98 protein-coding genes (2 of these 98 running past the window's edge) are annotated in these 115,343 nt (G+C 70.7%); 56 read left to right on the top strand and 42 right to left on the bottom strand.

Translation table 11 applies throughout. From position 1 onward, the window contains the following. Both Ate02nite_RS44235 and Ate02nite_RS44230 read left to right on the top strand, forming a co-directional pair. Positions 1-464: the 3' portion of an SRPBCC family protein gene (locus Ate02nite_RS44235; protein ID WP_203813946.1), read on the top strand. The gene continues 466 nt to the left of window position 1, outside the view; only the last 464 of its 930 coding nucleotides appear in the window; the start codon falls outside the window, past its left edge; the stop codon is at positions 462-464. Continuing rightward, complete coding sequence (locus Ate02nite_RS44230; protein ID WP_203813945.1) at positions 451-1,671, top strand: vWA domain-containing protein; 1,221 nt, start codon at positions 451-453, stop codon at positions 1,669-1,671. The genes Ate02nite_RS44235 and Ate02nite_RS44230 overlap by 14 nt, the downstream gene beginning before the upstream one ends. Before the next feature lie 960 nt (positions 1,672-2,631). Here Ate02nite_RS44230 and Ate02nite_RS44225 read toward each other — a convergent pair. From Ate02nite_RS44225 to Ate02nite_RS44215, 3 genes are all read right to left on the bottom strand, one after another. Then, positions 2,632-3,585, bottom strand: a complete 954-nt coding sequence (locus Ate02nite_RS44225) for a LysR family transcriptional regulator (protein ID WP_203813944.1) — start codon at positions 3,583-3,585, stop codon at positions 2,632-2,634. A 58-nt stretch (positions 3,586-3,643) separates the two neighbouring features. Continuing rightward, positions 3,644-4,465: an SAM-dependent methyltransferase gene (locus Ate02nite_RS44220; protein WP_203813943.1), complete on the bottom strand. Its 822-nt coding sequence runs from the start codon at positions 4,463-4,465 to the stop codon at positions 3,644-3,646. Positions 4,466-4,536: 71 nt separating this feature from the next. Beyond that, positions 4,537-6,030, bottom strand: a complete 1,494-nt coding sequence (locus tag Ate02nite_RS44215; protein WP_203813942.1) for a M4 family metallopeptidase — start codon at positions 6,028-6,030, stop codon at positions 4,537-4,539. Positions 6,031-6,528: 498 nt separating this feature from the next. Here Ate02nite_RS44215 and Ate02nite_RS44210 point away from each other — a divergent pair, with 498 nt between their 5' ends. The 9 genes from Ate02nite_RS44210 (at position 6,529) to Ate02nite_RS44170 (ending at position 23,717) form a co-directional block, all read left to right on the top strand. After that, positions 6,529-13,608 (top strand): type I polyketide synthase, encoded by a 7,080-nt coding sequence (locus tag Ate02nite_RS44210; protein ID WP_203813941.1) that lies wholly within the window; start codon positions 6,529-6,531, stop codon positions 13,606-13,608. A 2-nt stretch (positions 13,609-13,610) separates the two neighbouring features. After that, positions 13,611-18,260: a type I polyketide synthase gene (locus Ate02nite_RS44205; RefSeq protein ID WP_203813940.1), complete on the top strand. Its 4,650-nt coding sequence runs from the start codon at positions 13,611-13,613 to the stop codon at positions 18,258-18,260. 11 nt (positions 18,261-18,271) lie between these two features. Next, positions 18,272-18,568 carry an acyl carrier protein gene (locus tag Ate02nite_RS44200; protein ID WP_203813939.1) on the top strand — a complete coding sequence of 99 codons (297 nt, stop codon included), beginning with the start codon at positions 18,272-18,274 and terminating at the stop codon, positions 18,566-18,568. Then, the gene (locus Ate02nite_RS44195) at positions 18,565-19,347 is read left to right on the top strand and encodes an alpha/beta fold hydrolase (RefSeq protein WP_203813938.1); all 783 of its coding nucleotides are present in this window, start codon (positions 18,565-18,567) and stop codon (positions 19,345-19,347) included. The genes Ate02nite_RS44200 and Ate02nite_RS44195 overlap by 4 nt, the downstream gene beginning before the upstream one ends. A 1-nt stretch (position 19,348) precedes the next feature. After that, entirely contained in the window at positions 19,349-20,269 is a 921-nt protein-coding gene (locus Ate02nite_RS44190) for a sulfotransferase domain-containing protein (RefSeq protein ID WP_203813937.1), read from the top strand. A gap of 14 nt (positions 20,270-20,283) precedes the next feature. Further along, positions 20,284-21,945: a hypothetical protein gene (locus Ate02nite_RS44185; RefSeq protein WP_239148154.1), complete on the top strand. Its 1,662-nt coding sequence runs from the start codon at positions 20,284-20,286 to the stop codon at positions 21,943-21,945. Between the two features lie 39 nt (positions 21,946-21,984). Next, positions 21,985-22,905 (top strand): CE1 family esterase, encoded by a 921-nt coding sequence (locus Ate02nite_RS44180; RefSeq protein WP_203813936.1) that lies wholly within the window; start codon positions 21,985-21,987, stop codon positions 22,903-22,905. A 61-nt stretch (positions 22,906-22,966) separates the two neighbouring features. Next, positions 22,967-23,401: an SRPBCC domain-containing protein gene (locus tag Ate02nite_RS44175; RefSeq protein WP_203813935.1), complete on the top strand. Its 435-nt coding sequence runs from the start codon at positions 22,967-22,969 to the stop codon at positions 23,399-23,401. Next, on the top strand, positions 23,388-23,717 hold the full coding sequence (locus tag Ate02nite_RS44170) for an ArsR/SmtB family transcription factor (protein ID WP_203813934.1): 330 nt from the start codon (positions 23,388-23,390) through the stop codon (positions 23,715-23,717). The genes Ate02nite_RS44175 and Ate02nite_RS44170 overlap by 14 nt, the downstream gene beginning before the upstream one ends. On the opposite strand, the gene cysD is transcribed toward Ate02nite_RS44170, so the two are convergent. Beyond that, positions 23,714-24,358: a sulfate adenylyltransferase subunit CysD gene (cysD, locus tag Ate02nite_RS44165; protein WP_203813933.1), complete on the bottom strand. Its 645-nt coding sequence runs from the start codon at positions 24,356-24,358 to the stop codon at positions 23,714-23,716. The genes Ate02nite_RS44170 and cysD overlap by 4 nt on opposite strands. Before the next feature lie 182 nt (positions 24,359-24,540). Here cysD and Ate02nite_RS44160 point away from each other — a divergent pair, with 182 nt between their 5' ends. Then, positions 24,541-25,407 (top strand): dioxygenase family protein, encoded by an 867-nt coding sequence (locus Ate02nite_RS44160; protein WP_203813932.1) that lies wholly within the window; start codon positions 24,541-24,543, stop codon positions 25,405-25,407. A 76-nt stretch (positions 25,408-25,483) separates the two neighbouring features. On the opposite strand, the gene Ate02nite_RS44155 is transcribed toward Ate02nite_RS44160, so the two are convergent. Then, entirely contained in the window at positions 25,484-26,092 is a 609-nt protein-coding gene (locus Ate02nite_RS44155) for a TetR/AcrR family transcriptional regulator (RefSeq protein WP_239148153.1), read from the bottom strand. 291 nt (positions 26,093-26,383) lie between these two features. Here Ate02nite_RS44155 and Ate02nite_RS44150 point away from each other — a divergent pair, with 291 nt between their 5' ends. Together Ate02nite_RS44150 and Ate02nite_RS44145 are read left to right on the top strand one after the other, a co-directional pair. Next, a complete protein-coding gene (locus Ate02nite_RS44150; RefSeq protein ID WP_203813931.1) occupies positions 26,384-27,826 on the top strand; it encodes an MFS transporter in 1,443 nt (480 codons plus the stop codon). A gap of 108 nt (positions 27,827-27,934) precedes the next feature. Then, positions 27,935-28,369: a hypothetical protein gene (locus tag Ate02nite_RS44145; RefSeq protein ID WP_203813930.1), complete on the top strand. Its 435-nt coding sequence runs from the start codon at positions 27,935-27,937 to the stop codon at positions 28,367-28,369. On the opposite strand, the gene Ate02nite_RS49635 is transcribed toward Ate02nite_RS44145, so the two are convergent. From Ate02nite_RS49635 to Ate02nite_RS44135, 3 genes are all read right to left on the bottom strand, one after another. Next, the gene (locus Ate02nite_RS49635; RefSeq protein ID WP_275423002.1) at positions 28,329-28,889 is read right to left on the bottom strand and encodes an MFS transporter; all 561 of its coding nucleotides are present in this window, start codon (positions 28,887-28,889) and stop codon (positions 28,329-28,331) included. The genes Ate02nite_RS44145 and Ate02nite_RS49635 overlap by 41 nt on opposite strands. Next, a complete protein-coding gene (locus tag Ate02nite_RS49630; protein ID WP_275423001.1) occupies positions 28,886-29,476 on the bottom strand; it encodes an MFS transporter in 591 nt (196 codons plus the stop codon). Before Ate02nite_RS49630 ends, Ate02nite_RS49635 begins: the two co-directional genes overlap by 4 nt. A gap of 101 nt (positions 29,477-29,577) precedes the next feature. Next, entirely contained in the window at positions 29,578-30,327 is a 750-nt protein-coding gene (locus tag Ate02nite_RS44135) for a siderophore-interacting protein (RefSeq protein WP_203813929.1), read from the bottom strand. A 19-nt stretch (positions 30,328-30,346) separates the two neighbouring features. Here Ate02nite_RS44135 and Ate02nite_RS44130 point away from each other — a divergent pair, with 19 nt between their 5' ends. Next, entirely contained in the window at positions 30,347-30,805 is a 459-nt protein-coding gene (locus Ate02nite_RS44130; RefSeq protein WP_203813928.1) for a MarR family winged helix-turn-helix transcriptional regulator, read from the top strand. Between the two features lie 58 nt (positions 30,806-30,863). Beyond that, positions 30,864-32,303: a nickel/cobalt transporter gene (locus tag Ate02nite_RS44125; protein WP_203813927.1), complete on the top strand. Its 1,440-nt coding sequence runs from the start codon at positions 30,864-30,866 to the stop codon at positions 32,301-32,303. A gap of 94 nt (positions 32,304-32,397) precedes the next feature. Here Ate02nite_RS44125 and Ate02nite_RS44120 read toward each other — a convergent pair whose 3' ends face one another. After that, positions 32,398-32,877 carry a MarR family winged helix-turn-helix transcriptional regulator gene (locus tag Ate02nite_RS44120; RefSeq protein WP_203813926.1) on the bottom strand — a complete coding sequence of 160 codons (480 nt, stop codon included), beginning with the start codon at positions 32,875-32,877 and terminating at the stop codon, positions 32,398-32,400. Between the two features lie 56 nt (positions 32,878-32,933). Between Ate02nite_RS44120 and Ate02nite_RS44115 the strand changes: the two genes are divergently transcribed. Both Ate02nite_RS44115 and Ate02nite_RS44110 read left to right on the top strand, forming a co-directional pair. Beyond that, on the top strand, positions 32,934-35,036 hold the full coding sequence (locus Ate02nite_RS44115; protein WP_203813925.1) for an MMPL family transporter: 2,103 nt from the start codon (positions 32,934-32,936) through the stop codon (positions 35,034-35,036). 97 nt (positions 35,037-35,133) lie between these two features. Beyond that, a complete protein-coding gene (locus Ate02nite_RS44110; RefSeq protein ID WP_239148152.1) occupies positions 35,134-36,102 on the top strand; it encodes an alpha/beta fold hydrolase in 969 nt (322 codons plus the stop codon). A 31-nt stretch (positions 36,103-36,133) separates the two neighbouring features. On the opposite strand, the gene Ate02nite_RS44105 is transcribed toward Ate02nite_RS44110, so the two are convergent. Both Ate02nite_RS44105 and Ate02nite_RS44100 read right to left on the bottom strand, forming a co-directional pair. Next, a complete protein-coding gene (locus Ate02nite_RS44105; protein ID WP_203813923.1) occupies positions 36,134-36,760 on the bottom strand; it encodes an isochorismatase family protein in 627 nt (208 codons plus the stop codon). Positions 36,761-36,762: 2 nt separating this feature from the next. Then, entirely contained in the window at positions 36,763-37,956 is a 1,194-nt protein-coding gene (locus Ate02nite_RS44100; RefSeq protein WP_203813922.1) for a CaiB/BaiF CoA transferase family protein, read from the bottom strand. A gap of 58 nt (positions 37,957-38,014) precedes the next feature. Here Ate02nite_RS44100 and Ate02nite_RS44095 point away from each other — a divergent pair, with 58 nt between their 5' ends. The 3 genes from Ate02nite_RS44095 to Ate02nite_RS44085 are packed head-to-tail and all read left to right on the top strand — an operon-like array spanning position 38,015 to position 41,307. Then, entirely contained in the window at positions 38,015-38,914 is a 900-nt protein-coding gene (locus Ate02nite_RS44095) for a hydroxymethylglutaryl-CoA lyase (RefSeq protein ID WP_203813921.1), read from the top strand. Between the two features lie 27 nt (positions 38,915-38,941). Then, the gene (locus Ate02nite_RS44090; protein ID WP_203813920.1) at positions 38,942-40,444 is read left to right on the top strand and encodes a class I adenylate-forming enzyme family protein; all 1,503 of its coding nucleotides are present in this window, start codon (positions 38,942-38,944) and stop codon (positions 40,442-40,444) included. Continuing rightward, entirely contained in the window at positions 40,441-41,307 is an 867-nt protein-coding gene (locus tag Ate02nite_RS44085) for a DUF4437 domain-containing protein (RefSeq protein ID WP_203813919.1), read from the top strand. The genes Ate02nite_RS44090 and Ate02nite_RS44085 overlap by 4 nt, the downstream gene beginning before the upstream one ends. A gap of 63 nt (positions 41,308-41,370) precedes the next feature. Here the strand turns inward: Ate02nite_RS44085 and Ate02nite_RS44080 are convergent, their stop codons facing one another. The 5 genes from Ate02nite_RS44080 to Ate02nite_RS44060 form a co-directional block, all read right to left on the bottom strand. Beyond that, complete coding sequence (locus Ate02nite_RS44080; protein ID WP_203813918.1) at positions 41,371-42,336, bottom strand: COG1361 family protein; 966 nt, start codon at positions 42,334-42,336, stop codon at positions 41,371-41,373. Between the two features lie 55 nt (positions 42,337-42,391). Next, positions 42,392-43,789, bottom strand: a complete 1,398-nt coding sequence (locus tag Ate02nite_RS44075) for a COG1361 family protein (protein ID WP_203813917.1) — start codon at positions 43,787-43,789, stop codon at positions 42,392-42,394. Between the two features lie 45 nt (positions 43,790-43,834). Further along, complete coding sequence (locus Ate02nite_RS44070; RefSeq protein ID WP_203813916.1) at positions 43,835-45,154, bottom strand: hypothetical protein; 1,320 nt, start codon at positions 45,152-45,154, stop codon at positions 43,835-43,837. 16 nt (positions 45,155-45,170) lie between these two features. After that, positions 45,171-46,985, bottom strand: coding sequence for a S8 family peptidase (locus Ate02nite_RS44065; protein ID WP_203813915.1), 1,815 nt, complete (start codon positions 46,983-46,985; stop codon positions 45,171-45,173). A gap of 84 nt (positions 46,986-47,069) precedes the next feature. After that, positions 47,070-48,503, bottom strand: coding sequence for a dihydroorotase (locus tag Ate02nite_RS44060; protein WP_203813914.1), 1,434 nt, complete (start codon positions 48,501-48,503; stop codon positions 47,070-47,072). Positions 48,504-48,579: 76 nt separating this feature from the next. On the opposite strand from Ate02nite_RS44060, the gene Ate02nite_RS44055 reads away from it, so the two are divergent. From Ate02nite_RS44055 to Ate02nite_RS43985, 15 genes are all read left to right on the top strand, one after another. After that, positions 48,580-49,764 (top strand): CaiB/BaiF CoA transferase family protein, encoded by a 1,185-nt coding sequence (locus tag Ate02nite_RS44055; protein ID WP_203813913.1) that lies wholly within the window; start codon positions 48,580-48,582, stop codon positions 49,762-49,764. Continuing rightward, a complete protein-coding gene (locus Ate02nite_RS44050) occupies positions 49,765-50,532 on the top strand; it encodes a cyclase family protein (RefSeq protein WP_239148151.1) in 768 nt (255 codons plus the stop codon). Further along, a complete protein-coding gene (locus tag Ate02nite_RS44045) occupies positions 50,529-51,911 on the top strand; it encodes an MmgE/PrpD family protein (RefSeq protein ID WP_203813912.1) in 1,383 nt (460 codons plus the stop codon). Before Ate02nite_RS44050 ends, Ate02nite_RS44045 begins: the two co-directional genes overlap by 4 nt. A gap of 234 nt (positions 51,912-52,145) precedes the next feature. After that, on the top strand, positions 52,146-53,807 hold the full coding sequence (locus Ate02nite_RS44040) for a hypothetical protein (protein ID WP_203813911.1): 1,662 nt from the start codon (positions 52,146-52,148) through the stop codon (positions 53,805-53,807). Positions 53,808-53,865: 58 nt separating this feature from the next. Beyond that, on the top strand, positions 53,866-54,837 hold the full coding sequence (locus Ate02nite_RS44035; RefSeq protein WP_203813910.1) for a WxL protein peptidoglycan domain-containing protein: 972 nt from the start codon (positions 53,866-53,868) through the stop codon (positions 54,835-54,837). Beyond that, positions 54,834-55,943 (top strand): hypothetical protein, encoded by a 1,110-nt coding sequence (locus tag Ate02nite_RS44030; protein ID WP_203813909.1) that lies wholly within the window; start codon positions 54,834-54,836, stop codon positions 55,941-55,943. Before Ate02nite_RS44035 ends, Ate02nite_RS44030 begins: the two co-directional genes overlap by 4 nt. Further along, complete coding sequence (locus Ate02nite_RS44025; protein WP_203813908.1) at positions 55,933-57,261, top strand: type 1 periplasmic-binding domain-containing protein; 1,329 nt, start codon at positions 55,933-55,935, stop codon at positions 57,259-57,261. Before Ate02nite_RS44030 ends, Ate02nite_RS44025 begins: the two co-directional genes overlap by 11 nt. Continuing rightward, complete coding sequence (locus tag Ate02nite_RS44020) at positions 57,251-57,982, top strand: ABC transporter ATP-binding protein (RefSeq protein WP_203813907.1); 732 nt, start codon at positions 57,251-57,253, stop codon at positions 57,980-57,982. The genes Ate02nite_RS44025 and Ate02nite_RS44020 overlap by 11 nt, the downstream gene beginning before the upstream one ends. Next, the gene (locus tag Ate02nite_RS44015; protein WP_203813906.1) at positions 57,979-60,699 is read left to right on the top strand and encodes an ABC transporter permease subunit; all 2,721 of its coding nucleotides are present in this window, start codon (positions 57,979-57,981) and stop codon (positions 60,697-60,699) included. The genes Ate02nite_RS44020 and Ate02nite_RS44015 overlap by 4 nt, the downstream gene beginning before the upstream one ends. 17 nt (positions 60,700-60,716) lie before the next feature. Then, positions 60,717-61,385 (top strand): neocarzinostatin apoprotein domain-containing protein, encoded by a 669-nt coding sequence (locus Ate02nite_RS49625; RefSeq protein WP_203813905.1) that lies wholly within the window; start codon positions 60,717-60,719, stop codon positions 61,383-61,385. Between the two features lie 108 nt (positions 61,386-61,493). After that, positions 61,494-61,982, top strand: coding sequence for a hypothetical protein (locus Ate02nite_RS44005; RefSeq protein ID WP_203813904.1), 489 nt, complete (start codon positions 61,494-61,496; stop codon positions 61,980-61,982). Positions 61,983-62,068: 86 nt separating this feature from the next. Then, the gene (locus Ate02nite_RS44000; RefSeq protein WP_203813903.1) at positions 62,069-62,536 is read left to right on the top strand and encodes a YbaB/EbfC family nucleoid-associated protein; all 468 of its coding nucleotides are present in this window, start codon (positions 62,069-62,071) and stop codon (positions 62,534-62,536) included. Further along, entirely contained in the window at positions 62,520-62,858 is a 339-nt protein-coding gene (locus tag Ate02nite_RS43995; RefSeq protein ID WP_203813902.1) for a type VII secretion target, read from the top strand. Before Ate02nite_RS44000 ends, Ate02nite_RS43995 begins: the two co-directional genes overlap by 17 nt. Next, positions 62,855-64,231, top strand: coding sequence for a hypothetical protein (locus Ate02nite_RS43990; RefSeq protein ID WP_203813901.1), 1,377 nt, complete (start codon positions 62,855-62,857; stop codon positions 64,229-64,231). Before Ate02nite_RS43995 ends, Ate02nite_RS43990 begins: the two co-directional genes overlap by 4 nt. Next, entirely contained in the window at positions 64,228-64,806 is a 579-nt protein-coding gene (locus Ate02nite_RS43985; protein WP_203813900.1) for a hypothetical protein, read from the top strand. Before Ate02nite_RS43990 ends, Ate02nite_RS43985 begins: the two co-directional genes overlap by 4 nt. 6 nt (positions 64,807-64,812) lie before the next feature. Here the strand turns inward: Ate02nite_RS43985 and Ate02nite_RS43980 are convergent, their stop codons facing one another. From Ate02nite_RS43980 to Ate02nite_RS43940, 9 genes are read right to left on the bottom strand one after another with little or no spacing between them, the layout of a single operon-like run. Beyond that, positions 64,813-65,556: a maleate cis-trans isomerase family protein gene (locus Ate02nite_RS43980; protein ID WP_203813899.1), complete on the bottom strand. Its 744-nt coding sequence runs from the start codon at positions 65,554-65,556 to the stop codon at positions 64,813-64,815. After that, complete coding sequence (locus tag Ate02nite_RS43975; RefSeq protein ID WP_203813898.1) at positions 65,553-66,230, bottom strand: hypothetical protein; 678 nt, start codon at positions 66,228-66,230, stop codon at positions 65,553-65,555. The genes Ate02nite_RS43980 and Ate02nite_RS43975 overlap by 4 nt, the downstream gene beginning before the upstream one ends. Position 66,231: 1 nt before the next feature. Continuing rightward, a complete protein-coding gene (locus Ate02nite_RS43970; protein ID WP_203813897.1) occupies positions 66,232-66,990 on the bottom strand; it encodes an SDR family oxidoreductase in 759 nt (252 codons plus the stop codon). Further along, on the bottom strand, positions 66,987-67,907 hold the full coding sequence (locus Ate02nite_RS43965; protein WP_203813896.1) for a hypothetical protein: 921 nt from the start codon (positions 67,905-67,907) through the stop codon (positions 66,987-66,989). Before Ate02nite_RS43965 ends, Ate02nite_RS43970 begins: the two co-directional genes overlap by 4 nt. Beyond that, the gene (locus Ate02nite_RS43960) at positions 67,907-68,596 is read right to left on the bottom strand and encodes a hypothetical protein (protein ID WP_203813895.1); all 690 of its coding nucleotides are present in this window, start codon (positions 68,594-68,596) and stop codon (positions 67,907-67,909) included. Before Ate02nite_RS43960 ends, Ate02nite_RS43965 begins: the two co-directional genes overlap by 1 nt. Beyond that, positions 68,593-69,801, bottom strand: a complete 1,209-nt coding sequence (locus Ate02nite_RS43955) for an aromatic ring-hydroxylating dioxygenase subunit alpha (RefSeq protein ID WP_203813894.1) — start codon at positions 69,799-69,801, stop codon at positions 68,593-68,595. The genes Ate02nite_RS43960 and Ate02nite_RS43955 overlap by 4 nt, the downstream gene beginning before the upstream one ends. A gap of 4 nt (positions 69,802-69,805) precedes the next feature. Then, a complete protein-coding gene (locus Ate02nite_RS43950; protein WP_203813893.1) occupies positions 69,806-70,768 on the bottom strand; it encodes an alpha/beta hydrolase family protein in 963 nt (320 codons plus the stop codon). Beyond that, positions 70,765-71,577: an oxidoreductase gene (locus Ate02nite_RS43945; RefSeq protein ID WP_203813892.1), complete on the bottom strand. Its 813-nt coding sequence runs from the start codon at positions 71,575-71,577 to the stop codon at positions 70,765-70,767. Before Ate02nite_RS43945 ends, Ate02nite_RS43950 begins: the two co-directional genes overlap by 4 nt. Before the next feature lie 19 nt (positions 71,578-71,596). Further along, complete coding sequence (locus Ate02nite_RS43940) at positions 71,597-73,201, bottom strand: nitrilase-related carbon-nitrogen hydrolase (RefSeq protein WP_203813891.1); 1,605 nt, start codon at positions 73,199-73,201, stop codon at positions 71,597-71,599. A 78-nt stretch (positions 73,202-73,279) separates the two neighbouring features. On the opposite strand from Ate02nite_RS43940, the gene Ate02nite_RS43935 reads away from it, so the two are divergent. Then, positions 73,280-73,561, top strand: a complete 282-nt coding sequence (locus Ate02nite_RS43935) for a Dabb family protein (protein WP_203813890.1) — start codon at positions 73,280-73,282, stop codon at positions 73,559-73,561. On the opposite strand, the gene Ate02nite_RS43930 is transcribed toward Ate02nite_RS43935, so the two are convergent. Genes Ate02nite_RS43930 through Ate02nite_RS43905 form a run of 6 tightly spaced genes read right to left on the bottom strand, consistent with a single transcriptional unit; the run spans position 73,549 to position 80,734 of the window. Further along, the gene (locus Ate02nite_RS43930) at positions 73,549-74,952 is read right to left on the bottom strand and encodes an aldehyde dehydrogenase family protein (RefSeq protein ID WP_203813889.1); all 1,404 of its coding nucleotides are present in this window, start codon (positions 74,950-74,952) and stop codon (positions 73,549-73,551) included. The two genes, Ate02nite_RS43935 and Ate02nite_RS43930, sit on opposite strands and share 13 nt — an antisense overlap. Then, positions 74,949-76,106 (bottom strand): FAD-dependent oxidoreductase, encoded by a 1,158-nt coding sequence (locus tag Ate02nite_RS43925; RefSeq protein ID WP_203813888.1) that lies wholly within the window; start codon positions 76,104-76,106, stop codon positions 74,949-74,951. Before Ate02nite_RS43925 ends, Ate02nite_RS43930 begins: the two co-directional genes overlap by 4 nt. Further along, complete coding sequence (locus Ate02nite_RS43920; RefSeq protein WP_203813887.1) at positions 76,103-76,975, bottom strand: isocitrate lyase/PEP mutase family protein; 873 nt, start codon at positions 76,973-76,975, stop codon at positions 76,103-76,105. Before Ate02nite_RS43920 ends, Ate02nite_RS43925 begins: the two co-directional genes overlap by 4 nt. Continuing rightward, positions 76,972-78,414: an aldehyde dehydrogenase family protein gene (locus tag Ate02nite_RS43915; protein ID WP_203813886.1), complete on the bottom strand. Its 1,443-nt coding sequence runs from the start codon at positions 78,412-78,414 to the stop codon at positions 76,972-76,974. Before Ate02nite_RS43915 ends, Ate02nite_RS43920 begins: the two co-directional genes overlap by 4 nt. Beyond that, positions 78,411-79,685: an acyl-CoA dehydrogenase family protein gene (locus tag Ate02nite_RS43910; protein ID WP_203813885.1), complete on the bottom strand. Its 1,275-nt coding sequence runs from the start codon at positions 79,683-79,685 to the stop codon at positions 78,411-78,413. The genes Ate02nite_RS43915 and Ate02nite_RS43910 overlap by 4 nt, the downstream gene beginning before the upstream one ends. A 5-nt stretch (positions 79,686-79,690) precedes the next feature. Next, positions 79,691-80,734 (bottom strand): flavin reductase, encoded by a 1,044-nt coding sequence (locus Ate02nite_RS43905; RefSeq protein ID WP_203813884.1) that lies wholly within the window; start codon positions 80,732-80,734, stop codon positions 79,691-79,693. Between the two features lie 155 nt (positions 80,735-80,889). Between Ate02nite_RS43905 and Ate02nite_RS43900 the strand changes: the two genes are divergently transcribed. Continuing rightward, positions 80,890-81,711 carry an IclR family transcriptional regulator gene (locus Ate02nite_RS43900; protein ID WP_239148150.1) on the top strand — a complete coding sequence of 274 codons (822 nt, stop codon included), beginning with the start codon at positions 80,890-80,892 and terminating at the stop codon, positions 81,709-81,711. Here the strand turns inward: Ate02nite_RS43900 and Ate02nite_RS43895 are convergent. Continuing rightward, a complete protein-coding gene (locus tag Ate02nite_RS43895; protein ID WP_203813883.1) occupies positions 81,708-82,391 on the bottom strand; it encodes a hypothetical protein in 684 nt (227 codons plus the stop codon). The two genes, Ate02nite_RS43900 and Ate02nite_RS43895, sit on opposite strands and share 4 nt — an antisense overlap. A gap of 54 nt (positions 82,392-82,445) precedes the next feature. Between Ate02nite_RS43895 and Ate02nite_RS43890 the strand changes: the two genes are divergently transcribed. The 13 genes from Ate02nite_RS43890 to Ate02nite_RS43830 all read left to right on the top strand — a co-directional run bounded on the left by Ate02nite_RS43890 (position 82,446) and on the right by Ate02nite_RS43830 (position 97,467). Further along, entirely contained in the window at positions 82,446-82,907 is a 462-nt protein-coding gene (locus Ate02nite_RS43890; protein ID WP_203813882.1) for a MaoC family dehydratase, read from the top strand. Further along, complete coding sequence (locus tag Ate02nite_RS43885; RefSeq protein ID WP_203813881.1) at positions 82,904-83,887, top strand: LLM class flavin-dependent oxidoreductase; 984 nt, start codon at positions 82,904-82,906, stop codon at positions 83,885-83,887. Before Ate02nite_RS43890 ends, Ate02nite_RS43885 begins: the two co-directional genes overlap by 4 nt. Further along, on the top strand, positions 83,884-85,080 hold the full coding sequence (locus Ate02nite_RS43880) for a CaiB/BaiF CoA transferase family protein (protein ID WP_203813880.1): 1,197 nt from the start codon (positions 83,884-83,886) through the stop codon (positions 85,078-85,080). The genes Ate02nite_RS43885 and Ate02nite_RS43880 overlap by 4 nt, the downstream gene beginning before the upstream one ends. Next, on the top strand, positions 85,077-86,360 hold the full coding sequence (locus tag Ate02nite_RS43875; RefSeq protein WP_203813879.1) for an MmgE/PrpD family protein: 1,284 nt from the start codon (positions 85,077-85,079) through the stop codon (positions 86,358-86,360). The genes Ate02nite_RS43880 and Ate02nite_RS43875 overlap by 4 nt, the downstream gene beginning before the upstream one ends. Beyond that, on the top strand, positions 86,357-87,325 hold the full coding sequence (locus tag Ate02nite_RS43870; RefSeq protein WP_203813878.1) for a RidA family protein: 969 nt from the start codon (positions 86,357-86,359) through the stop codon (positions 87,323-87,325). The genes Ate02nite_RS43875 and Ate02nite_RS43870 overlap by 4 nt, the downstream gene beginning before the upstream one ends. After that, entirely contained in the window at positions 87,316-87,771 is a 456-nt protein-coding gene (locus Ate02nite_RS43865; protein WP_203813877.1) for an FAS1-like dehydratase domain-containing protein, read from the top strand. Before Ate02nite_RS43870 ends, Ate02nite_RS43865 begins: the two co-directional genes overlap by 10 nt. Beyond that, positions 87,758-88,144, top strand: a complete 387-nt coding sequence (locus tag Ate02nite_RS43860; protein WP_203813876.1) for a MaoC family dehydratase — start codon at positions 87,758-87,760, stop codon at positions 88,142-88,144. Before Ate02nite_RS43865 ends, Ate02nite_RS43860 begins: the two co-directional genes overlap by 14 nt. Next, the gene (locus Ate02nite_RS43855; protein ID WP_203813875.1) at positions 88,141-89,235 is read left to right on the top strand and encodes a thiolase C-terminal domain-containing protein; all 1,095 of its coding nucleotides are present in this window, start codon (positions 88,141-88,143) and stop codon (positions 89,233-89,235) included. Before Ate02nite_RS43860 ends, Ate02nite_RS43855 begins: the two co-directional genes overlap by 4 nt. Then, positions 89,232-89,591, top strand: a complete 360-nt coding sequence (locus tag Ate02nite_RS43850; RefSeq protein ID WP_203813874.1) for a Zn-ribbon domain-containing OB-fold protein — start codon at positions 89,232-89,234, stop codon at positions 89,589-89,591. The genes Ate02nite_RS43855 and Ate02nite_RS43850 overlap by 4 nt, the downstream gene beginning before the upstream one ends. Beyond that, the gene (locus Ate02nite_RS43845; RefSeq protein WP_203813873.1) at positions 89,581-90,744 is read left to right on the top strand and encodes an acyl-CoA dehydrogenase family protein; all 1,164 of its coding nucleotides are present in this window, start codon (positions 89,581-89,583) and stop codon (positions 90,742-90,744) included. The genes Ate02nite_RS43850 and Ate02nite_RS43845 overlap by 11 nt, the downstream gene beginning before the upstream one ends. Continuing rightward, positions 90,741-91,574: an HpcH/HpaI aldolase/citrate lyase family protein gene (locus Ate02nite_RS43840; RefSeq protein WP_203813872.1), complete on the top strand. Its 834-nt coding sequence runs from the start codon at positions 90,741-90,743 to the stop codon at positions 91,572-91,574. The genes Ate02nite_RS43845 and Ate02nite_RS43840 overlap by 4 nt, the downstream gene beginning before the upstream one ends. A gap of 12 nt (positions 91,575-91,586) precedes the next feature. Continuing rightward, a complete protein-coding gene (locus Ate02nite_RS43835; protein WP_203813871.1) occupies positions 91,587-92,621 on the top strand; it encodes a DUF4232 domain-containing protein in 1,035 nt (344 codons plus the stop codon). 106 nt (positions 92,622-92,727) lie between these two features. Beyond that, positions 92,728-97,467, top strand: a complete 4,740-nt coding sequence (locus Ate02nite_RS43830; protein WP_203813870.1) for a golvesin C-terminal-like domain-containing protein — start codon at positions 92,728-92,730, stop codon at positions 97,465-97,467. A gap of 50 nt (positions 97,468-97,517) precedes the next feature. On the opposite strand, the gene Ate02nite_RS43825 is transcribed toward Ate02nite_RS43830, so the two are convergent. The 4 genes from Ate02nite_RS43825 to Ate02nite_RS43810 all read right to left on the bottom strand — a co-directional run bounded on the left by Ate02nite_RS43825 (position 97,518) and on the right by Ate02nite_RS43810 (position 101,003). Further along, complete coding sequence (locus tag Ate02nite_RS43825) at positions 97,518-98,105, bottom strand: SMI1/KNR4 family protein (RefSeq protein WP_203813869.1); 588 nt, start codon at positions 98,103-98,105, stop codon at positions 97,518-97,520. A gap of 442 nt (positions 98,106-98,547) precedes the next feature. Continuing rightward, positions 98,548-98,691: a hypothetical protein gene (locus Ate02nite_RS43820; RefSeq protein ID WP_203813868.1), complete on the bottom strand. Its 144-nt coding sequence runs from the start codon at positions 98,689-98,691 to the stop codon at positions 98,548-98,550. A gap of 4 nt (positions 98,692-98,695) precedes the next feature. Further along, positions 98,696-99,901 carry an aminotransferase class I/II-fold pyridoxal phosphate-dependent enzyme gene (locus tag Ate02nite_RS43815; RefSeq protein ID WP_203813867.1) on the bottom strand — a complete coding sequence of 402 codons (1,206 nt, stop codon included), beginning with the start codon at positions 99,899-99,901 and terminating at the stop codon, positions 98,696-98,698. Positions 99,902-99,926: 25 nt separating this feature from the next. Beyond that, positions 99,927-101,003: an acyltransferase family protein gene (locus Ate02nite_RS43810; protein WP_203813866.1), complete on the bottom strand. Its 1,077-nt coding sequence runs from the start codon at positions 101,001-101,003 to the stop codon at positions 99,927-99,929. Positions 101,004-101,076: 73 nt separating this feature from the next. Between Ate02nite_RS43810 and Ate02nite_RS43805 the strand changes: the two genes are divergently transcribed. Next, positions 101,077-102,039: a zinc-dependent alcohol dehydrogenase gene (locus Ate02nite_RS43805; protein WP_239148149.1), complete on the top strand. Its 963-nt coding sequence runs from the start codon at positions 101,077-101,079 to the stop codon at positions 102,037-102,039. A gap of 142 nt (positions 102,040-102,181) precedes the next feature. After that, complete coding sequence (locus tag Ate02nite_RS43800; RefSeq protein WP_203813865.1) at positions 102,182-105,379, top strand: penicillin acylase family protein; 3,198 nt, start codon at positions 102,182-102,184, stop codon at positions 105,377-105,379. Between the two features lie 59 nt (positions 105,380-105,438). On the opposite strand, the gene Ate02nite_RS43795 is transcribed toward Ate02nite_RS43800, so the two are convergent. The 4 genes from Ate02nite_RS43795 to Ate02nite_RS43780 all read right to left on the bottom strand — a co-directional run bounded on the left by Ate02nite_RS43795 (position 105,439) and on the right by Ate02nite_RS43780 (position 109,999). Further along, positions 105,439-106,524, bottom strand: coding sequence for a CU044_5270 family protein (locus Ate02nite_RS43795; RefSeq protein ID WP_203813864.1), 1,086 nt, complete (start codon positions 106,522-106,524; stop codon positions 105,439-105,441). Beyond that, entirely contained in the window at positions 106,521-107,081 is a 561-nt protein-coding gene (locus Ate02nite_RS43790) for an RNA polymerase sigma factor (RefSeq protein ID WP_203813863.1), read from the bottom strand. Before Ate02nite_RS43790 ends, Ate02nite_RS43795 begins: the two co-directional genes overlap by 4 nt. A 456-nt stretch (positions 107,082-107,537) precedes the next feature. Then, entirely contained in the window at positions 107,538-108,728 is a 1,191-nt protein-coding gene (locus Ate02nite_RS43785; protein ID WP_203813862.1) for an MFS transporter, read from the bottom strand. Further along, positions 108,725-109,999, bottom strand: a complete 1,275-nt coding sequence (locus tag Ate02nite_RS43780; RefSeq protein ID WP_239148148.1) for a GH1 family beta-glucosidase — start codon at positions 109,997-109,999, stop codon at positions 108,725-108,727. The genes Ate02nite_RS43785 and Ate02nite_RS43780 overlap by 4 nt, the downstream gene beginning before the upstream one ends. 133 nt (positions 110,000-110,132) lie before the next feature. On the opposite strand from Ate02nite_RS43780, the gene Ate02nite_RS43775 reads away from it, so the two are divergent. The 3 genes from Ate02nite_RS43775 to Ate02nite_RS43765 are packed head-to-tail and all read left to right on the top strand — an operon-like array spanning position 110,133 to position 111,914. Continuing rightward, positions 110,133-110,450 (top strand): hypothetical protein, encoded by a 318-nt coding sequence (locus tag Ate02nite_RS43775; RefSeq protein WP_203813860.1) that lies wholly within the window; start codon positions 110,133-110,135, stop codon positions 110,448-110,450. Beyond that, the gene (locus Ate02nite_RS43770) at positions 110,443-111,552 is read left to right on the top strand and encodes a putative T7SS-secreted protein (RefSeq protein ID WP_354262734.1); all 1,110 of its coding nucleotides are present in this window, start codon (positions 110,443-110,445) and stop codon (positions 111,550-111,552) included. The genes Ate02nite_RS43775 and Ate02nite_RS43770 overlap by 8 nt, the downstream gene beginning before the upstream one ends. Positions 111,553-111,554: 2 nt before the next feature. Beyond that, complete coding sequence (locus Ate02nite_RS43765) at positions 111,555-111,914, top strand: DUF6188 family protein (RefSeq protein WP_203813858.1); 360 nt, start codon at positions 111,555-111,557, stop codon at positions 111,912-111,914. On the opposite strand, the gene Ate02nite_RS43760 is transcribed toward Ate02nite_RS43765, so the two are convergent. Further along, a complete protein-coding gene (locus Ate02nite_RS43760; protein WP_203813857.1) occupies positions 111,911-114,664 on the bottom strand; it encodes a BTAD domain-containing putative transcriptional regulator in 2,754 nt (917 codons plus the stop codon). The two genes, Ate02nite_RS43765 and Ate02nite_RS43760, sit on opposite strands and share 4 nt — an antisense overlap. A gap of 168 nt (positions 114,665-114,832) precedes the next feature. Next, on the bottom strand, positions 114,833-115,343 hold the 3' portion of the coding sequence (locus tag Ate02nite_RS43755) for an AfsR/SARP family transcriptional regulator (protein WP_203813856.1). It continues 266 nt past the right edge of the window; the window shows 511 of its 777 coding nt (coding positions 267-777); its start codon lies beyond the right edge, outside the window; the stop codon is at positions 114,833-114,835.

Here is a 115,343-nt window from a genome sequence, read left to right as displayed (position 1 = left end):
CGCCGGCGGAGTCGGTCGCTGCTTCGCCGGCCGCCGTGGCGACGGCCCCAGAGACCGCAATCCCGTCGGCGTCGGCGTCCCCCGTGCCGACGCCGGCCCCGCCGGCGTCCTCCGCGCCGGCGACACCCGCGGCGGATGCGCCGGCTTCGGCGCCCGCCGCGGGTTCGGTTCCCACCCCGGGCGCCCCGATCGACGCAGACCCGGCCCCCGAGCCGGTCGCCGCCATCGCGGACCCGGCGGCGTCGCCGGTCGCCGCTTTCCTCGCAGACGCCAAGTCGTCCGCTGCCGCCGTCTCGGTTCGGCCTGCGGCGGCCACGCCTGCGGTGGCGGAGGTGGCTGAGGAGGCCGAGCCGTTGGATCTGCTCAGCCTGGCCGGGGGATCGATCTACAAGCGGGTCATTCCGCTGGTGGCTGGGGTTGTCGTGGTCGGCGCGGTGATCGCCTGGCTCGTTGCCCGGCGCTGAGTCGAAACCGGTGCTGCTGCGCGGCGTCGACCGCGCAGCGTTTGCCGTGTCCTTCGCGAATCGGCTGCGCGGTGCGGGGGTGCTCGCGGGGCTCACCGAGATCGACGACCTGGTTCGGGCGCTGGGTGCGCACCCGCCGGACTCCCGCCGGGCTCTCTACTGGACCGCCCGGATCTCGCTGGTCCGGCGCGAGTCCGACCTGGCCGCCTTCGACCGGGTCTTCGAGGCCGTCTTCACCGACGCGGCGCCGCTGCCGCTGAATCGGTCGGCGGCGGCGGGTCCGGCCGGGCGCCGCGACGACGTGCACGTGCCGGTGCCGGGCGGTGCCGGTCCGGCGGCTTCCGGCGGTGGGTTGCCCTGGGCGACGCTTCCGCCGGCCGTGGCCGAAGCCGAACCGGGGGACGAGTCCGGCCTGTTTCTTCCGCAGGTGCGGCCGAGTGCCGTAGAGGCGCTCGCGGCCCGGCCGTTCGAGGAGCTTGATCCGCGGGAGACCGCGCTGCTCGGCGAGGTCCTGCGGCGGGAGCTGACCAACTGGCCGAGCCGTCGGACCCGCCGCCACGCCCCGGCGAGGTCCGGCCGCCGGGTCGCGCTGCGCGCGACGATCTCCCGGGCCCGCCGCACCGCTTGGGAGCCGGTGACCATCGTCCGGGAGCGGCCGCGGCGCCGGCCCCGGCGGGTGGTGATGCTCTGCGACGTGAGCGAGTCGATGCGCGCGCAGGCCACCGCCTACCTGCATCTGATGCGGGCGTTCGCCACGGTGACCCCGGCCGAGGTGTTCGCCTTCGCCACCCGGCTGACCCGGCTCACCCCGGCGCTGACCCGGAAGTCCGCGGCCGAGGCGATCGAGCAGGCCACGGCGGCGGTGTCCGACCGGTTCGGCGGCACCCGGATCGCCACCAACATCGCCGCGCTGCTGCGCTCGCACCACGGCAACGCGCTGCGGGGCGCACTGGTGGTGATCGCCTCCGACGGCTGGGACAGCGACCCGGCGCCGGAGCTGGCCGCGGCGATGGCCCGGCTGTCCCGCCGCGCCCACGCCGTGCTGTGGCTGAACCCGCGGGCCGGCGCGCCCGGCTTCACCCCCGCGGTCGCCGCGATGGCGGCCGCCCTGCCCTACTGCACCACCCTGCGCCCGGCCGCGACGTTCGACGACCTGTTCGCGGCGGCCCGGGCCATGCAGTCGTTGGGCAACGCCGACTTTCGCTAGACACAGGATCAAGGCCCAGAGAAACAAACCCCTTCCGGTACGGGCGACACCGTCGACAACCGCGATTACCCCCGACCGCCGCCACCGCGCGACCAGAGTGCAACACCGGCGCGTGCCGCGACTCTCGCGCAACCAGACACTCACCCCGCGGGCGCTTTGCTTTGCTCACCAATACGCGCTGCTCTGCGCACCGCCGGTAAGCGCCCGAGTTCAGGCCAGTTCCAGACCGGCCGCACCCCACGAGAACCGCCCCCCCCCGGCGCCGCCAAACCCGCCGCCAAACCCGGCGACTCCCGCATGACAGCCGCCGCGCCCGAGCCCGAACCAGCGTCCCGCATCGCGGAGCCCACTCCTGCTTTGTGGACGTTGCCGCCAACGCACCAGACGCTTACTGCCAAAAAGAGTATATGCCGGATATCTCCACCGCTGCGGGCGAGGATCGGCGCGATCTGCGGAGATCCTGTCCGGTCGAACCTGTTGCTAAATGGCCGTTTTCCGCTGCACCCTAGGCCGCCCAACCAGAGAACTACGGACATAACCGCATCATCAGGCGAGCCGCGACCGCCCGACCCCAGCACTTCGCCACAGCAGTAACTCGCAAGATTTTTAAAGCTTTTGCCCGACCCCCTACCGTAACCACAACGGGGGTTGGGTTTGACTTGAGCGTAGGCGGCACGGTTTCGCTCGCGGACCCCACCACAAAGGCCGGCCCGCCGGAGCAACGCTCCCAGAATGCCCAAAGCGCGGCAGCCAGACCACCCGCAGAAGGGGACCGCCCAGCCCCTGAGACACCTGGCCGCGGGTAACCAGAGTCCCGGCCGCAACAGATCACCATGCAAGGTTTTTGGCCGGGGATGATCATGCAGGGCATAGATGCTTTACCGCCCAGCATGGTCATCCCCGGCCAAAAACCGTCCCAGAGCAAGCAAAGGACGGAGCCCGCGGAACGCCAGGCTGGTGTCAGCTCCACAGGGTGACGTGGACCGACGGCCGGAAGTGACTCACGTTCACCCCGGACCCGCGCATCATCGCCTGGATCGCCCGGGGTGACGCGGCAAAGCGGGCCAGCTCGGCCGCCGCCGACGGAGCGCCCTGATCGGCCAGGGTCAGCGAGTGCCAGACCGACTCCAGGGTCGCGTACGGACCGGCCAGCTGCACCAACTGGCCGTTGCGGACATCGGGAGCCACCGTGAAGGAGAGCGCAGGGGCCACGCCCTTGCCGCGTTTCGCCTCCTCCAGGGCGGCCGCGTGGCTCTGGAAGATCTGCTGGTTCCCCTCGGCGACGGCCAAGCGGCGCAGCAGCGCGGGAATGGCGCCCATGTCAACGGCTGCGGACGGGCCGAGCAGCCAGGTCTGGTCGCGCAGCTGGGCGGCCGACGCCCGCAGGCCGGCCAGCGGGTGGGTGGCGCCGGCCACGACGACGACCCGGTAGTTCATCACCGGGCGGCACACCAGGCCGGTTTCGGCGGCGGGGCGCGGGCCGATCGCGATGTCGACCGTGCGGGTCAGCAGCAACGCCTCGAACGAGCCGGGGTGGTGCACGCTCAGCTCGACGTCGAGGTCGTCGGCGCGGCCGGCGAACAGCTCGATCAGGCCGGGGGCGGCGTGCTCGGCGAAGAGGCTGGAGGCCGCCACCCGCAGCAGGCGGCGGCCGGTGCCGGCCGTGCTCACCTCGCGGACCGTGATGTCCTGCAGGCCGAGCATCTCGGCCGAGCGGCTGGCCAGGCGCAGGCCGCCGGGGGTGAAGGCCAGGCCGGCCGCGGTGCGGGTGAAGAGCTGGTCGCCGAGCTCCTTGCGGAGTTGTCCGATGTGCAGGGAGACGGCCGACTCGCTGACCGAGAGGTCGGCCGCGGCCTGCTTGACCGAGCCGAAGCGCACCACGGCCGAGTAGGCGCGGAGCTGCGTGGGGGTCATAGCCCGAGCCTGCCACGTCGTGCCACGTCGAGCCCCCTGTGCAGAGATGTGAAGGAGCTTAGGGTTTTCGGCCGACCGCCGCCAGCATGCCGATCAAGCGTGGGTCGGGCTGGTCGGCACCGGGGAGGGGACGCCACTCGGTGGCCAGAACCACGCCGGGATCGACCAGCTCCAGGCCGTCGAAGAGGGCGCCGAACTCGGTGTGGTCGCGGGGCCAGACGTCGCTGCGGCCGGCCGCCTGCAGGGCGCGGTAGCGGGTCTGCTCGTCGGCGGTCATGAAGTCGGTGGTGAAGTGGGTCGCGGCCAGGTAGCTGCCGGCCGGTAGCGCGTCCAGTAGCTCGCGGACCAGTGGCTGGGCGGCGCCGGCGCCGGGGATGAAGTGCAGGATCGCGACGAGCATCAGGGCGACCGGCTCGTCGAGCGACAGGGTGGCCTTGAGCTCGGGGTCGTGCAGGATCGCCGACGGCTCGCGCAGGTCGGCCTCCAGGTAGGCGGTGCGGCCGGCCGGCGTGCCCTTCAGCAGGGCCTGGGCGTGGGTGCGGACCATCGGGTCGTTGTCGACGTAGACGACCCGGCAGTCGGCGGCGGCGCGCTGGGCGACCTCGTGGGTGTTGTCGGCGGTGGGCAGGCCGGTGCCGATGTCCAGGAACTGCCGGAGGCCGGCTTCGGCCGCCAAATAGTGGACCATCCGGCCGAGGACGTCACGGTTCGCGCGTACGCCCGTACGCATGCCTGGGAATTTTCTTTCGATCTCGTCGCCGGAGGCGCGATCGGCGGCGAAGTGATCCTTCCCGCCCAGCCAGTAGTTGTAGCGACGGGCCGGGTGTGCCACCGAACCGTCGATGGCCGGCCGTGTTCCATCCCCGTTGGTCGAAGCCATGCGGGACACCCTAATAGAAAGACTCCCGGCCCGGTACACAGTGGACCGGGCCGGAAGCGGAGAGTAATCGATCAGCTGACCGAGACGGCCGACCAGGCGGCCGCGGTGGCGGTGTACTGGGTGCTGCTCGCGCCGAACAGGTCGGTCGCGGCCTTCAGCGTGGCGGTGCGGGCCGCGCTGTAGTTGGTCGACGAGGTCATGTACGTGGTGAGCGCGCGGTAGAAGATCGCCCCGGCGTCGTCGTTGCCGATGCCGGTCACCGTGCTGCTGTCGCAGGTCGGGCTGTTGTAGGCGACGCCGTTGACGGTGTGCGCCCCGGAGCCGACGGCCAGCAGGAAGAACGCGTGGTTGCCGACGCCGGACGAGTAGTGCACGTCGAGGTTCTTGACCGTGCTGCTCCAGCACTTGGCCGAGCTGCCGTCCTTGGACGGGTCGTCCATCCAGCGCAGCGGGGTGCCGCTGGTGACGACCTTCTCGCCGATCAGGTAGTCGCCGGTGTCCTTGGCGTTGTTCGAGTAGAACTCGACGAGGGTGCCCATGATGTCGCTGTACGACTCGTTGAGCCCGCCCGACTCGCCCGAGTAGGTCAGACCGGCGGTGCGCGACGTGACGCCGTGGGTCATCTCGTGGCCGGCCACGTCGAGGGTGACGAACGGGCCGTAGGTGGTGCCGTTGCCGTCGCCGTAGGTCATGCAGAAGCAGGTGTCCGACCAGCTGGCGTTGAGGTAGCTGTTGCCGTAGTGGACCCGGTTGTAGCTACCGGTGCCGTCCCCGGCGATGCCGCTGCGCCCGAACTTCGAGAGGTAGAAGTCCCAGGTCTCGCTGACCCCGTACTGGGCGTCGACGGCCAGGGTCGCCCGGTCGGTGAGGGCGCCGGTGCCCCAGCTGTTGTCGGCGTCGGTGAACAGGGTGCCGGCGCCGATCCGGCGGTTGTTCATGTCGACCGTGTAGGTGTTGCCGCGGGTCGGGTCCTTCAGCTGGTAGGTGCTGCCGGACAGGGTGGTCTCCAGGCTGACCGGGCCGACGTTGTAGCCGGTCCCCGTACCCGTCGCGGTCTGCTCTTCCGCCCATTTCTCGACGACCGCGCCGGTCGCCGCGCTGACCAGCACGTGCTGCAGGCCGGCGGCGGTGGTCACCTCGGTGCGGTAGACCAGCGTGGGGGTGGTCTCGCGGGCGCTGACCGCGAGGGTGGCGGTGCCGGTCGCGGTGCCGCCCAACGCGGCGGCCGCCGCGTTGTTCGCGCTGGTCGCGCTGAGCGCGGGGGTGACGGCCAAGGTCAACGGCGAGGCGAGGGTACGGGTGACCTCGCGCACCGATCCGTCGGCGTTGCGGTGGGCGACGACATCGCCGCCGATGACCTGCAGTCCGTGGTAGGTGCGGTTCAGGTGGACGTGGCTGATCCCGTTGGCGTCGAACTGCGTGTCGCGGGTGGCGAACGTGTCCGACGGGCTCGCCGCGAACAGGGCCGCGAACGTGGCGGTCGGGGCCGCGGTGGCCGGGGTTGTCCCGATCAGGGCGGTGGCCGCGGCGAGCGTGGTGGCGCTGAGGATGACTCTGGTGCGCACCGTTGGTTCTCCTTCTCGTCCGGTTGAGGCATTGAGTTTTATGAATGCCGTGCCGGGTGGGAAGCCCCCGCGTTGTTACCAATCCGTGTCGTCACGTTCACGATCCGCGCAGTCCGAGTTGGACCGTCATGTGCACGGTGACCGTTTCGTGGGGCTCGATGGCCATTGGGTTACTTGGTGTGCGGGGCGGTTGTCGGTTGGCAAGCGCTTGCTACCTGCCAGTAGGCAAGCCTATGAAGCGCCTATGAGATACGCAGAGTAATGTCTGCCGTATTACTTAGAGTCATCAATTCTGAACGTCTCATATGCCTCGCATTATGGAAGACGTAATAGATATTGATATGACCAGCGAAAACACCTGTGAGTACCCTTCGGTGAGGTGCGAAAACTTGATGACTTCGATCAAGAATGGTTAACGGCGCTGTAACCGAACCTGGTTAAGTTCCTACTTACTGTTAGATCGACTCATCTGCATGTCTCACTTGAAGCGGGAGTCCGATGAGCACGTCACCACCCTGTGCCCGGGTCATCGCCGTCACCGGCGGAACCGGGATCGAGCCGAGCCCGTACCTCGTCGCCGCGGCCACCGCCGCCGGCGCCACGGGCATCGTGGACATGGGTACCGGCGAGGCCTGGACGCTGCGCCTGCTGCGGCAGGCGGCGTCGCGGTCGGCCGAGCCGATCGGCGTACGCGTCGGAGCCGGATGCGCCGCCACCCTCACCGAGGTTCTGGCCGCGACCGGCGGCCGCCTCGCGGTCGTGGTGCTGACCGCCGACGCGCCCTGGCCGGTCGCCGGGCTCGACGCCACGGTCCTGGTCGAGGTCGCCGACCTCGCGGAAGCGCGGGCCGCCGTCGAGGCCGGCGCCCACGGGCTGATCGCTCGCGGCATGGAGTCGGCCGGGCGGGTCAGCGACCTGAGTACGTTCGTGCTGCTCCAGCATCTGCGGGAGGCGCTGCCGGACACCCTGGTGTGGGCGGCCGGCGGCATCGGGCCGCGCACCGCCGCCGCGGTCGCCGCGGCCGGGGCCGCCGGGGTCGTGCTCGACAGCCAGCTGCTGCTGATGCCCGAGTCCGATATGCCCGACCAGAGCCGCGCGACCCTGATGCGGATGGACGGCACCCGGCCTGATCTGCCCGGCGTCGGCGCCGACGGCCCGCTCGCCGCCGCGTTCGCCGCCCGGTGGGCGGACACCGGCGCCGCGATCCGGGGCATCCGGGCCGCCCTCGACGAGGACTTCGCCGCCGCGGCCGGGCTGCTCGCGCCCGGTGGGCCGCTCGCCGCGGCGCTCGGGGTCGAGCTGCCGGTCGCGCAGGGGCCGATGACCCGGGTGAGCGACGAACCGGCCTTCGCCGCGGCGGTCGCGGACGCCGGGGGGCTGCCGTTCATCGCGCTCGCCCTCGCCGACGTGCCGAAGACCGAGCAGATGCTGGCCGGGACGGCGGAGGCCCTCGGCGACCGGCCGTGGGGCGTCGGCATCCTCGGGTTCGCCCCCGACCACGTGAAAGCCGGGCAGATCGAGGTCATCCGGCGAGTGCGCCCGGCGTACGCCATCATCGCCGGCGGCCGCCCGGCGCAAGCGAAAGCTCTGGAGGCCGAAGGCATCCGGTCGTTCCTGCACGTGCCGTCGCCCGGCCTGCTCAAGCAGTTCCTGGCGGCCGGCAGTCGCCGGTTCGTCTTCGAGGGCGCCGAATGCGGCGGGCATGTCGGTCCGCGGGCGAGCTTCCCGCTGTGGGAGGCCCAGCTCGCGGTCCTCGACACCTTCCTCGACGAACACCCGGCGGCGGGGGCGGAGCTGCAGATCTTCTTCGCCGGCGGGGTGCACGACGCCCGCTCCGCGGCGATGGTGGCCGCGCTCGCCGCGCCTCTTGCGCGGCGCGGGGCCCAGGTCGGCGTGCTGATGGGTACGGCGTACCTGTTCACTTCCGAAGCCGTCTCCTCGGGCGCCATTCAGCCACTGTTCCAGCGCTCGGCTGTTCTGTCGGAGAAGACCGCCCTGCTGGAGACCGCTCCTGGGCATGCGACCCGTTGCCTGGCCACGGGTTTCGCCGACGACTTCCACGCGCTGCGGGACGGGCTCGAAGCGGCCGGAGTGGACCACCGGCAGGTGTGGGAGCAGTTGGAGATGCTCAATGTCGGACGGCTGCGGGTGGCGTCGAAGGGGTTGCGTCGCGAGGGGTCTTCGCTGGTGCCGGTGGATGAGGCCGGGCAGGCGGCCGAGGGGTTGTTCATGGCCGGCCAGGTGGCGGTTTTGCGCTCCTCGGTGACCACGATCTCGGCGCTGCACTCGTCGGTGACGTCGGGGGCGCGTGATCTTCTGCGGTCTCTGGCCGCCGTGCCGATTTCGGAAATGTCCGATACTTCGGTCCCGCTGGACATCGCGATCATCGGCATGGCCTGCATCTTCCCCGGGTCGTCCGACCTGGCCGGGTACTGGCGCACCATCCTCGGTGCGGCCGACGAGATCACCGAGATCCCGCGGGACCGCTGGGACATCGACCACTACTACGCGCCCGAGGTCGGCCCCGGGCAGGCCGGCCGGGTCACCGTCTCCAAGTGGGGCGGGTTCATCGACCCGATCCCGTTCGACGCGATCCGCTACGGCATCCCGCCGTCCGCGCTGGCCAGCATCGACCCCACCCAGCTGCTCGCCCTCGAGGTGTCGCAGCGGGCCCTCACCGACGCCGGCTACCCCTACGATCGGCCCGGCGCCGACCACGCCCGTACCGGGGTGGTGTTCGGCGCCGAAGCCGGCGGCGACCTGGCCGGCGCCAAGACGCTGCGCGCGGTCCTGCCCGGCTACCTCGGCGAGCTGCCGGCCGGCCTGGACGAGCAGCTGCCGGCCATCACCGAGGACTCGTTCCCCGGCGTGCTGGCCAACGTGATCGCCGGCCGGATCGCCAACCGGCTCGACCTGGGCGGACCCAACTTCACCGTGGACGCCGCCTGCGCCTCTTCGCTGGCCGCGCTCGATGCAGCCTGCAAGGAGCTGGCCACCGGCGGCAGCGACCTGATGATCTGCGGCGGCGCCGACCTGCACAACGGCATCAACGACTACCTGATGTTCACCTCGGCGCACGCGCTCTCGCCGACCGGCCGCTGCCGCACCTTCGACAGCACCGGCGACGGCATCGCGCTCGGCGAGGGCGTGGCCACCGTCGTCCTCAAGCGGCTCGCCGACGCCGAACGCGACGGCGACCGGGTGTACGCGGTGATCAAGGGCCTGGGCGGGGCCAGCGACGGGCGGGCGCTCGGGCTGACCGCGCCCCGGGCCGAGGGGCAGCGGCGGGCGCTGGACCGGGCCTATCGGGTCGCCGGGATCAGCCCGCGCGAGGTCGGCCTGGTCGAGGCGCACGGCACCGGCACGGTGGTCGGCGACCGCACCGAACTGGAGACGCTGACCCGCCTGTTCACCGATTCCGGGGCGGAGCCCGGGCAGACCACGCTGGGCTCGGTCAAGTCGCAGATCGGGCACACCAAGTGCGCGGCCGGCCTGGCCGGGGTGATCAAGGCGGCCCTCGCCCTGCACGTCGGGGTCAAGCCGCCCACCATCAACCTGACCCGCCCCAACCCGGCGTGGTCGCCTTCCCAGAGCCCGTTCTCGTTCCAGACCTCGGCGCAGCCATGGGCCGCCGGGCCGCGTTTTGCCGGGGTCAGCGCGTTCGGCTTCGGCGGCACCAACTACCACGCCGTCCTGGCCGCACACGCGCCCGACGCCGACCCCCGGCACGGGCAGGCCGCCTGGCCGGCCGAGCTGTTCTGTTTCCGCGGGAGCGACCGCGCCGCCGCCCAGCGGGGCGTGCGCCGGCTCCTCGACCGACTCCAGGTCGTCGCCGGCTTGCGCGAGCCGGCGACGACCTGGGCCGGCTCTGGTTTGGGTGAGCCGCCTTCCGCCCGGGCCGGTCAGGGTGAGCCGGCTTCCGCCCGGGCCGGGTTGCGTGCGCTGGCTACGACCTGGGCCGGGGAGACCGATCCGCGGGTCGGGCCGGTGCGGATCGCGGTTGTGGCTCGCGATCTCGGCGAGCTGTCCGACCTGCTCGACCGGGCCCTGGCCGGCGAGCATGAGCCGCGACGCGGCCTGATCCAGCCGGCTGAAACGGATGACCCTGGCCGGGTCGCCTTCCTCTTCCCCGGGCAGGGCAGTCAGCGGCCGGGTGCGCTCGCCGAACTGTTCATCACGTTTCCCGAGCTGCGGCACTACCTCGATCTCGGCCGGGACTGGGCCGACGTGCTGTTCCCGCCGGCCGCCTTCGACGATGAGACCGCCGACGACCAGAAGGCCCGGCTGCGCGACACCCGCAACGCCCAGCCCGCCCTTGGCCTCGGCGGACTCGCCGTCGACCATCTGCTGCGGCGGCTCGGCATCCGGCCCGACCTGACCGCCGGGCACAGCTACGGGGAACTCGTCGCGCTCTGCGTCTCCGGCGCCTTCGACCCGGCCACCCTGCTCGACCTGAGCCGCTCCCGGGCCGCGTCGATCCTGGCCGCCGCCGGGGACGATCCGGGGACGATGGCCGCAGTCAGCGCAACCCCGGCGCAGATCGCCGAGATCCTGGGCGACTCCTCGGTGGTGGTGGCCAACCACAATGCTCCGGCGCAGGCGGTCATCTCCGGCGCGACCTCCGCTGTCGCCGCCGCCACCGCCGCACTCACCGCCGCCGGGCTGACTGCCCGGCCGATTCCGGTGGCGTGCGCCTTCCACAGCCCGGTGGTCGCCGGGGGCAGCTCGCTCTTCGCCGACGTGCTCGCCGCCCGCGAGATCACCGCCCCGGCCGGCGAGGTCTGGTCCAACCGGACCGCTTTCAAATACCCCAACACCCCCGATGGCGTACGGGCGGAACTCGCCGCCCAGATCGCGTCGCCCGTGCGGTTCGTCGACCAGATCGAGGCCATGTACGCGGCCGGCGCCCGGGTCTTCGTCGAGGCCGGCCCGGGACAGGTGCTCACCGGGCTGGTCGGTGCCGTCCTCGGCGACCGCCCGCACCTGGCCGTGCCGGTCGACGGGCGGGACGGGCTCCGGTCGCTGCTGCTGGCAGTCGCCCAGCTGGCCTGCGCCGGAGTCCCCGTCAACACCGGGCCGCTGTTCCGCGGCCGGGAAACCACCACCGGAGAAACGTCGCGTCCGCTCTGGACGGTCGACGGCCATCTCGTACGCGATCCCAACGGCGCCTGCCTGCCCGGCGGCCTGGCCCCGGCCCGGCGCATCCCCGAGGAGCTGATCATGACCACCCCGCCCCAGCAGGCCCCGAACACCCAGAACGCGCTGCTCTCCGAATACCTGCGCACCACCCGCGAAATGATCACGTCGCAGCGGGACGTGATGCTCGCCTTCCTCGGCCACCAGCCCGCCACCACCTGGGAGCCCGCCCCCGCCCCGGAGTACCAGGAGGAACTGGTCCCGGCGATGGCGATGCCGGCTATCGAAGCCGCCTATGCCGCCCCGGCGCCGGCCGCGATGATGGCGCCGGCGGCGCCGGCCATGGACGTGCAGGGCGCGGTCCTCACCGTGATCAGCGAGCGGACCGGCTACCCGATCGAGCTGATCGAGCTGGACCTCGACCTGGAGGCTGACCTCAGCGTCGACTCGATCAAGCGGGCCGAGGTGGCCGGCGAGGTCGCGTCCCGGCTGGGCCTCTCCGCCGACGGCGACGAGTCGGAGCTGGAAGACCTGGTCAAGGCCCGAACCGTCCGTTCCATGGTGGACTGGCTGGACAGCCGCATCGGCGCGGCCGCTCCGCTGACCGAAACCGCAGCGTCGCAGGCCGGGCTGGGCGCGGCGCGCATTACGGTCGCGCCGGGCCAGGCGGACATGGCTGGCGCGGCCGTCGACGTGCAGGGTGCCGTGCTTGCGGTGATAAGCGACCGCACCGGCTATCCGGTTGAGCTCATCGAGCCCGACCTCGATCTGGAGGCTGACCTCAGCGTCGACTCGATCAAACGGGCCGAGGTGGCCGGCGAGGTGATCACTCGGCTCGGTCTCTCCGCCGACGGCGACGAGGCCGAGTTGGAGGACCTGGTCAAGGCCCGCACCGTCCGGGCCATGGTCGAGTGGCTGGAAAGCCGGATCGGCGGCGGCCCCGCCGCGCCACCAACCGCCGCTCAAGCGCCGCCGGAGTCCGATGGGATCGCGCCGCAGCGTCTCGTGTCCCGACTGCAACCGGCCGCGGCCGGGGAAGGCGAGGTGCGCCTCAACGGCGCACGGTTTCTGATCAGCGGCGGATCCGTCCCCAGCCAGCTTCTCGCCGACCTGCTCGGCGCGGCGGGCGCCCGCCTGGTCACCGGCGGCGACGCGGACGGTCTGATCCTGCTGGACGGCCTCGACGACGGCCCGGCCCTGCTGCCCGACCTGTTCGGTCAGATCCGGCAGTCGCTTGCCGGCGGGGTGCGCTGGGTGCTCGCGGCCGGCCGCCCCGGCGAACGCAACGACGGGATGCCCGGCCTGTTCCGCACCATCGCCCGCGAATACCCCGAGGTCACCGCCCGCTACGTCGAGTTCCGCGCGGACACCGACATCCCGGCTGCCCTGCTGCGGGAACTGGGAGAGTTGGCGGTTGCGCCCGTGGTCGCGTACACCCCGGATGGCCGGCATGGCGAAAAGCTGGAACCGGACCGCTTGGGGGTTTTGGCCGACGGCGGAGCCGGCCCGGCCGGCGACGGCGTCTCCGAGGCGCAGGCGCTCGGCCTCGACCAGGATTCCGTGCTCGTCCTGGTCGGCGGCGCGCGTGGCATCACCCCCTGGTTCGCCCGGACGGTCGCCGCCGCGGCCCGATGCCGGGTGGAGCTGATCGGCCGCACCCCGCTGCCGTCAGCTTCCGGCGGCGGCCTGCCGGCCGGGCTTGCTTCGGGCAGCGACGTGCCGGCCGGGCTTGCTTCCGGCGGCGAGCTGCCGGCTGGGCTGGACAAGGCCGGGCTGCGGGCCGAGCTGGCTCGGCGCGGGATGCGCTCGCCGGCCGAGATCGACCGTGCTGCGTCGGCGATCCTGGCCGCGCGGGAAGTCGAGGCGACCATCGCCGACCTGACCGCCCTCGGCGCCACGGTGAACTACCACTGCGCCGACGTCCGCGACGAGCAGGCGCTCGGTCGGCTGATCGCCAAGATTCACGACGAGCACGGCCGGATCGACGGCGTCGTGTACGCGGCCGGGATCATCGACGACAAGCTGATCGCCGACAAGGAGCCGGAGTCGTTCGCCCGGGTGTTCGGTACCAAGGTCGACGGCTGCCGGACGCTGCTGCACGCGCTCGGGTCGTTCGCCTCGGAGATCAAGTTCGTGGTGCTGTTCGGCAGCATCGCCGCCGCCTACGGCAATCGCGGGCAGAGTGACTACGCCGCCGCCAACGACGCCCTCGACACGCTCGGTGCCCGCTGGGCCTCTGCGCACGACCGGCGGCTGATCACCGTGCACTGGGGACCGTGGGGTGGGCGCGCGGGCATGGTCACGCCGGAGCTCATCCAGGAGTACGCCCGGCGCGGCATCGCCCTGATCGACCCCGAGGAGGGCGCCCTCAGCCTGCTGCGCGAACTCGCCTGGGGCACCCCCGACACCACGTCGGTCGTCTACACCGCGTCGGGGTGGTGAGCATGCAGCACCCGGCCGCCATCGTCGGGATGGCCGCGATCCTGCCCGGCGCCGGCGACCTCGACACGTACTGGCGCAACCTGGTCGAGGGCCGGGACGCCATCACCGAGGTCCCGGCGGCCCGGTGGGGCGGCCCGCACTACGACCCGGCCCAATCGCACCGGCCAGACCGGCTCTACTGCAACCGCGGCGGGATCGTCGACGAGTTCGCCACGTTCCAGCCGCTCAAGTACGGCATCATGCCCAACTCGGTCGACGACATCGAACCCGACCAGCTGCTCATGCTGGACGTGGCCACCGCCGCCATCGAGGACGCCGGCGGCACCGGCCGGATGCCGGACGCCGACCGGATCGGCGTCATCGTCGGCCGCGGCGGCACGCTCAGCCCCGGGCAGGCTCGGCACGCCCAGCGGGTGCGGCTGCCCACCCAGATGCTGCAGATCCTGCGCGAACTGCTGCCGGAGCTGACCGACGAGCAGATCGCCCGGGTCCGCGACCGTTTCGATGACCAGCTGGGGGAGTTCCACCCGGAGGGCACGATCGGCCTGGTCCCCAACCTGGCCGCGTCCCGGGTCGCGAACCGGCTCAACCTGCGCGGCCCCGCTTACACCCTCGACGCGGCCTGTGCCTCCTCGCTGCTCGCCGTCGACCAGGGCATCTCCGAACTGGCCGCCGGCAAGCTCGACCTGGTGCTGGCCGGCGGCGTCCACCACGTGCACGACATCAGCTTCTGGTCGGTCTTCAGCCAGCTCAAGGCCCTGTCCCAGCAGGGCAGGATCCGCCCCTTCGACGCCGACGCGGACGGCCTGCTGATCGGCGAGGGCACCGGCATCGTGGTCCTCAAGCGACTCGAGGACGCCGAACGCGACGGCGACCGGATCTACTCGGTCATCCGCGGCACCGGGGTGTCCAGCGACGGCCGCTCGGCCAGCATGTTCAACCCGGCCACCTCCGGCCAGGTACTGGCGCTGCGCCGGGCCTGGCAGGCGGCCGGCCTGGACCCGCGCGCCGCCGATGCCCTCGGACTGCTGGAGGCGCACGGCACCGCCACCCCCACCGGCGACGCCGCCGAACTGACGTCGGTCGCCGAGGTCTTCGGCCCGCACCCGGGCGGCGAACGAGCGGTCATCGGCTCGGTGAAGTCGATGATCGGCCACGCGATGCCGGCCGCCGGCATCGCCGGCCTGATCAAGGCGGCCCTGGCCGTGCACCACGGCGTCCAGCTGCCCACCCTGCACGTCGACCGCCCGCGCGCCGAGATGGCCGCAACCCGCTTCGAACCGATCCGCGCGGCAAGGCCGTGGGAGAGCCCCGGCCCACGCCGGGCCGGGGTGAACGCGTTCGGCTTCGGCGGCATCAACGCCCACGTAATCCTCGAGCAGTGGACGGCCCCGGTCCGTCGTACCGCAGGATCTTCCTCTCAAGATCAAGTTCTACGGCTCGCTGCCGACACCCCCGCCGAACTGCTGAAACTCCTTTCTTCTTCGCCAGCCGGCCCGGTCGGCACCGGGAATTGCCGGCTCGCCATCGCCGATCCCACGCCTGCCCGCATCAATGCGGCCCGCAAGATCGTCGAGCGCGGCGCATCCTGGCGTGGCGGCCGCGACGTCTGGTTCACCGCGTCGCCGCTCCTCGGATCCGGCGGTTCCGGGGACGGCAAGATCATGTTTGTCTTCCCGGGCGTCGAGGCCGAATTCGCGCCCCGCACCGCCGACGTGGCCGCCCTCTTCGGCCTGCCCGACAGCGAATGGTCCGCCGCCGATCTGGGCCGGCACGGCACCGGCCTGGTCGAATGCGGCGTCCTCCTGGACGAGGCACTGCGCAAAATCAACATCCACCCCCACGCGTACGCCGGACACAGCCTCGGCGAATGGACCGCGGCCCGAGTCAGCGGCCTGATGAGCACCGCCGCCGTAGGCGAGTTCCTGCACGCCTTCGACGCCGACGCGGTCGAGGTCTCCGGCTACGCGTTCGCGGCCATCGGCGCCGGTGTGGACGAGGTGGTCCCGCTGCTGGCCGCCTATCCCGGCGTGGTCCTGTCGCACGACAACGCCCCGGCCCAGACCGTGGTGAACGGCCCGAGCGACCAGATCGACCGCCTGGTCGAAGACCTGCGCGCCCGACGCATCATGTGCCAGGCCCTGCCGTTCCGCTCGGCCTTCCACACCCCGGTTTTCGAGCCCGGGTTGCGGGCCATCGGCGATGCACTGGGCCGCTGGCAGATCACCGAGAGCCGGGTACCGGTCTGGTCGGCCACCCTGGCCGCCCCGTTCCCACCCGACCCGGCCGAGGTAGCCGAGGTCTTCGTCCGCCACATGGTCACCCCGGTCCGGTTCCGCGACACGGTGGCGGCCATGCACGAGGCCGGCTTCCGCGTCTTCCTCCAGGTAGGAGCAGGCCAACTGGCCTCCCTGATCAGCGACAACCTGCCCACCCAAGACCACCTCTCGATGCCGGTAAACGTCTCCCGCCGACCCGGCACAGCCCAGCTGCGCCGGGTCGCCGCCGCCCTGTGGGTGGAGGGCGCCAGCCCCGACTTCACCCTGCTCGACCCGCCCCCCGCCGGATCAAACGTGGCGGCCGGATCGAACGCGGCCGTCGGGTCAACGCTGGCAGTCGGGTCGAAGGTGGCCGCGCCGGGCGCAGCTCGCGGCCCCGCCGTCCGGCTCGACCTCGGCGGCCCGCAGCTAACCCTGGGCGCCGACGCAAGCCAACTGCTCGACCGCAACCTGGTGCGCCCCAGCACCACCACAGGACGGGACGGCGTCGCAACGCGGGTCGGCGTCGTCCCCCCGGCGCGGCCCGCGAAGCTCCCGGCCGTGGCCCCGGCCCAACGTTCGCCCGAAAAACGTAAGGCGCCCGAACGTTCGTCGCCCGAACGTTCGTCGCCCGAACGAGCTGACACGGCGGCTGCGCTCGGGGCGCTGAAGCAGCTGGCTGAACATTCGTCCGCGGCGGCAGAACTAGCCGCCCTACTGCAGGAGACGGCGACCGACGCCGTCACCATGCTGTCCGCGACCTCGGTTCCGGTCACCCCATCACCGGCGCCGGGAAATGGAAGCGGCCCGGGGCCGGCGCCCGGGAGCGGTCTGCGGGCGACGCCGGTTCCGCCGATCCCGGTTGGGGTGTATCGGTCCAGCCTGCGGGTGTCGATGGAGGCTATGCCGTACCTCTTGGATCACTGCTTCTATGCGCAGCCGCCGGACTGGCCCAACGTGGACGACCGGTGGCCGGTCGTGCCGGCCACCACCGTGGCGCAGCACATGATGGACGCCGCGGAGGCGGCGGCGCCCGGCCGGAAGGCCGTGGCCATCCGGGAGGCCCGGTTCAACCGCTGGCTGATCGCGGCCCCGGCCCAGGATGTCGAGATCACCGTCAAGCGGGACGGCGAGCGCGAGGCCACCGTGGTCTTCGGCGGTTACGCGCGGTCGGTCGTCGAGCTGGCCCCGGCCTACCCGGAGCCGCGCGAACAGCTGTGGGCGCACGACCCGGCCACCGAGCGGCCGGCCGGCGTCGACGCCAAGACCATGTACGACGAGCGGCTGATGTTCCACGGCCCCCAGTTCCAGGGCGTCACCGCCGTGCACGCGATCGGCGACATGCACGTTCGCGGCCAGGTCACCACCCCGGCAGCCAAGGGGGCACTGCTCGACAACGCGCTGCAGCTGATCGGCAACTGGATCATCACGACCCAGGCGACCCGGACCGTGGCGCTGCCGGTGCGGCTGGGGCGGGTCAGCTTCCACGGCCCGCACCCGGCGGCGGGAACCGTTGTCGAGTGTGTCTGCCGGATCCGGTCGGTGGATCACGAGCAGATCGTCGGCGACTGCCAGCTGGTCGTGGACGGCAAGCTGTGGGCGCGGATCGAGGGCGTGGTGGACCGCCGGTTCGACAGCCACCCGACCGCGCGGCCGGCCGAGCGGTTCCCGTCCCGCTACCACATGTCGGAGGAGCAGCCGGAGGGTTGGACGCTCGCCTACGACTACTGGACCGACCTGGTCACCCGGGGGATGGCGGCGCGCGGCATCCTGGGCGCGGCCGGCGCCGCGGAGTACGAGGCAAAGCCCCCGGCCATCCGAAAATCCTGGCTGCTGGGCCGGATCGCGGTCAAGGACGCGGTCCGCTTCCGGCAGTGGGCGGCCGGACACCGCGACGTCTTCCCGATCGAGCTGACCGTCACCAACGAGCCGAACGGCCGCCCCCGGGTGCGGGTGCGACCGGGCAAAGGCCTGGTCGAGTGCGATGTGTCGCTGGCCCACAGCGCCGACATCGGAGTCGCCATCGCCCGTCCGGGCCACGGAAAATACGGCCCTGGCATCGATGTAACCGAGGTCAAGCCGGTCGAGGAGTCGACCGTGCGGTTCGCGCTCGGCCCAGGGGAGCAGGACCTGCTGGCGAAGCTCGAAAAAAGGGACCTCTGGTTCGCGCGCTTCTGGGCGGCCAAGGAAGCGGTCGCCAAAGCCGAGGGCACCGGTTTCAACGGCCGCCCCCGCGACTTCGTCATCACCGCCCACGGGCCGGACGGCCTGACCGTGACGGCCCATGGCCGTACCTATCTCGTCGCCCACCGGGAGGTCGGCAATCCGCCGGACCTTCCGTCCCGCCGCTATGTCGTCGCTTGGACCTGGGGCCCGGAAGGGCCCGCGAGATGAAGGAGTCATCAGTGATCCCCGTCGACACCCCCTCGGTCACCGCCGAGGTCACCCGGATCGTGCAGGCGGTGCTCGGCGACTTCGGCGCCGAGGAGATCACCCCGGAGAGTACGTTCCGCGAGGACCTGGGCATGGAGAGCATCGATGTGGTCGCGCTGGCCGGCCGGTTGCAGGCGCGATACGGCGCCGGCGTCAACCTGGCCCAGTTCGTCGCGACCCTGGACGTCGACTCGGTGCGTGAGTTGCGCGTCGGTCAGCTCGTCGACCACATCGTGCTGTCGATGAGCGAGGCGGGTGAGCGGCCATGACCCTGGTCCGGGCCAACGGCGTCACCCTGCACGTGCAGGAGCTGGTGCCGACCGGGGTGGCCGAGCCGCCGACCGCGGTGCTGCTGCACGGCCTGGCCACCGACTCGATGGCCAGCTGGTACTTCACGATGGCGTACCCGCTGGTCGAGCTGGGTTATCGGGTGCTGCTGCTGGACCTGCGCGGGCACGGCCGCAGCGAGAGGCCGACCATCGGGTACGCCCTGGACGACTTCGTCGACGACCTGTCCGCATTGCTGGAAAAAGAGAGGAAAGTGCTGCTGCTGGGCAACTCGTTCGGCGGCACGGTCGCGTTCGCCTACGCGGCGCGGCACCCCTCGCGAGTAAGCGCCCTGGTCAGTGTGGAATCAAGCCCACCCACCACCGCCTGGTTCGCCCGGCTCACCAACCGGATCGGCGAGCTGGCCGCCGCCGTGAGCCGCCCCCGCGCCCTGGTCACGGTCGGAGCCCGGCGCGGTGCCCTGGGCGCCCAGCGGGCCCAGGACGCGGCCCGCCTGCTGGCCGAGACCAGCGTGCGCGAGGAGTTGCCGGCCAGCCGCCTGCCGTCGCGCGACCGGCTGGCCGCGATCACCTGCCCGGTCCTCTGCCTGTACGGCGAACGGTCGCACGTGGTCGAGATGGCCCCCGAGACCCAGCGCCTGCTGCCCCAGGCCGCCCTGCGGGTCTTCGCCGGGCAGAAGCACACGCTGCTCATCGATCAACCGGAGGACGTCCGGGCCGCGATCACGGCCTGGCTGCGTACCTCTCAACCGGGAGGCTGACATGGAGCGTTCGATCATCATCAGCAACGGCCGCTGCGGTTCGACGTTGCTGTCCGACCTCATCCACGAGGAGCCGGAGACCCTGTCGGCGCAGGAGTTCTTCATGACCATGGCGCCCTGGTCGCGGTCGATGGAGGTGCTGACCGGCGCCGAGTACTGGGCTGTGCTGTCCAGCCCAAAAGAGGAAATTTCCACCCTCTTCCGGATCGGTCTCCCGCCGAAGGAGGTGCGCTACCCGAGCACGGGCAAGTGGGCGGCCAACCAGGAGGACATGCCCCGCATCCTCGGCATCACCCTGGCCAAGCTGACCGACGACCCGGACGGGCTCTTCGATCAACTCGCGCCGCGGGTGAAGGCTTTCCCCCGGCAAGAAGCAGCGCAGCATCACAAAGACTTCCTCGACCTCCTGGCGGCCCAAACAGGAAAGCAACGGTGGGTGGAACGCTCCGGCGGCTCCAGCCAGGTAGCGCCGTTCCTGCTGGCCAACTACCCCGACGCCCGGATTGTCTACTTGGAACGCAACTGGGCCGATTCGGCCAAATCGATGAGCAGGCACCCGTCGTTCCAACTCGTGCAACTGAGGGTGGAAGCGCTGAGCCGCTGGGGCATCGACCCCTTCCGGGTGCGCCCCGACCAGGAGGTACCCGAGGAACTCGCGCCCTACCTCCCCGACCGGATCACCCCCGAACTGCTGCAGCAACGCGGTGACGACCCGAGCCGCTACGTGCACCTGTGCGCCTTCATGAGCAGCCAGGCCCAGCAGGCGGTCGACGACGCAAAACCGGAAAACCTACTGCTCATGACGTACGAGGATCTGCTGCTCGACCCGGTCGGCCAGCTCACCCGCCTCGGCGAGTTCCTGCTCTTCGACGACCCAGCCGGCTGGGCCGACGGAGTAGCACACCGCGTCCGTACCAAATAGAGGAGAAACCTGCCGTGAGAATCACCGCGTTGGCCGCCGCCCTCGTCCTGGTCGTGGCGTCCGCCGCGCCGGCATCGGCGGCGGCCGCCGACGGCACCTACGAATACAAGCTGCTGGCCAAGGCCAAGCCCGACGAATGCTTCAACGGGATCGGCGTGCCTTACCCGGCCGGACCGCCCTGCGCCGAAGGCCAGCCCAAGGTCAACCAGGCGTACGTCTGGGGCCTCACCCGGGTCGGCACTGACATCTGGTTCGGCACCGGCACCAACAACAATTGCCTGACCACCGGCGCCACCCTGGGTGCGACGAAACCGGTGCTCAACGCCGACTACGTCTGCGAGTACGCCGAGAGCCAGATGGTCAAGAACGACCCGAAGATCCCTCCGGAGATCGGCGACGTACGCCCGCCGGAGGTCTGGGTGTACGACTCCCGTTCCCAGCGCAACACCGACCTGTCCGCCCAGATCGACAAGCGGTCCACCGACGACAAGTACCGCCGGGACCACACCATCGGCCTGCGGGCGGCCGGCAACTTCAAGGACGTCGTGCTGCTGGCCGGCCCGACCGCCGAGGGCTACGTGAACGTGTTCGCGTTCGACGCCCGCTCGCACCGCTACCTGGGCTCGACCACGTACACCGGCTACGGCAACGTCCGCACCTTCCTGCAGTACGACAACGCCCTCTACCTGGGCGTCGGGGTGGGCGTCAACGGCGGCGACGGCGGTGCCGTGCTGCGCTGGACCGGCTCGCTGAAGAGCCCGTTCAGCTTCGACGTGGTGGCGTCGCTGCCGGTCCAGGCGGCCGACCTGTCCGCTTATGACGGCCGGATCGCGGCCACCTCCTGGCCGGCCGAGGGCTCGGTCAACGCGCCCGAGAAGATGGCCGGCGTCTGGATCAGCCCGCTGCTGGCCGACGGCCTCCCCGGTCTGACCACCGAGGATGCGGCCGGCTGGAAGCAGGTGTGGAACGCCCGCCAGTACGAACCGGACAAGGTCACCGCGGCCACCTACGGCATGGGCGGCGTCGCCTCCTACGGCGGTTACCTCTGGTGGGGCAGCATGCACGTGCCGATGAAGGCCACCAAGGTGCACCAGAAGGTCTACCCGCAGGACACCGACGAGGCCAAGCAGGCACAGGTCAAGGGCACCCAGCGGGCAACGTCGATCTTCCGGGGCAAGAACCTCGGAACCCCGGATCAAAAGATCGAGCTGGTGTACGGGGCGGTAGCGCTGCCGGTCTACGACGGCGTCACCAAGACCTGGTCGAACAAGACGACCAACTACACCCCGCTGTTCGGCAAGTCCGGTTTTGATAACCCGTACAACAACTACACCTGGCGGATGGTGGTCACCGACGGGAAGCTGTTCGTCGGCACGATGGACTGGTCGTACGTCGTGCAGGACATCGTCAGCGGCGGCAGCCAGGTGGCCGCCCCCGACCCGGTCGGCTACGGCGGCGACCTGTGGATGTTCACCGATCCCGAGCAGAAGGCGACCGCGGTCAACACCACCGGGATGGGCAACTACCTCAACTACGGCATCCGCAACATGATCGTCGATGGGACCGGCGGCCTCTATCTAGGCATGGCCAACCCGATGAACCTGCGTACCGATCTCACGGATGACGTACCCGAAGGAGGCTGGGAACTCATTCACCTGACGAAATCCTGCAAATAGGATTACCCGCTCCGAACGCCGAGTGTGGAGGATGGCAGGATGCGACGGCTGGCCCTTTTCCTCCCGTTTTTCCTCCTCCTGGTGACGGCCTGCTCGAGTCCGGCCAAGCCGAAACCTGACCCCACCGGGGCCTCCGATCACACCATCCGGGTGGGTGCGCTCGACCGCACCTACCGGGTGTTCCGGCCCGTGATTCCGGCCGGCCGGAAGGCGGCCCTGGTGGTGGTCCTGCACGGCGCGGCCGGCACCGGCCGGCAGGCCGCCAAGTCGTACGAGTGGGACGACGCGGCCACGGCCGGCGGTTTCGTGGCCGTGTTCCCCGACGGCGTCCGGCGCACCTGGAACGCCTCGCCGGACTGCTGCGGGGTGGCCGCCCGCGACCAGGTCGACGACGTGGCGTTCATCAAGGCGCTGGTGGCCGAGGTGAGCCGGTCGATCCCGATCGATCCGGCCCGCGTCTTCGCCACCGGCATCTCCAACGGCGCCCTGCTCACCTTCCGCCTGGCCTGCGAGACCACCCTGTTCGCGGCAATCGCCCCGGTGGCCGGCACGATGATCAACCCGTGCGTGGCCCCCGCCCCGCTGTCGGTCCTGCAGATCCACGGCAAGGACGATCAGACCATTCCGTACGGCGGGGGACCGGGCCGCCGCAGCACCTCCGGCGACGGTCGCCTGCCCGTGAAGATCGACGGCCCCGCGGTGGAGGCCCTGAACGCCACCTGGCGAAAGGTCGACGACTGCCCGAAGCCGGCGGTGACCACCACCGGCGCGATCACGACCACGCTGGCCCGCTGCCCCGACGGCCGCGCGGTGGAGCTGATCGCGGTCGACGGCGCCGGCCACCAGTGGCCCGGCTCGGACGGCCCCGGCCCGATCGCCTCCCGCCTGCTGCGCCTGGACCCGCCCTACATGGCCCTGAACGCCACCGACACCATCTGGCGCTTCTTCAACGGCGTTTGACGCAACCATCTGGTTGCTATAGCTTGAGTGGCAACCAACTGGTTGCTACTAAGGAGACGTCATGGGCTTCCCCGACCGCATCGAGCGCACCCTCGAACTCACCCACTCACCCGAGCGGGTCTGGCAGGCACTGACCACCGCCGACGGCCTGGGCACCTGGTTCGGCAACAGCGCCGAGGTCGACCTGCGGGTCGGCGGCCAGGCCGTGCTGACCTGGACCAGCGGCGACAAGGCCACCCTGACCATCGAACGCCTGGAGGAGCCGCTGGTCTTCGGCTACACCTGGTCGCTCAACGGCCTGCCGCCGGAGGACCCCCGCCGCACCTACGTGGAGTTCACGCTGACCCCGTCGGCCGCCGGCACTACGCTGACCATGGTGGAGAGCGGATTCGCACAGCTACCGGACGACCAGCACAAGACCGCCTTCGGCGGCAACACCTCGGGCTGGACCAGCGAACTGGGCGAGTTGGTCGAATACCTCGATGGCAATTCCTGACCCCGAGGCGGTAGCCCAGGAGGTCTTCGCCGCCCTGGCCGACCCGAGCCGCCGAGCCATCCTGGCCACCTTGGCGTCGGCCGGCCCGGCGACGGCGACCGACCTGGCCGCCCGCCTCCCGATCACCCGCCAGGCCATCGCCAAGCACCTGGCCTTGCTGTCCGAGGCCGGCTTGGTGGTGGCCGAGCCGGGCGAACGCCGCCGAGTCCGCTACCGGGTGGACACCGCGTCAATGAAGGTGGCCCAGCAGTTCCTCGCCGCCCTGTCCCGAGACTGGGACGGCCCCCTCGCCGCCCTCCAGCAGCACCTGGGCTAGAAGTAGCCCTCGCGCTTGCGGTCCTCCATGGCCGCCTCGGAGACGCGGTCATCGCCTCGGGTGGCGCCGCGCTCGGTGACCCGGGTCGCGGCCACCTCGTCGATGACCTTCTCCACCGTGTCGGCGTCGGAGAGCACCGCGGCGGTCTGGGAGGCGTCGCTGACGGTGCGGCCGAAGTCGTCGCGGAAGGAGAACATCCGTTCCTTCGCGCGGGCCTTCTCCTCGTCTCGGCGGGCGCCGCCGAACAGTGCGTCGAAACGGTATTTCTCCACCGCGGCCAGCAGCACCGGGGTTTGGATGCGGTTGCGGGTGCCGTCCGGTAGCTCGCGGACCAGGCCGGTGTTGATCGCTTCCTGGACGCTGGCGACAACCAGGTGCAAACCCATTTCCGCAACGCGTGAGTCGCGATATTCGAGGACCTCGGGAAAGTTGTGCCCGGTGTCGATGTGCATCACCGGGAACGGGATGCGGGCCGGGGTGAACGCCTTCTCGGCCAGGCGCAACATCACGATCGAGTCCTTGCCGCCGGAGAACAGCATTACCGGGCGCTCGAACTCGGCCATCACCTCGCGCATCACGAAAATGCTCTCGGCCTCGAGCGCGTCCAGGTGCGAAACACGGTATGGAGAGGGCTGCTTCATTTGGCAATCGTATTGACCGTTGACGATGGGAACAATCGCCCGGGGAGGATGACCGTTTCGGTATGCGGGACAATTGATCAACCACAGGTCATTCATAGACTTCAATGTTTATCTCTCTTGCGTCCCCCAGAGGCGGTCCTCGGGCCGCTCGGCTGCACCACGCAAGAGCAGGAGGAAGGTTCATGCCACAACTACCGGAGCAGGACAACGAGGCGTACGTGCGGGAGGTCCACGACAAGGGCCTCGCGTTCGACCTCGGCACCATGTCCCGGCGGCGGATGCTCGCCGTTCTCGGCGGGGCCGGCGCCATCGCGGTGGCCGGCGGCTCGCTGATCGGCGCGAGCGGGCAGGCCGAGGCCGCGGCGGCGGCCTGTCTCGCCGAGGTCGAGTCGGAGACGGCCGGGCCGTTCCCGGCCGACGGCTCCAACGGCCCGGACGTGCGCGTGCTCAGCGGCATCGTGCGCAGCGACATCCGGCCCTCGTTCGGCACCTCCACCACCGTCGCCACCGGCGTCCTGCTGCAGTTCTCGCTCACCATCAACAACCTGGCCTGCACGCCGCTGGCCGGCGCCGCGGTCTACGCCTGGCACTGCGACAAGCTCGGCCGGTACTCGTTGTACTCGTCCGGTGCGACCACCCAGAACTACCTGCGTGGCATCCAGGTGGCCGACTCCACCGGCAAGGTCACCTTCACCACGATCTACCCGGCTGCTTACACCGGCCGGTGGCCGCACATCCACTTCGAGGTGTACTCGTCGCTGTCCAACGCGACAAGTGGGGCCGGGCCGATCCGCAAGACCTCGCAGATCGCGCTCCCGGAGGCCGAGTCCAAGCTGGTGTACGCCAGCAGCTACGGCTACACCGGCAGCACCGCCAACATGCGCCGGACCACCCTGGCCAGCGACATGGTGTTCGGCGACGACCTGGCCGCCCGGGAGATGGCCACCCTGACCGGCAGCGTGGCGGCCGGTTACGTGGCCAACCTGACCATCACGGTCGACCCGACCGATTCCGAATTGGCTGGCGGCGCTTCGCGCCTGTCGGCCTGACCGGGTCTGTCCCGTCCGGACCTAACTTTCCTCCCAGGGAATGGCCCTCCAGGTCCGGGCGGGACTCCGCCAGATGTCAGCTCGAGGTCAGCTCGATCGTCGCGACCATCTCGTCGAGCTGGGCGAGCGGGTCGAGAACCTTCCCGCGCAGGAATTCGTCGTGCCAGATCCGGAACGCGGTCACGGCGTACGCCACCTGCAGGCGTTGCTGCCAGCTCGGCTCGCCGCTCGTACCGTGCCGGGCCGCCAGCAGCGCGATGATCTCCTGTTCCCGTTCGGGTGGCACGCCCTGATGACCCTCGCGCAGGTGCGCCGAGTTCTGGATCACGGTGCGCAGGGCGCCGAGCCAGTCGCGGTGCTCGACCACGAAGACGCCGAGCTTGTGCATGGCGCTGCGCAGCACGGCCGGGTCGGGCATACCGGCCGGCGCGCCGGCGATGTGCTCGGACACCAGGCTCGTCATGTACCGCAGCGGCTCGCCGATCACGTCTTCCTTGCTGGCGAAATAGCGGTGGAACGTACGCGGCGCGATCTCGGCGGCCGCGCAGATGTCGGCCACCGTGACGTTGTCGTAGCCGCGCTGGATGAACAGCCGCCACGCCGTCTCGGCGGTCAGCACGCGGTTCCGCTCCCGCTTCAGGTCCCTCAGCCCGGTGATCGGCCCGCTCCCTTCCGGTTCCGCCATCCTAGGGCCTGTCCTGCCGATCACGCGGGGCTGCGGCGTGGCCCAGCCGCCGCCTGGCCGCACGGCGCGAACACCCAGATACAACACCGGTATCCGGGCGCCCGCGCCGCGCACCCAGACGACACCTGGACCTCGCCTCGCTCCCACGCGATCGGCAGGACAGGCCCTGGGCGTCGCTTCCGCTGTGACCCCGCTCTCAGAGACCCGGCTCGCTACCGCACCGCAACAGAGTCGTGGCACTGTCTGCCTCGTGGCAGATTCTGCCACGAAGGTTCAACCAGGGAGCAAGCCATGTCACAAGCCGTCGAAGTGGAAGCGCCACCAGCTCCGCCCGGGAAGACCTGGACCGGGCGGCAGGTCGTGATCCTGCTGGTCATCGGCGTGGGTGCGCTGATGGTGTCGCTCACCCAGTCGCTGCTGGTCCCGGTGATGAGCGAACTCGCCATCGACCTGAACACCGGCAGTGACGGCATCGCCTGGCTGCTCACCTCGACGCTGCTGGTCGGTGCGGTGGCGGTGCCCGCGTTCGGCCGGCTCGGCGACCTCTACGGCACCCGCAAGATGGTGCTCGTCGCGCTCAGCGCCCTTGTTCTCGGCTCGCTGATCTGCGCACTCTCCGACACCCTGGCCTGGATGATCGTCGGCCGCGCGGTGGTCGGCCTGTCGGTGGCCGTGGTGCCGCTGAGCATCAGCCTGATCGGTGTCACCCTGCCGAGGGAACACGCCGGCTCCGGCATCGCCGTGATCAGCGCCATGCTGGGCGTCGGCGGCGCCCTCGGCCTGCCGCTGGCCGGGGTCATCGCCGAGTACGCCGACTACCACGTGCTGTTCTGGATCTGCGTGGTCGGCGGCATCCTGGCCATCCCCGGCATCGTGCTGCTGGTGCCCGAGCCGCTCCGCTCGGCCAAGGGCCGGATGGATCTGGTCGGCACCGCCCTGCTCGGCGGCGGCATCCTGTCGCTGCTGCTGCCGCTGGCCCAGGGCGACTCGTGGGGCTGGGGCAGCGGCCGGACCGTCGGCCTGTTCGTGGCCTCGGCCGTGCTGCTCGTCGCGTTCGTGGTGTTCGAGCTGCGGATCAAGTCGCCGCTGGTGGACGTGCGCACCACCGCCCGGCCCGCGCTGCTGCTGACCAACATCGCGTCGCTGTTCGTCGGCTTCGCCCTGTTCGCCACCCTGATCGGCACCGCCACCTACGTGCAGGCGCCGGAGGCCACCGGTTACGGCTTCGGCAAGTCGATCCTGGTCGGCGGCCTGTGCATGCTGCCCGGCGGCATCATCATGCTGCTGCTGTCGCCGGTCTCGGCCAAGCTCAAGCCGCGGATCGCGCTCATCATCGGCTCGCTGATCATCGCGGTCGGCTTCCTCAGCCGGATCTGGCTCACCGGCAGCCTGTGGGAGGTCGTGCTGGGCGCCACCATCGCCGGCGCCGGTACCGGCATCGCCTACGCGGCCATGCCCGGCCTGATCATCCACGCCGCGCCGCGTTCCGAGCTGGCCGCCGCGAACGGGCTCAACGCCCTGTTCCGCAGCGTCGGCAGCTCCCTGGCCAGCGCCATCGGCGGTGCCCTGCTGGCCGCCAAGACGATGGACCTTGGCGGCCACGCGCTGCCCTCGCTGGGCGCCTACCAGCTGCTGTTCGCCATCTGCGCGGGCGCCGCGATCCTGGCCGCGGCCCTCGCGGTGTTCATACCTACCCACTCGGCCACGGCCGACGCCGCCCTGCCGGAGGAGTGATCGGCGGACGACGGCCACCGGAGAAGGTGGCCGTCGTCCCCGGCCGGACAAACTGAACGGCACGAACGTGCGATCGTCCCGGTCGCGGAAAACGGCAAAGGTGTCCGGATGGTTATCTTCCGCGCCAGACGTACGCTGATCGGTCTTGCCGTTGTCGCCGCCCTCGCCGGCGGATGCTCCTCGGGCGAGGACACGAGCACGTCCGCGGTGCCGGAGTTCGTGCCGCCGTCGGCGACGGCGGACACGTCGGCGTCGGCGCCCGCCCGCACCGAGGCCGGCCCGGCCACCCCGACGCCGAGCATCAAGCCGAAGCCGACCACCGGCAAGCCCCAGCCGAACGTGACCTGGACGCCGACCAGCAAACCCAGCAAGCCGAAGCCGGTGCCGGCCGCCACCACCGTCAAACCCGGGGAGGCGCAGAAGAACATCAAGGAAAACGCGTTCTGCTCGCCGATCGGCGGCCTCGGCTACACCAAGGCCAAGAAGAAGCTGACCTGCATCCTCAAGCCGGGGGACGAGCGGTCGCTCTGGCGGGTCGCCTGAGCACCAGCGCCGCCACGATCGTGCCGACGCACAGGGCGGCGGCGCTCAGTCCCAGCGACCAGTGCACACCGACCACCGCGCCGAACAGGCCGACGGTGATGCCGCTGCCGAACCGCAGGCCGCTCGCCGAGACGCCGTAGACCCCGATCACCCGGCCGCGTTCGGCCGGCGGGGCCAGCAGCTGCACCACGGTCTGTCCGATCGACATCGAGGCGAGGCTCGCCACCCCGCCGACGACCAGCAGCGACACCGATAACACGTAGTTTCCGGACATCGCGAAGAAGAGCGTGCTCACGCCGTACGCAAGCGTGCTGGCTATCGCCGCACCCACCGTAGGCGGAATCCATCCGGTGGCCTCCAGGAGGAGGCCGCCGAGGACGCCGCCGGCGCCGTTGGCAAAAAGCAGGATGCCGTACGCCGTGCCGGCGCTGCCGGCGCCGAGGTCCTGCGCGAAGATCGGCATGGCCGCCTGCATCGACGCACCGATGAAGAACGAACCCAGCCCACCCAGCACGATCATGCTGACAGGGTGGTGTTGGCCCGGATGGTGCGCAGCACCCGCAGCGAGGTGACCAGGCCGACCCGCTCGTGCTTGACGATGCCGCCGTCCCGGGTGTGCCCGGTGAACCGGGTGCGGAACAGGAAAATGGTCAGCGGCAGGTAGAACGCGATGTTCACGAAGATGCCCGCGGTCGGTCCGAGGCCGAGCAGCAGCGCCGACCCGATCACCGGCCCGAACAGCACGCCCAGGCTGCGGAACGTCGCGTTGAGCCGCACCGCGCTGCCCAGGTCCTCGTCGCCGACGAAGTCGTGCAGCATCAGCTGCTCGCCCGGCCCCCACAGCGACCCGGCCAGCCCGTGCAGGACCAGCAGCACGCAGGCGTGCCAGATCTGCAGCGTGCCGGTCAGCAGCAGCACTCCCCACAGCGCCGAGACCAGCATGAACAGCGCCTGCGCGGCCTGGATGACCCGGCGGCAGTCGAACCGGTCGGCCAGCCCGCCGAAGTAGACCGAGAAGAACAGGAACGGCACCCAGTGGCTGATCACCTCGAATCCGGCCAGGGCCGGCGAGTGGAACTTCTCCCACAGCACCCAGTACGTGATCACGTGCTCGATGTTGTCGGCCATCATCGCCAGGGCCGCGCCGAACAGGTACGGACGGCAGTCGGGGTTGCGCAGGGCGGCGAACCGCCGGGGTGCCGCGGTGCTCAGTCCTCCTCCTCGCGCGGTGCGCTGCCGGCGTGGCCCTGCTTCCAGTAGCCACGCACCGAGACCCGCTCGGCGGGCAGCCGGGTGCGCAGGTGGGTGCGCAGTTCGCGCATCTCACCGGTCTCGCCGGCACCCCAGGCGAAGCTCTCGGGTCCGAGCGGCAGCCCGGCGACGGTCGCGACCAGGGTGGACGCGTCAGGCAGCCAGGTCGCTTCTCGGTGCAACGTCCGTTGTGCCGCGCCGAGGGTGATCACCTGGGTCGGCACGGCGGCGGGCAGCTCCTCGAGGAAGCGCTCCAGGGCCGGCAGCCCGGTCTCGTCGGCGACCAGCAGGTAGTCGGAGCAGTCGGCCGGATAGATCTGCGACCCGCGCGGGCCGAGCACGCCGATCTCGGCGCCCGGTGCGGCGGTGATCGCCCAGCGCCCGGCCGGCCCGTGCTCGTGCAGCACGAAGTCGAGGGCCAGCTCCTTGGCGGCCGCGTCGAACCGCCGGATCGTGTAGTCGCGCATGTCGGGCCGCGGGCCACCGGGCGGCGGCAGCTCGACCCGGCCGGTGCCCGGGTCGGGCGGGACCAGCTTGACGTGGTCGGTCGCACCGAGCTCGCTGAACGGGAAGTCGGCCTCGAGGTCGTCCCCGCCCAGCCAGATGCGCCGCATGGTGGGGCTGAGCTCCTCGACCCGGCTCACCCGCAGCACCCGCCGCCGCGGCGTGCGCGGTTCGCGCCGGATCCCTTGGAATAGTTTTGCCACAAAACTATGCTGTCATGCTGTGACGCGCGTACGCAAGGAAAGTGAGCTGCCCGACCGTCTGGTCCGGCTGGTGCAGGGCCTGAGCCGCACCCTGGTGCAGGCCACCCGGCGAGCCGGTCACCTGCCCGCGCTGCCGGAATCGCAGGTGGCGGTGCTGCGCCGGCTGTCCCACTCGGGCGGCCAGACCCCCGCGCAGCTGGCCGACGACCTGCACCTGGCCCGCCCCACGATCAGCAACCTGGTGCGCGACCTGACCGCCGACGGCCTGGTCGAGCGCCGCCCGTCGCCGGCCGACGGCCGGTCGGTGCTGCTGGTCCCGACCGCCCGCGCCGAGGAGATGCTGAATGCGTTCCGGCAGGGCCGCTCGGAGGCGATGACCCGGGCGGTGGCTCAGCTGCCGGCCGAGGACCGGGCCCGGATCGAGGCCGCGCTGCCGTCGCTGACGCTGCTGCTGGACCGGATCCGCGCGCAGACCTAGGAGGGTCTTCGCGGCGAAAGCCCACGCGATCGCCGTTGGCATTTGTCTAATTTCGACCATGTCTTTCGCCCTGCCGATTTTCGCGGCCGCCGCCCTGTCGGTCACCCCGGTGCAGGCTCATCCGATCGACCAGGTGGTCCACCAGGTCTACCTGACGCCGGGCGACGGTGTGCTCGGCGTCGAGTTGGACCTCACGCCGGGTGCCCTGGTCGGGGCCGGTTTCGCCGGCAGCATCGACACCGACGGCGACCACCACCTGACCGAGGCGGAGACGACCGCGCATGCCGCGTCGGTGGGCCGCGCGATGCGCCTGGCCATCGACGGCGCCGACGTCCCGGTCACCGTGACCCGCACCCGATACCCCTCTTACGAGATTCTCGCGGCCGGCGGCGGCGCGGTGATCATCCTGGCGAGCGCGCCACTCCCGGCCGCGGCCCATAAGATCAACTTCCAGGAGGGGTACGCCACGGGAGAGCGCACGACCGTGCAGGCAGACGTGGTCGCCCCGGCCCACGCCACGGTGTCGGCGCACGACGTCACCCACGCCGCCGAGGGCCGCACCATCGCTTTCCGGCTGGGCCCGCCCACACCCGGCGCTTCCGTTCCGGACGAGAACCCGGGCGTCAAGGACCGAGCCCTGGCCGCCCTGCGCGAACCGCTCGCCTCACCCTGGGCGCTGCTGGTGCTGATCGGGGTGTGCGCGCTGCTGGGAGCGTTCCACGCGCTGACGCCCGGGCACGGCAAGACGATGCTCGCCGCTTATCTGATCGGCACGAAGGGCACACCCCGCCAGGCGGTAGCCCTGGGCGGCGTAATCACCGCCACGCACACCTCATCGGTGCTGATCCTGGGAGCCGCAGTCCTGGCCGCCGGCCACTACGTCCTACCCACCGTCCTGGTCCCCACCCTGGAACTGGCCACCGGCGCGGCGGTCCTGATCCTAGGAGTGCGAATAGCCCGCCGCCGCTGGCAAGACCTGCGCACCGGCCACCACACCCACAGTCATCCGCACCCACATGGCACCAGCCACGCCCACAGCCATGCGCACGCTGTCAGCCATGCGCAAGTTGATAGCTATGCACATGTTGTCGGCCATTCGCATGCTGATGGCCATTCGCACGCTGATGGTGGGCTGGTGCCGGGGGAGGACCCGCCGCTCGATCCGTCCCGGCGCGGGTGGCGGGAGGTGGCGGCGATGGGGATGTCGGGTGGGCTCATTCCGTGCCCGGAGGCGCTGAGCATCCTGATCCTCGCGGTCGGGCTGCATCGCACCGCGCTCGGGCTGGCCATGATCGTCGCGTTCAGCGTCGGCCTCGCCGCCGTTCTGGTCGTGCTCGGCCTGGTGCTGGTGTCGGCGCGGGGCGCGATCGCCCGGCTGCGGCCGGCGCGCGGCGAGCGCCTGTTCGCGAAGCTGCCGATGGTGTCGGCGGCCGTGGTCGTCGCGCTCGGCGCCGCGATGACCGTCGGCGGAGTCCTGAGCGTCGCGGCGGCGGCCTAGCTGGCGCGCCTCGCTTAACCCCGATCTTGATGGGCTGCTGTCGGTTCCGAGCGGGACTTCCACAAGATCGGGACGGGAGTGCGAGGGGCGGCCGTCAGGGGGTTGGGGGGTTGAAGGCGATGGTCAGGCGGCGGACGATCTCGGCGGTTCGGGCCAGCTCTTCGGTGGTGAACTCCTCGGCCGCCTCGTTCATTCGGCCGCCCAAGGGGACGAAGAACGCTGAAGCTACCCGGAACGCGGTGTCGCTCATCTTTACCGTTACGCGGCGGCGGTCGCCTGGGTCTCGGGAGCGGCGCACGTGGCCTACGTTCTCCAGGCGGTCTACCAGGGCGGTGGTCGCGGCGGGGCTCAGGCGCAGGCGGGTGGCCAGTTCGCCGACGGTGATCGGGTCGCCGGACGTCGTGCCCTTGCTGATCCACATGATGGCGTTCAGGTCGCTGCGGTGCAGCTGGTGGGCGCGGGCGAAGACGTCGACGAAGACGTCGCTCTCGACGGTGAACGTCTGCAGCGCGGCCACCAGGTCTTTCATTACGGCGTCGCGCTGCGGTTCGGGTTGCGGGGGCACGGATGACATCCTATCGTTTCCATGACCGAAAATTTCTGTCATCGAACTAATGAGGATTGCTCCCAATGACCAAGCGCAGTATCGCCTGGCTGACTACCCGCTTCGGGGTCCTCACAGTCCTCTTCGCGACGATCATTCTCTCCGGTCTCGCGTTTGCGTTCTCACCGGCCCAGCCGGAAGCGGGTCCGGCCGACGGTCTGCCCGCCGGGGCCCAGTCCACCCGGGTCACCGAGCTGGCCGACCGGTTCGCCAGCGGGCGCTCGGAGAGTGCCGTCCTGGTCTACGAACGGGCCGACGCGGCGCTCACCGACGCCGACCAGAGCGCGCTCGCCGAGGTGAGCACCAAGCTCGAGAACGCCGGCCGGGACGGGGGGAGCGCGAAGATCGGCGAGGCCGGCAAGCCGGTCCTCTCCGAGGATGGCCAGGCCGCCCTGGTGGTCATCCAACTGCCGGACGGCCTCGACTCCGACGCGCAGCACGCCGTCGTCGACCAGATCCGGGAAACGCTGCACGCCACCGACCTGCCTGCCGGCCTCACTGTGCAGGTCACCGGCGGGGCGGCGATCGGCCGGGACATCTCGGCCGCGTTCGAGGGCGCCGACGTCACCCTGCTGATCGCCACCGCGGTGGTCGTCGCGGTGCTGCTGCTGATCACCTACCGCAGCCCGATCCTGTGGATCGTCCCGCTCACCGTGATCGGGCTCGGCGACCAGGTCGTCGCGAAGCTGCTGCCGTGGATCGCCCGGATCGTGGGGGAGCGCACCGACGCCTCGGTCTCCGGCATCGTCTCGGTGCTGGTCTTCGGGGCCGGCACCGACTACGCGCTGCTGCTGATCTCCCGTTACCGCGAGGAGTTGCGCCGCACCGAGTCGCGCCAGGAGGCGATGACCCGGGCCTGGCGGGCGGCCGCCCCGGCGATCACCGCCAGCGCCGGCACCGTCGTGCTGGCCCTGCTCACCCTGCTTGCCGCGGTGCTCACCTCGAACCGGACGCTCGGCGTCTCGGCCGCCGTCGGCGTGATCGTCGCGCTGCTGTTCGGGCTGTTCGTGTTGCCGGCCGCGGTGGTGGCGCTGCCGCGCGGGGTGTTCTGGCCGAAGGTGCCGGCGGTGGGCAGCGCCGACCCGACCGAGACCGGCTGGTGGTCGCGGGTGGCCCGGGGCGTCGGCAAGCGGCCCGGTGCCGTACTCGCGGTGGCCCTCGGGGTTTTGGTTCTCTTCTCGGCGGGACTGCTGAAGCTCGACGTCGGGCTGTCGCAGACCGAGCAGTTCCGCACCAAGGTCGAGTCGATCGTCGCGCAGGAGGCCCTGGCCCGGCACTTCCCGGCCGGTGCCGCCCAGCCGGCCCAGGTGATCGTCGACTCGGCGCAGGCCGACCAGACCGACGCGGCTTTGCGCAAGGTCGCCGGGGTCGCGGCGGTGCTGCCGGCGGAGAAGTCCGTCGACGGGTCGCTCACCCAGTTCGGCGTGCAGCTGACCGACGACTCGGGGACGACGGCGGCCGACCGTACGATCAAGAATTTGCGGGCCGCCGTGCCGGATGCCCTGGTCGGCGGCGCCCCCGCCGCCGATTTTGACAAGCGCGAGGCCAACCTGCGCGATGACCGGGTGATCGTCCCGCTGGTGCTGATCGTCGTGCTGTTCGTGCTGCTGGCGCTGCTGCGCTCGCTGCTCGCGCCGGTTCTGCTGCTGGTCACCGTGGTGATCAGCTACGCGGCCAGCCTGGGGGCGGCGACCGTGCTGCTCAAGACCGGGTTCGACATGCCGGCCCTCGATGCGGGCGTGCCGCTGCTGAGCTTCCTGTTCCTGGTGGCGCTCGGCGTCGACTACAACATCTTCCTGGTTACCCGGGCCCGGGACGAGGCGATCCTGCGGGGTAGCACCCGGGCCGGGATGCTGCGCGGGCTGGCCGCTACCGGCGGGGTGATCACCTCGGCCGGCATCCTGCTCGCCGCGGTGTTCGCCGTGCTCGGGGTGCTGCCGGTCATCGTGCTCACCCAGATCGGGGTGGTGGTCGGCGTCGGGGTGCTTGTCGACACGCTGCTGGTGCGGACGGTCGTGGTGCCGGCGCTGGCGCTGCTGCTGGGCGAGCGGTTCTGGTGGCCGGCCCGGCCGGTATCCGGCAAACCGGAAATGTCCGAAGAGGAGAAGGCGCTGGCGCACGTCGACTGAGCGGGGTGGGAAAACCGGGTGTTGACATGCGGCGATAGATACAGGTGAATGGAAACACCGTTTCGGAGCGTGTTACAGACGACTCATGGAGGGTCTTGTGCGCCGAATCCTTTCCACCCTGTTCGTCACCGCCTGCGTGCTGGTCGCCACCCCTACGACCGGTCACGCGGCAGCCACCTGGACCAAGGCCGGCACCACGGTGGCCGTCGCCTGCGGGAGCTCGACCCTCTCGCAGGCGGCGAACTGGTACTTCCCGGCCACCACCACGCCGAAGGCGCTGGTCTATCTGCAGCACGGCTTCAGCCGCTCCAACGCGAACATGGACGCCCTGGCCGGCAAGTACGCCGACGCCGGCTTCCTGGTGTTCGCGCCGACCCTGCCGTCCTCCACAGCCGGCAACAACTGCGCGGTCAACAACACCGGCGACAACACCGCGTTCCTCAACAACGTGGCCGGCTGGCTGGGCGAGCTGACCACCTCGACCAGCAACCTGGCCAAGAGCTACACCACCGCGGCGGGCAAGGCCGGCCGCACCGGGCAGGCTCCTCCGGCGAAGTACGTGATCGCCGGGCACTCGGCCGGTGGTGACGCCGTCACCTACATCGCCAACCGGCTGCGCACCACCTACCCGGCCGCGTTCGCGAACCTGAAGTTCCTCCAGCTGCTCGACCCGGTGCTGTCGCCGAACGGCACCAACATGGCGACCGGTCTGGCCGGGTTGGCCGGCACCAGCCTGCCGATCTACGCGATCTCGTCGCCGCCCTACACCGCCAACTCCCAGGCCAGCGGCACCACCGAGCTGATCAAGGACGTGCCCCGGTCGTTCCTGGGCGTGCGGCTGACCACCGGCTCGCACTGTGACGCCGAGGGCGCCAGCACCAACTTCCTGTGCACGCTGCTCGGTGGGACGTCGAAGGCGGCGAACGTGACCGCGCTGCAGACCTTCGCGGTGAACTGGGCGAACGACGCGGTGGCCGGCACCAGCACCGCCATCTACTACCCGGGCGGCACGTACTACCAGGGCCTGCTCACGGCCGGAACCATCACGACTCTCAGCGGTAGCTGAGTCCCCAGGGGTAAGAAACCCTGTCCGTCCTTCATCGTTGGAGGGCGGACAGGGCCTCGTCTAGGCCGATCACGTCGGCGTATTTCGCGTTCAGGTCGAAGAGGTTGTTCTCGTGCGGGCCGCCCTCGCGGTCGGCGCAGGCATCGCGCACCACGATCGGCCGGAAGCCGTTCTGCAGCGCGTCGAGCGCCGACGCCCGCACGCAGCCGCTTGTCGAATAACCGCCGATGACCAGGGTGTCGATCGAGTGCGAGGCGAGCCAGGCGGCGAGCGAGGTGCCGGCGAACGCGCTCGCGTAGTGCTTCATCACGACCAGTTCACCGGCCGCCGGCGACAGCGGGGGAGCGAAGCCGCCGAGCGGATTGCCGTCCGCGAAGACCTTCAGGGCCGGCACCTTGGCCGCGAACAGCGGCGCCTCCGAGCACGACTCGTCGGCGAAGTGCACGCTGGTCCAGACGACCGGGATTTTGTATTCGCGAGCTTTCGCCGCCAAAGTGGCCATCGCGGCGGCGGCCGCCTGGCCGGACTTCAAATACAAAGGCGAATCCGGAGACGTGTACGCCAGCGCGGGGTCGACCAGAAGCACGGCCGGGCGCACGCCCCAGCCGAGCCGCCGGGCGAACCCGGCCGTCGCATAGTCCCGATCGAGATCAGACATCCTCAGATCACCCCTTTTGCGTGCAGGCTCTCCCTCTCCGCGACGGAGAGGCCGAGCAGTTCGCCGTACACCTCATCGTTGCTCGCACCCAGCTCCGGCCCGGCCCACTTCACCGCGCCCGGCGTCGCCGACAGGCGCGGCGCGACGTTCTGCATCGGCACCTTCCCGAACGAGGGGTGGTCCACCGTCACCACCGCCTCGCGGGCCTGCACGTGTGGGTCGGCCAGGATGTCCTCGGCCGTGTAGATGCCGCCGGCCGGCACCCCGGCCGCGTGCAGCATCTCCAGCAGTTTCCCGGCCGGCAGGGTGGCCGTCCAGGCCGCGACGATCTCGTCCAGCTCGGTTTGGTTCTCGCCGCGGGCACCGTGCGTGGCGTAGCGCGGATCGTCGGCGAGTGAGGGCCGGCCCATCACGTCGGCCAGCCGGCGGAAGACCGTGTCCTGGTTGGCGGCGATCAGCACGTCGGAGCCGTCGGCGGTCGGGTAGCCGTTGCTGGGCGCCACGTTGGGCAGGATCGCCCCGGTGCGCTCCCGCCGATAGCCGGCCACCGCCCACTCCGGGATCAGCGACTCCATCATCGCCATCACCGCCTCGTAGATGGCCGAGTCGACGACCTGGCCGACGCCGGTGCGCTCGCGGGCGTGCAGCGCGGCCAGGGTGCCGTAGGCCGCGTAGGTGGCAGCGAGGGAGTCGCCGATCGAGATGCCGCTGCGTGACGGCTGCCGGTCGGGCTCGCCGGTCACGTAGCGCAGGCCACCCATCGCCTCGCCGATCGAGCCGAACCCGGCCCGCGGGGAGTAGGGCCCGGTCTGGCCGTAACCGGTCACCCGGACCAGGATGAGCTTGGGGTTGATCTGGGAAAGGGCCTCGTAGGAGAGGCCCCATTTCTCCAGCGTGCCGGGCCGGAAGTTCTCCAGGAGCACGTCGGACTCGGCGACCAGCCGGCGCACAAGATCTTGGCCCTCGGGGGTGCGCAGGTTGCACGTGACGGACTTCTTGTTGCGCGCGACCACCGGCCACCACAACGATTGGCCATGCGGTTTCTCGCGGCCCCACTGACGCATCGGGTCGCCCTTGCCCGGGTCCTCCAGCTTGATGACCTCGGCGCCGAAGTCGCCGAGGAGCTGCCCGCAGAACGGGCCGGCCAGGAGGGTGCCGGTCTCGATGACCCGGATGTCGCTCAGAGGTGCTGTCACGCGGTTACCCTAACCGTGGAAACAGTGTTTCGCTAGCCGGAACGATAGGGTGGTCAGGGTGGAGATAGTAGAGGTCGGGCCGCGCGACGGTCTACAGAATGAGAAGCGGGTCCTGTCCACCGAGACGAAGATCGAGTACGTGAACCGGGCCCTCGCGGCCGGTCTGCGGCGCCTCGAGGTGGCCGCGTTCGCCCGCCCGGATCGAGTGCCGCAGATGGCCGACGCCGAGGACGTGCTGCGCGGCGTTCCCCGCCCGGTCGGCGTCCGCTACATCGCGCTCGTACTCAACGGCCGTGGTCTCGACCGCATCCTCGCGCTCGACCCGGCTGCCCGGCCGCACGAGATCAACTACGTGGTCGTCGCCACCGACGAGTTCGCCCGCCGCAACCAGGGCATGGACACGATGACCTCGCTGGAGGGCTTCCGAGAGGTCGCTGCCAAGGCGAACAACAATGGGCTCGGCGTGACGCTCACGGTGGCGGCCGCCTTCGGCTGCCCGTTCACCGGCGAGGTCAAGGCCGATCGGGTACGGGCGATCATCGCCGACGCCGGCCCGCTCGACGAACTGTGCCTGGCCGACACCATCGGGGTGGGCGTGCCCGCGCAGGTGATCGACCTGGCCGCGGCGGCCCGCGAGGCCGCGCCGGGGGTGCCGCTGCGCGCGCATTTCCACAACACCCGCAACACCGGGTACGCCAACGCGATCACCGCCGCGACCCTCGGTTTCGTCGCCCTCGACGCCAGCCTCGGCGGGATCGGCGGCTGCCCGTTCGCCCCGGCCGCGACCGGCAACATCGCCACCGAGGACCTGGCCTACCTGCTCAACCGTTCCGGCCTGGAAACTGGCGTCGCCGTGACCCTGGCGGCCGAGACCGGCACCTGGATCGGCGCCGAGCTCGTTCTGCCGCAGGTGCCGGCGCAGCTCGGACGGGCGGGTGACTTTCCGGCTCTTGCGTAAGAATGGAAACGGTGTTTCCATTCTCGCATGTTGCGGTCCGGTGGTGCCGATCTGACGATCGCGGGTGGCATTCGGGAGTTCGGCCGAGCCACCCCGGCGGCCCTCGCCGTGCGCGACGGCGACCGCGCACTCACCTACGCGGCGCTCGACGAGCGGTCGTCCCGGCTGGCCAACGCCCTGCTCCTGCTCCATCTAAAACCGGGTGACCGGGTCGCCCTGCTCTGCGGGAACCGCCTGGAATACCCGGAGATCGCGGCCGGGATCGCCAAGGCCGGTCTCGTGCTGGTGCCGGTCAACCCGCGGCTGACCGCACCCGAGGTCGACTTCATCCTGGGCCACTCCGGGGCCCGGGTGCTGATCGCCGACGACGCCCTGGCCGCGTCGGTGCCGTCCTTCACCGGGGCCGTGATCTGCATCGGGGGCAGCTCTCTCGGGCTCGAATATGAGGGCTGGATCGGGGCGGCCCCGGCGAAGGACCCCTGGGTCGCGGTCGACGAGCGGGACCCGTTCTGCATCACCTATACGGCCGGGACCACCGGCGACCCCAAGGGCGTGCTGATCTCGCACCGGTCGCGCTGCCTCACCTTCTACGCCACCGCGCTGGAGTGGGGGCTGGGCCCGGGTCGGCGGACCATCGCGGTGGCGCCGATGTACCACGGGGCCGGCTTCGCGTTCGCCTACGCGGCCGTCTACTGCGGGGCGACGGTAAGCATGCTGCGCTCGTTCGACCCGCATCTGTTGCTCGACATGATCCGGCGGGAGCGGGCCCAGTCGGTCTTCCTGGTGCCGACCCACGCCCAGCTCATCCGGGGTGCGGTCCGCGAGGTGCCGGAACTGCCGTCGCTGGACACCCTCTACTTCAACGCGGCCGCCCTGCCCAAGGTGCTCAAGGAGTGGGTGTTCGAGGCGTTTCCCGGGGTCGGGGTGCACGAGCTGTACGGCTCGACCGAGGCCGGCGTGGTCACCAACCTGCGGCCGCCGGACGCCCGCCGCAAGGCCGGCTCGGTCGGCCACCCGTGGTTCGCCACCCAGGTGCGGGTCGTCGGCCCCGACGGGCAGCCGGTCGGGCCGGGGGAGCCGGGCGAGCTGTACAGCCGCTCGCCGTACCTGATGAACGGTTACCACGACAACCCGGCCGCCACCGCCGTGTGCACCACCGACGACGGCTACCTGACCTCGGGAGACATCGTCGTCGCCGACGACGAGGGGTTCATCTCGATCGTCGACCGGGTGAAAGACCTGATCATCACGGGCGGGGTGAACGTCTATCCCCGCGATGTCGAGGAGGTACTGCTCACCCACTCCTCGGTGGTCGAGGCCGCGGTGGTCGGCGAACCGGACGACCGGTGGGGCGAGCGGGTGGTGGCCTACCTGGTCTGCCGGGAGGCGATCGAGGCGACCGCACTGGACGCGCACCTGCGGGCCCGGCTGGCCGGATACAAGGTGCCGAAGGAATTCAAGATCATTGCGGCGCTGCCTCGCAACGCCGCCGGCAAGGTGTTGAAACGCGAGCTGAGGAGTACGCCGTGAGGGCGCACGTCGAACTGATCCACGAGGACGACTACATCTTCCATGCCGGCGAGCTGCCGTACGGCGAGGGCAAGATCCTGGAGCGGCGGCTGTCGACCGACGAGGAGGACGGTTCCTCCTCGCTGTCGCTGCACGCCACCTCGGACTGGGGCCGCAGCGCCGGCATCACCCACGCCGACACCGAGTTCTACGTGGTCGAGGGCACGCTGAACTACGGCGGCCAGGAGCTCGGGCCGGGTGGTTACGTCCAGGTGCCCCGGGGCACCGCGATGGACTGGATCAAGATTCGCGAGGGCTCGCGCATCCTGCACTGGCGGGAGTACGGCGACGCCGGTTTCGACCCGGCCACCAACCTCGCCGAGGCTCTGGCTTCGGCCTCTTCCGGCGAGGCTGCGACCGTCGTCGACGCCAACAAGATGGAGTGGGTCGAGGCGCCGTCGGTGGGACCGCTCAGCCCGCTCTACATCAAGCTGCTGCACCGCGACCCGAAGACCAACTTCTACACCCGGCTGATCCGCGCCAAGAAGGGCTGGACCGACCATCGGCTGGCCCATCACCCCTGCTACGAGGAGTTCTACACGCTCGGCGGGAAGATGGCGTACAACTTCGGCGACATCGACGAGGGCACCTACTGCTTCCGGCCGGCCGGCGTGAAGCACGGCCACTTCATCGCCGAGACCGACATCGACTGGATCATCCGGTCGGACGGTGAGCTGATCAACTGGTACACCACCGAGGAGTGGGTCAAGTGGGGTGGCACGCCGTTCAACTACGACGAGCACAACCACAGCCACCAGCCGGTCATCTCCACCCTGCCGGTCCGGTCCCGCTCCCGTGGTGAGTGGTCCGGCGACGGCATGTAAAAGCCCCGGAGGTCGGCGGCGGTCGGTGCCGCCGGCCTCCGGTCTTCACCCGCCCCGGTTTGTTCAGGCGAGCCGGCGCCTCCGCGCGATCAGGAATACCAGGGCGCCCGAGAGGAACAGCGCGAACCAGCCGGTCGACCCGAGGTGGGTGCTGCTGCTCCCGGTGGTGGTCGTGTCGTCGTCGACGGTGACCTCGGCCGGTGCCGTGCTGACGGTGATGCCGAAGGAGGCGACGCTTCCGCCCCGGTCGGCGGGCGTCTTGGCCGGCTGCAGGGTCAGCCGGGGGCCGGATTCGGCGGCGGCCGCGGCGTCACCGACGCCGACCACGGCCGCGCTCACGGCGTACTCATATGGGCCGGCGGCGTCCTGCGCCACCTTGACCAGCAGCGGGTTGGTCGTCGCCGGCAGGGCGAGGGTCTCGCCGGGCGCGATCGCCTGATCGATCCGGCAGGTGACCGCGGTGTAGGAGAAGTCGTCCGTGCGGTCGAACTCGCAATTCGTGTAGCCGGCCATCGGCTGGAGACCCTGCTCGGCCACCAGAACTACCGCAAGGTTACTTATGGTCGAGGTTCCGTTGTTACGGATAGTGATGGGAACGTTCGCGTAGTTGCCGTGGTCGACGGTCACGTCGTCGATGCCGGCGATCGCCAGGTCCGTCCCGGCGGCGGCCCGCACGACGGTGACCGGAGTCGAGTCCGACGCCGCGCCGGTGACCGCGACCTCGAACGTCGCCACCAGAGCGGCGGTGGGCGAGAGCGGGAACCGGAAGGTGCGGCTCCTCCCCGCCGCCAAGCCGCCGACCTGGCTGGTGGTGCTCTCGCCGAAGTGCAGCACCAGGCCGGTGACCTCGGTCCTGGAGTGGTTGACGACCGTCACGGTGACCGTGGTGGTGCGCCCGTCGACCACCGTCACCAACTGGGGTGCCTCGACCTCGATGTCCGGAATGCCGGCGGCCGCGGCCGGCGTCGCGAGCCCGGCCAGCAGCGCCAGGAACGCTAGGACGACCACCACGAACCGCAACCGAGTCATGGTTACGCAGCGTATCCCCGCCTAATAGCGGTGACAACAGTGTGTGACTGCTCCGTCAGGCCCGGGTGGTGATCCGCCGGCGCCGGGCGGCCCAGAACGTCACCGCGCCCGTGATCAGCAGGAGTGCGCCGCCGAGGGCGACCCGGGCGGCCGGCGCGCCGGTGATCGGGAGGGTGCCGCCGTCCTGGTTGTCCTGGCGGTGATCGACGGTCTTCAGCCAGGTGATCTTCGCGGTGTTGTTGGCCGGGTTGTGGTCCTGGGCGCCGGCGTCGAGCGTCACCTTGCCGGTGCCCTCGCCGCGGTCGACGATCCGGACGGTGAAGCGGAACCCGGCGAGCTGGCTGAGCGAGACAGCGGCCGGCCGGATCCACTGGGTGACGACGCAGGTGTAGACGCCGTCGTCGCCGGGCGCGCAGTTCGGGTCGGCCGTGCGCACCTCGACGCCGGCCGGCAGGGCGACCCGGACGGTGGGGAACCAGCCGTGGCCGGGCGGGATGATCGCGGTCGGCCCGACGTCCCCGGCCCAGAACGTGAGGGTGACGGTGTCGCCGTTCTCGCCGGGGATGGACTCGCCGCTGACCGTGGCGTCGGCCGAGGTCGCGCCGACCGGCACGCCGAAGGTGGCGATGTTGCCGGCGCCGGCGAAGTCCGCGTCGGCCGGCGCCTCGTTGGGGGTGGCCAGGCCCGGGACCTCCGGCGCGGCCGAGGCGACCACCGCATCGCTCACGCCCACCACGGAGAACGAGGCGGCGTACGTGTACTTGCCGCCGGTGTCCTCCGGAACCTGCAGCGACATCTCGTTCTCGAGGTTCGGCACCGCGATGGCCTCACCGGGAGCCAGCGTCCGGTTGGTCACGCAGGTGACGATGGTGAGCTCGTCCCGGTAGTCACGCTTCCAGTTGCACCCGAATTCCCAGGCCCTCGGCATGAGACCCTGCTCGCCGGCGAACACCATCGCGAAGTGCTCGATCGGCGCGGTGCCGGTGTTGCGGATCGCGACCGGGAAGTTCTGGTTCGGGGTGAGGTCGTCGATCCGGGCGACCTGCAGGCTCGCCGCGCCGGTGTCGCGCACCACCGCCATCTGCGCGGTGTCCACCGTGACCTCGCCCGCGGTGACCGATACCGTCAGCGTCGACGCCACGCCCGCGACGGTGGTGGCGACGTCCGGCGTGACCGAGTACGTGACCGTGATGCTCGCTCCGGCGGCCAGGTCGGGCACCGTCTGGCTCGTACCGGGCGGGCTGGTGTGCAGCACCAGCCCGGTGGCCGCGGTCCTACCCGCGTTCACCACCGTCGCCGTGACCGTCGTGGGCTTCCCCGCGATCGCTACCACCTGCTGAGGTACCTCAATGCCGACGTGCGGCACGACCTCGGTTGCGGGTGCCGCCGCGGCGGGCGCGGCCAGGCCGGCGACCGCCACGGCGACGGAACTGAGCAGCACGAGCAGACGCATGGGGAGTCACAGTAGATGCTGTCTTAACGCAAGATCAACGGGGGCTTACGAGAAGCGGCTGGCGGCCAGCACGATCCAGGTCACCTCCGGGTGCAGGATGTCGCTGTGTGCCCCGCTGGGTGCCTTGCCGGCGCTGACGACCTGGCTGCAGTCGATGTTGAGGATCCGGTTCCGGGCGAACCGGTAGGTGGTGCCCGGGCCGGCCGGTTTGATGCCGTCCAGGACCGCGTCGGTGTTCTGCGCCCCGTCGGCGCCCATCCCGCCCCAGCGCCACAGCAGGCCGTGCCCGGCCGCCACGTCGTCCCGCTTGGCCAGCGACGCGAGCGGGTAGAACCGGCCCACCGCGCCGTCGTGGGCGGAGAAGCAGACGGTCACCGGGCCGTCGACCTTCTGCTGCTGGCCGCCGAGAGCGCCGTTGCGGCCGGCGTCGAACGGCAGCGGCTTGCAGAAGGCGAAGTGCGAGAACGCGCCCTGCAGCAGGGTCACCGACTTCACCTGGGGTGCGCCGATCGCGTACGAGACCAGGCGGGCGCCGAAGCTGTGCCCGATCAGGTGCACCCGCAACCCGGCCGGCAGCCGCCCGAGCAGCGGGCCGAGGCCCTTGCGGCCGACCACCCCGGCCCTGCCCTTCATCTCCCAGTAGGTGGCCACCCGCAGCGCCTCCTTGGCCCCGTTGAGCAGGCCACCCAGCTTGTCGCCGATGCCGGCCGTGCCGTCGCCGCGCGGAAGGTCCACGCCCGACTCGACGAGCGCGTCCCGGTAGCGGGCGAAGACGTCGTTGGGGCCGTCGTCAAGCATCCGCGGTTTGCCCGAGGAGACCTCGCCGTCGTTCTCGCCGGTGCCGGACTGCTCGGCGAAGTCGTTGAGGGCGGCGAAGAAGTCGTCCAAGGTCTGCTGCGTGGTGTCGCCGCGCAGCAGCGCGGCCATCCGCTCGAGCGAGTCCTTGGCGTCCGGGAACGTCTGGAGCAGGTCGGCCAGGGTCTTCTCGTCGAGGACCGGGTCGGCGACCGCCGTCTCGGTCGCGGCCGGGGTGGCTGCCGCGATGCCGCCGCCACCGCCGGCCGCCGCGGCCGGGGTGAAGTTCGGGATCGGCTCGTCCGACCAGCGGATGGCCGGCCAGTAGACGCCGGCCAGGCCGGCCGTGCCGCGCGGGTCGGCGGCCAGCTGCCGGGCCAGCTGCTCGTAGAAACGGTTGTAGAGGTTCCGGGCGATGCTGCGGTCGTTGTTCCAGCCGTGGCTGAACACATACAGGTCGGTCAGGTTGCCGGTCTCGGCGAGCAGGGCGTCGGTGGTGCGGGTGTCCGGGTCGCCGTCGGCGTCGAAGACGAGGTCCCAGAACGGCAATCCGGCGATCGAGTCGGTCATGTCGGGCTCCGATCATTCAGACGATTTGCAGGGCCCGCATCAGGTCGAGGAGGCCGGCGCCCTGGAAGTCGCGCCGCCGGCCGAGGTCGATCGCGGAGTCCAGGAAGATCCGCTTGACCCGTTCGGGCTCTCCGATGAATTCGCGCCGCACCGACAGCAGGGCCGCCACGGCCCCGGAGACGTGCGGCGCGGCCATGCTGGTGCCGGTGTCCTCCACGTAGACGGCCCGGTCGGCGGGTGGCTCGATGCCCGCGCCCAACACGGCGTCCAGGCTGGCGCCGGCCGCGCACGAGGTGATCCGCTCGCCCGGGGCCAGCAGGTCGGGCTTGTCGCGGCCGTCGCCGGTCGGGCCTTTGGAGGAGAAGTACGACACCCCGTACAGGTGCGGTGAACTGCGGTGGGTCGAGCCGACCGTGATGGCCAGCTCGGCGTTGCCGGGGTCGTTGACGCTCATCGCGAACCCGAACTTCCGGGGCGCCGCCATGTCCGCGTTGAGCGTGCCGTACCCGGAGTTGCCGGCCGCCACCACGACCACCACGCCCGAGCGGACCAGCCGGTCCACCTCCTGGCACAGCGGGCTGCGGCCGCACGCGAACCACTCCGGCTCGAACTCGTACCCGAGGCTGATGTTCACGCCGTGGATCCGCATCGCCTCGACGCTGCCCTTGTTGACCTCCCGCACGTACGCCAGGGCCTGAATGATTCGATGCACCTGGTCGCGTGAGGTGCCGCCGAAGCCGCCCACCGCCTTGAGGCTGACCAGGCAGGCCCGGGGCGCCATCCCGGCCAGCAGCGCCGGATCGACGGTGCGCGGCACTCGCAGCGGGGTGCTGGCGCTCTCCACGTTGAAGCGGCTCTCGGTCGCGTACACCTCGCGTTTCTCGTCCTCGGCCAGCCAGGGGCCGATCCCGCCCGCGATGATCCCGGCCACGTGCGTGCCGTGCCCGGCGGTGTCGACAAGCGCCCCCTCCGGCGTCGGCTCGCCGTCCAGCGGGAAGAACCGGTGCAGGTCCCGCACCGACGGGTCGTCGAGGGTGTGATAGCTGGCGAAGTGCGGGTGCGGCGCTATGCCGGTGTCGATGACCGCCCAGACGATCTTGCGGCCGTCCGCCTCGAACGACTTGCGGGCCGCGTCGGCCTTGATGGTCACGCAGGACGAGTCGACGTGCCGGTGCACCGGGAAATCCGGCCAGATGTGGTAGATCGTGCGTTCCGGCCAGGCGATCGGCACGGCGTCCGCCGCGACCAGCCGCTTCACCTGGCCCATGGTCAGCGCCCCGGCGAGGTAGCGGCCGGCCACCCGCACCGGTTTCCGGCCGTCGCCGACCTGCTCCCACAGCTCCTCGAGGCGCTCGAACGCGTCCGGCGGGCCGGCCCGGTATTGCAGGTTGACCTCGGCCATCACCGGGATCGCCGGATCGTCCGGGTCGAAGCCGAGCCGGGCCCGGGCGGCCGGATCACGCAGCGGAGTGGCGATCACCCCGGCCATCGCGGCCGGGCCGCCGAGGTCGGCGTCGTCATCCACCGGCGGAGGTGCGGCCTTCAGTCGTCGCTCCGCCGCTGCGACCCTCTTGGTGCCGGCGGCGGTGACGGCGAACGCGTCGCCGTCCTCCCGCACCAGCCCGGCCTCGCGCAGGTCGTCGAGCGCCGAGGCCACCCGCCGTTGCCACAGCGGCGTCGTCTCGAGACCGAGGTAGCCGCGGTCGTCGCGGCCGAACCGGTCGGCGAAGCGCAGCGCCACCTCGACCGCGATGCACCGGACGGTCGCCGGGGCAGGCAGCCGCGCGGTCGCCACGAGCGCGCGGTCCTGCCAAATACTCGGAGTGGCCATGGCCACCTCCAACGTCAGAAGAAGACGCTGGTCAGGATGGCGCGCACAACCCCTCGATCACAGTCGGTTACCCGACGTCTCGCTCTAACGAGCGACGAAACTCCCGCGCGGCGTGCCGGTCACGCTGCCGTTGGCGTACGCGATCCGGCCGCGCAGCACCGTCACGACCGGCCAGCCGCGCACCTTGTGGCCCTCGAACGGGCAGTGGTCCTGGCCGGACAGCAGCAGTTCGGCGGTGACCTCCTGCTCCAGGTCGGGGTCGACCACGGTGAGGTCGGCGTCGTAGCCGACCAGCAGGTTGCCCTTGCGGCCGTCCAGGCCGTAGGCGCGGGCCGGGTTGGCCGACACCAGTTCGGCGACCCGGGTCGGGGACAGGCCGCGCTTGTGCATGCCCTCGCTGAGCAGGATCGGGTAGAGCAGCGCGGTGCCGCCGAAGCCGGGCAGGGCCGGCCACAGCTCGTCGCCCTTGTTCTCCTCCAGGCAGCAGGCGTGGTCGGAGGCGACCCAGCCGACCGAGCCGTCCAGCACGCCGGCCCACAGCGCCTCGTTGTCGGCGGCCGAGCGGATCGGCGGGTTCACCTTGCCGCCCAGGCCGCCCTGGGCGTCCAGCTCCTCGTGGGTCAGGCACAGGTGGTGCAGGGTGACCTCGAAGCGCATGTCGGTGCCCGGCATCGCGGCCCGGGCCTCCTTGGCGGCGGCGAGCGCCTCGCCCGAGGAGAGGTGCAGCAGGTTGACCGGGCAACCGGTGGCCCGGGCCAGGGTGGTGGCCTCGCCGATGGCCACCCGCTCGGTCAGCGGCGGGCGCGCGTCGGAGTAGGCCTTCAGCGTCTGCGGGTCGCCGGATGCGCGGACCCGGTCGATGAAGAGCCGCATCAACTCGGCCTGTTCGCAATGCAGCGAGAGGGAGACCCGGCGGTCGGTGGCGGCGTTGGCCGCCGCCACGCCCTCCATCAGCTGGTAGAGGTGGCCGAGGTCGTACTCGTCGCTCATGGTGAAGGACTTGGCGTCGCGTGAATCGGCCGAAAGGTTGAAGCCCTTGTAGAACATGTAGTACTTGAAACTGCTGATCCCTTGACCGTCGACCAGGTCGGGGATCTCCTTGACCTGGGCGGTGTCCATCGGCGCCAGGTGGAAGCCGTAATCGGTCCACGCCTTGCCGCTCACGGCCGACAAAACCTCAGGCAGGATCTCGGCGTACGGGCCGGTCTTGTTGAGGTAGTGCTGACCCGTACGGAAGTAGGAAAGGACGGTGGTGGCCCCGCCGACCAGCGATGACCGGGTCTCCTCGGCCGCGTCGATCTCCAGCGGGCGATAGATGCCGAGGTGGTAGTGGGCATCCACCGCGCCGGGGAGGACCAGCTTGCCGGTCGCGTCGATGACCTCGTCGCCGTCGGCCGCCGGGATGTCGTCGGCGATCGCGGCGACCTTGCCGTCCCGGGTCGCCAGATCGGCCCGGACCGTGCCCAGGTAGGGGAGCACCAGGGTGCCGCCGCGGACGACCAGTTCGTATCGGCTCACGCCGCACCTCCACCACGTTCGTTTCGCACACTGTAACGGGGTTTCCTCTATCGGAACAGACCGGTTAGTGTGTGCCATGCCCAGTGCTCTCGACGGCGTGCGGGTCATCGACGCCTCCACCCTCTTCGCCGGACCCCTGGCCGCCACCGTGCTCGGTGACTACGGCGCCGAGGTGATCAAGGTCGAGCACCCGGTGGCCGGCGATCCGGCGCGCGGTCACGGCCCGGCCAAGGACGGCGTCCCGCTGTGGTGGACGATGCTGGGCCGCAACAAGCGCACGGTGACCCTCGATCTGTCTAAGGCGGCGCCTGTGTTCCGCCGGCTGCTGACCTCGGCCGACGTGCTGATCGAGAACTTCCGGCCCGGCACTCTGGAACGCTGGGGCCTTTCCCCGGCTGTTCTCCAGGAGGAAAACCCCGGCCTGGTCATTGCCCGCGTGACCACTTACGGACAATTCGGACCCTATTCGTCTCGCCCCGGCTTCGGGACGCTCGCCGAGGCGATGAGCGGGTTCGCGGCCATCACCGGGTCGCCGGACGGGCCGCCGACGCTGCCGCCGTTCGGGCTGGCCGACGGGATCGCCGCGCTCACCTGCGCGCAGGCCGTGATGACCGCGCTCTACCACCGGGACGTGCAGGGCGGCGGCGGGCAGATCATCGACCTGGCCATCGTCGAGCCGATGCTGACCGTGCTCGGCATGCAGGCGATGGTCTACGACCAGCTCGGCATCGTGCAGCAGCGCACCGGCAACCGGTCGGTCAACAACGCGCCCCGCAACACCTATCTCACCGCCGACGGCAAGTGGGTGGCCATCTCGACGAGCGCGCAGGCCATCGCCTCACGGGTCATGCGCCTTGTCGGCCGACCCGATCTGATCGACGAGCCGTGGTTCGCCTCGGGTGTCAGCCGGGCGGCACACGCCGACGAACTCGACGAGGCGGTCGGCTCCTGGATCGCCGCGCGGGACCTGGCCGAGGTGCGCAAGGCGTTCGACGAGGCGCAGGCCGCGGTCGCGCCGATCTACGACATCGCCGACGTGTTCACCGATCCGCAGTTCCTCGCGCGCGACTCGGTGACCACCGCCGACGATCCGACGCTCGGGCCGGTGCGCATGCCCGGCCCGCTGTACCGTCTGTCGAGCACCCCCGGCCGGATCGACTGGACCGGCCGGGAACTCGGCGCCGACACCGACGAGGTGCTCGCCGCACTCGGCTACGACGAGGACGCGCGCGCCGCCCTGCGGGCCCAAGGAGCCATTTAGGTGAAAGTTTTCGATCTCGCCCAGCCGATGCGGCGGGGCATGCCGCAGTCGCCGAACCATCCGGCCTACCAGCACGCGCTGGTCCGCCGGCACGGCGACCAGGTGCGCGAGGGCGGCGGCTCGGCCGCCAACGACATCCTGGTCCTGGGCACGCACGTCGGCACGCACGTGGACGCGCTCGCGCACGTGTCCCAGGACGGGCTGTTGCACGGCGGGGTGGTCGCGGCCGACGTGCAGTCCGACGCCGGGTTCGCCCGGCTCGGCATCGACGAGTTCCCGCCGTTCGTGGGGCGCGGGGTCTTTCTCGACGTGGCCGCCCTGCACGGGGTGCCGACGCTGCCGCCCGGCTATGCGGTGACCGCCGCGGATCTCGATGCCGCCGCCGGGGACCTGGAGATCAACCCGGGGGATGCCGTGCTGGTCGGCACGGGCTGGTCGCGGCTGTTCGGGGACGGGCCGGCCTTCGTCGGGGCGGCGACTGGCGTGCCCGGCGTGGGTGAGGATGCCGCGCGCTGGCTGGTGGATCGGCAGGTCGCGGTCACCGGCGGGGAAACCATTGCGTACGAGGTGATCCCGGCCGGCGCCGGGCACCGATCGCTGCCGGTGCACCGGATCCTGCTGGTCGAGGCCGGCATCAACATCGTCGAGACGATGCTCCTGTCCGGCCTGGCCGACGCCGGAGTACGCGAGTTCCAGTTCGTCCTGGCCCCGCTGAAGCTGGTCGGCGCCACCGGCTCCCCGGTCCGCCCCCTGGCGGTGGTGCCGTGACGCTTGCGGGGGACCTCGGGGAGTTCGCGGCTGGGGTCGAGCCGCCGCGCGAGGTTCGGGACGACGTGCCGCGGCGGATTCTCGACGTGCTCGGTAACGCGCTCGCCGCCTACGCCGAACCCGGTGCCGACGCCGCGCCCGCGGCCCTGGCCACCATGCGTCGCTGGGGCGGGGTGCCGGAGTCCACTGTGGTGGGTTACCGCGATCGGCTGCCGGCGCCCAGTGCCGCCCTGATCAACGGCGTGCTCGCGCACTCGCTCGACTACGACGACACCCACCTGCCGTCGGTGCTGCACCCGAGCGCCTCGGTGGTCCCGGCCGCCCTCGCGGTGGCCCAGGCGGGCGCCCCCGGCGACGTCATCGCGGCGATCGCGGCCGGCATCGAGGTGACCAACCGGCTCGGCATGGGCGGGGTCGACCCGGTCACCACCGCCAACCTGTACTTCGAGCGCGGCCAGCACGCCACCAGCATCTGCGGCACGATCGGCGCGGCGGTGGCCTGCGCGCGGCTCTACGGGCTGTCGCCGGGGAAGATCGCCGACGCCATCGGCATCGCCGCGTCGATGGGGGCCGGCGTGCTGGAGGCCAACCGCACCGGCGGCTCGATCAAGCGGGCGCACTGCGGCTGGGCCGCGCACGCCGGCGTCGTGGCGGCCACCCTGGCGGCCGAGGGGCTGACCGGGCCGCCGACCGTGCTGGAGGGGCGGTTCGGGTTCTTCACCGCGCACACCGGCACGTTCGACGCGGGAGCCGTCACGGACGGGCTGGGGGAGCGGTGGGAGCTGCTGCGGACGGTCTACAAGCCGTACCCGGCCAACCACTTCACCCACCCGGGCATCGACTGTGCGCTGGCGCTGAGAGCCCAGGGACTGCGACCGGACGACGTGGACAGCATCGAGTTAGGCGTGGCCGAGCCGGTGCTGCGCACGATCGCCGAGCCGCCGGCCGAAAAGGCGCACCCCCGCAGTGGTTACCACGCCAAGTTCTCCGGCCCGTACACCCTGGCTGTTGCTCTGACCGGGGGTGGCGGTCTGGGCGTGGGCCTCGACGATTTTGCCTCGCTGGAGCCTGCGCGATTAGAACTGGCGGCCAAGGTGCGGGTGGTCGCGGACGAGAAGGCGACCGAGGCCTTTCCGCGCGCGTTCGCGGCCGTGCTGCGCGTGCGCACCCGCTCCGGAGAGCATCTGGAACACCGGGTCGACGGGTCGCGGGGCGGCCCGGAGAACCCGCTGTCGGCCGATGAGGTCGCCGCGAAGTTCGAGGCGAACGCCGGCCGGGCGCTGTCCCCTGCGGACGTGGCCGCGCTTTCCAAAGCCGCCTTCCGGCTCGGGGCCGGCGAAGGCGCGGGCGGAACTGTGTCGGACCTGTTTCCTGTCTGACGCGATTCGGTGCCAGCTGGGGAAACGCTGTATCGCAGAGCGAGATACGGCCGTCCGGAGGCTTGACATCGCAGGTGAGCGCGACTTTATTAAGACCACGCTGATGGAAAACAGCGTTTCCCCTATGGAAACAGAGGGGGAAGGCCTCCAGAGGCGTACCGCGCGTTAGACGCACTTGGCGCCGGAACCCCGGTGCCCTGTGCAACCCACCTGAGAGAGGGGACGCGGCAACAAATGAAACATTCCGCTCGCAAGGCCCTGACGGCGGTCGCCGCCGCCGGTCTCACCGCGACCGCGGCGCTCGTCGCCGTGGTCACGGGAGCCGGCCCGGCGGCCGCTTACGGGCCGACCGCCAACTCCCTTGGTTGCCGACTCTATTTCGATCCCGATGGGGAAGGCAGCTCGGCCACCACCTGGGCAGACACGTTCTCGCTGACCACGTCGCCGGCTACGCCGACGCCGGGGCAGACCGTGACCGTCAAGCTCACGGCGGCGGCCGGCCCCACGAACGGCCCGGTCGCGCTGGCCATCGGGTCGACCCCGGTCTACGCCACCGTCAAGATTGCCGGTAGCCAGTCCGGCACGGTGACCCTCACCCAGGCGAACTACCCGGCGGCGAAGACGGCGGGCTACGCCAAGCTCGGCGCCTTCGAGGCCACCGGCTCGTTCGTCGCCTCGGCGGCGGGGGCCGGAAGCCTGACCGTGGCCCAGCTCCGGTTCGCCAACCCCGACGTCGAGACGTACTGCTCGGATGTCGGGGACCGGGACCAGAAGCGGGCGCCGGTCGACACCACGATCGTGGAGAACTACTCCGTCTTCGGCGGAGGTGCCTCGATCACCTCGGTGACCGGTCAGACGGTCACCGGTTACGCCCGCAAGAAGAACACCATCAACTTCTCGGTCACCGGACTGGCCCCCAGCGCGACGCTCACCGCCTCGCTGACGGACAGCACCGGTGGCGGCACGGGTGAAGGCAGCGGCACCGGCACCACCGACGCCTCCGGCGCCGGCACCGGCACGCTGGTCGTTCCCGACGCACCGACGGCCGGCAGCCGCGCGGTGTCCATCTCGGACGGCACGCACACCCTCACCCTGCCCATCACCATCCTCGGCAGCCCGACGGTTGCCATCACCCCCGCGGGTGGCGGCGCCGGTACGGCCATCACCGTGACCGGTACCAACTGGGACCCGGGAAGCACCGTCACGGTCGGCGGTTACACCGGTGCCGGGTCATCGGCCAAGAGCTCCGACGCTCAGATCACGGTCACCGCGTCGGCGACGGGCACCATCAGCACGTCGTTCACGGTCAATGACACCACCACGAAGTACATCGGTGCCTCCGCGTACTCGGTGGTCTCCGGGGCGATCTTCGGCTTCACCGCCTGGGCTGCCTCGGCCGACGGCTGCGTCGCCGGCACCACCGGTTGCAAGACCACCTATCAGCTGTCCGAGACGGTCACGGCCGGCAACCTCGCGATGTCGCGGGGCACCGGCACCAGCACGATCACGTTCAGCGGTGTCACCCTCAACGGCTCTGCGCAGTCGGCGACCGGCACCCTGCCCGCGATCAACGTGACCGACAACCGGGGCAGCACGTTCGGCTGGAGCCTCACCGGCGCGGTCAGCGACTTCACCGGTGTTCCCGCCGGGACCATCGCGAAGTCGGCCCTGACCTGGACGCCCGCCTGCAGCGATCACACCGGGGTCACCACCAACGCGGTTGTCGCGCTGGCCGGTGCCGCGGGTGCTGTGGACGGCGCCACCCTCTGCTCGGCGCCGATCGCGGCGACGGGTACGGGCGGTTCGTTCGACGCGTCGGCCGGACTGTCCCTCGCGGTGCCCCCGAACCAGCTCGCGGGTGCCTACTCGGCAACGCTCACGATCACGCTGAGCTGAGCCTCTCCGGTGGGGGCGGGCTCGCCCGTCCCCACCTGTGCACAGAAAGGGAAAGCCCATGCGGTTACGCGCGCTCGCCACGTTCTGCGTCGTCGCGACGGTCGCGCTGCCCGCCATGCCGGCCTCCGCCGCCGGTAACGGTGAGTGGGCGGTCACCCCCACCCCGGCCAAGAACCCCGGTCCCACCCCGCGGGTCTACTTCTTCCTCGACGCCACCGCCGGACAGACCGTCAAGGAGTCGGTGCGCGTCGCGAACCTCGGCAGGACCCCCAAGTCGTTCGTGGTCTACGGGGCCGACGCCTACAACACCACCCGGGACGGCGGCTTCGCGCTGCGCACCAAGGGCGAGACGCAGAAAGACCTCGGCAGCTGGGTCACGGTGGCGGCCGGCCAGGTGACCGTGCCCGCCGAGACCCAGGCCGACATCCCGTTCACCGTCACGGTCCCGAAGAACGCGACGCCCGGCGACCACGTCGGCGGCGTCGTCGCGATGGAGGCCGAGGCCGGCGCGGTCAGCGACACCGAGGGCGCCGGCGTGAAGGTGCAGCGGGCCGTCGCCGCCCGGGTCTACCTGCGGGTGCCCGGCACCATCGTGCCCGGCCTGGCGGTGCCGTCGGTCAAGCTCGGCCTCGATGCGCCCCTGCTGCCCACCAGCGCGCGCGGGACGCTCGACTTCACCGTCGCCAACGTCGGCAACGTGCACCTGCTCCCGAACACCACGGTGAAGGCGACCGGCCTGTTCGGACACCCCGTCTCGCTGGCCGGCAGCAGTCCGAACGGCGACTTCGTGCCGGGCGCCGAGGGCACCTTCGCGATGAAGGTGCGCGGGGTCTGGCCGATCGACATCGTCACCGCCTCGGTCACCGTGCGCGCCGACGGCGGCGTCTACGCCAAGCGCACCGACCGCACCCTGGTGCTGTCCTGGACCACCCTGCTCATCCCGGTCCTGCTCGCCGCGGGCGCCTGGTGGGTGCTCACCCGGCGCCGGCGCAGCCGCACCCTGCGGGCCCGGGGCCTGGTGGCCGGATGAGGAAGTTCGCGCTGCTGGCCGCCGTCGTGCTGGTCGTGCTGGTCACGACCGCCCCCGCGGCCCGGGCCGGCAGCCTGACCGCCGAGCTGTCCGCCGACACGGCCAAGGTCGGCGACACCGTCCGGGTCACCGGCTCGGGCTGGCCCGCCGGGCAGCTCGTGCAGCTGGTCACCTGCGGCGAGGGCGGCCTCACCGGCTCGGTCGGCTGCGACAACCGGGCCGCGCTGGCCACCCCGGTCCGCGAGGACGGCACGTTCCTGGTCGACCTGCAGGTCGGCGAGCCGCCCAAGGCCTGCCCGTGCGTCGTGCACATCGGCCTGGTGCAGGGCGTCGACGACTCGGCGGTCAACCTGCCGCTGACCCTCGCCGGGCACGCCGCCGGCGCGCTGCCCAAGACCACCGCGTCGGCGCGGGAGCTGCAATTTCAGTACGGGCGGCTCTCGCACGGCTCGATCGGGGCCTGGTTCGGCGCGCCCGACCACCTGAAGCTGACCTACACCGTGCGCAACCCGACCACCGCGACGCTGAACAACGCCACGCTGAGCGCCCGGATGGCCGGCAACGGCACCGACGACATCTACTACCAGGCCCCGGTCGCCGACCTCGGCCCCGGCCAGAGCCGCACGCTCAGCGTCCCGGTCGACATCCCGATGTTCGCGTTCGGCCGGTACGCGGTGACCGTCGACATCGGTGGCCTCGCCACCGCCCGGGTGCACCACGACGCGTACCCCTGGGGTCTATTTGCTCTGAATGCCTTCGGCCTGGCCCTGATCATCTGGGGTCTGCTTCGCCGGCTGGCCAAGCGTCGGCAGTTCCGCGAGCTGAGCGCGGCCGACGCGGTGCTGCCGGCGGTGGTGCGGCTCGGCGGGCTGGGCGCGTTCCTGGTCTTCGACGACGCGCCGATGGCCCGGCGGCTGCGCCGGCACGCCGGTGGCGCGCTGAGCACCGACGGCCTGCGCACCCTGATCGGCGCCGGGCCCGCCTTTGTTCAGAAAAACGACTCGGTGCTCGACGTGGACGCGCTCGGGCACGTGCTGGCCCGCCGCTATCCGCCCGGTCCCACGCTGCAGGACACGCTTCTCGAAGGGAACAGTCATGAAGCCTGACTGGCCGCTGCTGGCCAGGGCCGGTGCCGTGCTGGTGGCGTGCGTGCTCGCCTATACCAGTTGCGGCGCGTTGATGCCGGGGTCCGAGGGCGACACCACGAACGCAACCGCCCCCGGCGTCACCGAGGACACGGTCAAGGTCGTGTTCATCGGCACCGACCTGACCAAGACCGCGTCGCTGACCGGCTTCAAGAACCCCGACGTCGGCAGCCCGAAGGCGCAGGTCGAGGCGCTGGAGAAGTACATCAACACGAACGGCGGGATCGCCGGCCGTCAGCTCGACGCGGTCTACGAGGAGTACGAGGCGTCGTCCGACTCGCCGGCCGCCGAGACCACCCTGTGCAGCAAGATCACCCAGGACGACAAGGCGTTCGCCGTCATCCTCACCGGCCAGCTGCAGTCCAACGCGCGCCCCTGCTACGCCCAGCGCAAGACCCTGATGCTGGACGCCACCCTGATCGCGGATGACCGCGCGACGTTCACGTCCCTCAAGCCGTACCTGTGGACCGCCTCGTTCCCGGAATATGACGCGTTCGCCGCGTCGTTCGTGCAGGTCCTCCAGAAACAGGGCTTCTTCACCGGCCGCAAGCAGGCCGGCGTGGTCGCCGCCGATACCCCCGCAAATCGGGCGGTCTATTCCGACGTGGTGACACCCGCCCTGACCAAAGCCGGGGTCACCGGCTCGGTCAACTGGATCGACACCACCGACCTGGGCACCCTCAACACCGGCCTCAGCCAGGCCGCGGTCAACTTCCGGGGCAAGAAGATCGACCGGGTGTTCTTCCTCGGCGGCGCCCGGATCGCGCCGTTCTTCATGACCGCGGCGGTCGCCCAGAGCTACACCGCCCGCTACGGCATCTCCACCTTCGACAGCCCCAGCTTCATGGTCGCCAACCCGGCCACCATCCCGCCGGCCGCGCTCAAGGGCATGGTCGGCGTCGGTTTCGCCCCCGGCTACGACGTGCCGGACAGCCAGCTCGCCTTCCCGGCCACCGACGCCGAGAAGAACTGCCTGGCCATCTACTCGGCCGCCGGAATCAGCTTCAAGGCGCGGGAGAACTCCCGGGTCGCCTTCACCTACTGCGACGCGACCCTGCTGCTGCAGGCCGCCGCGAAGAACATCGGCCCGGACCTGAACGCCGCGGCCTGGGGCCGCGCCGCCCAAGCTCTCGGTTCCTCGTTTGCCACGGCCGCCGGCTTCGGCGGCCAATTCAACAGCGATGGGTACGCCGCGGGAAGCGGTTACCGGGTTCTCAAGTACGACGACACCTGCTCGTGCTTCACCTACTCCGGTGAGGTGACCCCCCTTGGTAGGTGAGCCGGTACTCGAGGTGGCCGGCCTGTCCGGCGGGTACGGCAGCATCCAGGTGCTGTTCGGCATCGACCTGACCGTCGGGCACGGCGAGACGGTGGCCCTGTGCGGCCCGAACGGGGTCGGCAAGTCCACCCTCGTACGCATGCTGGCGGGTTTGAATCGGCCGTCGGCCGGCCGAATCTCTTTGCAGGGCAACGACATCACCACCGTGCCCGGACCCAAGCGGGTACGCCTCGGCATGTCCACGGTCATCGGCCAGCAGGCCTTCGGCACCCTGTCGGTGCGCGACAACCTGCGCATGCACGCCTACCCCAACGGCCGGCACGAGGAGAAGGCGCACACCGCGGTCGACGGCGCGCTGGCCGTCTTCCCGCGCCTGGCCGCCCGGGCCGACCAGCCCGCCTCCACCCTCTCCGGCGGCGAACGGCAGATGCTGGTGCTCGCGAAAACCCTGATCCAGCGGCCGGCCCTGCTGGTCATCGACGAGTTCTCGCTCGGCCTCGCCCCGGTGGTGGTCGGTGGCCTGCTGGAACTGGTCCGCCGGCTGGCCGCGGTCGGCGTCGCCACCCTGGTCATCGAGCAGTCGGTGAACGTGGCCATGTCGATCGCCGACCGCTTGCTGTTCATGGAACACGGCTCGATCATCGCCACCCACACCCCGTCGGAACTGCGCGCGGATCCCGACCTCGCGCGCCGGCTCGTGCTGGGCGGGCACGCCGCATGATGGGTTACGAGTTCGGCCTCGACCGCATCGCCGTCGGCCTGTTCACCGGCCTCACCTACGGCCTGCTCGCCATCGGTCTGGTGCTTGTCTACCGGTCCAGCCGGTTCGTCAACTTCGCGCACGCCGCGATCGGGGTCTTCGGCGCCGCGGTGCTGGCCCGCTTCGACGGCGCGCTCTCCTACTGGGTGGCGTTCCCGGTCGCCATCGCGATCGCCGGTGGTCTCGGCGCGCTGACCGAGGCGACCGTGGTGCGCCGCCTCTACCAGCGCCCCCGGGTGATCGGCATGATCGCCACCCTCGGCCTGGCCCAGTTCATCCTGGTGCTCGCCCTGCTGGTGGATCGTTCCAGTTTCTCCGGCACCGCGTTCCCCAAACCGCCCGGCCTACCGTCGTTCCACATCGGAACCACGGCCGTCGGCTCGTCGCTGACGGCGATGCTGGTGCTCACGCCCGTACTCCTCGCGGCCTTGGCCTTTTTCTTGAAACGCACCAGGTTCGGCATCGGCATCCGGGCCGCCGCCGACCACCCCGACGCGGCCACCGTCAACGGCGTCGCCGCACCCCGGATGGCCAGCCTGACCTGGGGAATCGCCGGCGCCGTCGCGGCCTTCTCGGCCATCCTGCTCACCCCCACCCAGGGCGTGCAGTCGATCGACTCGCTCGGCCCGGAACTGCTGCTGCGCGGCCTGGCCGGCGCGGTGATCGCCCGGATGGCGTCGCTGCCGATCGCGTTCGCGGTCTCGCTCGGCGTCGGCGTCCTCGAACAGATCCTGCTCTCCCAGCAGACAAGCGGTTTCGTGGACGTGGTGCTCGGCGCGGCCATCCTGATCGCGTTGCTGCGGCAGCGCCAGGCCGGCCGGCGCGACGAGAAAACACCCGCCTGGCGGCGAGCATCGGCCGGGGTTGCGGACCCGTGGGCCCGGATCGGCCTGGGATTATTGGTCGCGGTCGGCGTCGGCCTGGCGTACGCCGTGAGCAACGCGACCGCCTCCGTCCTTACCGAGGTCTGCGGCTTCGCGCTCGTCGGACTGTCGGTCATCCTGGTCACCGGGGTGGCGGGGGAGTTGTCGCTCGGCCAGTTCGCGTTCGCCGGGATCGGCGCCGCCATCTCGGTGCGCGTCGCGTCGTCGACCGGCAACATGTTCCTCGGCGTACTCGCTGGATGCGCGGCCGGCGCCCTGGCCGCCGCCCTCATCGGCCTGCCCGCCCTCCGCCTGCGCGGGGTGGCCCTGGGCGTGACCACCCTCGCCTTCGCGCTGGCCACCAGCGGCTGGCTGCTGCGGCAGCCGTGGCTGCTCGGTAACGGCCTGGGCACCCCCTACCCGGTGTGGGACGGCTACGTGGTCAGCGTGGCCACCGACTACTACCTGTTCTCGCTGATGCTGCTGGCCATCGGCTGGTGGGTGACCAGCCGCCTGCGCAACGGCGGCTTCGGCCGCCTGATGCTCGCGCTGCGCGACAACGAAGAAGCCGGCCGGGCGCTCACGGTCGCTGCGCCCCTGCGCAAACTTCAGGCGTACGCCGTCTGCGGCGCCCTGGCCGGCTTGGGCGGCGTGGTGATCGGCTTCGGTCAGTCGCAACTGTCGGTGAACAGCTTCCCGGCGTCGGCGAGCATCGACGCGGTCGCCATCGCGGTGGTCGGCGGGATGGCCCGCAACAGCGGCGCCCTGCTCGGCTCGGCGGTCATCGTCGGCCTGCCGGCCCTGGTCCCGCTCGGCATCCCCGGCCAGGCCGCACTGACCCTCGGCTGGCTCCTGGTCGTCCTGCTCCTGCCCGACGGCCTAGGTGGCCTGCTGGCGACCCTGCGGCGAAGTATCCCCTTGCGCCTGCCCAGGGCCGGTAAGGGTGGCCCCGGCATCTCCGCCAATTTGCCGGGGCCGCCACCCTTGGATTTGCCGGGCCAGCCGCTGGTATTGGACCGGAACGGCGAGCCGTTGCTGCAGGTCGTCGCGGTGCGGCGGTTCTTCGGCGGGGTGCGTGCGGTGGACGAGGCCACCTTTGCCGTGGCCGAGGGCGAGATAGTCGGGATCATCGGGCCCAACGGAGCCGGCAAGACCACGCTCTTCGAGATCCTGGCCGGGTTCACCGCCGCCCAGGGCGGGGCCGTGCACTACCGCGGGCGGGCGGTCACCCGGTGGGCGCCGGAACGCCGGGCCCGGCACGGCCTGGTCCGGTCCTTCCAGGACGCCCGGCTCTTCCCGGCGATGACCGTGCGCGAGGCGGTGATGGTCGCGGCCGAGCGCGGGTCGCCGTCGCGGCTGGCCGCCGACCTGCTCGGGCACCCCGCGGCCGAGGCCGACAAGGCCACCCGGGCCGACCGGGCGCTGCGGGTGATGGGCCTCGACCCGCACGCCGAGAGACTCGTCGGCGAGCTGTCCACCGGCACCCGGCGGATCGTCGAGCTCTGCTGCCTGCTCACCCTCGAACCACGCCTGCTGCTGCTGGACGAACCGTCGTCGGGTCTCACCCAGGCCGACGGCGCAGCCCTCGGCGACCTGCTGCTGCGGGTCCGCGCCGAACTAGGCACCACGGTCCTGGTGATCGAGCACGACCTGCCCCTGCTGTCGCGGGTCGCCGACCGGCTCATCGCGATGGACGCCGGCCGGGTGATCGCCGACGGCACCCCGGACGAGGTACGCACCCACCCCGCAGTCGTTCTGTCCTACCTCGGCACCGATGAGGCTGCCGTAGCCCGGTCCGGAATGCCGGCCGGCTGACCCCCATGGAGGATCCGATGGCCCGTACATCCCTCGTACGCCGGCTGGCCGCCTCGGCCGCCGCCGGCCTCGCCCTGGCCACCGCGGTGGTGCTGGTGGACAGCTCGCCCGCGCTGGCCGCACCCACCCTGCACATCTCCAAGACCACCGGCCTGGCCGACGGCGAGTCGATCACCGTCTACGGCACCGGCTTCACCGCCAGCCTGAAATCGATCGCCCTGGGCCAGTGCATCAAGGACCCGACCGGCCCCACCGACTGCAACCTGTCCGGCGGCGCCGCCTTCGTCAACGCGGACGCCGGCGGCAAGACCAAGACCCTGACCCTGAAGCTGGCCAAGACCTTCGACGACCACGCTTGCGGCACCAGCGGCTGCGTGATCGCCGCCCAGATCCTGCCGTCCAGCAACAGCGAGGAGATAGTCGCCGCCAACAAGGCCCAGGTGAAGATCACCTTCGGCAGCACCACCACGACCAAGACCACCACGGCCGCCGCGACCAAGACCACCACGGCTGCGGCCGCCGCCGGCGCCACCACCACGTCGACCGGCTCGGCCGCCCTGCCGACCACCGGCCCCGGCCTGGAATGGGCCACCATGCTGATGATCGGCGCCGCGCTGCTGCTGCCCGGTCTGGGCCTGATCGCGATGCTCCCGGCCCGCCGCCGCCGAATAGCCCAGTTGCGCTGAATCGCCCGGCTGCGGTGGCCGGGACGGTTCAGGGCTGTGGGACAGTCTTTGCGCGGGGACGGTCCCACAGCCCCGATCCGTCCGGGGGTTCTCATGGACTTTTCCGCGGTGCGCGCTTCCATCGCTGCCGCCGACGATCTGCTGCGGCTCATCGCCACCCGGCCGGTCGACGTGAACGACCCGGACTGGATGGCCAAGCTGCAGGCCGCGCCGCCGGCGGTTGACGAGGCCGGGGTGCGGGCCGAGACGACGGCCGCGCTCGAGGTGCTGCTCGAGGCGTACGAGACGGCGTCGCTGCGGGCCGAGGTCCGGGAGATCTTCCGGGCGTACCCCTCGTTTCGGTGGGCGGTCGGCCTGCCGATGGAGTGGGCGACGGCGGCGGAGTTCCGCCGCCGCCTGATTCTCGTCTCCGCTCGTGACCAGGGCGCGGATCCGCGCGACGAACTGGTGGAGATCTGGGCCCTCTGCGCCCGCGCCCGGGAGCTGGGCATCGACGTCGAGCCGGTGCTCGGCGAGGTGGCGGACATGTCCGCCGACGTCGACCACTACGGCTTCGGCTCGATGCGAACGCTGATCACCCGCGGCCGGGAGGGTTGAGTCCGGCGCTCCGGCGCGGGATCTGATCGACATCCGTCGTTTGACTGCGGGGTCCAGGATGGAACCGCGAGCGAACGGGGGAACCGGTGAGCGATGTGGATGCGGCTGAGGCATGGCTGGACTCCTGGGTGGCCGGGGTCGACGCCCGGGCCGCCAGCGCGGTGGAATTGTCGCGCCGGGTCGCCGCGCTGACCGGGGAGGCGCGCAGCAGTGACGAATACCTGCACGTCACGGTCGGGTCGACCGGGCAGCTCGCGCACCTGGAGATCGATGATCGCGCTCGGCAGCGCAGCGGGGCGGAGCTGAGCCGCGACATCATGGCGCTGGTTCACCAGGCGCAGGCCCAGCTCGCGGCCCGGGTCGCCGAGCAGGTGGGGGAGACCGTCGGGGCCGACACCGAGACCGGGCGGGCGGTGATCGGCTCGTTCGCCGAGCGGTTCCCCGAGGACGGCGACCGGTTCCCCAAAGACGGCGACCGGTTCCTCAAAGACGGCGACCGGTTCCCCGTAGACGGCGACCGGTTCCGCGAGGACGGCGGTGACCGTGGGCGGTGAGGAGCTCCGGTTCCCGGCGGACGACGTTCGGCAGCACGCCGGCAGCGTCGACCGGATCGCTGACGCCGTCGCGCAGGCCCGGTCCGCGGTGCACGAGGTCGCTATGTCCAGTGAGGCCTACGGGCAGTTGTGCCAGTTCCTGCCCGGCCTGTTGAGCCCGATCTTCGGTCTCGCGATCGGCGCTATGGACGACGCCGGCGAGTCGCTGCGGGAGACCGCGATCAACCTGCGGGCCGTCGCCGGAAGCACCACCGCGACCGACGAACGCGCCGCCGGCACCGTGCGGGCCGCCGGCCGCCCGCTTCCCGAACTGCCGCTGTGAGCGCCAACCCGCTCGTCGCCGCGAGCCACGACTCGACGACCTGGCACACCGGCCTCGGGCTCGTCGACGACGCCGCCGACATCGCCAACGGCATTCGCAGCAACAGCTGGGTCGACGGCACGCTGGGTGGCGTCGGCGGCTCGCTCGACATGTTGTCGCTCGCGGTCGACCCGATCGGCACCCTGGTGTCCTGGGGCGTGTCCTGGCTCATGGAGCATGTCAAGCCGCTCAAGGACGCCCTCGACTGGCTGGCCGGCAACGCCGACGAGGTGGCCGCGCACGCCGCGACCTGGTCCAACGTCGCGGCATTTACCGACCAGGCCCGGCAGGAGTACGCCGATCGCCTCACCGCCGAGGCCTCCGGCTGGTTCGGGGCATCCGGGGACGCCTACCGCGAACACGCCGCAGCGCACCTCCATGTGCTGGACGGCCTCTCTACCGCGGCGCAGGGCATCTCGTACGCGGTCGAGGGCGCGGGGTTGCTGGTGGCCCTGGTGCGCGGGATCGTCCGGGACCTGATCGCCGAGTTCATCGGCACGCTGGCCGCCCGGTTGCCGCAGTGGCTGGCCGAGGAGGGCCTGACCCTGGGCCTGGCCACCCCGGTGGTCGTCGCCCAGGTGGCGACCCTGGTAGCCAAGTGGGTAAACCGGATCCAGCACTTCGTCCGGGGTCTGCTCAACAGCCTGCGCCGCCTCCACCCGATGCTCGACGACCTGGCCGGCGTCTTCGAGAAGCTGACCGGCCGAAGCCGAGAACTGGCCCGCACCGACCCGACCGTGCCCGCTACCAGCGAGTTCCGCGCCGACTTTCCGCACGGCAGCGACTTCGTGGGCTCCGGCTTCAGCGAACGTTCGGCCGATGCCTATCGGCGTATTCGCGACAGCCCGGCCGACACCTCCCTCGTCGCCGACAACACCGGAATCGATTCGCGAATCGTCGAAGGCATGCGCCGGAACCTGTTCGTCGAGCAACATGACATCGCGCTCGGCCCGAACCAGGTGGAACGAGGCTACTTCACGCCGACCGACCGTATCGCCGATCTGTGGGACGGCGCCGCGAGAGGCACTCTCGACCCTGCGCAGGCCGCCGAGTTCCGTAACTTGGCGGCTCACGAGTATGTCGAGAACAGGCTGATGGAGGCTGGCCTTCCGTATCGTCCCTCGCACCCCGACGCCTTCGACGAGGACGGCTTTCGTCTCCTCAGCCGTGATCACCCGGGCGCCCACGAGTTGGCGCCGAACGAATGGCGGCCGGACGGGATGTTGGACCACTGGCGATCATTCGGCATCGACAACCCCGGCATCCAATTGGCTGACGACCTGTCGAACCTCGATGACGTGGTCGAGGCCGCTCTGCGAGGATTGGGACGATGACACCTGACGACTCCGTGAAAGCCATGGCCGCTCGCCTGAGCGCCATCGACTGGCGACGCCACGGAGACAAGGCGTGGTCAAGAGCAGCCTTGCTGAAGGAGTACTTCCGCCGGGTCGCACGCTGGGCGCAGTTCTATGGCTGCGAAGCGCAGACGCCGTTCTTCGACATCGCCGCCTGCGTCGACCCGAACGTGCGCGCCGACCCGGAGATTCTGGACGACCTGCTCACGACGGTGAGCCCTGGCGGCTGGGACATCACCCACGTCACGCCGCTGATCCTGCATTGGGCGGCGCTGCGTGCGACTCCGGGCATCGAGTTCCCCGCCGACCTGGAAGACCCGTTCGAACCGCTGGTCCAGCTCTTCGAGCGCGGCGGCGGTTTCCATACCGAGAACGGCGAGGTGAATCTCGAGTACATTGCCGCGCCGATGCACCGCTGGCTCGGCTTCGCCGCAAAACCCCCGATGCCGACCTTCGCGCCCGAGGCCCTCGACGAGATCGACCGCGCCGGCTCCATCAAGCAGTTCGGGTACGTGATGGGGCCGGACGGGAAGCCGGTGGGCCGGCTTCCCTGAGGCCCCTCAGTACTCGCGGAGGAGGCTGCCGGCTCCGTGGATCTTTTCGTTGATGCCGTTTTCGCGCAGGGCCATCCACCACGTTGCCGCGTTGATGGCGATCACCGGCTTGCCCAGCCAGCGCTCGGCCTCGTCGGCCAGCCGGACCATGGACAGGTTGGTGCCGCACTGGACGATCGCGTCCACGTCCGGGCCGTCCACGGCCAGGATCGCTCGTCGTAGTTCGTCCTCGGTCACGTGGGCGATCGAGACCGCGGTCGGGCACTTCAGGCCCTCGATGTTGACCACCTCGAAGCCGATCTCGCCGAAGAAGCGGACCACGTTCGCGTCGCCGACCGGCTGGTAGGGGGTCACCACCCCGATGCGGCGGGCGCCGTACAGCTTGAGGGCCCGCTCGCAGGCCTCGGCGCCGGTCGCCACCTCCAGGCCGGTGATCTCGTTGATCTGGCGGACGAACTCGCGGTTTCCCTCGACGCCGCCCCAGAACGTCTCGGCCGACATGCCCATCACCATGTAGTCGGGCTCGGCCGTCAGCACCCGTTCGCAGGCGAAGCCGATCTCGCCGCGGATCTGGACCAGCAGGTTCTCGAACTGGTCGTCGCTGGACAGGTCCTGGTTGCGGATGTGGATGCGGGAGAAGTGGGCGGTCACGCCGGGGACCGTCATCGCGTAGAAGTCGGGCTCGACGATCGTGTTGGTCGAGGGGGCGATAACGCCGAACTTGCGGCGCCAGCCCAGTGCGTCAGTCATGCGGTCTCTCCAACGGGACGAACGGCGGGACGAACCGCGGGGCTGTCAGCGGGCGGCGGGGCGGCGGCGCGGCGGAACGCGAGAAGGGTCAGCCAGGCCGCGATCAACAGGGCCAGCTGGGCGGACGTATTGAGCGACTGTTCCAGCCACTGGTAGGCGACCGTCTCGTGCTTGGCCGAGCCGCGCAGCGGGACCAGCGACGTCACCAGGACCAGGCCCAGGACGAACAGCGACACCGCCCACCACTGCCTGTAGCGGCCCGCGATGATCGCGCCGAGCACGCTCACCGCGGTGACGCCGAAGGTGGCGACCACGAACATCGGGTGCAGGCTCTGCGCGAGAACAGAGCCGGCCACGCCCAGGCCGAACACGACCGCGAAAGGCCAGAAATGCACGCGCCTGCCACGGCGTACGGCAATGGCCAGTGACCAGGTCAGCAGCGTGGCACCGGCCGCCATGAGCGGGAAAAGCGCCTCCTCCAGGAGGCGCGGATCGCCGCCGCCGGCGGCGACCGAAAGTTTCCACGCGCATTTCGACAGGCCGCCCAGGCCGATCAGCAGGGCACCGGCGAAGCCGGCCGGCCGCCCGGACAGGCGGCTGAGCAGGATGAAGCCGGCCAGGCCGAAGAAGACGGGTACGAAGTCCTCGAGTGCCAGCCAGATCGGATAGTCCATGTCACTCCTCCGCGGAAGCGAACAGGTCGCGCTTACGGAAAGTGGCGGTGGCGAACCGGTAGGCCGCCTTCGGTCCGGTCAGCCAGGCCACCCGCCCGCCGTTCCTGGTGCCGGCCAGCACGCGACCGGCCAGCCATGGCGTGACGGTCTCGACCCGGTCGGCGAGGATGTTGAAGATCTTCTTCGCCTTCTCGAACTCGGCCGGGTCGTAGTCGTGGGTGAGCAGATCGGTGACGACCATGCCGGGGGAGAGCAGCGCGGCCTTGACCGGAGTGCCTTTCAGCTCGCGAGCCATCGCGAGCGTGGCGTAGGTCAGCGCCCGTTTTGTCGAGCCGTAAACACCAAGTCCCGGAACGATCTGGCCGTTCGAGCCGAGGCCCTCCATGTTCCACAGCGTGCCGTGCCCCTGGGCGAGCATCGCGTCGAGAACGACCGCGCTGGCGTGCAGGGTGCCCCGCAGGTTGAGGTCGACCACCGCGTCGAGTTCGTCGGCGGGCAGCTTCCAGAGCGGCGCCCGGCTGGTCGACATGCCGGCGTTGTTGATCCAGATGTCCACCCGGCCGAACCGGTCCACCGTGGCATCCCAGAGTTTCCGCACATCAGCACGCTGGGTGACATCGGCGACGACACCGAGCGTGCCGGCCGGCCCGTCGACCGATGACCGTCCGCAGTAGGCCACCGAGGCGCCCTGCGCGGCGAACGACCGGACGAGGCCCTGCCCGATGCCGCGGGTTCCGCCGGTGACGACGACAACGGTCACGGCGTCCACTCCAGCTGGCCGTGCAGCACCGAGTCGAGGCTGTTGCCGTGGAACAGCTCGTAGACCACGGACAGCTGGCGACCCGCGTTCATGCCGGGGGAGGCGTCGATCGAGAACTCCCGGCCCTTGATCTTCCAGACGTCGGTGAGATGCAGGGACGAGAAGCTGGCACGACCGAAACCGATGGCATTCCCGTACGCGTCGGGGCCCTCGAAGAACAGGTTGTTGCCGTCCCGCCGGGTCTCCACCGCGAACTCCCGGTCCAGGCCGGCGCCCTGCCAGGTGACCAGCCGCCGGGTGCGCAGCAGGTCGATCGGCTTGAGCCCGATGCTGACCTGCACCGTGCCGCGCAGCTTCTGGTCGGCACCCCACAGCTCACACTCGCCGGTGAAGGACCCGGATTCCTTGGTCGGCAGGATGTAGGGCGTGGGCCCGCAGCGCGTCTCGTTCTCGATCAGCTCGTCGACGAGTGAGGGAACCCGGGTGTAGACGCCGTTGAAGCAACCCACCACCGCCCAGCCCTGGTACAGCACCGACGAGTAGACCTGGGTCTCCCCGTCCGGCAGCACCTGGTTCCAGGTGTTCAGGTCGACCTGCCAGCCCGGCCCGTAGTAGTGCGAGTCCACGAACGACCCGTAGGGCTGCCCGGTGCCGAAGAAGTCCGGCCCGGTGTAGACCCGGTTGGCGTCCGAGTCGATCACCCCGAACGAGAACGGCGCGCCGAGCCGGAAACGCCCGGCCAGAGCTCCACCCCCGATCAAACCCCCATCCATCCGGTACGTCGTGACGCCGTCCACGAAGTCCGACGACCGCCGGATCTCCTCGTACCCACACCACGTCCCGGTGTGATCGAACAGCGACGGCCGCCCGTGCCACTCACCCGCGATGCGCTGCTGCCAGGCGCTGGGTTCGGACATCAGTTACGCACCAACTCGAGGCGGACCGACTCGGACTGGTCCTCGCCGAGCAGCCGAACCGTCTGGGCCCAGACCGGGTCGATCTCGGGGCTGAACAGCAGGGTGCGGTGGGCGCTGTCGCGTTCGGCGGTGCCGTCCGCCTTCACGCCGGACTCGACCAGGCCGGCCCACTGGGTGAAGTACGCGTCGACCGCGTCGCCGATGCCCTCGAACGCGGCCGCGGTCGCCCGGTTGACAAGCATCCACGGCGACATCAGGGCGTATTGCCGGGGCGACAGATGCGCCGGCGTCAGGCCCTCGCGCTCGCGGACCTCCTTGTAGACGGCGGTCAGCGGCTCGAACACCTCGTCCAGGTAGGGCAGCGAGGTGGCCAGGTCGATCCGCGGGATCAGGTCCAGGTGGAAGGCGTAGTTCTCGCCGTTCGCGACCGAGTCCAGGGTGAAGTGCGGGACCCCGGAGTCGGGCGCGGTGAACGCGAAGATCATGTGGCTGTCCAGGCCGATCGGCGGGACCACCAGCGACACGTTGACGACCTTGACGATCGGGCCGGTGCCGCGCCAGATCCGGATCCGGCCCACCGGCGCCGGGCTCATCGGCGAGGTCAGCGCGCGGTCCTCGGCCAGGTCGACCGGGAACCGGGACAGGATCTTGTCGAGCGTGGTGTCGGACAGCGCCTCGGGCAGGCTCACTTGTTCTCCTCAGGGGCAGGATCGGGATCGGCGCCCATCAGCCGGGACGCGGCCACGGTCGGGTGCTCGCCGCGGGCCTTGTGCACCCACGCGCGGGCCAGCTCCGGGTTCTCCCGGCGAGCCGGCGACGGGATCACCGTGGCGGTGCGCTTGGGCACGTCGCCGGTGATGAAGTCGTCCTCGTTGAGCAGCCAGCCCTTCTCGGCCAGCTCCTGGCGGCGCCGCCGGTACTCGACCGCGATGACGTCGCTCTTGATGTGCAGCTCGGCGCCGAGGTCGAAGGGGAGCAACTCGGGCCGGACCTTGTCGACCACCGCGGCGTCCTCGTAGAAGATCCGCATCGTACGGTTGACGGCGTCCTTGTCGGCCCACTTGCCGGTGAAGAACGTCCGCAGCGCAACCCATTTGACCAGCGTGTGGGTTTCGTCGATGGGGATGTTGGTGTCGTAGATGACCATGTCGCCGATCGGCAGCCGGACGTGCAGCTTGATCATGTTGGGCAGCATCCAGCCGGCCGAGGTGGTGACCGGCGGCCGCTTCTTCAGGTCCTGACCGACCAGCCGGCCGAACTTGCCCCACAGACCCGACGGCTTCGGCGGGTGCAGGTCGACCGTCGCGAACGCCGACCACTCGTCGGGGTGTTCCACCTCGTATTCCGGCACCTGCGGCATCTCCGGGTTGCCGAACCGGCCGGCGTGCACGAACGGCGCGTGCGCGATGTCGCAGCCGTTCTCCAGGATCCGCTCGTAGTTGGCGTTCCACAGGAACTCGCCGGTCACCACCCGGAACTTGCCGCCGTTCTCGACCAGGTCGTCGAACTCCGGCCAGACCGGCATCGGCGGCCGGTCCTCCTCGGCGAGGTCACCCATGAAGACCCAAACAAACCCATACTTTTCCTGTACGGGGTACGAGTCGACCCGGGCTTTCTTGGGGATGCCGCGTCCCGGGAGATTCGCCGGGATCTTGGTGCACGTGCCGTCGGGGTCGTACTCCCAGCCGTGGTACGGACAGACGATCTGGTCGTCCTTGAGGGTGCCGCCGGACAGCGCGGCCCCGCGGTGCACGCACAGGTCGCTGAGCGCGACCAGCCGGCCCTGCTTGGGCGTGCGGTAGAGGACGAGGTACTGCCCGAGCACGGTGTGCCGTTCCGGTTTGGTGGTGACCCGGTCGGAGAACTCCACCGCGTACCAGAAGTTCTTGAGCATGGCGTTACCTCCGCCTGGTCTCGGCGACGTCGGGATTTTCCAGGGCTTTGTCGAGTGCGTCGCCGTCGGCGCCGCGCAGGTGTACGTCGAGGAACGCGGCCGTCACGTCGGCCAGCGCCGCCCGGGTGAGGGCCGGGTCCCGTTCGGCCGGCAGGTCGAGGAACGCGCGGGCGGCGGTCTCGTCGACCGGGTGCACGATCCCGAAGTGGTTGGCCCCGGCCAGGGTGACCAGCAGATTGGCGCCGTCCCGGTCGGGCAACGCCTCGTCGAACGTGCGGGAGATCGGGTCCTTGCGGGTGGCGGCCTCCTCGCCGTACCGGTCGGCCGATCCGTTGATGACGCCGTCCCGCTCGCCGGCCATCAGCAGCACCGCCGAGTCGACCTGGGCCGGCACCACGGTCCCGGCGGGCCAGCCCAGCATGGTGGCGACCATGGTGTGCGTCCCGTACGCGGCAACCGCCTTGACCTGGGGGAAGAACCGGGCGCTCTGCAGCACCACGGTGCCGCCGGCCGAGTGGCCGATCAGTGCCACGTTGTCCAGGTCGAGCAGCCCGGCGACCGGCCCGGTCATCTCCCGCAGCGCCTCGATCACCGCGGGCACGGATGGCGTCGTCGCCCGCGTGCCATAGGCGTCGGGCTTGGCGGCATCGAGGATGACCCCGGGCGTGATGCCCTTGAGCCCGCCGAACAGCTCACCCACCCAGTCGTAGGTGACGGCCACGTAACCGCGCTCGGCCAGCGCGACCGCCAGCCACCGGTAGGCCTCCTGCCCGACGTTGACGCCGGACACGATGATGACCACCGGGTAGGGCGCGAGCGCCGGGTCGGCCGGAAAGACACCGGACAGCCGCTCGGCGTCCGAGCCGGTCGGCTTGGCCGGGTAGAAGACCCGCAGGTGCGCGGTGTCGAACGGGGCCTCGTAGCCGGGAACGGCCGTGGCCCACCAGATCGAACGAACCCCGCTCATGCCTCGACTCCCGGCCGCGGCAGTTCCCGGTCGCCGCCCCAGAGGGCCCGGACCAGCTTCTCGGTGGTCTCCTCGCCGAAGAACCGGACGCCCATGACGTTGGCCGGGTCCCGGTCGGCGATGTTGCGCCGGATCGTCAGGTCCGTAGCAGCGAGGGCTGCCTGCTCGGAAGCCGGCACCGGGGTGGCCTCGTCGACCCAGGTCAGCCAGCGGTCGACGTGCGCGTGCAGCTTCTCCGAGACGATGGCGAGGTTCCGCTCGCTGCGCTCGAACGAGTAGCAGTTCGCGGTCGGCGACAGGCTGGCCCGGATGAAGCCGGCCCGGGACACGAAGTACTCGAACTGCGGGTCGGCCCGCAGCGCCAGCCACTCCTCGTTGAGCGGCTCGTAGTACGCGTCGTAGTAGGAGCCGTCCTCGACCAGGTTGGTCCGCGGCACCGAGTCGACGTAGAACCAGCCGCCCGGCCACACCAGCAGCGCGATGCCCAGGTGCGGCACCTTCACCTGCGGGCCGAGCCAGCAGGTCAGGTGCAGGTTGGCGAAGCTGGCGCTCGGGTTGCCGATCCACGAGTGGACCATCCAGTCGATCTCCGGCCCGGAGTACGCGGCCAGCCGCCCGCCCGGCCCGTCGGGGTACGTCCCGTAGCTCTCCAGTTCGAGGGTCGACGGGTCCCGGGTGGTCTCGAAGCGGGCGTCGATCTTCGCCTTCAGCGCCGCGAGGAGGTCCTGGTAGTAGTTGAACGTGTCGTGGACGTCGACGACCGGGGAGCCGTCGACCATGTCCTCAACGTGCTGAAGCGTCTCCGCCACGGGGAATGTCCTCTCGGGTTCAGCGAGTAAGCGCGTCGACGAGGCGCCAGGGGCGGCCGTCGACGAGATCGGTGCGGCGCGAGACCTGGCGGTTCGCGGCCTGAGCGGGGTTGACCACCGCGGTGCCGACCGCGGTGCCGGCCGGCACGTCGGTGCGGATCGGGGTGGAGATGCGGCCGGTGAACGGCCCCTGCCACTGGGTCCAGAGGGTGAAGTCGGGGCTCATCGCGAAGATCGCCGCGGCCTGGCCCTCGGGCGTGGCGACGACCACGTTGAGCCGGTTCTCGGCGGCCCGCTCGGGCAGGCCGAGCGACATCTCCCACGGTTCCTGCGCCCGGTAGGGGACCGCGACCACGTCCGCGTCGAGCAGCGCGGCCAGCCGGAACGTCTCCGGGTAGAGCGCGTCGTCGCCGACCACCACGGCGAGCCGCCCCCAGGGCAGGTCGACCGGGACGATCCGCTTGCCGGTCGGCTCGAACCCGGCCGCGCCGACCCCCCGGCTGGCGTGCAGCTGCGGCTGCCGCGCGATGACGCCTGAAGAGCCGACCACGACCCCGACGTGGGCGCCGTTCTCGATGACGGTGGTGACCGCGTGTGCCCCGGTGCCGCCCAGCGCGGCCGCGAGCGCGACCGGCGAGCCGGTCAGCTGGGGCAGCACGATCAGTTGGGCGCCACCCAGCGCGGTCTCCCGGACCAGCTCGGGCGCCCGCACCACGGCGACCGGCAGCGTCGGCGCGCCGGGGCCACGCCGCCGGCCGACCGGCGGGTCACCGAGCGGCCCGTACAGCGAGGGGCGGCGGTTGGCCAGGATGTCGGTGCCGTCCGGCCGGCGCTTGTCGTCGGCCAGCGCCGGGTCGATGTCGGCGACCACGATCGCCTCGCCGGTGCGCGGCGCCTTGGCCACCACCGTGCCGTCGGGGGCGACGATCTGGCTCTCGCCGGCGCCGTGCAGCCACTCGGGCGGCACGCCGAGGCGGGCCGCGATGGCCGGCAGCTCGTCGACCGGCAGCAGCGGCCCGACCTTGTTGGCCGCCACCACCCACGCCTTGTTCTCGGCCGCGCGGACCGGGATGTGCAGGTCGGCCTCGTCCAGCGCGAAGCTGTTCAGGCTGTTCAGCAGCACCTGTGCGCCGCGCAGCACCAGGCCGCGGGTCACCTCGTTGATGACGCCCTCCATGCAGGCGTACATCCCGAGGCAGCCCAGCGGGGTCTCCAGCACCGGGCCGACTTTTTTCGAAGGAGAAAGGAAGTCGTTCTCGGCGCCCATCAGGGTCTGCTTGTCCGACGTGCCGACGATCGCGCCGGCCGGGTCGAACAGGAAGTTGGTGCCGCCGGTGGTGCCGTCCGGGTGGGCGTGCGTGACGTTGATCTTCACCCACATCTCGTGCTGCCGGGCCCGGCCGGCGATCGCGGTGAGGAACGCGTCCCCGGGGCGGGTGGCCAGCTCGTGGGCCTGGGCGCGATTCGCGTACCAGGACAGGTGGTTGCAGAACTCGGGCAGGACGACGAGCTGCGCTCCCGCGGCCGCTGCGGCGTCGATGACGCGCAGGCAAGCGGCGAGGTTGGCGGCGATGTCTTGACCGGCCTCTATCTGGGCGGCGGCGACGCGGACAACGGGTGCCATGCCTGGTTCCCCCTAGCGAAACAGCGTTTCCAAAATCTACACTCGGTAGCGCCGTATTAAAAGGCCCAGGGAGGCACAGTGCTGGTTCACGTGGTGATGTTCAGGTTCGCCGACGCAAGTGATGCTGCCAAGGCAAAGTTGCGATTGGAAGAACTAGCCGGTGTCGTAACGGAGATCCGCACGATGGATTGCCGGCTCGACGAACTGCGTACCGATGTGTCCTGGGATCTTTTGATGCGGACGACCCACGCGGACGAAAGCGACCTGCGGGCCTATCAGGCGCATCCGTCGCACAAAGAATTCGGTGCGTGGGTGCGCCCGCTGCTGACGGACCGTGCCGTGGTGGATTACACCGGGTAGGCAGCGGGGCCGCCGGCCTGTGGCGGTGCCCCGGGGCGGTAGGCGGCGGGTGCGTGAATTACGCAGGTTTGCACGTATTCCGCCAGGCCTTCCGAGGCGTATTCGCGACCCCACCCGGAACGTTTGACCCCACCGAACGGCGCCCGCAGGCTCATGCCGGTGCGGTTGTGCGTGTTGATGAAACAGAACCCGGCCTCGAAGCGCCGCGCGAAAGCCACCGCCCGGTCCTCGTCCGCGCTCCACACCGAGGCCCCCAATCCCAGTTCCCCGGAATTGGACATTTCGATCACCGAAAGTTCGCTTTCGTAGCCGAGAACGGGCACCACGGGTGCGAATTGCTCGTCGGTGACAATGAGATCGTTCGATGCCGGCGACACCACCAGAGTGGGCCGCACGAAGTATCCGGTCTTCTCGTCGGCGTCGAAGATCCCCAGATCATGGAAATCGCCGCGGCGCATCGCCGTCGCCGACTCCTGGGCGGCGGCCGAGATGACCGGGCCCATCGTCACGCCGTCGGCCAGCGGATCGCCGGTGACGAGCACCCGGGCGGCGGCGGCCCGGTAGGCGTCGACGAAGTCGGCAATTTTAAAAGAAGGCACGTACAGCCGCTTGGCCGCCATGCAGACCTGGCCGCTGGTCGCGAACGTGGCCATCACCAGGCGGTCCATCGAGGCGTCGTCGAACGGCGCGTCGTCCAGGAACACCGCCGGGTCGTTGCCGCCGAGCTCCAGGACCGACGGGGTGAGCCGGTCGCCGGCCAGCGCCGCGACCGCCCGGCCGCCGGCCGCGCCGCCGGTGAAGGCCACCTTGCGGACCAGTTCGTGGCCGACCAGGGCGGCCCCGGCCGCGGCGCCGCCGTGCACGATGCGCAGCGGGCCGCCGATCAGCCGGACGATCCGGTTGAGGGTGAGCGGGGCGAGCGGCGACGGTTTCACCACGACCGCGTTGCCGGCCGCGAGGGCCGGGGCGATCTTCAGCATGGACAGGATGACCGGCGCGTTCCAGGGCGTGATCGCGGCGACGACGCCGTACGGCTTGTGCTGCTTGATGAGCAGCCCCAGCTCGTCGTCGAGGACCTCGTCGGCGTACGCCTCGATCGCGTGCGCGACCACCCACCGCAGGTAGCGGACCGCGAAGCCGATCTCGCCCCGGCAGTCGCCGAGCACTTTGCCGGTCTCCCGGGCGAGCAGCACCGACAGTTCGGCCAGCGCGTCCTCGATGGCCTCGGCGCCGGCGGTGAGCAGCGCGAGCCGCTCCTCGATCGGCGTCACCGACCACTGCCGGTAGGCCGCGTCGGCGGCCCAGACGATCGCGTCCACCTCGTTCGGCGACGACTCGGCCACCGACCCGACGATCTCGTCGAACCGAGCAGGGTTCTCCCGGGAGATCATGCGGCCACCGGCCTAAGCGAAGCGATCATCGAGCTCTTCAGCAGCGCGGCCCGGGCCTTGACCGGGTCGGCGGCCATGTCCCGCAGCCCGGCCAGGTGCGCGTCGCGAGCGATCGGGTCGGCGTTGCGCATCCGCTCGTAGTTCTGGTGCGAGACGCTCTGCACGTACTCCAGGGCGATCCGGCGGCGACTCTCCGCGGCCTCGGAGATCAAAAGATCAGACCCCGAGGCCAGAGCTGACGCGTACGCCACGGCGTCGTGAATGCCGGAGTTCATCCCGAGCCCGCCCAGTGGATTGTTCACGTGCGCCGCGTCCCCGGCCAGCAGCACCCGCCCGAGCCGGAACGTCGCCGCCACCCGCTGGTGCACCCGGTACATCGAGGCGTGCGCGATCCGCCACTCCCGCCCCGGGTCGTGCACGCCCAGCAGTCGGGACCCGAGCCGCGCGTACTCCACCTCGTCCGGCGTGCCGTCCGGGGTGGGCAGCAGCACCCGCCAGTGGTCCGGGGTGCGCAGCAGCACGCACCACTCGACCGGGTCGTAGACGTAGTTGACCGCGGCCAGCCCGTCCATCCAGTCGGTGAGCTCGTCGTGCACCGAGGCCACCAGGAACCGCTCCGGGTAGGTGATGCCCGCGAAGTCGACGCCGAGCGCCCGCCGCACCGCCGAGTGCGCCCCGTCCGCCCCGATCAGCCATTCCCCGTCCAGTGCCCGCCCGTCGGCGGCGATTGCGGTGACCGTCCCGGCGGCCCGCTCGACCACGTCGGCGACCGGCCAGCCGTACTCGATCCCGCAGTCGGGAAAGCGCAGCAGGTGGTCACGCAGGATCGGGGTGAGCTTGGACTGTTCGCACTGCACCCGGTACGGGTACCGGGTGTCGCCGGTCAGTAAACCCAGATCGAGCATCGCGACCAGTCCGGCCCGCCGGTCCCGGTAGGCGAAGGTCGGCGAGATCAACCCGCGCTCGTGCAGTTCGGCAGCCACCCCGAGGTCGTCGAGCATCTCCAGGGTGGGCGGATGGAAGGTCGAGGCGCGGGACTCGGCGGCCAGGTCGTCGCCGGTCTCCAGGACCGTCACGGGCAGGCCGCGGCGGGCGAGGGCGAGCGCGGCGGTGAGGCCGACCGGTCCGGCGCCGGCGACCAGGATGCGATTCACGTTTCCAGCCTCCCGGGTATGTAACGGGCGTCCAGGTCGAGGGCCGCGTCCTGGCCGACCAGGTCGGTGAAGGCGGCCCAGGGCAGCCGGTCTACGCCGGCGGCGCTGCCGGTGTCGGCGATGGCCCGGTAGGTCAGCGACGCCGCCCGCAACGCGGCGAGCAGCGCGGCCACCGGGTGCAACACCAGGCGAACCCCGACGTCGGCAAGGTCGGAATCCAATAAAACCGGACGGTTGCCGCCGGCTTCGGACCGATTGACCACGATGGGTACGCCGGGCAGAGCGGTGTGCAGTGTCGCGAGTTCGCCGAGGTCGTCCACGCCTTCCGGGAAGACCGCGTCGGCTCCCGCCTCGGCGAACAGGCGGCACCGGTGAATCGTGTCGTCGAGCCCGTTGACCCCGTACGCGTCGGTGCGGGCAATGACCGCGAGTTCCGGCACCTCAGTGGCCAGGGCCTTGATTTTGGCGGCCGCCAGGCCGGCGTCGATGACCTCTTTGCCGGCCAGATGCCCGCAGCGCTTGGGGCTGACCTGATCCTCGATGTGCAGCCCGGAGATCCCGGCCCGCACGTAGGCGAGCGCGGTCCACACCGCGTGCAGCGGAGTGCCGTAGCCGGTGTCGGCGTCGGCGAGCAGCGGCACCCCGCCGAGCGCGGGGATGAGGGTGGTGGCCCGGTCGGCGATCTGGGTGGCGTGCACGAACCCGAGGTCGGGCCGGCCCAGCATCAGGGCGGACACCGCCGCCCCGGACAGATGCACGGCCTTGTGACCGGCGCGGACGGCGAGGGCGGCGGAGACCGGGTCGTAGACGCCCGGCACGTGGGTGACGGTTTCGGCGCGGAGCAGTGTCCGCAGTTCATCGGCGCTCATGATTCATTCTGGCGGCTGTGCAGCGCGAAAGAACCCTCTACACCGGTCACCCGGGGATTGGTGAAGAACAGCAGGGTCTCCGCGGTGCCCTCCTCGGAGTAACCGGAGAAACCCCACGCCGGCCGGGGCGTGAACAGGTGCAGGCTCACGATCGAGGAGCCGTTGACCTTCACCTCGCCGGCCCGGACCCGGCGGGCCACCGCGAGGGCGGCCTGCTCGTCGGTGCCGATGACGTAGCCCTCGAGGCCGTGGCTGGTGCCGTTGGCCAGGGCGATCGCCTCGTCGACGGTCTCGTACTCGTGCACCGCTGCGACCGGCCCGAATATCTCGTCGACGGTGTCGGCCGGGTCGGCCCCGACCACGAGGGAGGGCGCGAGCGTGTTTCCGGGGCCTTCCAGCCGGGCCGAATGGACCGTGCCGCCCATCTCCTCCCGGGCCTTGAGCACGGTGGCCTTGTGCCCGGAGTGGATCAGCGGGCCGTAGTCGGTGGCCTCGTCGACCGGGTCGCCGGGGGTCAAGGCGGCGATTCGGTCCAGCACGGCGGCGGTAACCGCGGAAGCACGGCCGGCCGGCACGATCAGCCGGCCCAGCGCCCGGCACCACTGCCCGTTCAGCGTGGTGAGCAGGTCGGCGGCGGCTCGTGCCGCCATCGCCTCGTCCGCGTCGGGCAGCACGATCAGCGGGTTGTTGCCGCCGAGTTCGAGCTGCACCGGCTTGATGTCGTAGGCGCAGGCCGCCGCGACCGCCCGCCCACCGGCCAGCCCGCCGGTGAACGAGACCGCCCGGATCCGGGGATCGGCGACCAGCTGCCTGCCGACCTCGGCGCCGCCCTGGACGAGCTGGAACAGCGCCGCCGGCGCACCGGCCGCTCGCAGCGCCTCGTCGATCGCGACGGCGAGCCGCTCGGTGCCGAACGGCGCGTACTCGCTCGGTTTGAGGATGGTGGGGCAGCCGGCGGCGAGCGCGTTGGCCACCTTGTGCGCGGCCATCGGCGCCGGCGCGTTCCACGGCACCAGGCAGGCGACCGGACCCCAGGGCAGCCGTTCGACGACGACCTCGCGGCCGTCCTCCCGGGTCGCGGTGGACCGCAGGATGCCGCTGCGCAGCTGCCCGGCGGCGAGCGCGAACGAGCCGGACAGGATCATCCCGAGCGGGGTGGTCTGCCGGATCGGGACCCCGGTCGCCGACGCTTCCAGCGCGACGATCTCCGGCGCGGCGGCCGCGACCGCCGCCGCCACCGACTCCAGGACGGCCGCGCGCTCCTCGACCGGCGCGTCCCACGCGTCCAGCGCAGCCGCAGCAGCCAGCGCGATCTCGACGTTTTCACAAGAGGACCCCAACGCCGGCCCGAGCACCTCGCCGGTGGCCGGGTTCTCCAGGTCGATGCCGACCGGGGTGGCGCACGCGGCCCAAACCCCGGCAACCAGGTCCCGGGTCACACCTTCACGCTCGCGAACAGCTCGTTCGCCTTGTTGCTGGTGATGACCGACGCCGCCTCCAGGCGCCCGCGCTCCGGCGGGAACGTCATGACCAGGCCCATCGCCAGGTCCCGCACGGCCCGTCCGACCACGCCGTTCATTGTCGCGCTGGACGTGCCGGACGCCTTGAACGCGCCCATCGCCACGTCGAACGCGGCCTGGCAGATCGAGCCCTTGGCGATCCGCCACTGCGCGTACACCTCGGATTTGGTGGCGATCGGCGGCTCGCACGTCTCCAGCAGCAGCTGGCGGCGCAGCCAGAGATACGCCGTTTCCAGTCGTTCGGTCATGTCGCCGATGATGACCTGGTGCATCGGCGATTCGGCGATCGACTTGCCGGTGTCGGCGAACGTCTTGCGGGTCAGCCGGTCCAGGGTGTCGTCGTAGACGCCCTGCGCCGCCCCGACGTAGACGGCGGTGATGGCGAGCTGGTTGCCGACGAAGCTGCCCCGGCTGCACTGCAGCATCTTCACGAACGCGCCGGGCACGGCGAGCGCGTCGTCGGCCGGGATGAACACCCGGTTCAGCTTGATGCCGTGGTTGGCGCTGCCCCGCATGCCGAGGCCGTCCCACTGGGGCCGCTCGGTGACCCCGGCCGCGTCCCGGGGCACCAGGAACATGGTCAGCCCGTCGGCCGTCTCGTAGCCGTCGAGGCGCGCGGTCACCAGGTAGTAGTCGGCGACGCCGGTGGCGCACCCGAACGACTTCTCGCCGGTCAGCTCCCAGCCGCCGTCGACCGCGACGGCCGTGGTGGCGATGGCGATGTTGGCGCTGCTGCTCTTCACCGACTCGCTGGCGAAGTTGGCCAGCCAGGTGCCGCCGGACATCAGCCGCAGCACCTTCTCGGCGAACGCCCGCACCACCGGTATTTCCTCGTCGGCGAACAGCCCCGACTCGATCGCTTCGAGGGGCAGCAGGCCGCGCGAGGCGGAGGTGTTGTGGAAGAAGAACGACAGCGCGGTGGACGGGCAGGCGGTGCCCATCGCGTAGGTGGCGGCGGCCAGGTCGCGCAGCGTGCCGCCGAGGCCGCCGTACTCCTCGGGGACGATCAGCCCCATCAGGCCGGCGTCACGCAGCAGCTCGATGTGCGACATCGGGAACGCGCCGTCGGCGTCGGCCTGCTCGGCTTTCGCCCGCAGCACCGGCAGCACCTGTTCGACGAGCGCGGCCCGGCTCTTCTCGTCGACCGTCATGTCGTTCACGAGACGTTCGCCGGTCAATCGGTCGGCCATGGAGGTCACTCCCTGAGATGAGCGAGGTCGGGTTCGATGGGGCCGGCCACCTCGAGTTGGCGGGACAGGTGGAGCAGGTCGCCGAGCGGCAGGCCGGCGCTGCCGGAGCCGGGGGCGACCGTGTCGAAGTGCGTGACGCCGCTCTTCATCGCGACCAGCGCGTTGACCAGGGCGAGACTGTGGTCGCCGGCGAGCCGGACGCGCAGCGCGGCCGGTCGGGCCCGGACCTTGGCGTCCTGCAATACCCGGCGGACCTGCAGCGGGGAGGCGGGAACGCCCTCGGCCAGCCCGATCTCGTCGCAGCCGAGCGCGGCCAGCGCGTCCACGGTGGCGAAGACCTCGGCTTCCCGGGCCGGGTCGAACGCGTCGGACACGTAACCGATGACGCAGCCGCCGGTCAGCTTGGCCGCCGCCATCCAGTCGGCCGACGGCAGGCCGGTACCGTCGGCGGCGACGGTGAACTCGGTGTGGTCGCCGCGCACCCGCGCGCCGCGCCCGCGCAACTCCTGGGCGAGCGGATCGTCGTCCGCGACGTCCACGCTGAGCTGGATCGACGACGGCAGCGGGTCGGCGACCTGGCCCCAGGTGCGCGAATGGAACAGCAGGGGAGCGGTGACCCGGGGCAGGGCCGCCTCGGTCACCTCGCCCACGAAGATGGTGTGGTCGCCGCCCGGGTAGGTGTGCGCGACCCGGCAGTCCAGCCAGGCCACCGCGTCGCTGAGCACCGGGCATCCGTTCGGCGTCATCGTCCAGTCGAGACCGGCGAACCGGTCGGTGACCTCCGGGTTCTGCCCGGCGAACCGCCGGCCGATGTGCGCCTGGTCCTTCCCGAGGAAGCTGATGGCGAACTTTCCGGCCGATTCCAGCAGCGTGCGGCTGGGGAGATGATTGCCGAGACAGACCGAGATCAATGGCGGGTCGAGGCTGACCGAGGAGAACGACGACGCGGTCATCCCGTGCGCGCCGTGCGCGCCGACGGTGGTCACCACGCACACGCCGCTCGGCCACTGTCCGAGGACGGTGCGGAACGTGGTGCTGTCGACCGGCACAAGACCCTCGTTTCGTCTATGGAAACGCCGTTTCCAGAACGGTAACGACGGGCCGTACCGCTGTCAATCGTTGGGCGGGACAGCGTTTCGCTGTGCGAAATCGCAGGCTAGGCTTCCGGCAAGGTTTGTTCCGAATCTGTTCCGGGGGAGTTTCTGTGCCAGTCCGTTCCACGCCCGCGGGCGCCCCGGCCGAGGACGAGAGCCAGTCGCGCTCCGTCGCCGCGGTCGAGCGCGCCATGGACGTTCTGCTCTACTTCGGTCGCACCGAGCAGTCCGACCTGGGTGTCACCGAGATCGCGTCCGCTCTCGGGCTCACCAAGGCCGCCGTGCACCGCATCCTGACCGCGCTGCGCAGCCGCGAGCTGATCACCCTCGACACCACCACCCGGCGCTACGCGCTGGGGCACGCGGCGGTGGCGCTGGGCCGGGCCTACCTGGCCCGCACGGACGTCCGCGCGATGGCCGCCCCCGAGCTCCGGTGGCTCTCCGAGCGCACCCACGAGACGGCCACGCTGTCCCTGCGCCGCGGCGACACCCGGCTCTACGCCGACCAGGTCGTCCCCGATCAGGAGCTGCGCCTGGAGGTCAGCCTCGGCATCCCGTTCCCGCTGCACGCGGGCGGTTCGTCCAAGGCGTTCCTGGCCTGGGTGCCCGACGTCGAGCTGGAGGCCTACCTGACCCGGCACCCGCTCGAGTCGGTGACCGACAAGACCATCACCGACCCGGCCAAGCTGCGCAAGGAGCTGGCCACCATTCGCAAACGGGGGTACGCCACCTCGCTGGGCGAGCGGCAGGCCGGCGCCGCCTCGGTGGCCGTCCCGATCTTCGATCACGACGGGCACGTGGTGGCGGTGATCAGCGTGGCCGGGCCGGCCCTGCGGTTCAAGCCGGAGCCGGGCTCGCAGGTGGTCGACGACCTCCTGGCGGCCGGCGCCCGGCTCTCCGCCCAGCTGGGCTACGAGGCACCGGCCGGCTAAAGGTTCGCGAACGGCTTGGCCACGCCGAGAAGCCCGGCCAGAAGGACCGAGATCCAGATCGCCCAGACGTACGGCAGGCAGCCGTTGACGCTCCGCCGGAGCACGGATTCCGTCTCCGGCCCGGCGGAGCCGGCCATGACCTGGCCGAAGGCGGCGCCGAACGGCCGCAGCGTCCGCCGGATGCCCAGGCCGGCCGCGATCGCCAGTGAGTACAGCAGCACCTTGGCGCCCAGCCAGCGCGGATTGGTGGTGACGCCGAACGGCTCCGACGCGATGAGCGTGTAGAGGCCGGCCCCGGTCATGCCCGCGATCACCGCGATCCGGATGACCCAGTCGATCCGCTTGACCAGCGGGTGCTTCCCGGGCGCGTGGTGATCGGTGTACATCAGCCAGACCCAGACGAACGCGCCGGCCCAGATCGGCGCGAGCAGCAGTTTGAGTCCGAACAGATCGGCCCCGTGCGCGTCCAGCGAGATCAGGGTGAGCCCGCTGGGCAGGAAGAGGATCAGGCAGATCTTCGGGCCGAGGTCGAGACCGCTCATGATCTTCAGCGCGGTCAGGCGGGCGGCCGGGGTCAGGCTCGGGTCGATGACGAACCGGCTGGAGTAGAACACGCCGAGGTCGCCACCGAGCCAGAAGACCATCAGCACGATGTGCAGGTAGAGGAACGCGTCGAGCATGTCGTAATGGAAACACTATTCCGCTGTGGGAAACAATGGGTTAGCGTCCTCGGCATGGTCGGCCGATACTTCGAAGGTTTCGTGGTCGGTGACGAGTACCGGCATCCCTTCGGCCGGACCGTCTCCGAAGCGGACAACACCTGGTTCACGTTGCTCACGATGAACACCAACCAGTCCCACTTCAACGCGGACTACGCCGCCGGGACCCCGTACCAGAAACTGCTTGTCAACTCGACGCTCACGGTCGCCATCGTGACCGGGCTGTCGGTGCTCGACATCAGTCAGCACGCGTTCGCCAACCTGGGCTGGGAAGAGATCAGGATGCCCAACCCGGTGTTCGTCGGCGACACGATCTACGCGCGATCCACGGTGCTGTCGAAGAGAGAATCACGATCTCGGCCGTACGCCGGGATCGTCACCTGCCACACCACCGGCTTCAACCAGGACGGGGCCGACGTCATCACCTGGCGCCGGTCGATGCTCGTCTACAAGCAGGGCCACGGTCCCGCGGCATGAGGCTGGACGTGCAGCCCTGGGGTGCGACGCTCGCCGAGCTGGTCGACGCGGCCCGGGCCGCCGAGGCCGCCGGGGCCGGCGTCGCCTGGACCCCCGAGCTGCACCGCAGTGCCCCGGTGGTGGCCGCCGCGATCGCCGCCGGCACGCAGACCATCGGGGTGGGCACCGGCATCGCGCTCGCCTTCGCCCGCAGCGCGATGCTGACCGCGCTGACCGCCCTGGACCTCGACGAACTGTCCGGCGGCCGGTTCCGCCTCGGCCTCGGCACCGGGGTGGCCCGGCTCAACCAGGACTGGCACGGCGCCGACTTCGAGAAGCCGGTGCCCCGCCTGCGCGACACGGTCGCGATCATCCGGGCGGTGGAGGCCGGGGGAGACCCGATCGCCCACGAGGGCGTCCGGTCCATCGCGGTCCGCGGCTGGCGTCGGCCCTATCCGGCCGCCCGCCCCCAAATCCCGATCTACCTGGCCGCGGTGGGCCCGGCGATGCTCCGCCTCACCGCCGCCATCGCCGACGGCTGGATCTCCCACGAGCTGTGCCCGCCCGACGACCTGCGCACCCGCATCCGGCCGGTGCTGACCGGCTCCCGCAAGCTCGACATCGTCGCCTCGGCCTGCTGCTCGGTCGACGCCGACCCGGCGATCGCCCGCCGCCGCGCGGCCAACGTGGTCGGCTTCTACGCCTCGGTCCGTTCTTACGCGGACATGTTCGGCGCGGCTGGCTTCGGACCGGTGACCACGGCAGCCAACGCCGCGCTGCGCGCCGGTCGCCCGGCCGACGATCTCGGCGACCTGATCCCCGACGAGATGGTCGACGCCTACACGATCGCCGGCACCCCGGCCCACTGCGCCGCTCGCATAACCGAATATGACGGCCTGGCCGACGCGATCAAGCTGTCCCCGCCCTCCTACGGCCTGCCCGCCGACCAGGTGCGGGAAGCCCAGAAGAGCCTCCTCGAACTGGTCGGGAGCCGCCCGTGAAACCCCTCGCCGACATCCGGATCATCGCGGTCGAGCAGTACGGCGCCGGCCCGTTCGGCTCGGTGCACCTGGCCGACCTGGGCGCCGAGGTCATCAAGATCGAGGAGCCGCAGTCCGGCGGCGACGTCGGCCGCTACGTGCCCCCGTACAACCACGGCGAGGACTCGCTGTTCTTCGAGACCTTCAACCGCGGCAAGCGCTCGCTGTCACTGGACCTGGCCACCCCGGCCGGCCGCGAGGTGTTCGAAGACCTCGTGCGCACCGCCGACGCCGTCTACTCCAACCTGCGCGGCGACGTGCCGGCCAAAATCGGCATCACCTATCCGCAGCTCAAGCACCTCAACCCGGCGGTCGTCTGCTGCTCGCTGACCGGCTTCGGGATGACCGGTCCCCGGGCGAAGCAGCCCGGCTACGACTACATCCTGCAGGGCCTGGCCGGCTGGATGGAGCTGACCGGCGAGCCCGGCGGCCCGCCGACCAAGTCCGGCCTGTCCCTGGTGGACTACTCCGGCGGATTCGTCGCGGCCATCGCCCTGCTGGCCGGCGTGCACGCGGCCCGCCGCGACGGCGTCGGCATGGACTGCGACGTGAGCCTCTACGACACCGCGATCGGCATGCTCACCTACCCGGCGGCCTGGCACCTCAACGCCGGCTTCACCCCGGCCCGCACCCACCATTCCGCGCACCCGTCGCTCGTACCGTTCCAGGTCTTCCCGTCGGCCGACGGCTGGATCGTGGTGGGTTGCGCCAAGGAGAAGTTCTGGCAGCGCCTGGTCCAGGTGCTCGACCTGCCCGCGCTGACCGACCCGAAGTTCGCCACCTTCGCGACCCGCCGCGAGCACGCCGACGAGCTGCTCTCGCTGCTGGACACCACGTTCGCGACGAAGCCGTCGGCCGAGTGGCTGGCCCTGCTCGAACCGGCCGGCGTGCCCTGCGGCCCGGTCAACGACGTGGCCGCCGCCCTGCGCGACCCACACACCCTGGCCCGCGATCTGGTCGTCGAGACCGAACACCCTTACTACGGAACGGTAAAACAGGTCGCTTCGCCGGTCCGGGTCGGCGACGAGCCGCCGGCCTACCGCCGGGCGCCGCGCCGCGGCGAGGACCTCGGCTACGTAGCCGGCCTGCTGGGCTACGACGAGCCCCGGCTGGCGTCGTTGCGCTCCGCCGGCGCTTTCGGAAAAACCCCATGACCAGTGAACCCGCCGCCGTCGTCCTGGCCCGCTGGGCATCCGATCTGCGGTACGCGGACCTTCCGCTCGATGTCGTCGATGCCGCCCGGCGGCACCTGGTCGACGCGGTCGGCTGTGCGGTGGCCGGCATCCGGCGTGGCGCCGCCGATCCCGCTCTCACCGTGGCGTCGAGCCTCGGCGGCCCGCCCGAGGCCCGGCTGTTCACCGGGGAGCGGCTCGGCGCGGTGGCCGCCGCGTTCGGCAACGCGGTCGCCGTACACGCGCTCGACTTCGACGACACCCACCCCGGCGGCCTGGTGCACGCGAGCGCGGTGACCGTCCCGGTCGCTCTCGCGGTCGGCGCCGACGCCGCCTGGGAAGAGCTGATCACCGCGCTGGTCGCCGGCCTGGAGACGGTCTGCCGGCTGGGCGCGGCCGTGCCGCACGGCTTCCACCGGCGCGGCCTGCACGCCACCTCGATCTGCGGCCCGGTCGCCGCCGCGGTCGTCGCCGGAAAGCTGCTCCGGTTCGACGAGCCGGCCATGACGGCCGCGATCGGGATCGCCGCCAGCGGCGCGAGCGGCCTCCTCGAGTTCCTGCACAGCCCGGCCAGTACCAAGCAACTGCACCCCGGCACGGCGGTGGCCAACGGCATCCTGGCCGCCCGCCTGGCCGCCGCCGGCGCCACCGGCCCGGCCGGCGCGCTGGACGGCACCTACGGCCTGTACCGGGCCCTGGCCGACCGTGCCCCCGACCTCGACGTGCTGCTCGGCGGCCTCGGCACCCGCTGGGCGGCGACCGGGATCGCGGTCAAGCCGTACCCCTGCTGCCAGCTCAGCCACGCCTCGCTGGACGCCGCCCGGGCCTTCGCCGGCGCGGCCCCGGCCACCGTGACGATCCGGCTGCACCCCGACGCGATCCCGATCGTGGCCGAACCGGCCAAGCGCGCCCCGCGCAGCGCGTACGAGGCGAAGTTCAGCGTCTACTTCGTCGTCGCCGCGATGATCATCGACGGCCGGGTCGACCTGGACACGTTCGACCACCTCGACCGCCCCGAGATCCTCGACCTGGCCGCCCGGATCACCGTGGTCCCGGGTCCCGCCGAGGGCGTCCCGGCCGACGCGCCCGGCGACCTCGACGTCGAGGGGCACCGCTCGGTGGTCGACCACGCGGCCGGCCCCGGCGTGCGAACCAAGGCCGCCGCCAACCTCGGCCCGGCCGCGCCCGCGGTGTTCGACGCCGTGGACTCCGGGGCGGACGCGGCCCAGCTGCTGGATGCGATCGAAGGGTGCTTGAAGTGACCGTGTATCTGCCGGCCGTCGCCGGATATCCCGCCCTGCCCGGCGCGCTCGTCCAGGCCGGGCTGGCGATCGGCGACATCGTGCACCTCACCGAGTACGTGACCGGCGCCGGCCCGGACCTCGTCCCGGCCCGGTCGATCGCCCTGGGCGGCCACCGGGTGCCGGTGTCCCGGGTGCCGGTCGAAGCGGTTGTCGGCCGCGATGACCCGTACATCCTGGGGGTGAGTGCCCATCCCGGTGGCGGAACCCTGCTCGCGGCCGACGGCGACGCCTTGCGCGTCGCCGACGGCATCGTCTATCTGCCCAGCGTGCACACCACCGAGGGGGATTTCCGCGAGCAGTACCGCTGCTGCCTCGACCGGATCGCGGCCCTGCTCGACCTGGCCGGGCTGACCCCGGCCGCGCTGACCCGCACGATCGACTACACCGCCACCGCGACCCGCGCCGAATACCCGCGCTGCGGCCGCCCCCGCAAGGAGGTCCTCGGCACCGGCCCGGTCCACCCCGGCGCGGCCGGCATCCTGGTCGACCGGCCGGTCGAACCGGGCGCCCAGGTCTCCCTCGACGCCCTCGCCGCGCTGGGCCCGCTGACCGCGATCAATCCGGGCTGGGCCCGCTACGACACGCTCACCTACAAGCCGGCCGTCCGGGCCGGCGACAAGATCTTCTTCTCCGGGTTCGGGGCCCTCGACCCGGTGACCCAGCTGGCCCTGCACGACGGCGACCTGCCGGCCCAGGCCGAATACATCTACGCGAGCATCGAGACGGTTCTGGCCGCGGCGGGCGCGTCCGGCACGGCGGTCACCAGCCTGATCGAGTACGTGACACCCGGCGCGGCCGCCGACTATCCCCGCACCGCCGAGCTCCGCGCGAAGCACTTCCCGAACGCGGCGGTGACCTCGGTGGTCTGCTCGGCCCTGCTCCGCCCCGAGTTCATGCTGGAGACGATCCCGGCATGCTTCTGACCCCCGAACTGGCCGCCCGGATCGGCGAGGAAGTCGCGTACACCGCGCCCGAGCCGCTCGGCCGCGCGTCCATCCGGTACTTCGCGCTGGCCACCGGCGACACCTTCGCACCGCATCTGACCGGCGAGGTCGCCCCGCCCACGCTGATCTGCGAGACCAACCAGTACGCCGGGCTGCCCCGCGACGAGGACGGCTACGCGGGCCACGGCTGGGGTCTGGTCGTGCCCGGCACCCGGCTGGTCCGGGGCGGCAACTCCTACGAGTTCCTCGGCCCGATCGGCCCCGACGCGATGATCACCGCGACCTGGAAGCTCGCCGACATGTACGAGCGGATCACCGGCTCCGGGAAACGCATGCTGGTGGTCACCTCGGTCGCCCGCTACACCGACCAGACCGGCCGCCTCCTGGCGACGAACGAGGAGTCACTGATCTATGTCGAGCGCTGAGTACCCGCCGCTGGAACGCACCATCGACCTCCCCGACATGATCGCCTACGCCGGCGCCACCTGGGACTGGCACCGCCTGCACTACGACCAGGCCTACCTGGCGGCCCGCGGCCTGGACCGCCCGGTCGTCGACGGCCAGGTCTTCGGCGCCTACCTGGCGATCGCCCTGCGCGAGTGGTTCGGCCCGGACGCCGAGATCACCAAGCTGTCGTTCCGCTTCAAGAACCTGGTCTTCGCCGGCGAGACGATCCGCTGCCACGGCACGCTCCGGGACCTGAAAGACCGGCACGCCGTCGTCGACCTGCGCGTCGAGGTGGCCGACGACGGCCGGGTGGCGGTCGCGCCGGCCGAAGCCACCGTGCGCCTGCCATGAGTGTCGCCATCGTCGGCGCGGCCGAATGCGACCTCGGCCAGACCGGCAAGAGCGTCCTGGAGCTGCAGACCCAGGCCGTGACCCGGGCGCTCGCCGACGCCGGCATCCCGCTGTCCGAGGTGGACGGTATCGCCACCAATGGCATCTCCCGCTTCTCGGCCACCCAGCTCGCCGACTATCTGGGCCTGCAGCCGTCGTGGAGCGACTCGAGCTTCGCCGGGGGAGCGGTCTTCGAGATGTACGTGGCCCGGGCGGCCCAGGCGATCGACGCCGGCCAGTGCCGCACGGTGGTCATCTCGTTCGCCTCGAACCAGCGCTCGGCCCGCTCCCGGAAACTGGCCGGCGTGGTCGAGGAGGGCACCCCGGAGGCCGCGTTCGAGGCCCCCTACCAGCCGCTCTACCCGATCTCGTACTACGCGATGACCGCCCAGCGCTACCTGCACACCTACGGCCTGACCCGGGCCGACCTGGCCTCGGTGGCCGTCGCGGCCCGGGCCAGGGCCCAGCTCAACCCGGCCGCCTGGACCTACGGCAAGGGCCCGCTCACGGTGGATGACGTCCTCGCCGCCCCGATGATCTCCACCCCGCTCGGTGCCCTGGACTGCTGCCTGGTCACCGACGGCGGCGGCGCGATCGTGCTGACCTCGGCCGCCCGCGCCCGGCACCTGCCGCAAACCCCGGTGAAGGTCCTCGGCTACGGCGAAGCCCTGACCCATACCGGCATGGCCACCGCCCCCGACCTGCTGCACACCGGCGCCGGGGCGGCCGCCGCGCGGGCCTTCTCGCAGGCCGCGCTCGGTCCCGCCGACATCGACGTCGTGCAGCTCTACGACTCGTTCACCATCTCGGTGCCGCTCGGCCTGGAGGCTCTGGGGTTCGCCAAGCCCGGCGAGGGCCTGCACGCGACGATCCCGCACAACACCGGCGGTGGTGGCCTGGCCTACTGCCACCCCGGCCAGTTCGGCGTGCTGCTGCTGGTCGAAGCGGTCCGCCAACTCCGCGGCGACAGCGGCGCTCGGACGGCTTTGGTGCACGGCACCGGTGGCATCTTCTCCAGCCACGCCACGGTGATCCTGGGGGTGGACCGGTGACGCCCGAGGAGACCTGGTGGGAGGCCACCCGGGACCAGCTGTTGCTGCTGCAGTTCTGCCCGGCCTGCCGGCGATATCAGCACTATCCGCGCTTCGTCTGCACCGGCTGCGGCGGCCACGACCTGGAGTTCCGGGCCGCCGCCGGCACCGGTGTGATCGGCAGTTTTACGGTCGTGCACCGTGCGGAAACCCCGTACATCTTGGGTCGGGTCCGGCTCACCGAAGGCCCGGTCCTGCTCACCCACCTGGTGGATCTCCCCGATCCGCATTGCGATTTGCCGGTTCGGCTGGCCTGGCGGGCGCAGCCCGGCGGCCGTCACCTGCCCGTCTTCCGGAGTGCCGACGATGGACTTTGAACTCAGCGACGAACAGCGCCTCTTCCGCGAGGTGCTGCGCGACTTCGTGGACCGGGAGATCCGCCCGGTGGCCCAGGAGTGGGAGGACACCGGCCGCTATCCCACCGAGATCGTCGCCACCATGCGCGACCTGGGATTGTTCGGCCTGACCATCCCGGAGGAGTACGGCGGCCTGGGCGCCGACATGATCAGTTTCGCGCTGGTCTTCGAGGAGATCGCGAAGGGCTGGATGGGCATCGCCGGCATCCTCGGCAGCCACTCGCTCTCCTGCTGGCTGATCGCCCGGCATGGCACACCTTCCCAGAAGGCGCGATATCTGCCTTCACTCGCGACGGGAGAACGGCGTACCGGTATCGCCCTGACCGAACCGGATGCCGGCACCGACCTGCAGGGCATCTCCACGGTCGCGGTCCGTGACGGCGACGACTACGTCCTCACCGGCCGCAAGACCTGGATCACCAACGCCCGGCATGCCGACCCGCTGCCGGTGCTCTGCAAGACCGACCCGAAGGCGACACCCGCGCACAAGGGCATGTCGGTGTTCCTGGTCGACGCGGGCGCGCCGGGTTTCACGGTGGAACGCGACCTGCCCAAGCTCGGCTACAAGGGCACCGAGTCGTGCGAGGTGCTGCTGGACGCCGTCCGCGTCCCCGCCGCCAACCTGCTCGGCGGCGTCGAGGGCCGCGGCATGCAACAGGTCCTGTCCGGCCTGGAGACGGGCAGGATCAACGTGGCCGCGCGGGCGCTGGGCATCGCCCAGGCCGCCTACGACGAGGCGCTGCGCTACGCCGGCGACCGCAAGGCGTTCGGCAAACCGATCGGCGACTTCCAGGCGATCCAGCTGAAGATCGCCGAGATGGCCGCCCAGGTCCAGGCGGCCCGGCTGCTCGTCTACTGGGCGGCGGCGCGGGCCGACGGAGGCCACCGGGTGGACATGGAGGCCGGCATGGCCAAGGCCTTCGCCTCGGAGGCGGCGGTGGAATGCGCGCTGAAGGCCATGCAGATCCACGGCGGTTACGGCTATTCCAAGGAGTTCGTGGTGGAACGGCTGTACCGGGACGCCCCGCTGATGATGATCGGCGAGGGCACCAACGACATCCAGCGCATCGTGATCGCCCGCGCGCTGCTGGCCGGCACGGCGACGATCGGATGAGGTCCTACCTGTACGTCCCCGGCAACCAGCCGGCCAAGCTGGCCACCGCCCTGTCCCGCGGCGCCGACGCCCTGATCGTCGACCTGGAGGACGCGGTCCCGCCGGACGAAAAGGCCGCCGCCCGCGAATCGGTCGCCCGCTGGCTGCGCACCCAGCCGGCCGGCTCCCCGATCTTCGTCCGGATCAATCCGGGCCTGGAGGACGTTGCCGCGGTGGTCGCCCCCGCGCTGCGCGGCCTCTGCGTGGCCAAGGCCAACACCGTGGACCAGCTGGCCGAGCTGGCCGCCCTGCTGGACCGCACCGAGGGCGCCGAGACGGTGGAACTGGTCCCGCTGCTGGAGACCGCCCAGGCCATCCTCGCGGCCCCGGCGCTGGCGGCCGCGCCGAGGGTCTCGCGGCTGCAGATCGGCGAGGCCGACCTGGCCGCCGAGATCGGGGTCACCCTGGGCGACGACGAACGAGAGCTCCTGCACGTACGCTCCGCGGTCGTGCTCGCCTCGGCCGCCGCCGGCATCGACCCGCCGGCCGCCGCGGTAACCACGGATTTCCGGGACCTGACCCGCCTGCGCCGGACCACGCAGGCGTTGAAGCGTCTGGGTTTCCGCGGCCGGGCCTGCATCCACCCGGCCCAGATCCCGGTGGTGAACGAGGTCTTCACCCCCACCCGGGAAGAGCTGGCAACCGCACGGGACCTGGTAGACCGCTTCGCGGCAGCGGGCGGCGGGGTATGCCTGGACGCCCAGGGCCGGATGGTCGACCTGGCCGTGGTCCGCGAGGCCCACCGCACCCTGCGAGACGGCCGGGGGCAGCGCTCCGGATCTCCGACCTGAGACCATGCCGCCATGCCTTCGATCCGCAAAGCCGCAGCCGTACTCCTGGCCATGGTCCTGGCCACCGGCTGCGCCAAGGACGAAGGCCGAACCCCCACCGAGGCCCTGTCCCTCAAGCCGGACGGCTCAGTGCCCTGGTTGGACGAGCCGATCGACAGCGTCTACCCGAGCCCGGCCACCGTGACGGTCGCGCCGGACAGCCCGCCCTGCACAGCCGCCCAGCTCAGCGGCGGCCTCGACAAATGGTCGAAGGCCGCCGGCGACACCGTCCTGGGCGGCCGCCTGCTGGGCGAGCTGATCGTCCGGAACACCGCCACCACCGACTGCGTGCTGTCCGGCCTCGCCGACGTCCGGCTGTTCAGCAAGGACGCCGAGGTCCCGGTGGACCACCTCACGAGCGTCACCGAAGAGGCGAAGAAACAGCGCATCCCGGTGCCCGCCGGCGGCAAGGCATCCATGCGAGTCGACTGGTCCGGCCCGTTCTGCGGCACCGCGACTCCGCCCTACGAGCTGCGGGTAACCCTGCCGGCCGAGGGTGGCGAGCTGCGCGCGAAGATCACCCCGAAGGACCACCCGGCCTGCAGCGGCGACCCCGAGAGCCCCACCAAGCCGTCCTCGAACCTGTCCGCCGGCGTCTTCGACAAATTCGTGGAACAGGACCCGATCACCACCGAACGCTCCCCGCTGTGGGACCTGACCGCCTCCGCCGAAGGCCCGCCGCAGGCCGCCCCCGGTGACCGGATCACCTACACGATCACCCTGACCAACCCCACCGCGAAGCCGGTGACCCTGCTGCCCTGCCCCGGCTATCTCCAGGAGCTCAGCGCCGAGGCCAACGGCATGGTCAACAGCACCACCGCCCAGCTCTACCGCCTGAACTGCCGTCCCGCCACCGCCGTCCCGGCCCGGTCCGCCCTCCGCTTCGAGATGAGAACCACCATCCCGAAGCAGGCGCAAGGGACCGTGCGCATCGCCTGGCGGATCCAGACCCCGCAGAACCTGCCCAGCGAACATCTTGTCGGCCTGGTCACCATCCCGCTGACCTGAACGGGACACACGGCAACGACCAAGATCTATAAAGTCTCCGTTCGAGGACGTCTATATCGACGTACTTGAATACAAGAAACGGGGACCCATGAAACGACTATGGTCAATGGCGGCTGCCGCCGGGGCCGCGGTGGTGCTGCTCGCGGGGCCGGCGCTGTCCGGCACCGCCCAGGCCGCACCGATCGCGCCGACCCCGGCCGACACCGCCGCTGGCGCCGACGGCCGCACCGACCGGGTGGCACCGGCCGACCGCGACAAACTTCTCGGCAAGGGCTGGCGCAAGTCCGCCGACCGCATCTGGACGACCTCCGGCGACGCCAACGGCTTCCACGTGCTGACCGCCACCGCGGGCACCGGCTACACCTGGGAGACCGCCGCCAGCCTGTCCGAGCCCGGCTTCGACACCGACCGATGGATCGGCAACGCCTGCGTGACCGGCTCCGGGCAGCGGCTCGTCGTGGTCTACGCGCCGCGGACCTTCACCAACAAGGCCGACCTGTTCGACCGCGGCGGGTTCACCGCCATCGTCGACCTGAAGACCCACATGGTCACCAAGCTCGCGGTGCAGACGTCGCTCGCCTACTTCAACCCCGGCTGCGGCGCGGGGGAGACGGCCGTGCTGTCGCAGTTCGACGGCAAGGACGTGGAGAGCCCGGCCGACACCACCACGCAGAGCCGCCTGTTCACCGTCGACGCCGCGAAGCGCACGCTGTCCCAGCCGCTGCTGCTGAACACCGAGCTGAGCTCACCCGTACCGGTCAAGGGTGGCGGCATCGTCGCGGCCGCGGCCGGCGCGGTGGTCCGGGTTTCCAACAAAGGCAAGATCAGCCGGCAGGCCGTCGCCGAAGGCGTGCCGTTCCGGCTGGTGCCGGACGCCACCGGCGCGGTGACCTTCATGGACAAGACCAAAGACCAGACCCGGGTACGGCGAGCCGTCGGCCGCACCGTCACGGAGCTCGCCCGGGGCGACGTCAGCCTGGTCCGCGGCGACTCCGGCCGAGCCTTCATCACCGGCAGGCCGGCCCACGTGTCGACGCTGCCGAAGTCGGTCCGCGCGGTGCCGGTGCCGTCGAGCAGCGAGGTGTCCACCCGCGGCGACGTCGCCCTGACCGACGTGAAGGTGGCCGACGCGACCGACCCGGACATCGCGGCGAACCTGGCGGTCACCGCCAAGGTGCTCCCGACCGGTCAGCCCCTCTCCTTCGAGGTGAGCCCGGCGGTGCAGGGACCCGAGGCGATCGCCGGCCGGGACGCGAATCCGGTGCTCGGTGCGGCCGCCCCCAAGGCGAAGAGCCTGGCCGTCACCGGCTCGGTGAACGACCCGGTCGAGGACGAGCGGTACTGCTCGGTGCCCCGCAACGACGTGAACAACCAGGCCGTGCAGCCCAAACCGCGCAACGTGGAGTGGGCGGTCGACGCGGCGGTGTTCGGCAAGCTCGACAACGTGGCGTCGCGCCCGGCGAACTGGAAGAACTACGGGATGCCGGCGTACTCGCCGCAGGCCCTTTTCCCGGCGCCGGCCCTGGCCGGTGGTGGCCGGGTGCCGGCCCAGATCATGCTGGGCATCATCGCCCAGGAGTCGAACATGTGGCAGGCGGCCAAGTACGCGCTGCCCGGGGTGCCGGCCAACCCGCTGATGGGCAACTACTACGGGCGGGACATCTACAACGCCGACTCGTCCGACGACTGGGACATCAGCTGGGCCGACGCCGACTGCGGCTACGGGCTCACCCAGGCGACCGACGGGATGCGGATCGCCGGTCACGAGAAGACCGACGACAACGGCGTCAAGGTCGAGGTGGCGCTGCCGTACCAGACGCAGCGGGCGGTGGCGCTCGACTTCACCGCGAACATCTCGTACGGCCTGAAGATCCTGCAGGAGAAGTGGAACCAGACCTACACGGCCGGGCTGAAGGTGCACAACGCCGACCCGTCCGCGATCGAGAACTGGTTCTACGCGGTGTGGGCCTACAACTCGGGCTTCTACCCGAACAAGAACGACGGCCAGCCGTGGGGCGTGGGCTGGCTGAACAACCCGGCCAACCCGCGGTACGACCCGGCCCGGCACCCGTTCATGAGCGTCTACGACGACGCCCGTAACCCGCAGAACTGGCCGTACCCGGAGAAGGTGCTCGGCTGGGCGGCCAACCCGATCACCGCGACCGAGTCGCCGGGCGTGGAGAAGGCCGGCTACAACTTCGCGTGGTGGACCACGGTCGAGGACAAGGCGCTGGTCAAGCCGCCGATGTACACGTTCTGCACGACGGAGAACACCTGTGACCAGAACTCCAAGGTGCAGCCGAACGACCCGGACGTCAGCAGCGAGAAGCCCGGTCCGTGCCTGCACAAGAACGCTTCCCAGCTGTACGACCTGAAGTGCTGGGCGCACACCGCGGTCGGCTGGAAGACCGCGGCCGGCAGTGCCTGCAACACCTGCGGGCACGAGCAGATCCGCTTCGACCCCGGCTACCCCTGGTGCTCGACGTCCGGCCAGACCGGGTGCGAGAGCGACGGGATCAGCTACCCGGCCTACTGCAACTCCACCTCCGGCGGCCTGCCCACCGGCGCCCAGGTGGTCGACGACGTCGCGTACAACGCCTCGTCGCCGCGTCCGTGCGGCAGTCCGGTGGAGAACGAGGGCACGTTCAGCCTGTCGTTCGCCGGGGCCGGGAACGGCCTCTTCCCGTCGAAGATCGACTTCCACCAGATCGGCGGCGGGTACGGCGGCCACTACTGGCGGGCCAGCACCCGGACCGCGTCCGACGAGGGCGGCAAGCTCCAGGTGACCGGTACCTGGCGGCTGCCGGGGGAGTCGGGCCAGCGCCGGGTGCAGGTGTTCGTGCCCGAGTTCGGCGCCTGGACGGAACAGGCGAAGTACACGATCAACCTGGGCGGCGGCGAGACCCGCTACCGGGTCATCAACCAGACCTGGCAGCAGAACAAGTGGGTCGACCTGGGCATCTTCGACTTCACCGGTACGCCCGAGGTGTCGCTGACCACTGTCGCCAAGGACGGCACCGGCGACGACAGCATCATCTTCGACGCGGTCGCGTTCAGCCCGCTGGGGTCGCCGGCCGCGCTGGCCAAGTCGAAGGTGGCCGGAATCCTGCCGGAGTCCGGGGACAGCGGCCCGCCGGTCCCGGACATGCCGCGCTACGTGGCGCTCGGCGACTCCTACTCCTCCGGTGAGGGCAACTCGCCGTACGACAAGAACACCGACCTGAAGCGGACCAACGGCACCAAGGGCGCCGCCGTGAACGCCTGTCACCGTTCCCAGGCCAGTGCGTTCCCGCGACTGGTCCGGCAGCCCGGCGCGGACACCTACGGCGGATCCAGCACGCTGCTGTCGATCGAGCAGATGGCCACCCAGCACAGCTACGGCAGCTTCGGCTTCCTGGCCTGCTCGGGCGCGACCACCACGGCGATCGCCCGGGACGCGGTGAACAGTCCGCCGTCCGCGTCCGACGCGGCCGGTTACACCGACTGGGGATCGGCGAATTACCAGTGGGGTGAGCTCACCCAGGTCGAGCAGGGCTGGCTGGACCAGGACACCACCCAGGTGTCGGTGTCGGTCGGCGGCAACGACGTGCGGTTCACCGACATCCTCAACGGCTGCATCGCCGCGCTCAGCGACTGCTCGGGCGAGAACTACAAGCTGACCCGCAAGAGCAACGGTGTCGTCGATCCGGAGCCGCTTCGCGACTACGAAACGAAGATCATCCGGGACATGCTGCCGGCCAAGCTGAAGGCGACCTACAAGGCGATCCACAACGCGGCCCCGAATGCGGCGATCTACGTGATCGGTTACCCGCAGATGTTCCCCGACCAGGAGAGCAACGACGCCTGCTACAACATCGGCTCGCAGGCCCGGCTGTTCCTCAACGCGCTGGCCGGCCGCCTGTCGGTCACCATCTCGCGGGCGGTCGACGACATCCGGGCGACCGGCGTGAACATCCGGTACGTCGACACCTCGTCGGCGATCCACCTCGGCGCGGCCGGGCAGAAGAAGTGGGCCTGCGACGGCAGCGACGGCTACCGCTGGCTGAACGCGATCACCTCGAAGACCACCGACGGCAGCGGGGAGAACACGCCGGGCACCGGCAGCTTCCACCCGACCGCCCGCGGCCAGCAGGGCTTCGCGGACATCCTCACCGACGCGTTCGGGGAGGACCGGTGGACCCGCGCCGACAGCGTCGCCTCGACCAAGAAACGGATCCTCGACTACGCAGCCACCAGAACCGGCGACGACCGGTTCGACATCACCGACACCCAGGCGGAACTGGCCGGCGAGGTCTGCGTCGATCTGGCCCGGCGCGGCGGGGTGGTCGGTTTCCCGTGCCTGGGCATGCCGATCCTGTTCCCGACCGCGTACGACGCCCGGGGTGCCGCGGTCAACGACGACGCGGCGATCTGGGCCAACCCACCCTGGGTGAAGTTGCGCTACGTCAACGGGACCAACGAGAAACCGAAGGTGATCAAGACCCGCACCTGGTACATGAACTCGGTCTACGGGCAGACCTCGTGCCCGGCGACCCGCCCCGAGGACCAGTGCGACGAATACCCGTTCTACACCTCGGAGGAGGGCGGGTCCTGGGACTTCTTCACCGGCGGTGAGACGTCCCCGCTGAGCACCCGGCTCCTGATGATCCCGAAGACCGAGAACCGGGCGGAGGGCATCGCGGTCGGCAACATGTACACCAAGTGCGGCATGCAGACCGGCACGTACGAGAACGTGGTCGCCGAGAGTTACCACAACCAGTTGACCGGCAACGGCGCTGATTACCTGACGATCCCGCTGATCGACGAGGCAGCGAACGTCGGCAACAAGACGTTCTACATCTGCTGAATCTCTGGAAATTGTCGCCCCGGCCCGTTCGCACGGGCCGGGGCGACCCGTCAGACCAGCTTGAGTGCCTCATCCGGCAGGTTGCCCGGGATGTCCCACTCATTACGCTCCGCCGACCACACGAAGTAGCCGCGCTCGAGCCCGTCCGCCCACCCGGCCACCACGTCGCCGAACGACGGGAACTGCACGGTGAAAACATCGTCGGGCTGCTGCGCCCACAGGTGGATCGGCGCCTCCAGGCCGACGGCCGAAAGATCCGCGAACAGGTACGCACTGCCGGCCACCGCCACCGGCAACCACCAGGGCGCCCATTGCCCGGCCCAGTCACCCGGGTCGGCCGGGAACGACCCGCCACCCATCGAGATCTCGGACCGCCGCTGCTCGAGCGCCTCGCCGAGCGACAGGAACGCCCACGAGCCCGCGCCGAGCCGGCTCACCGGCTCGTTCCAGACCCCGGACCCGACCCCGTCGTGCCACCCCCACCACAGCCGAAGTTCGGCCGGCAACACCAGATCATCAACCGCCAGCAGTTCGTCGAGCCGCGCGTCGCCCAGCCCCGGCGCGAGGTCCCCGGCAATCGGCGCCCCCTGAGCAACCCAGGCCGCCTCGAGCCGTATCAGATCTTCATTTCGCAGCATCCCGCCATGGTGCCAGCAACGGAGTCACTCCCGCGGGCTTCCAGACACAGGATCAGGGTCCCAAGATTCAAAACCCGTTGCAGGTACGGGCGACGCCGTAGACAACCGCATTTCCCCCCGACCGCCGCCACCGCGCGACCGGCGTGCAACACCGGCACGTGCCGCGACGCTCGCGCAACGAACACCAACCCCGAGGGCTTTGCTTCGCACCGATGCGGTCCGCCCGGCGCTTACCCGGCGTGAGCAGAGCAGCGCGTATGGGTGAGCAGAGCAAACTGTCGACAGGCTGGTGTTTGTCCTGGTCGGCGGAGCGAGCCGTCGTCTGCCGGTGGGTGGGGTGGGTTGAGGACTTGGGTCGGGACCGCCCGTGTGGCGGGCGCGCGGAGGGTGGGTTGCACCTACCGGGACCGAGTGCCACGGGCGTTACGGGCCGCTCGGTAGGTCAGGCGGCGGCGAGAGGTCGGCCACCCCAGCGGATGCCTTTCTCGCTGCGGACGCGGGCCACCAGCACAGCGTGACCGTTACGACGCGGCCCGGCCGTCAGCCCGAGCGGCGTGCCATCCGACACCGTGAACGTTTTGGTCATGGCACTAGCGGGTGAGGACCACCGGCGGCAGGTCGGGCTGGCGCTCGACGCCGAGCCGGCGGCCCACCTCGTCAAAAGCGGACAGCACGGTCGCCAGGTGGGTGTCGTCGTGGTTGGCGGTCAGGGCCAGGCGGATCATCGGGTCGGCGGCGGCCGGCGGCCCGACCAGGTTGGTGAAGACGCCGGCCTCGAACAGCCCGGCCCAGAACGCCCCCGCCTGGGCGAGCGACGGAAACCGGACCGGCGCGATCGGCGTGGTCGACGGCCGAGTGTCGTAGCCGAGCCCCCGCAGCCCGTTGTGCAGCCCTTCGGCCAGTTCCAGGGCGCGCAACCGTCGCGCCGGCTCGGCCATGATGATCGCCAGGGCGGCCAGCGTAGCCGCGACCGAAGCGGGCGGCACAGCCGTCGAGAACAGCACCGACCGGGCGTTGCTGCGCAGGTAGCGCACATAGGAGGAGGGCCCGGCCAGCACCCCGCCGACCGACCCGAACGCCTTCGACAGCGACCCGGTGACCAGGTCGACGGAAACCCCGTGCACCGAGGCCAGCCCGGCCCCGTCCGGACCGAGAACCCCCATGTCGTGCGCCGAGTCGACGATCAGCTTGGCCCCGTACGAGTCGGCCAAGGACCGCAGACCAGGCAGATCGGCGACGTCGCCCTCCATCGAGAAGGCACCGTCCGTGATGATCAGCCGCCCGCCGTCCGCAGGCGCCGCCTCCAGCCGGGACCGCAAATGCGTGAGGTCCCGGTAGCTGCGTACCTTCCCCCACCCCAACCGGGTCGCGTCCACCAGCGAAGCGTGGTTGCGAGCGTCGACAAAGGCTGTGTCCTCCCGCCCGAGCAGCGCCGACAGCGCCAGATTGGCCAGAAACCCGACCGCGGTGACGGCCGCCGCCTCCTGCCCGAGAAAGGCGGCCATCCGCCCCTCCAACTCCGCATGCAGGTCGAGCGACCCGTTGAGCACCCGCGACCCGGCCACCCCGGTGCCGAACCGCCGCAACGCGGCCACCGCCGCCTCGGTCACCTTCGGGTGGGTGGACAGCCCGAGGTAATCCCCGGACCCGGCCATCAGCACCTTGCGCCCGTCGATGACGACGTGCGAGTCGCCGGTGCGTTCGGCCGCCGACCGGTAGTACGCGTCGACGCCGTGCGCTTTCAGGATGTCCTCGGCCTGGTGCAGGCCGGGCTTCAGGAAGGGGTCAGCCGCCACCATCCGACGGTAACAAGCTCCGTCCTCAAAGGACTCGCCGAAAACCGGGGATGCGCAACAGAAGCAGCGCGAGCCCGAAGCACAGGGCGATGGCCACCGGCAGAACCATCGCCAGCTTCGCGGCGGAAGGCCAGGGCACTGCCAACAAGACCAGAGAAAGACCGACCAGGACCGGGGTCTGCAGGATGTACGCCCCATAGGCGCCCCGAATCAGCGGCTCACCCCCGCTGACCCCGCGAAACAGGTCGACAAGCAGCACCGTCACGCTGACGCAGAGCACCCCCTCGCAGACGGCGAGCAGCCCCGACTGCCAGTGCCAGTCACCCTGAAATTCCTCCGCCTCGACCCCGGCGATCGCGATCGCCGTGCCGACCATGCCGGCCGCGACCAGCGCCGCCCACCCGCAGACCCGCCGAACCGCGCCCGGGATCGCCGTGAGCCACCCTTGCCGCCCGGCGACGACCCCGAGCATGAACAGCCCGATGCACTGCCCCCACTGCCACAGCTTCGCCCCGCCGATCTGCTCGCTGTCCAGCGGAAAGAACGCCCGGAAGAAGAAGCTCGCTACCGCGATGAAAACCGCGAACCACACCAATAGCGCCGGCCGCAACGCAGCCGGCGAAGCGGCCGGCAGAGACCCCAGCACGGGTACGGCGAGCAGGCTGAATAACAGCAACACCCAGACGAACCAGAGCGGCCCGGGGTTGAGCTCACGCAGCTGTTCGGTGACCACCGCGCCGAATGAGCGCGGCGGACCGGCCACCACACTCGCCACCCAGTGCGTCAGCGGCACCACCACCAGCACGAACACGAGCAGCGGCCACCCGAGCCGGCTCAGCCGTGACGTCACGAACCGCCGAGGCCCCCGCCGTTCGAGCGACCCCGGGACGAAAGCCCCGGCCACGAAGAAGAACGCACCCATCCCGAACAGCGCCCCGAACACGATCGGCACGGTCGCGACCGCCTCCAGCGCAGACGGCATCTCCCCGTCCTGGATGAACCACGAGCCCGGCCCGCCGTACGTGATGATCGCGTGGGTGGCGATGACCCCGGCGGTCAGGGCAACCCGGAGGAGATCGATGTGCGTCAGGCGCTCGGTCACCCCCGGAGTCTGCCGGACGGCGCAAGCCCAGCACCAGCGATGTTATCGTTCACATCGCGATTAGGAGGCAACCGTGCGAGTGGCCCGTCTGTTCGGCGCCGGCGATGTCCGCGTGCTCGACGAGGAAGCTCCGGTTCCCGCCGCCGGCGAGGAACTGGTCGAGGTCACCAGCGTCGGCGTGTGCGGCTCCGATCTGCACTGGTTCACCGAGGGCGCGATCGGCGACGCCGTGCTGGCCCGCCCGCTCGTCCTGGGTCACGAGATGGCCGGCGTCATCCGCGGCGGCCGCCGGGACGGCGTACGCGTAGCAATTGATCCTGCCGTTCCGTGCGGAGTCTGCGAACCCTGCCTCGCCGGCGACCCCAACCTCTGCCTCACCATCGTCTTCGCCGGTCACGGCGGCACCGACGGCGGCCTGCGCCAGTTGATGGCCTGGCCCGGCCACCGCCTGCACCCGATCCCCGACTCGCTCAGCGACGACGAGGGTGCCCTGCTCGAACCGCTCGGCGTCGCCCTGCACGCCTACGACCTGGCGCACGCCAGGATCGGCCAGACCGTCGCGGTGATCGGCTGCGGCCCGATCGGCCTGATGCTGATCCAGCTGGCCCGGCTGAGCGGCGCGACCCGGGTGCTCGCGTCCGATCCGCTGCCGCACCGGGCCGAGGCGGCCGCGAAGCTGGGCGCCGAGATCGCCGAGGGCGAGGCGGACCTGGTCTTCGAGGTGTCCGGCTCGAACGCGGCCGTCGACGCCGCGCTGCGCGCCGCCAAGCCCGGCGCCCGGGTCATCCTGGTCGGTATTCCGGACGGCGACACCACCACGTTCACCGCGTCGCACGCCCGCCGCAAGGGCCTGACCCTGGTGATGTCCCGCCGGATGGGCGAGGTCTACCCGCGCGCGATCGATCTGGCCGCCCGTCGCCTGGTCGACCTCCCGCCGTTGGTCTCGGCCGCGTTTCCGCTGGTAGAGGTGGCCGCCGCGTTCAGCACGGCGGCGGCCCGCGACGGCCTCAAGGTCGTCGTTCACCCGCAGGCCTGAGCCCGTCCAAAGGTGAAAGTGACTCGGAACACATCGGACGGTCACTCTACGCGTTGGTAGCGAAACTCTGGTGTAAGACCCATCGAAGTCTTAGCATCTACGAAGTAATTTCGCGTTTGCGTTTCCCCGAAGGGAAGCCCCCATGCGCCCACCCCGTCCTCTCCTCAATGCCCTGGTCATCGCGGTAGTCGTGTCGGCCACGGCATTCATCCCCATCACTGCTTCGCCGGTTCAGGCGGCTTACGCCGTTAATGACTATTGCCTGGGCGAGTGCTCCGACATTCTGCCGCCGGGGCAGAACGGCGACGCCGACCTCGTTCAGGTCCTGGCCAACCAGGCGTTCGGCTCGTTCCCACCGCACGCCGACGACCAGCTCGCCAAGTACGGCAACCTGACGTACAACTACACCGGCCTGACCGGCGAGCAGATCAACACCTTCTTCAACGACAGCTCGTACGGGGTGGCCGCCGCCGACGTGGAGAGCACCAAGTCCCCGCGCTCGGATGTCACGATCGTCCGCGACAAGCAGCTCGGCATCCCGCACATCACCGGCACCACCCGAGCCGGCACGATGTACGGCGCCGGTTACGCCGGAGCCCAGGACCGCCTGTTCCTGATGGACCTGATGCGGCACGTGGCCCGCGGCAGCCTCACCTCGTTCGCCGGCGGCGCCGCCGGCAACCGCGACCTGGAGCAGAGCGTCTGGCGCACCTCGCCCTACACCGAGGCCGACCTGCAAACCCAGATCAACAACCTGCAGGCGGGCAGTACGCGTGGCGCCCAGCTCTACACCGACGTGCAGAGCTACATCGCCGGCATCAACAAGTACATCGACGACTGCATGGCGGCCCGTGACTGCCCCGGCGAATACGTGCTGACCGGCCACCTCGACTCGATCACCAACGCCGGCGGTCCCGAGGACTTCACGATGACCGACCTGATCGCCATCGGCGGCGTGATCGGCGGCCTGTTCGGCGGTGGCGGCGGCACCGAGATGCAGTCGGCCCTGGTCCGCATAGCGGCCCGCGCGAAGTACGGCACCACCGCCGGCGACGCGGTGTGGCAGCAGTTCCGCCAGCAGAACGACCCGGAGTCGGTGCTGACCCTGCACAACGGCCAGTCCTTCCCGTACGGCGCGGGCAACCCGAACGCCGCCGGCGTAGCCCTGCCGGACGCGGGAACCGCGGTCTCCGAGCCGATCGTCTTCGACAAGACCGGTAGTGCGACAACGGCAGCGGCCAGCGGCACCAGCGAGATCGCCGACTCCCTGAGCACCCTGGCGATCGGCAGCGCCCACCGGGGCATGTCCAACGCCGCGGTGATCTCTGCCGCCAACTCGGCCACCGGCCACCCGGTCGCGGTCTTCGGCCCGCAGACGGGTTACTTCGCCCCCCAGCTGCTGATGGTGCAGGAGCTGCAGGGCCCCGGCATCAGCAGCCGAGGCATCGCGTTCAGCGGCCTGAATCTCTACACCCTGATCGGCCGAGGCCCGGATTACGCGTGGAGCGCCACGTCGTCCATCCAGGACATCACCGACACGTACGCGGCGAAGCTCTGCAACACCGACGGCAGCACGGCCACCTTGGCCTCGACGGGTTACCTCTACCACGGCACCTGCCTGGCCATGGAGCCCCTGACCAAGACCAACACCTGGAAGCCGACCACCGCCGACTCGACGGCCGCGGGTTCCTATCGCCTGACCGTCCAGCGCACCAAGTACGGCCTGCTGCAGTGGCGCGGCCTGGTGGCCGGCGTGCCGACCGCGTTCACCAGCCTGCGCTCGACCTACCGCCACGAGGCCGACTCGGCGATCGGTTTCCAGATGTTCAACGAGCCGGACCAGATGGGCACGCCGGCCGCGTTCATGAACTCGGCCTCGAACATCCCGTTCGCGTTCAACTGGTTCTACGTGAACTCGGCCGACACCGCGATGTTCACCTCAGGCGCCCAGCCCGTGCGCCCGTCCGGCGCCGACCCGAACCTGCCCACCAAGGCCGAGGCGGCCTACGAGTGGACGGGTTGGAACCCGGACACCAACGTGGCGACCTACGTCCCGAACTCCGCCCACCCCCAGGCGGTGAACCAGGACTACTTCGTAAGCTGGAACAACAAGCAGGCCAAGGACTACGGCGCGGCGGATGGCAACTTCAGCTTCGGCTCAGTGCACCGAGGCGACCTGCTGGACACCCCGATCAAGGCCGGCATAGCCGCAGGCACGAAGTACGACCGGGCAACCCTGGTGAAGGTGGTCGAGTCGGCGGCCACCACCGATCTGCGAGGCACCGACGTACTCCCGGTGCTGCTGAGGGTGATCGACACGGCGACGGTGACCGACGCAACCCAGGCGGCAGCCCTGACAAAGCTGCGCACCTGGCTGGCGGCAGGCGCACACCGCCAGGAAACAGCCTCGGGCAGTAAGGCATACGCGAGCGCCGACGCCATCCGCATCTTCGACGCCTGGTGGCCGAAGCTGGTAGTGGCCGCGTTCCAGTCGAACCTGGGCGACGGCCTGTTCCAGACCCTGGTGGACGCGCTGCAGATCAACGAGTCCCCGTCGGGCGGCCAGACCGGCCCGAAGTCGTCCTTGCCGACGAGCGCGAACGAAACCCAGGCCCACAAGGGTTCCTCGTTCCAGTTCGGCTGGTGGGGCTACGTGGACAAGGACCTGCGCGCGGTCCTCGGCGACACCGTCCCCGGCTGGTCCCAGAAGTACTGCGGCAACGGCACCGTTTCCACCTGCCGCACGGCCCTGCTGACGAGCCTGACGGCTGCGATCAACGAGCCGGCCGCGACGACGTACCCCGCCGACACCCACTGCGCAGCCGCCGACCAGTGGTGCGCCGACGCCATCCTCCAGAGCCCGCTGGGCGGCATCAGCCACGGCCTGATCGCCTGGCAGAACCGCCCCACCTACCAGCAGGTCGTCTCGTTCCCGGCAAAGCGAGGCGACGACATCAGCAACCTGGTCTCCGGCAAGACCGCCACGGCGTCCAGCATCCAGAGCAGCTACGTGGCCGCAAACGCCATAGACGGAAACCTGACCACCCGCTGGGCCAGCTCCTACGCCGACAACCAAACCTTGACGGTAGACCTGGGCTCCGCCAAAACAGTGGCAAGAGCCCTGATCCGCTGGGAGTCGGCCTACGCCACCGCCTACAAAATAGAAACGTCCACAAACAACACCACGTGGACCCAAGCAGCTGCGGTTACCGGCGGAAACGGCGGCCTGGACACGGTCACCTTCCCGGCCACCACCGCCCGCTACCTACGCCTGACCGGCCAGACCAGGGCAACGTCATACGGCTTCTCCGTCTACGAGTTGGAGGCCTATGCCCACTGACGAAGAACAGCCCCGTCGTCCGCGGCGGGGCTGTTCCCGGTCCGGAAAAAGCGGCTCAGCTAGGAGCGGGTGGGTGCCGACGGCTTCCCGTCAGTCCACTCGATCGTCAGGAACGTCTCGTTGCCGGACTTTTCCGCCTTGCCGTTGGCGGCGTCAGTGGCGTTGTACTCGCGGGCGAAGAGCTGGTGGGTCGCGGGATCGAGGACGATCGAGTTGGCTTGGACGACGCCGGAGCCGTTGTTCAGCAACGTGATGCGTACGCCGTCGCGGTTTTCAGCGTCCTTGACGTGTTCTTGGATCGTGATGCCGGGCAGGTCGGCGATCACCTCGAACGCCGCAGCGCGTACCGCGGGTGGCGCCGGGACCTGCACCAGCAGCTCGGTCATCGCCCGGAAAAGGTTCGCATCCCCGTCCGGGGTGCCGGGAAGTGCGGCGGTGGCGCGCTCGACGATCCGGTCCTGAAACAGCTTCTTCAGCTGGGCCGGGCCGGTCGGCAGCGCGTTCACCTCGACCGTGTCGAAGCCGCCCAGACTCTGCAGAAACATCGAGGCGGACATTGTTTCCAGCGTGGCCTTGCCCGGGGTCGCACGGAGCGTGTCGTGACCGGCTGCGTTGTCCGCGGTGACGTCCCAGGTGGTCGGTTTGCCGGCCGCGACCCACTTCGTCGTGTCCTGCGGGGAGAGCGGGCGGTACCCGAGGTCCCGCCGGCCGACCCAGCTGGCGTCGTGTGGATCCTTGGCAAGCCAGTACTCGACCACGGTCCGGCTGGCGAGGTCGTAGCCCTGGACATGGACCGGGCCGCGGACGACGACGGCCTCGGTGTGCCAATACCTCCCGGTCTTCTCCGCACCGGCCGTGGTGGCAGCGGCCAGCAGAAGGTCATGCGCGCCCAACTGCCCCGCCGGGGTGGCGGCTCCAACGCCGGGACCACGGGTCACCGCGTCCGGCTGCCCGAGCGAGAACGCCAGCACCGCGGCTGCCACGGTGACGACAGCGGCAGCTCCGGCCAGGGCCGGGCGAATCGTATGGTGACGCGGCCGCCGCCGGGTGGCCGCGGTGAGCTTGTCTCGCGCCTGGACCGTCGCCTGCGCGGTCGGTCCTGGTGCGTCGAGCAACTCACGAATGAGCTGAAGGTCTTCGTTCATCGGGTGGCTCCTGAGATGTCACGGGTGGGGTCGGCGCCGCCCAACGCGGCACGTACCGCCTTGCGGGCGCGACTCAAACGGGAGGCGACGGTGCCCTCCGGGATGCCCAGGGCGACAGCGACCTCCGCGTAACCGAGGTCGGCCAGGGCAACGAGCAGGAGTACGTCCCGGTCAGCCGGTTTGAGGTCCCGCAGGGCTGCGGCGAGCTCGCGCTGGACGACGCCGGCCGCCACCCGCGAGATGATCCGCTCGTGGTCGTTCTCGGCCGGCTCGGCGTGCGAGCCGACGCGGCCCAGGGCCCGGTAGCGGCGCTCCTCGTCGCGGTGATGCCGGCGGATCAGGTTGGTGGCGATGCCGTAGAGCCAGGCGCGTACCTGTCCCGCGTCGTTCAGCTTGTCCCGATCGCGGAACGCCACCAAAAACGTCTCGGCCGCGAGGTCATCGGCATGGGACGCGCTCAACCGCCCGGCCACATACCGGTAGATCTCCCCGTGATACATGTCGAAGAGATCCGCAAACCGGTCGGCTTGCGCCTCCCGCCACTTGATCACCACCATGGGCGGTTCCATTGGATAGTCACGCCTCTTAGTGCCCGGTAGCCCACATTGCCTTCACCCGCTCAACGTCGAAGAGCCGAAAGCACGACGGGCTGATAGCAGAAGTTACTGCCGAGCTCCTAGTAACGGGGCAAGATCAAAAAAGAGTCCCCACAGCCCCCCACCGCAACCACAACGGTTTTGACGTAACCGCAACCGGCACGGTCTCGCTCGCGCACCCCACCACAAACCCCGGCCCGCCCAAGCCCCCACTTGGCGTCCCAAAGCGCGGCAGCCAGATCACCGAGCGAGAGGGGACCGCCCAGCCTTCACGCTCCTGGCCGCGAGCGAGCAATCCCCTGCCCGTAACAGGCTCCCAAGCAAGGTTGTGGGCCGGGGATGACCATGCAGGGCATAGATGCTTCACCGCCCAGCATGGTCATCCCCGGCCCAAAACCGTCCCAGCGCAAGAGAAACCTAAGCAACAGACCGAATCCGAGTAACAAGAACCGACCCAAGCACGGTAATAACAGCAACAGTAAGGAACAAAACAGGATACCCACCAAGATAGGTAACGAGCGGAAACGCAAGAGCCGGCCCCAACACCTGAGGAGCAGAATTGGCGATATTGATAACCCCAAGATCCCGCCCCCGATCCTCAGCCGAAGGCAGAACCTGAGTAATCAACGCCTGATCAACCGACAGATAGACCCCGAAGCCAAGCCCGAGGATCACCGCGGCGGTAAGCGCACCCGGCCAGGTAGGCCAAACAGCGAGCAGAACCATGGACACCGCCATGACCAGCCCCGAAGCGATAACCGAAGGCTTACGCTTCCCGGTCCGATCCGAGATCACCCCGCCGATCACCACGGTCATCACGGTAGCGATCGTGTAGACGATGATCAGGATGGCGAGACCGTCGTCCGCGTTCGAGTAGTGCACCTTGTCCCGCAGGAAGTACAAAAGGTAGAGCGTAGCCATAGCGTTCCCCAGTTGAACCAGGAACCGAGTCCCGAACGCCCAAGCGAAGTCCCCACCGTGCCACCGGAACGTCCCTCGCAAATCGAACCGAGCCGGCACAGCCGGAAGCGGATCGCGAGTGCCCAGCACGAACGGCACGGCGAGCACCACGACCACGACCGCGATAGCCCAGTACCCGCCACCCACCATGGTGACCAGCAGAACCCCGGCGACCACACCGACCGACTGAGTGAGCCCCACCCACCCGGAGACCACACCCCGCTGGTCAACCGGAGTCTGGTCCGGCACCACCGCCGTAAGACCCGCTTGAAGCACATTGAGCCCGACCTGCGCGAAACACCAGCCGATCGCGACTCCGGCAACACTGTGCACCCCGTCAAGCGCCACGAGACCGGCCGCCCCGATGAGCGCCCCCGCCACGATCCAGGTATGCCGCCGCCCGGTACGCGCGGTCGTAGCATCGGACAGCGCCCCCGCAACCGGCCCGACGATCACCGCGACGAGCGCCCCGAGCCCGGTAACAATGCCCAGCGCAGTCGTCTTGGAGTCCGGAGTGATGTCCTCGATCTGGTTGGGCAGCAACACCTGCAGCGGCCCGAAGTACCCCATCCACAGCCCGAGGTTGGCCAGCGAGAGCAGCCCGATCCAGCGCCCCGGAGCCCGGGGCGGATCAGCGACGATCGTCATCCGCGCTCCCGCAACAACGAGGCAAGCCAGCGGTAGGAATCCTTGGGCGTACGTTCCTGGGTGTCGAAGTCGACCCGGACCAGCCCGAACCGCTGGCTGTACCCCTCGGCCCACTCGAAGTTGTCGAGCAGCGACCAGACGAAGTACCCCCGGACGTCGACCCCGTCGGCAAGAGCCCGTTTGACGGCCCCGAGGTGCCCGTCGAGATAGTCGATCCGGAACTGGTCGGCGGTCCCGTCGTCGGTAGAGCACCCGTTCTCGGTGATGTAGATCGGCGGCAGCGCGTCCCCGTACGTCGTCTTGAGCCCGGTGAGCAGCTCATGCAGCCCGTCCGGCACCACCGGCCAGCCGAAGGCGGTGGTCGGGACCCCGTCGATCTGCTTCATGTCGAACGGCAGCTCATCCTGGCTGGGCGCGCCGACCCGGGTCGGGTTGTAGTAGTTGATCCCCAGCGTGTCGATCGCCGTGGAGATCGTCTCGAGGTCGCCGTCCTGGATAACAGGTTCGAGCATCCCCGCCAAGAATTCCGGATATGTCCCGAGAAGCACCGGATCGTTGAACAGCCGGTTGTGGAACCCGTCGTAGATCATGGCGGCGACCTGGTCGGCCTCGTCGTCGGAGGCGGCCCAGACCGGCGTGCAGTTGTTGGTGATCATGATTTCGGCCGCCCCGCGCGACCGCAGCTCGGACACCGCCAGCCCGTGCCCGAGCAGCTGGTGGTGGGCGACCGGCAGCGCCTCGAACCCGAGCGACTTACCCGGCGCGTGCGACCCGAACGCGTACCCCTGGGCCATGTGCACGATCGGCTCGTTCAGCGTGATCCACCGCTTGACCCGATCCCCGAGCCGATCGGCGACGATCCCCGCGTACTCCGCGAACCGCAGCGAGGTCTCCCGGTTGAGCCACCCACCGTCGTCCTCGAGCGCCTGCGGCAGATCCCAGTGGAAAAGGGTGGGAACGGCAGCGATGTCCCGTTCCAGCAGCCCGTCGACAAGCCGGTCGTAGAAGTCAAGCCCGAGCGGGTTGGGCTTACCGCGCCCGTCCGGCTGAATGCGCGGCCAGGCCAGGCTGAACCGGTACGCATCCACCCCGAGCCCGGTCATCAGGTCAAGGTCGCCCGCCCACCGGTGGTAGTGATCGCACGCCACGTCCCCGGTGTCCCCGCCGAGAGTTCGCCCCGGGGTGTGCGAGAACGTGTCCCAGATCGAGACCCCACGCCCATCCTCGGCCGCGGCCCCCTCGATCTGATAGGCAGCGGTGGAGACCCCCACCTCGAACCACGTGGGAAACCCATCGAGCGATCCCAAACCAGCCCCCATCCAAAGGCGAATTCAGTTCAGGTTAGTGATCGCGCTCACCCGGCGGAACCCCTGACGCGTGGCGGTCCGGGTTTACCGTGAGCGTATGGACGGGCGTGAGTTTCATGTCGACATCGCGACCCTGGACGCGGCCGCGGCCGGAATCGCCGAAACCATCGATGATCAGCAAAGACTCGCCCTGAGCCGGCTGCCCGGGCCGACCGGAATGTACGGCGACGACGACCTGCACGACGCCATGGCCGAGTTCAGCAAACGCTGGGATGACGGTCTCCAGATCCTCACCGAGGACGCCGCGGCTATCGGGGACAGCCTCGTGCGTGTCGCCCGGGCCTACCGGGCCACCGACGAGGCGACCGCCCGGCGGATTACCTACGACCCAGCCTCAGGTGCGGTTGATGGCTGAACTGGGCGAGACCCGCGACCCGAGAGCGCTGGTGCCGGGCGATCCGGACGCCATCGTGCAGAACGCTGTCGCACTCCGGGACCGTGCCGGGGACGCGGGCGCCGCCGGCGACGGCCTCCGGAAGATCGACAGCGGTTCGTGGACCGGCGCTGCGGCGGAGCGGTTCCACGAGAAGTTCAGTTACGAGCCGGGGCGATGGTTCACCGCCGCAGACGCGATGCAAGCGGGTGCCGGAGCGCTCGATGACTATGCGGCCACGCTGCGCTGGGCTCAGCAGCAGGCAGCCGAGGCGATCCGGATGTGGGACGAGATCGAGGTCGTAGTACAGCGGGTGCCGTCCCCGCCGATGTTCCCCGACCCGTTCGAACCGGCACGAAGCGTCCTGGCCACCGCCCGGATCCAGCTCAGCGCCGCGGCTGGCATCGCGGCGGCGACGCTACGGGCCAAGGCGTCACTCGCGCCGGAGAAGTCCAGTTGGCTGGACGATGTCGGCGACTTCGTCCACGACGTGGGTGGCGATGTCGTCAACACGGTCGCCTCCTTCGGCAACGCCGCGCTTCACCACCCCGGCTCGCTCGGGCTCGCCGCCGCTGGGATCGGTCTTGCCATGGTGAGTTCCGGTGGCGAGGCGCTCGGTATCGGCCTGGACGCCACCGGTGCGGGCGCCGTGGCCGGCGTGCCGCTCAACGTGGTCTCTGCTGCTGGCATCGCGGCCGGGGCGAGCCTCACGACCGCGGCGATGGCCGACATCGCCTCGCACGCGGGAGGTGATGACCAGGTCTCGCCGGTCGATACCGAGGGCGGCTCCGCGTCCGAGGGCGCGGCCGACTCGACCGGCGGCAACCCGGCCGTGGCGAAGCCCGGATGGTCTTCGCGGACGGCGGACAACGGAAAAGGCATGGTTTACCAGAAACCGGGAGCACCTGGGAACGCTGATATGGTGCGGGTAATGGACCCGACGTCCCAATATCCGAATGGCTATGTGCGTTATTACAACGGCCAAGGACAGCCGATCGGGCTTGACGGGAAGCCGGGGCCGAATTCGGCGACGCACATCCCGATCAAGGCGGATGGCACCTACCCGACACCGGTGGGATGGTGAGCATGGACCTGGGATTCGGTGGCGAGCATGTTGTCCGCTGGGAGTCCGGGTGGACCGTCGCCCTGGAGTTCAGTGGCGGGTTCGAGGTGCGTATCGAGACGGCGTTCGTCGTGCGATCCGCCGGCTCCGAGCGGCACGTCACCCCCGGCGATGACGTCGAACTCGCCGACCTTGACGGGGCAGTCGTTTCCGAGGCCGTCGGTGATGACAGCGGCGGCTTGCGGATCGTCTTCCAGGACGGCACGCAGCTGCTCGCTGCCGCCGATCCTGGTTTCGAGGCGTGGACCCTCGCCGGGCCGGACGGGCTGAAGGTGGTCTCCGAGCCGGGCGGCGGCCTTGCCGTGTGGTCGGCTGCCAGCTAGCCGGCCGGGCGTGGGCCGAGGATGGTCTCGATGCGTTCGATGTCGGGGTAGCTTGCTGTCTCCAGCAGGGAAACGGCTTCGGCTCGGGCCCGGTTCGCGGCCTCCTCGTCGCCGGCCGCCAAATGCGTCGTGTAAAGGCCGATCAGCGGCTCGATCCGCAGGTCCTGCATGTCGCCGTACAGCCGCAGGGCCTCCTCGAAAGCCGCCACCGCCCGGGCCGGGTCGCCGCTCGCCGCGTGGAAGCGGGCCAGGTGCAGCCAGCTGCCGGCGGCGGCGTGTGGCTGCTCGCTGCCTACGTTGATGTCGATGCTCTCCTGCAGCAGCTCACGGGCCTTCTCCCGGCCGTCCGGGCGGTGGAAGTGGTACCACGCGATCGGGTGCAGGGCGTTTGCCTCCTCGACCCGGCCGAACGCGCCACCCATCTTGCGGTAGGCGGCCAGCGCTTCCACCGCGTACGGATAAGCCTTGATGGTTTGCTCCCGGGTTGGCACTCCGTGCACGCCGACGATGCCGGTGGCCATGCTGAGCAGGCCGTGCGCCAGCCGGATCGGGTCGTTCGTCTCGCGGCCCACCGCGATCGCCACCTCGAGCGCCGCCACCGACTGGTCGATCTGGTTGAGGCGCAGGTAGGCGCGGCCGATCGCGTACTGCAGGAAGCCCACCCACCACCGGTCGCCGTCCGCCTCGGCGACGGCCAGGGCCCGGCGGGCCAGCGCGATCGAGTCGTGCAGATGGAACCGGACATCCTGCTGGTAGGGCGAGAGAACCCAGAAAAAGGCCTTCAGGTACGCGGGAGCGCAGATCTCGGTGTACGCCATCAGCGTGTCGTATTCGGTGTCCTGCCAGGCGTACGCCTCCTTCTGGTCGGCGAAGGTCTCCGGCCGGATGCCGGCCGGCACCGGTGGCACCCGGCGGGGTTGCCGGTAGGGGAAGCACACCTTGTCGGCGTTGGCGGCCGAGAACAGGTAGTGCTCGACCAGCACGTCGGGGGTGGGCGAGCCCAGTTCGAGGGCGTAGGCGCGGGCCAGGTCGTGGTAGACGTACCGGCCGGGGCTGCGCTCGTCCAGCAGGTGGGCGTCGCAGAGCAGCCGCAGCTGGCCGCGGGCCGCGTCGCCGGCCACGCTGATCGCGGCGGCCCGGCTGACGTCGGGGCCGGGGTGCAGGGCTAGGTGCCGGAAGAGGCCGGCGGCGCCGTCCGGCAACTGCCGATAGGACCAGGAGAGTACGGCTCGCAGGTCATGTTTGAACCCGGCCACCGTGAACGCGTCCAGGCCGTGCTCGTCGCGCAGTTCGGCGGCGATCGCGGACAGCGAGAACTGGCTGCGGATGGCGGCCCGCGCGCACACCACGGCCAGCGCGAGCGGCAGGCCGCCGCAGCGGGCCACGATCGCGTCCCGGGCGTCCGGCTCGGAGTCGACGCGGGTGCTGCCGAGCCGGCCGCGCAGGTAGTTGCGGGCCTCGTCGTCGTCGAACGCGTCCAGCCGCAGGGTGTGCGCGCCCTCGGCGACGACCAGACCGCCGAGGTGGCTGCGGCTGGTGACCAGCACCGCGCAGCCGGGCGCGCCGGGCAGCAGCGGCCGCACCTGCTCGGCGCCGGCCGCGTTGTCCAGCAGGAGCAGCATCCGGCGGCCGGCCAGCACGCTGCGGAACAGCGCGACCCGCTCGTCGAGCGACGGCGGGATGCGGTGGTCGGGCAGGCCGAGCGCGGTGAGGAAGCCGAACAGCACGTCGGCCGGGTCGGCCGGGTTCTCCTCGGGGCCGAAGCCGCGCAGGTCGGCGTAGAGCTGGCCGTCCGGGTAGCGGCCGGCCACGGTGTGCGCCCACCGCACGGCCAGGGTGGTCTTGCCGACCCCGCCGGCACCGCTGATCACCGCGAGGGCGGAGTCGGCGAGCCGGTTGAGGGCGCCGATCTCGGCGCTGCGGGCCGCGAACCCGGCCGCCGACCGGGGGAGTTGCGCCGGCCGCAGGTGCGAGCCACGGTCGGTGCCGACCGCCTCCTCGAGCACCTCGCCGCGCTGTTCCAGGATGGCCTGTTCCAGGGTGGACAGTGCCGGTTCAGGGTCGAGGCCGAGCTCGTCGGCGAGGTGTTCGCGGTGCCGGCGCAGCGCGTCGAGCGCGTCGGCCGAGCGGTGCGCGGCCCACAGGCCGAGGGCGAGCAGCCGCCACGCCTCGCCGCGCAGCGGTTCCGCGTCGGCCAGGGCCTGCGCGGCCGGCACCGCCTCGGCGATCCGGCCGACCCGCAGCATCGCGGTGACCGCGCGTTCCTGGGCGGCGCAGCGCAGCTCGGTGAGCCGGGTGATCTCGGCGCGGGCCCATTCCTCGTCGGCGAACTGCTCGTACGGCACGCCCCGCCACAGCGCGAGGGCGTCCCGCAGCACCGCGACCGCGTCCTGCGGGGCGAGGTCGGGGGAGCGGGTGACGTCGCGTTCGAATCGCCAGGCGTCCACCTGGGCGGCGGGCAGCCGCAGCGCGTAGCCGGCGGCTTCGGAAACCAGGATCTGCGGCGCGGTGCGCGGTGCGCGATCCGGTTCCAGCAGCCGTCGGAGCCTCGAGATGTACGCCTGGAGCGTGGCCGTGGCACTCGCCGGTGGGTCGCCGCCCCAGACCTGGTCGACGATCCGGTCGGCGGGCACCACCCGGCCACCCGCCGCGACGAGAATGGCGAGCACCGCCTGTTGTTGGTACCCGCCCGGGGTGCCGGCCTCCGGGGCCCGCACCTCGACGGGCCCGAGAACGCAAACCTCGATCATTTCCGAGTGACACCACACCGGTTCGGGCCGTCAAGTCGTCGCCGATCTTAAGCGGTTAACCAGCGTGTTCATGTTTCCCGGCGAGGCGGATAGCCGACATCGGCCCGGTTGAACAAACCGGGCCGGGCCGGCGTCGCCGCGCATGGGGGCAGGCGGCGACGCCGGCGATCAGTGGGCGCCGCAGAGTTCCGGCACGCGGCCGGTGTGCGGATCGCCGGCCAGGATGCGCCGGTGCAGTTCGCGCAGCTCGGCCGACGGCCGCACCCCGAGCTGCTCGGCCAGGACCCGCCGGACCTGGTCGTAGTGGGCGAGCGCGTCGGCCGGCCGCCCGGCCCGGCACAGCGCCGTCATCAGCAGCCCGTGGTACGGCTCGGAGATCGGCGATTCGGCGACCAGCCCGCGCAGCCGGGCGATGGCCTCGGCCGGCCGGTCCAGCTCGATGGTCACGGCGGCCAGGTCGGCGGTCGCTGCCCGGCACAGTTCGGCCAGCCGGGCCCGCTGCCCGGCCAGGTAGAACCCGGTGGTGCCGGCCAGCGGGGTGCCCCGGTGCAGGGCAAGTGCGTCGGCCAGCAGCCCGGCCGCGACCGGGTGGTCACCGGCCCGCAGTGCCTCGGCGGCCGCGGCGGTGTCCCGGCGGAACCGCCACACGTCCACCGCGTCGGCCGGCACGTCGAGCTGG

It is taken from the genome of Paractinoplanes tereljensis, from assembly GCF_016862435.1.
Lineage (GTDB): Bacteria > Actinomycetota > Actinomycetes > Mycobacteriales > Micromonosporaceae > Actinoplanes > Actinoplanes tereljensis.
Note: the sequence above shows the minus strand (reverse complement) of the source record. Positions and strands in the feature narration are given on the sequence as shown.

Excerpts from the sequence above, each read along its gene's own strand:
- Ate02nite_RS43975 (WP_203813898.1), bottom strand. The coding sequence starts at position 66,230 with ATGGACTATCCGATCTGGCTGGCACTCGAGGACTTCGTACCCGTCTTC.
- Ate02nite_RS43845 (WP_203813873.1), top strand. The coding sequence starts at position 89,581 with ATGGACTTTGAACTCAGCGACGAACAGCGCCTCTTCCGCGAGGTGCTG.
- Ate02nite_RS43865 (WP_203813877.1), top strand. The coding sequence starts at position 87,316 with ATGCTTCTGACCCCCGAACTGGCCGCCCGGATCGGCGAGGAAGTCGCG.
- Ate02nite_RS43920 (WP_203813887.1), bottom strand. The coding sequence starts at position 76,975 with ATGAGCGCCGATGAACTGCGGACACTGCTCCGCGCCGAAACCGTCACC.
- Ate02nite_RS43885 (WP_203813881.1), top strand. The coding sequence starts at position 82,904 with ATGAGGCTGGACGTGCAGCCCTGGGGTGCGACGCTCGCCGAGCTGGTC.
- Ate02nite_RS43800 (WP_203813865.1), top strand. The coding sequence starts at position 102,182 with ATGCGCCCACCCCGTCCTCTCCTCAATGCCCTGGTCATCGCGGTAGTC.
- Ate02nite_RS44035 (WP_203813910.1), top strand. The coding sequence starts at position 53,866 with ATGCGGTTACGCGCGCTCGCCACGTTCTGCGTCGTCGCGACGGTCGCG.
- Ate02nite_RS44220 (WP_203813943.1), bottom strand. The coding sequence starts at position 4,465 with ATGGCTTCGACCAACGGGGATGGAACACGGCCGGCCATCGACGGTTCG.
- Ate02nite_RS43765 (WP_203813858.1), top strand. The coding sequence starts at position 111,555 with ATGGACCTGGGATTCGGTGGCGAGCATGTTGTCCGCTGGGAGTCCGGG.
- Ate02nite_RS43890 (WP_203813882.1), top strand. The coding sequence starts at position 82,446 with ATGGTCGGCCGATACTTCGAAGGTTTCGTGGTCGGTGACGAGTACCGG.
- Ate02nite_RS49635 (WP_275423002.1), bottom strand. The coding sequence starts at position 28,889 with ATGATCGTGCTGGGTGGGCTGGGTTCGTTCTTCATCGGTGCGTCGATG.
- Ate02nite_RS43950 (WP_203813893.1), bottom strand. The coding sequence starts at position 70,768 with ATGAGCGGGGTTCGTTCGATCTGGTGGGCCACGGCCGTTCCCGGCTAC.
- Ate02nite_RS44150 (WP_203813931.1), top strand. The coding sequence starts at position 26,384 with ATGTCACAAGCCGTCGAAGTGGAAGCGCCACCAGCTCCGCCCGGGAAG.
- Ate02nite_RS44015 (WP_203813906.1), top strand. The coding sequence starts at position 57,979 with ATGATGGGTTACGAGTTCGGCCTCGACCGCATCGCCGTCGGCCTGTTC.
- Ate02nite_RS44160 (WP_203813932.1), top strand. The coding sequence starts at position 24,541 with ATGCCACAACTACCGGAGCAGGACAACGAGGCGTACGTGCGGGAGGTC.
- Ate02nite_RS43775 (WP_203813860.1), top strand. The coding sequence starts at position 110,133 with ATGGACGGGCGTGAGTTTCATGTCGACATCGCGACCCTGGACGCGGCC.
- Ate02nite_RS44070 (WP_203813916.1), bottom strand. The coding sequence starts at position 45,154 with ATGACCGACTCGATCGCCGGATTGCCGTTCTGGGACCTCGTCTTCGAC.
- Ate02nite_RS43980 (WP_203813899.1), bottom strand. The coding sequence starts at position 65,556 with ATGACTGACGCACTGGGCTGGCGCCGCAAGTTCGGCGTTATCGCCCCC.
- Ate02nite_RS44195 (WP_203813938.1), top strand. The coding sequence starts at position 18,565 with ATGACCCTGGTCCGGGCCAACGGCGTCACCCTGCACGTGCAGGAGCTG.
- Ate02nite_RS44210 (WP_203813941.1), top strand. The coding sequence starts at position 6,529 with ATGAGCACGTCACCACCCTGTGCCCGGGTCATCGCCGTCACCGGCGGA.
- Ate02nite_RS43760 (WP_203813857.1), bottom strand. The coding sequence starts at position 114,664 with ATGATCGAGGTTTGCGTTCTCGGGCCCGTCGAGGTGCGGGCCCCGGAG.
- Ate02nite_RS44065 (WP_203813915.1), bottom strand. The coding sequence starts at position 46,985 with ATGGCCACTCCGAGTATTTGGCAGGACCGCGCGCTCGTGGCGACCGCG.
- Ate02nite_RS44075 (WP_203813917.1), bottom strand. The coding sequence starts at position 43,789 with ATGCGTCTGCTCGTGCTGCTCAGTTCCGTCGCCGTGGCGGTCGCCGGC.
- Ate02nite_RS43930 (WP_203813889.1), bottom strand. The coding sequence starts at position 74,952 with ATGATCTCCCGGGAGAACCCTGCTCGGTTCGACGAGATCGTCGGGTCG.
- Ate02nite_RS43830 (WP_203813870.1), top strand. The coding sequence starts at position 92,728 with ATGGCGGCTGCCGCCGGGGCCGCGGTGGTGCTGCTCGCGGGGCCGGCG.
- Ate02nite_RS43965 (WP_203813896.1), bottom strand. The coding sequence starts at position 67,907 with ATGTCCGAACCCAGCGCCTGGCAGCAGCGCATCGCGGGTGAGTGGCAC.
- Ate02nite_RS44090 (WP_203813920.1), top strand. The coding sequence starts at position 38,942 with ATGTTGCGGTCCGGTGGTGCCGATCTGACGATCGCGGGTGGCATTCGG.
- Ate02nite_RS43835 (WP_203813871.1), top strand. The coding sequence starts at position 91,587 with ATGCCTTCGATCCGCAAAGCCGCAGCCGTACTCCTGGCCATGGTCCTG.
- Ate02nite_RS44170 (WP_203813934.1), top strand. The coding sequence starts at position 23,388 with ATGGCAATTCCTGACCCCGAGGCGGTAGCCCAGGAGGTCTTCGCCGCC.
- Ate02nite_RS43940 (WP_203813891.1), bottom strand. The coding sequence starts at position 73,201 with ATGGCACCCGTTGTCCGCGTCGCCGCCGCCCAGATAGAGGCCGGTCAA.
- Ate02nite_RS43855 (WP_203813875.1), top strand. The coding sequence starts at position 88,141 with ATGAGTGTCGCCATCGTCGGCGCGGCCGAATGCGACCTCGGCCAGACC.
- Ate02nite_RS44080 (WP_203813918.1), bottom strand. The coding sequence starts at position 42,336 with ATGACTCGGTTGCGGTTCGTGGTGGTCGTCCTAGCGTTCCTGGCGCTG.
- Ate02nite_RS43785 (WP_203813862.1), bottom strand. The coding sequence starts at position 108,728 with ATGACGATCGTCGCTGATCCGCCCCGGGCTCCGGGGCGCTGGATCGGG.
- Ate02nite_RS44040 (WP_203813911.1), top strand. The coding sequence starts at position 52,146 with ATGAAACATTCCGCTCGCAAGGCCCTGACGGCGGTCGCCGCCGCCGGT.
- cysD (WP_203813933.1), bottom strand. The coding sequence starts at position 24,358 with ATGAAGCAGCCCTCTCCATACCGTGTTTCGCACCTGGACGCGCTCGAG.
- Ate02nite_RS44155 (WP_239148153.1), bottom strand. The coding sequence starts at position 26,092 with ATGGCGGAACCGGAAGGGAGCGGGCCGATCACCGGGCTGAGGGACCTG.
- Ate02nite_RS44145 (WP_203813930.1), top strand. The coding sequence starts at position 27,935 with ATGGTTATCTTCCGCGCCAGACGTACGCTGATCGGTCTTGCCGTTGTC.
- Ate02nite_RS44175 (WP_203813935.1), top strand. The coding sequence starts at position 22,967 with ATGGGCTTCCCCGACCGCATCGAGCGCACCCTCGAACTCACCCACTCA.
- Ate02nite_RS44125 (WP_203813927.1), top strand. The coding sequence starts at position 30,864 with ATGTCTTTCGCCCTGCCGATTTTCGCGGCCGCCGCCCTGTCGGTCACC.
- Ate02nite_RS44030 (WP_203813909.1), top strand. The coding sequence starts at position 54,834 with ATGAGGAAGTTCGCGCTGCTGGCCGCCGTCGTGCTGGTCGTGCTGGTC.
- Ate02nite_RS44055 (WP_203813913.1), top strand. The coding sequence starts at position 48,580 with ATGCCCAGTGCTCTCGACGGCGTGCGGGTCATCGACGCCTCCACCCTC.
- Ate02nite_RS44105 (WP_203813923.1), bottom strand. The coding sequence starts at position 36,760 with ATGTCTGATCTCGATCGGGACTATGCGACGGCCGGGTTCGCCCGGCGG.
- Ate02nite_RS43895 (WP_203813883.1), bottom strand. The coding sequence starts at position 82,391 with ATGCTCGACGCGTTCCTCTACCTGCACATCGTGCTGATGGTCTTCTGG.
- Ate02nite_RS44205 (WP_203813940.1), top strand. The coding sequence starts at position 13,611 with ATGCAGCACCCGGCCGCCATCGTCGGGATGGCCGCGATCCTGCCCGGC.
- Ate02nite_RS44180 (WP_203813936.1), top strand. The coding sequence starts at position 21,985 with ATGCGACGGCTGGCCCTTTTCCTCCCGTTTTTCCTCCTCCTGGTGACG.
- Ate02nite_RS43985 (WP_203813900.1), top strand. The coding sequence starts at position 64,228 with ATGACACCTGACGACTCCGTGAAAGCCATGGCCGCTCGCCTGAGCGCC.
- Ate02nite_RS43955 (WP_203813894.1), bottom strand. The coding sequence starts at position 69,801 with ATGCTCAAGAACTTCTGGTACGCGGTGGAGTTCTCCGACCGGGTCACC.
- Ate02nite_RS44190 (WP_203813937.1), top strand. The coding sequence starts at position 19,349 with ATGGAGCGTTCGATCATCATCAGCAACGGCCGCTGCGGTTCGACGTTG.
- Ate02nite_RS43825 (WP_203813869.1), bottom strand. The coding sequence starts at position 98,105 with ATGCTGCGAAATGAAGATCTGATACGGCTCGAGGCGGCCTGGGTTGCT.
- Ate02nite_RS49625 (WP_203813905.1), top strand. The coding sequence starts at position 60,717 with ATGGCCCGTACATCCCTCGTACGCCGGCTGGCCGCCTCGGCCGCCGCC.
- Ate02nite_RS43795 (WP_203813864.1), bottom strand. The coding sequence starts at position 106,524 with ATGAACGAAGACCTTCAGCTCATTCGTGAGTTGCTCGACGCACCAGGA.
- Ate02nite_RS43840 (WP_203813872.1), top strand. The coding sequence starts at position 90,741 with ATGAGGTCCTACCTGTACGTCCCCGGCAACCAGCCGGCCAAGCTGGCC.
- Ate02nite_RS44120 (WP_203813926.1), bottom strand. The coding sequence starts at position 32,877 with ATGTCATCCGTGCCCCCGCAACCCGAACCGCAGCGCGACGCCGTAATG.
- Ate02nite_RS43860 (WP_203813876.1), top strand. The coding sequence starts at position 87,758 with ATGTCGAGCGCTGAGTACCCGCCGCTGGAACGCACCATCGACCTCCCC.
- Ate02nite_RS44225 (WP_203813944.1), bottom strand. The coding sequence starts at position 3,585 with ATGACCCCCACGCAGCTCCGCGCCTACTCGGCCGTGGTGCGCTTCGGC.
- Ate02nite_RS43770 (WP_354262734.1), top strand. The coding sequence starts at position 110,443 with ATGGCTGAACTGGGCGAGACCCGCGACCCGAGAGCGCTGGTGCCGGGC.
- Ate02nite_RS43790 (WP_203813863.1), bottom strand. The coding sequence starts at position 107,081 with ATGGTGGTGATCAAGTGGCGGGAGGCGCAAGCCGACCGGTTTGCGGAT.
- Ate02nite_RS43820 (WP_203813868.1), bottom strand. The coding sequence starts at position 98,691 with ATGACCAAAACGTTCACGGTGTCGGATGGCACGCCGCTCGGGCTGACG.
- Ate02nite_RS43875 (WP_203813879.1), top strand. The coding sequence starts at position 85,077 with ATGACCAGTGAACCCGCCGCCGTCGTCCTGGCCCGCTGGGCATCCGAT.
- Ate02nite_RS43910 (WP_203813885.1), bottom strand. The coding sequence starts at position 79,685 with ATGGCCGACCGATTGACCGGCGAACGTCTCGTGAACGACATGACGGTC.
- Ate02nite_RS44115 (WP_203813925.1), top strand. The coding sequence starts at position 32,934 with ATGACCAAGCGCAGTATCGCCTGGCTGACTACCCGCTTCGGGGTCCTC.
- Ate02nite_RS44025 (WP_203813908.1), top strand. The coding sequence starts at position 55,933 with ATGAAGCCTGACTGGCCGCTGCTGGCCAGGGCCGGTGCCGTGCTGGTG.